Source organism: Streptomyces sp. SudanB25_2051 (assembly GCF_964272635.1).
Taxonomy (GTDB): domain Bacteria; phylum Actinomycetota; class Actinomycetes; order Streptomycetales; family Streptomycetaceae; genus Streptomyces.
In genome coordinates this window covers 5566828-5681640 of record NZ_OZ186787.1, presented here as the reverse complement: position 1 = coordinate 5681640, position 114813 = coordinate 5566828, and the positions used below count along the sequence as shown (strand labels likewise).

Genomic DNA, 114813 nt, shown 5'->3' with positions numbered 1-114813 from the left:
GCGTGCGGGCGACCAGTACCGTTCCGGGGGGCGCGCACCTCGCGGTACGGCACCCCCCGGTCCGGCTGCGCGGGCCCCGCTGGGGTCCGCGGTACCGGTCGAGGGCCGTCCCCCCCGACCGGACTTCGTGGATCGCGCCCGGGCTCAGCCCTGGGCGGCGATGCGGGCGAGGCGCTGGGCCTCGTCCCTGGTGGAGCGCGCGATGGCGTCCTCGTCGGCGGTCAGCAGCCGGTTGTCCTCGACGATCTGCCGGCCGTTGACGAACGACGCGGTGACCGGGGCCGCCGCGCCGAAGACCAGTGCGGTGACGGGGTCGGCGATGGAGGCGTGGGCGAGGGTGTCCAGCTTCCACAGCACGAGGTCGGCGAGCTTGCCCGGCTCCAGGGAGCCGATCTGGTCGGCGCGGCCGAGGACCCGGGCGCCGCCGTGTGTGCCGAGGCGCAGCGCCTGGCGGGCGTTGAGGGCGGCCTCGCGGTGGGCGCCGAGCCGGTTGATCAGGAGCGCGTTGCGCAGTTCGGTGTGGAGCTCGCCGGACTCGTTGGACGCGGTGCCGTCGACGCCGAGGCCGACCGGGACGCCGGCGGCCAGCATGTCGGGGACGCGGGCGATGCCGGCGGCGAGGCGGGCGTTGGACGAGGGGCAGTGGGCCACACCCGTCTTCGTGCGGGCGAACGCCTCGATGTCGGAGTCGTTCATGTGGACGCAGTGCGCCATCCACACGTCCTCGCCGAGCCAGCCGGTCGACTCGAAGTAGTCGGTGGGGCCCATGCCGAACAGCTCGTGGCAGAACTTCTCCTCCTCGACGGTCTCCGAGCCGTGGGTGTGCATGCGCACGCCCAGCCGGCGGGCGAGTTCCGCGCCCTGCCGGAGGAGTTCGGTGGAGACGGAGAAGGGCGAGCAGGGGGCGACGGCGACCTGGGTCATCGCGTCGAAAGAGGCGTCGTGGTGGCGGCGGACGGTCTCCTCGGTGGCGGCGAGCGCGCCTTCGAGGGTCTCGACCGCGAAGTCCGGGGGCAGGCCGCCGTCCTTGACGCTGCGGTCCATGGAGCCCCGGGCGAGGGTGAAGCGGACACCCATGTCGGCGGCGGCCTTGATGATCGCGCCGGACAGGTCGCCGGAGCCGCGCGGGAAGACGTAGTGGTGGTCCATGGCGGTGGTGACGCCGCCGCGGGCCATCATCGCCAGGGAGCCCTGGGCCGCCGCGTGCACCATCTGCTCGTCGATGCGCGCCCAGGTGGGGTAGAGGGCGACGAGCCAGTCGAAGAGGTTGTGGTCGGTGGCCAGGCCCCGGGTGATCCACTGGTAGAAGTGGTGGTGGGTGTTGACCAGGCCCGGCGTGGCCAGGTGGCCGGTGCCGTCGATGCGGCGGACCACGTCGGTCAGGCCCTCGGGGGCCCGGCCCGCGCCGACCGACTCGATCCTGTTGTCCGCGATGACGATGTGGCCCGAGGCGTACTCGGTGTCCTGGGCGTCGACGGTCGCGATGGCGCAGTTCTCGATCACGGTGCGCTGGGCTGCCGAAGGTGCCATGGTGCGTCCTTCTGGGTTTCGGGTGGCGAGGGTGGGCACGGCAGGACCCTAGGAGGATTTGAGTGCCGCGGCACGAGTGCCGAGGGTGCCGAGAGGATGAAGTCGGTGGGCCGGACGACGGTCCGCCCCGACCCGCCGAGGCGGGGCGGACCGTCGTCCGGGTCGGTGGCCGGCGGTCGCCTCCGGCGCCGGGTGCGGCCTGGAAGGGTGGCGCAGGGCCGGCCGCCGGAGGCGGGGCGTCCCCGGTGGGGCGCCGGCCGCCGGAGGCGCCGGACGCGGGACGTCACGGGTGGGACGTCAGGCGTGGAGCGCCCGGGGTGGGACGCCGGGGTGGACGTCGCGGACGGGGTGTCGGGGACCGGGTGTCGCGGGTGGACGCCGGCCCCGGAGCGTCACAGGTTGGTCAGGTCGACCGGGATGCGGGGCTCCACGCCGTCGCGCAGGACGGTGGCCTCGATGAGGCCGTAGGGGCGGTCCGCCGCGAAGTACACCTCGTTGTCGTTCTTGAGGCCGAAGGGCTCCAGGTCCACCAGGAAGTGGTGCTTGTTGGGGAGGCTGAAGCGGACCTCGTCTATCTCCGAGCGGTTGTTGATGATCCGCGCACCCATCTGGTACAGCGTCTGCTGGAGCGAGAGCGAGTACGTCTCGGCGAAGGCCTGGAGCATGTGCTTGCGCACCTGCTCGTAGGACTTCTCCCAGTGCGGCATGCGCTGCTCGTCGTCGGTCCAGTTGAACCGCCAGCGGGCGGAGACCTGGGTGGCGAGGATGCGGTCGTACGCCTCCTGGAGGGTGGTGTACTTGTCCTTGACGTAGCCCCAGAACTCCGAGTTGGTGGAGTTCATGACGACGAGGTCCTTCAGGCCGGAGATGACCTGCCAGCTCTCGCCGTCGTAGGTGATCTCGGTGAGGCGGGTCTCCTGGCCCTTGCGGACGAAGGAGTGCTTGACCTCGTCGGCGCCGATGAACTTGGAGTTGGCGTCGGACGTGGCGATGCGCTCCCAGGCGTACTCCTCGATCCGGATGCGGGCCCGGTGGATGGGCTCCTGGCTGGTGACGAAGTGGCGCGCGAGGTGGATGCCGAACTGCTCGGCGGACTCGATGCCGTGCTCCTTGGCGAACGCGTACACCGTGTTCTTGGTGGTGTCGGTCGGGAGGACGTTGGCGTTGGAGCCGGAGTAGTGGACGTCCTCCATGTCGCCGGAGAGGGCGACGGAGACGTTCAGGTCCTTGATGTGGTGGGTCGCGCCGTCCCGCGTGATCTTTACGACGCGGTTCTCTGCTTTCCCGTACTGGTTCTGGCCGAGAATCGTGGGCATGTGGCTGCTAGCTCCCTCGGTAAACGGAGTAGCCGAACGGGTTGAGCAGCAGCGGAACGTGGTAATGCTCGCCCGGTACGACGGCGAAGGTGATCGCCACCTCGGGGAAGAACACGCCGCTGTCCCGTGTCGCGGGGGCGTCCTGCTGTGCCTCGGCTTGCTTGCTGGCGAAGTACGCCTCGGTCTCGAAGTCGAGGCGTACGTGGGTCGTCCCTTCCGGCAGGGCCGGGAGGTCCTTGCACCGCCCGTCCGCGTCGGTCGCGGAGCCGCCGAGCGCCACCCACTCCGCGGCGCGGCCGGCGCGGGCCGCGAGGGAGATGGCGACGCCCTCGGCGGGGCGGCCGGCGCTGGTGTCCAGGATGTGCGTGGACACCGATGCGGTCGTGTCGGTACTCATGCGGGGTCTTCCTCCACGAGACGGGTGAGGCGGATGCGGTTGATCTTGCCCAGTTCGGCGCGGACGATCTCACGCTCGCGCTCGGGGGTGTTGGCGATCCGCTCACGGAGCGCGTCGCGCATCTGCTCGCCGGTACGGCCGGTGGCGCAGATGAGGAAGACGTGTCCGAACTTCTCCTGGTAGGCCAGGTTCAGTTCGAGCATTTCCGCCTTGAGCTCCTCGGAGGCCCCGGCCATGCCGCGCTGTTCACGGGCGGACGTGGGGTCCCCGGGCTTCGGCCGGCCGATCGGCGGGTGCCCTGCCATGGCGTCGGCCAGGTCCTCGGCGGTGAGCTCCGCGGTGGCGGCGTCACTGGCGAGGAGGAGGTCTTCGGCGGTGGCGTACGGGCGCTGGGCGAGCAGCTTGCTCCCCCATGCCGGGCTGGCGCACACCTCGTGCAGGGCGGCGAGCGCGTCGCTGTCCGCCGAGGTGTTGAACCGGGTGAGGCCCGGTGTCGAGGTACTCGAAGTCACGGGGAGCCTCCGTGGCTGTTTTTCGCTGTCGTCGGACGGGCTGCGGATAGCTAACGCCCTGCGGCGACACCTCGTCAACACTTTGTTGAAAAGTCGGTGACACAAAAGCCGTCGCCCGGACATCGGGGCGACGGCTTCCGTTCCACCGCGGTTCCGCGGCACTTCCGTGAGGGTTCCACCGGGCCCCGGCGAGGGGCCCCGGCGGGCGGGGTCACTTGCCCTTGGCGGCGTTCTCCCTGTTCAGGTAGTTGTACACGGTGAACCGGCTGACGCCGAGGGCGCCGGCGACGGTCTCCACTCCGTGCCGCACGGAGAAGGCACCGCGTGCCTCCAGACTCCGGACGATTTCCTGCTTGCTCTTGCGGTCGAGTTGGGCCAGCGGCATTCCGTGCCGCCTTTCCAGCGCGGCGAGGATCTGCTCCAGGGAGTCGGCGAGCTGGGGCAGCCGTACGGCGAGCACGTCCTCGCCCTCCCAGGCGAGCACGACGTCGTCGGGCCCGGCCTCCTCCGGCGGCAGCATCCGCCCGCCCATCGCGTCCACGAGCGGTTTCACCGCGGTCACCAGCGGGTGGTCGCCCGGCGCGGTCACCGCTCGTCCCCGATGACGTTCAGCTGCAGGGAAACGCGGGTGGCCCCGGCCTCCAGCGCACGGCGCAGCAGCGCGTCCACGGCGGCGAGCACCGCGTCGGCGCGGCCCTCCGCGGTGTTGCCGAACGGCCCCACGTCGACGGCGTCGAGCTCGGCGCCCTGGATGACCTCGCGGGCGACGACGGCGTGGGCCGGCGCCTCGTCCAGGTCGAACGGCTCGGTCGTGAATTCGACCCTCAATCGCTCCATGGCCTCACGGTAGCGCCGCACCGGCGGGCGTCCATCTGGCGGGTGGGCCTTGACAACGAGGACCCATCACTTGCAGTCTTCCATCACGCAGAAATGAACTTCCGCAATACGGAAGGAGCGCCGCCTCATGGCCCGCTTTTCAGAAGACGCAGGCAAGGCCCAGCGCTTCGATGTGAACCTGTCGATCCTCTTCACCGAACTCCCGCTGCTGGAGCGCCCCGCGGCCGCCGCGGCCGCCGGCTTCACCGCGGTGGAGCTGTGGTGGCCCTGGATCGAGACGCCCACCCCGCCGCGCGGCGAGTTGGACGCGCTGCGGCAGGCGCTGAAGGACGCCGGCACGCGGCTGGTGGGGCTGAACTTCTACGCCGGGCAGCTGCCCGGACCGGACCGCGGCGCCCTGTCCGTACCCGGTGAGGAGTCGGAGCGCTTCCGGGCCAACATCGACGTGGCCGCCGACTTCGCCGCCTCCGTCGGCTGCACGGCGCTGAACGCGCTGTACGGCAACCGCGTCGAGGGCGTGGACCCGGCGACCCAGGACGAACTGGCCCTGGAGAACCTGGTACTCGCCGCCCGCGCCGCCGACCGGATCGGCGCCACCCTCCTCGTCGAGGCCCTCAACCGGCCCGAGTCGCCCCGCTACCCGCTGGTGAGCGCGCCGGCCGCGGTCGAGGTGGTCGACAAGGTCAACGAGGCCACGGGACTCGGGAACGCCGCGTTCCTGCTGGACCTGTACCACCTGTCGATGAACGGCGAGGACCTGGAGGCGGTGATCGACGCGTACGCCGCCAAGACCGGCCACGTCCAGATCGCCGACAACCCGGGCCGCGGCGCGCCCGGCACGGGCGACCTCGACCTGTCGGCGCTGCTGCTGCGCCTGAACGAGCGCGGCTACGACGGCTGGGTCGGCCTGGAGTACAAGCCCGGCGACCGGCCGAGCGCCGACGCCTTCGACTGGCTGCCCCGGGAACTGCGCGCCGCCGGCTGACGCCCCGTATGGGCGCCCGGCGCCGCACACGGCTGATCGCAGCACGAGCTGTTGAGCACGAGCTTTTGAAAGAGGACACCATGAGCACCCTTCCGAAGATCGCGTGGATCGGGCTCGGCATCATGGGCTCGCCCATGTCCGAGAACCTCCTGAAGGCCGGCTACCAGGTCACCGGCTACACGCTGGAGCAGGAGAAGCTGGACCGGCTCGCCAAGGCGGGCGGCACCGCCGCCGCCTCCCTCGCCGACGCGGTCCGCGACGCGGACGTCGTGATCACGATGGTCCCGGCGTCGCCGCAGGTGGAGGCGATCGCGTACGGCCCCGACGGCATCCTGGAGAACGCCAGGGAGGGCGCGCTGCTGATCGACATGTCGTCGATCACCCCGCAGACCTCGGTCGACCTCGCGAAGGCCGCCGCCGCGAAGGGCATCCGCGTGCTGGACGCCCCCGTGTCGGGCGGCGAGGCCGGCGCCATCGAGGCCGTGCTGTCGATCATGGTCGGCGGCGAGCAGGCCGACTTCGACGCCGCGCTGCCGATCTTCCAGGCGCTCGGCAAGACCATCGTCCTGTGCGGCCCGCACGGCTCCGGCCAGACGGTGAAGGCGGCCAACCAGCTGATCGTCGCCGTCAACATCCAGGCGTGCGCCGAGGCCGTGGTCTTCCTGGAGAAGTCCGGCGTGGACCTCAAGGCCGCCCTGGACGTCCTCAACGGCGGCCTCGCCGGCTCCACCGTGCTGACCCGCAAGAAGGACAACTTCCTGAACCGGGACTTCGCGCCGGGCTTCCGGATCGACCTGCACCACAAGGACATGGGCATCGTGACCGACGCGGCCCGCAACGTCGGCGCCGCCCTGCCCGTCGGCGCCGTGGTCGCCCAGCTGGTGGCCTCGCTGCGTGCCCAGGGCGACGGCGGCCTGGACCACTCGGCGCTGCTGCGCGCCGTCGAGCGGCTGTCCGGGCAGCAGGTCTGACGGGCCCTCACCCCCGCACTCCCGTCCCGGAGCCGTGCTCCTTCACCGGCCCGGGCCGGGCCCGACTTCCGGACGGCGTCGGCGCTGACAACCTGTCCTGTCGCGCCCAGGCGCCGGCGCCGTCCGGAATCCCCTTCTCCGATTTCAACAAACTGTTGACGTCACCTCGGGGCGTCCCTACGCTCCAGAGCACTCGCCAGCAGCTCCCCGTACGGAAGGTCACCAGGTCACGATGTCGAAGCGCGTGCTTACGACCGAGTCCGGCGCCCCGGTCGCCGACAACCAGAACTCCGCCACCGCCGGCATCGGCGGCCCGCTCCTCATCCAGGACCAGCACCTGATCGAGAAGCTCGCCCGCTTCAACCGGGAGCGCATCCCGGAGCGCGTGGTCCACGCCCGCGGCTCCGGCGCGTACGGCTACTTCGAGGTGACCGACGACGTCACCGCGTACACGAAGGCCGCGTTCCTCTCCGAGGTCGGCAAGCGGACCGAGCTGTTCACCCGCTTCTCGACGGTGGCCGACCCGCTCGGCGGCGCCGACGCCGTCCGCGACCCGCGCGGCTTCGCGGTGAAGTTCTACACCGAGGAGGGCAACTACGACCTCGTCGGCAACAACACGCCGGTGTTCTTCATCAAGGACCCGGTGAAGTTCCCCGACTTCATCCACTCGCAGAAGCGCGACCCCTTCACGGGCAGGCAGGAGCCGGACAACGTCTGGGACTTCTGGGCCCACTCCCCCGAGGCGACACACCAGATCACCTGGCTCTTCGGCGACCGCGGCATCCCCGCCTCGTACCGCCACATGAACGGCTACGGCTCCCACACCTACCTGTGGACCAACGCCGACGGCGAGGCGTTCTTCGTCAAGTACCACTTCAAGACGAACCAGGGCATCCGCTGCCTCTCCGCCGAGCAGGCCGCCGAGGTCGCCGGCACCGACCCCACCTCGCACCAGACGGACCTGCTCCAGGCGATCGAGCGCGGCGTCAACCCCTCGTGGACGCTGTACGTGCAGATCATGCCGGCGGCCGAGGCGGCCGACTACCGCTTCAACCCGTTCGACCTGACCAAGGTGTGGCCGCACGCCGACTACCCGCTGCACCGGGTCGGCCGGATGGTCCTCGACCGCAACCCGGAGAACATCTTCGCCGAGGTCGAGCAGGCCGCGTTCTCGCCGAACAACTTCGTGCCCGGCATCGGCCCGTCCCCGGACAAGATGCTCCAGGGCCGCCTCTTCGCCTACGCGGACGCCCACCGCTACCGCCTGGGCGTCAACCACACGCAGCTGCCCGTCAACGCGCCGAAGGCCACCGTGGCGGACAACTACGGCCGCGACGGCCTGATGGCCACCCGCAACGGCTCGCGCCACGACAAGAACTACGAGCCCAACTCGTACGCGGGCCCCGCCGAGACCGGCCAGGCGCTCTCCGCCGCGCTCGCCGTCTCCGGATACACGGGCACCCACCCGGCGCCCGCCCACGTCAAGGACGACGACTTCTTCCAGGCCGGCGAGCTGTACCGGCTGATGTCGGCCGAGGAGAAGGCCCGGCTCGTCGCGAACATCGCGGGCAGCCTGTCGCAGGTCTCCCGCGACGACGTCATCGAGAAGAACCTCGCCCACTTCCACGCCGCCGACCCCGACTACGGCAAGCGCGTCGAGGAAGCGGTCCGCGCCCTGCGCGAGGACTGAGCGGCGCCATGAAGCTGCGTACGGCGGCTGACGGGAGGTCCGTCGCCGTACGCGGTCCGGACCGTGGCCCGGATGAGGGGTGGCCACGGGAACGGACAGCGAGGACCGCGGCGGCGTAGCGCGCCAGTGCGGTGGCGAAGGGACCCCGGTACGCCTTCTTGACCTGAAGGAGGGCGTACGGAGGCTCCGCGCGCGCCGCCGCGGTCCCCCGCACCTCCCCACGAGCCCCGTCCGGCGGCGCGAACGTCCTGTCGCGCCAGCCTCGCACCGTCGGACGGCTTCCACCCTCGGCGGCGCGGACACGGCGGCACTCCCGCCGCACCCGTCGCGGGCACCGCAGGTGCCCCGCCTGTCACGTCCCGCCGCCAGAGCCAGAGCGCGGAGTCGGTTACGGTCCCCGACTCCGCGCTCTTCCGCGTGCGCGCACGCCTGCCGGCCCCCTGCCCATCCGCGCCCCTTCAGTGGCGGGTGGCGTGACTGGGGTCCACGAGGCGTTCCAGGACCGTGCGCACCACCCGGTAGGCCGTCGCCGTCGTCTCGTCGGTGGCCCGTTGCTCCTCGCCCCTGGCCCAGTCGCGGGCGGCACGGAGGCGCCGGAGGAGTTCGTCCGCGTCCACGATGTCGGTCATGTACGTACGGCTACCCCCTCACCGCGCGGCCATGGCAGCGAAGGTCCCGGGAGGCGCGCGGGTGCGGCGCGGTGCGGCGCCGGGGCCGGGTCGTCCCGCACGGGGACCAGGTGCGCGGCCCACGGCACGCGCCCTCCGGCCCGCGCCACGCGCCCCCTGCGGCCCGGGCTCCGCGCCCCGCGCCACACGCGCCCTGCGGGCCGCGCCCCGCGACCCCATGCCACGCGCGCGGCCCGCGGTTCACGCCCGGTGGCCCAAGCCCTGCGGCCGGAGCCCCGCAGCACAACGAAAGGCCCCCGCCCCGGGGTGTCGGGGCGGGGGCCGGTCGGGCGGCCGCGGGGCTCGGGTCAGGCGAGGGGGCGGATCGCGGTCGGGGCGTGGGCCGGCTCGGTGGCCAGCTCCTCCCACTCGGTGATGTCGCTGATGTCCATGGTGCGGCTCATCGAGATGTTGGTGACCCGCTCCAGGATCGCCTCGACGACGACCGGCACGCGGTACTCGGCGGCCAGCTTCTTGGCCTCCTCGAAGGCCGGCAGCAGCTGGTCGGGCTCGGTGACGCGGATGGCCTTGCAGCCGAGGCCCTCGACGACCTTGACGTGGTCGACGCCGTAGACGCCGAGCTCCGGGGAGTTGATGTTCTCGAACTCCAGGTTCACCTGGAAGTTGATGTCCAGGCCGGCCTGCGCCTGGCGGATCAGCCCCAGGTACGAGTTGTTGACCAGGACGTGGACGTACGGGATGCGGTGCTGGGCGCCGACCGCCAGCTCCTCGATCATGAACTGGAAGTCGTAGTCGCCGGAGAGCGCCACGACCTGCGCCTCCGGGTCGGCCTTGGCGACGCCGAGCGCGGCCGGGATGGTCCAGCCGAGGGGCCCGGCCTGGCCGCAGTTGATCCAGTGGCGCGGCTTGTAGACGTGCAGCATCTGCGCGCCCGCGATCTGGGAGAGCCCGATGGTGGTGACGTACCGGGTCTCGGGGCCGAACGCGCGGTTCATCTCCTCGTACACGCGCTGCGGCTTCAGCGGCACGTTGTCGAAGTGGGTGCGGCGCTGCAGCGTGGCCTTGCGCTCCTGCGTGGAGGCGACCCAGGCGGTGCGGTCCGGCAGCCGGCCCGCGGCCTTCAGCTCCTTGGCGACCTCCACGAACAGCTCCAGGGCCGCCTTGGCGTCCGAGGCGATGCCGTAGTCCGGGGCGAAGATCTTGCCGATCTGGGTGGGCTCGATGTCGACGTGGACGAACTTCCGACCCTTCGTGTACACGTCCAGCTTGTAGCCGGTGTGCCGGTTGGCCCAGCGGTTGCCGATGCCGAGGACGAAGTCGGACTCCAGGAAGTTGGCGTTGCCGTAGCGGTGCGAGGTCTGCACGCCGACCATGCCGGCGTTGAGCCCGTGGTCGTCGGGGACGGCGCCCCAGCCCATCAGGGTCGGGATGACCGGGGTGCCGGTCAGCTCCGCGAACTCGACCAGCAGGTCCGACGCGTCGGCGCTGATGACACCGCCGCCAGCGACGATCAGCGGACGCTCCGACTCCAGCAGGAAGGAGAGCGCCTTCTCGATCTGGGCACGGGTCGCGGCCGGCTTGTAGACGGGCAGCGGCTCGTACGTCTCCGGGTCGAAGTCGATCTCGGCGAGCTGGACGTCGATGGGCAGGTCGATGAGGACCGGGCCCGGACGGCCGGAGCGCATCAGGTGGAACGCCTGCTGGAAGACGCCGGGGACCTGCGCGGCCTCCAGGACGGTGGTGGCCGCCTTGGTGACCGGCTTGGCGATCGACGCGATGTCGACGGCCTGGAAGTCCTCCTTGTGGATCACGTGCGTCGGCGCCTGGCCGGTGATGCACAGGATCGGAATCGAGTCACCCATGGCCGAGTACAGGCCGGTGATCATGTCGGTGCCCGCCGGGCCCGACGTACCGATGCAGACGCCGATGTTGCCGGGGTTGGTTCGGGTGTAGCCCTCGGCCATGTGGGACGCGCCCTCGACGTGGCGGGCGAGGGTGTGGTCGATGCCGCCCCCCTCCTTGAGCGCCTTGTAGAAGGGGTTGATCGCCGCGCCCGGCACACCGAACGCGCTGGTGACGCCTTCGCGCTTGAGGATCTCAACTGCCGCTCGGGCGGCGGTCATTCGAGGCATGGGTGCTCCTGCTTCGGCCTGGCGGACCGGGCTCTGTCGCGCCACCTGAGAGCATCGATCCGTATGCGATTCCGCAATGCGGAAGTCTCTTTCTGTTATACGGAAGCAATGTAGGCGGGGCTGCCGGAACCCGTCAAGGGATGGCCGAATGCCCTCCCCATCCGCGCGGCCGTGGTGGACGATGGGCGACGAGTCGAAGGGGGCGATCGCCGTGGGAGAGAACGTGCCGGTGCGCTGCCCGGTCTGCCGGCGTGCGCACGCGTACGCGTCGCCCGTCTATCCGTGCGCCTGCGGGGCGCCCGTCGCGCCGCCGCTGATGCGCGGCGCCCCGGCCGAGCCGATCACCCACCGGACCTGGACGGACGAGTGGGTCACCGTGCGCTGCGCGGCGTGCGGCCGCCAGGACCAGTGGCCGCAGCCGGAACTGGGCTGCCCGTGCGGCACGGTGCTGCGCGTTCCGGTGCGCCCCGTGACGGCCGCCGCGTCCCCGCCCCGCTCCCTCGCGCCGGGCGGCGCCCCCGGCGCCCTCCCCGGCACGGGCGGTACTCCCGGCGGCTCCGGTACGGGCGGTACTCCCGGCGGCTCCGGTACGGGCGGTACTCCGGGTGCGGGCGCCGCCTCCGGCGCCGTCCCCGGTACGGACGGCGCACCGGGTACGGGCGGCGCGGGCGCCCGCCCCGGTACGGGCGCCGAGCCCGCCGACCCCGCTCCGCCCCGACCCGGCGCCCCCGGCGCCACGTCCTCCACCCCAGGCGTGTCCACCGTGCCCGCGGCCTCCCCGCCCCCGCCCCCGCACCCGGTCCCTCCGGCCGCCGGACGCCCCCCGTTCAACCCCGTCACCATCCGCACCGCCCGTGACGTGGTGACCGCCGCCGCGCTCTATCTGCGCTGGCTGGGCTTCCGCGAGGTCGTACAGCCCGAGGAGCGCCGCTCCTCGGTGTCGCCGGCCGTCGAGCTGCGCGGCCCCGGACTGGTCGCCCAGGTCGATCCGACGACCCGCCCCGTACCTCTCCGGGCCGTCGAGTGCCTCTGGCTGGAGGGGCTCGCCTCCTCGTCGGCCGCCGTGTACTTCTCGCTCGCCGGGTACGAGGACAGGGCCCGCGCCCGCGCGGACGGCGTCTGCCTGCCGCTGTTCGTCATGGACCTCACCGGCACCCCGCAGCCCGTGAACACCCCGGCCGACGACCTCCTGGCGCGGGGGGCGTGAGCGTGCGCATCCGGACCGCCCGCCCCGAGGACCTGCCGCTGCTCCAGGACGTCGAGCGCGCGGCCGGCGAGCCGTTCCGCGCGCTCGGCATGGACGCGATCGCCGACGACGACCCTCCGCCGCTGGACGTCCTGGAGGGCTACCGGGCGGCCGGCAGGGCCCGCGTGGCGGACCTGGGCGGGCGCCCGGTCGCGTACCTGGTCTGGGACGAGGTGGACGGCGCCGCCCACGTCGAGCAGGTGTCCGTCCACCCGGACGCCGCCCGCCGGGGCGTGGGCCGCGCCCTGATCGAGGACCTGGCGGCGGACGCGGCGGCCAGAGGCGTACCGGCGCTGACGCTGACGACGTTCACGGACGTGCCGTGGAACGCCCCGTACTACGCGCGGCTCGGCTTCCGGGTGCTGGAAGCGGCGGAGCTGACCGGCGGGCTGCGCGCGATCCGCAGCGCCGAGGCGGCCCACGGCCTGGACCGCTGGCCGCGCGTCTGCATGCGCCGCGACCTGCGCTGAGCCGGGACACCGGGCACCCCGCCGCGCCCACCCCGGAGCCCCCGAGCCCCGCCCCGCCGTCCGCCCCAGCCGCCCCGCGCCCCCCGCCCTCAGTCCCGGCGGTTCCCGTACCGCTCCCTGAGCTCCACCTTGCGCACCTTGCCGCTCACCGTCATGGGGAAGGCGTCCAGGACCTCCACGCGGCGCGGGATCTTGTAGTGCGCGAGGCGGTCGCGGCAGTACGCGGCGACCTCCTCGTAGGTGGGCGGGTCGGCCGGGTCGCGCGGGATCACGCAGGCGAGGATCTCCTCCCCGTACCGCTCGTCGGGCACGCCGACCACCTGCACGTCGGCGATCTTCGGGTGGCCGTACAGGAACTCCTCGATCTCCCTGGGGTACACGTTCTCGCCGCCCCGGATGATCATGTCCTTGATGCGGCCGACGATCTGGACGTATCCGTCCTCGCGCATCACCGCCAGGTCGCCGGTGTGCATCCAGCGGCCCGCGTCGACGGCCTCGGCGGTCCGTTCGGGCTCGTCCCAGTAGCCGAGCATCACCCCGTACCCGCGGGTGCACAGTTCGCCGGCCTCGCCGCGCGGCAGGGTCACGCCGCTCACCGGGTCGACGACCTTCACCTCCACGTGCGGCAGGACGCGGCCGACCGTGCCGGTGCGGCGCTCCAGGTCGTCGTCGCGGCGGGTCTGCGTGGAGACGGGCGAGGTCTCCGTCATGCCGTAGCAGATGGACACCTCCGCCATGTTCATCTCCGTGACGACCCGCTTCATCACCTCGACCGGGCAGGGCGAGCCGGCCATGATCCCGGTGCGCAGCGACGAGAGGTCGTACGCGGCGAAGTCCGGCAGGTTCAGCTCCGCGATGAACATGGTCGGCACCCCGTACAGGGAGGTGCAGCGCTCCTGCTGGACGGCGCGCAGGGTGGCCTCCGGCTCGAAGGAGGGCGCGGGGATGACGACGCACGCCCCGTGGGAGGTGGCCGCGAGGTTTCCCATGACCATGCCGAAGCAGTGGTAGAACGGCACCGGCAGGCAGATCCGGTCCTGCTCGGTGTAGGCGATCATCTCCCCCACGAAGTAGCCGTTGTTGAGGATGTTGTGGTGGGAGAGGGTGGCGCCCTTGGGGAATCCGGTGGTGCCCGAGGTGTACTGGATGTTCACCGGGTCGTCGCAGGACAGCAGCGCCTCGCGCGCGGCGAGCTCCGCCGCGTGGCCGGGGGTGGCGCGGGCGATCAGCTCGTCCCAGGTCGGGTCGCCGATGTGGACGGTCTCGCGCAGGGCGGGGCACTCGGAGCGCACCTGTTCCACCATCGCCCGGTAGTCGCTGGTCTTGTGGGCCAGGGAAGCGACGAGGAGGCTCACCCCCGCCTGGTTGAGGACGTACGCCAGCTCGTGGGCGCGGTAGGCGGGGTTGATGTTGACCATGACGGCGCCGACGCGGGCCGTGGCGTACTGGACGAGCACCCACTCCGGGCAGTTGACGGCCCAGATGCCGACCCGGTCGCCGCGCTCGACGCCCGACGCGAGCAGGGCGCGGGCCAGTTCGTCCACGGCGGCGCCGAACTCGGCGTACGTCCAGCGGCGCCCGGACGGGACGTCCACCAGCGCCTCGCGGTCGGGGAAGCGTTCCACCGCCCGCGCCAGATTGGCGCCGATGGTGTCGCCGAGCAGCGGCGTGCCGCCGGTGCCGTGCGCGTACGAGAGCTCCTTGACACCGCTCACCGGTGGTCCTCCTCGCGGTACTCGGCGGCCGACCCCTCCGCCGTGCGGCGGCGGAGCTCGATACGGCGGATCTTCCCGGACACGGTCTTGGGCAGGTCCGCGAACTCGATGCGGCGGACGCGCTTGTACGGGGAGAGGACCGCGCGGGAGTGCGCGAACAGCGCCTTCGCGGTGTCCGGTCCGGGCTCCCAGCCGTCGGCGAGCACGATGTACGCCTTCGGCACGGTCAGCCGCAGCGGGTCGGGCGCGGGCACGACGGCGGCCTCGGCGACCGCCTCGTGTTCGAGGAGGGCGCTCTCCAGCTCGAACGGCGAGATCTTGTAGTCGGAGCTCTTGAAGACGTCGTCGGCGCGCCCCACGTACGTGAGGTATCCGTCCGCGTCGCGGGAGCCGATGTCGCCGGTCCGGTAGTAGCCGCCCGCCATGGCCTCGGCGGTGCGCTCCGGGTCGCCGTGGTAGCCGGTCATCACCCCGACCGGGGCGGCCGAGAGGTCCAGCGCGATCTCGCCCTCGTCGGCGCCGGGCCGGCCCGTCACCGGGTCCAGCAGCTCGACGCGGAAACCGGGGCTGGGCCGCCCCATGGAGCCGGGCTTCAGCGGCTGGCCGGGGCTGTTGGAGATCTGGACGGCCGTCTCGGTCTGCCCGAACCCGTCCCGGACGGTGACGCCCCAGGCGCGCCGCACCGCCGCGATGACCTCCGGGTTGAGCGGCTCGCCCGCCGCGACGACCTCCCGGGGCGGGGTGCGCAGCGCGGTCAGGTCCGCCTGGATGAGCATCCGCCACACGGTGGGCGGCGCGCAGAAGCTGGTGACGCCGTGCCGGTCCATCTCGGCCATGAGGCGGGCGGCGTCGAAGCGCGTGTAGTTGTGGATGAAGACCGTGGCCTCGGCGTTCCACGGCGCGAAGAGATTGGACCAGGCGTGCTTGGCCCAGCCGGGCGACGAGATGTTGAGGTGCACGTCGCCGGGGCGCAGACCGATCCAGTACATCGTCGCGAGGTGCCCGACGGGGTACGAGGTGTGGGTGTGCTCCACGAGCTTGGGGCGTGCGGTGGTGCCCGAGGTGAAGTAGAGCATCAGCGTGTCGGAGGCGTCGGTGGGGCCGTCGGGGGTGAAGGCCGCGTCCGCGGAGTACGCCTCCTCGTACGGCGCCCAGCCGGTCCCGTCCGGGGTGCCGCCGACGGCGATGCGGGTGTACTCCCCCGGCACCTCGTCGAACTTGGCCGCGTCGGCCGCGCGGACGACCACGTGCCGGGCCCGGCCGCGTTCGACGCGGTCCCGCAGGTCGGCGGGGCCCAGCAGCGGCGTGGCGGGGATGACGACGGCGCGCAGCTTCATCGCCGCGAGGGCGGTCTCCCACAGTTCGGCCTGGTTGCCGAGCATCACGATGATCCGGTCGCCGGCCCGTACGCCGTGCGTGTCGCGCAGCCAGTTGGCGACGCGGGCGGAGCGGGCGGACATCTCGGCGAAGGACAGCCGGGTCTCGGTGCCGTCCTCCTCCACGATGTGCAGCGCCGTCCGGTCGTTGCCGTCCGCGATGGCGTCGAACCAGTCCAGCGCCCAGTTGAACCGGGCGGGCCGGGGCCAGGTGAACCCGGCGTACGCCGCCTCGTAGTCCTCCCGGTGCCGTAGCAGGAAGTCCCGGGCGGCCCGGAACTCCTCGGTCGCGCCGCTACCCGACATCTGTGTCCTCCTCGTTGCGGGACCTGTTCGCGCCATCGTGTAATCAGTGACCCAGGTCTCACTACCCCCGTACGGGGGTGAAGCGGCGGGCGGGAGCGGTGCGCGTGGGTGAACGGGTGCGCGTGGGTGGACGGCGGAGCGAGGCGGCCGAGCTGCGGACGGCGCTGCTCCGGATGCGCCGTGCCACGGGGCTGCCGGTGGCGTTCGGCGGGCTGCTGGACGACCGGCCCCGGGCGCCGCTGCGGATCGAGGAGCTGTCGGGCGCGTCGTCGGAGGTGCTGCGCGGGCTGGTGATCAGCCCCGGCAGCGGCCTGGGCGGCCGGTCGATGGCGCTCGCGCGGCCGTGCGCGGTGACGGACTACCCGGTGGCGCGGCACATCAGCCACGAGTACGACCAGCCGGTCGCCGCGGAGGGCCTGCGATCGGTGCTCGCCGTGCCGGTGGTGGTGGGGCGCCGGGTGCGGGCGGTGCTGTACGGGGCGCTGCGCACGCCGCTGCCGCTGGGCGACCGGGTGCTGGACGCGGCGGTCGCGGCGGCGCGGGACATGGAGCAGGCGCTGGCGGTACGCGACGAGGCGCGGCGCCTCCTGGCCCCGGAGCCCGGCAGGGGCGCGGCCTGCGGCGCGGCCGGGGCGCCCGGCGGGGCGGGGGCACCGGACGGGGCCGGGGCGCCGGGCGGGGCGGCGGCGTGGGAGGCGGTGCGGGAGGCGCACGGGGAACTGCGCGCGCTGGCCCCGCGCATCGCGGACCCGGCGCTGCGGGCCGAGCTGCTGGCGGCGTGCGGCCGGCTGGCCTCGGCGGCCGGGGCGCCCGCGGCTGGCGCGGAGGGGCGGGCGCCGCGGGTGGGGCTCGCGCCCCGTGAGCTGGACGTGCTGGCGGCGGTGGCGACGGGCGCGACCAACGCGGACGCGGCGCGGCGCCTGGGGCTGCGGCCCGAGACGGTGAAGGGCTACCTGCGGTCGGCGATGCGCAAACTGGGCGCCCACACGCGGCTGGAGGCGGTGGTGGCGGCCCGCAGGGCGGGCCTGCTGCCGTAGGACGCGGGGCGTGCGGGGCCCTTCACCCGGCGACGGTGCCGAACCGCACGTCGTACGGCCGTCCGCCGCCGAGGAGGCCGAGCATCCGCCCGGCCTCTTCCACCACGGCGGTGCGGGCCGCGCGCCCGAGGGGGGCGAAGGGCTGCACGGTCACCGTCACCGGCCCGTCCGCCGCCTCCTCCAGCCGCCAGAGCCCGGCGAGGAAGCCGTCGAGGAGGAAGGTGCGGTAGGCCTGGTTGCCCTTCCAGGTGCGGGCCTTGTAGACGTCCGGTACGAGGCGGGTGCGGTCGGCGTGGGAGAGCAGGACGTTGTCGTACTCGGGCAGGAAGCGCGGCGGGGCCGGGGTGTCGGGGTCGGGGCGGGGCGCGTCGGGCAGGTCGAACAGCTCGGTGCCGTGCGGGTCGCGGAAGACGAGGAGGCGGGGCCTCAGCCGGGCGAAGGCGTCGCGCAGCCGGGTCAGTCCGGACCAGGTCTGCATGTCCTTGACGGAGGCGGGCCCGAAGGCGGCCAGGTAGCGCGGGACGAGGTCGTCCAGGCGGGCGGGCGGTACGGGACCGGCGCCGGGGCCCCGGCCGAGCCACACGTCGACGGTGGTCAGCGCGACCTGCCCGCCGCGCTCCCACAGTCCGCGCGGGGTGGCCTGGACGAGGGGCAGGAGGCAGCGCGCGAGGCCGGTGAGGGCGAGGGGGTCGGCGTCGGGCCAGCGGGTCAGCAGCACCGCGCGGATCTCCTTGGGGGTGCGGGGCCGCTCCTCCACGAACGGCCGGACGAGCGCGGTCAGGGCGTCCAGGTCGACCCCGGGGCAGCGCTTGGCGAACATCCGCACCTCGCGGTCCCGGGCGGGCATCGTCAGCGGGATCAGCGCCAGGGCGTCGTCGGCGGTGTGGGTGTGGAGGGTGGAGCGCATGGTGACGGTCCGGACCGCCGCGCGGCGCTCCATGAGCCCGGACAGCTCCTCGGGCCGGAACCCGTCGAGGCGGGCGGCGAGGGCCTGGTAGGGCGGCTTGGTGTTCTGCGCCTGGAGGCCGACGAGGTGGCGTACGGCGTCCTCGGCGCCCATGGGGGCAGGGCACAGGAGGAGCTGGCGGGCGAGGGTGGCACGGTTCAGGGCGCGGAGGGAGAGCTCGGGCGGGGACGTCGTGGCCATGCCCGGCACGCTACCGAGACTCGCGGACACCTTCTGTCCGCGAGGCGTACGGATTGCGGCCATGCCGGGGCAAAGCGGTGCGTATATCCTGCACGGGGCGTGCGCCGCCACGCCCGTACGAGTGAGCCGGCGAGCGGGAGGTGAGCGCGGAGGATGACGCTGCCGTCGAGGAAGCACCACCGGCGCCGCGCGCGGGAGCAGGCCCCGCCGGACCCCGTCGCGGCGCCCGGTGCGCCCGCCGCCCCGGCCAGTGTCGTGGAGGCGGCCCTGTACCGGGACGGGCGCAGGGTGGCGTCCCCGGCGTCGCTGTCGGAGACGTACCGCCGGCTGCGCGAGGAGCCGGACGGCATGGCGTGGATCGGACTGCACCGGCCGTCGGAGCGGGACCTGCTGTCGCTGGCCGTCGAGTTCGGCCTCCACGAGTTGGCCGTCGAGGACGCGATGGAGGCCCACCAGCGGCCGAAGCTGGAACGGTACGGCGACACGCTGTTCGTCGTCCTGCGCGCGGCCCGCTACCTGGACGCGCAGGAGGAGGTGGACTTCGCGGAGCTGCACGTCTTCGTCGGCCCGGACTTCCTCATCACCGTCCGGCACGGCGCCGCCCCGGACCTCTCGGCCGTGCGCCGCCGCATGGAGGACACCCCGGAACTGCTGGCCCTGGGCCCCGAGGCGGTGCTGTACGCGATCCTCGACGCGGTCGTCGACGGGTACGCGCCGGTGGTGGCGGGTGTGCAGAACGACATCGACGAGATCGAGACCGAGGTGTTCCGCGGCGACCCGGAGGTGTCCCGGCGCATCTACGAACTGTCCCGCGAGACGGTCGAGTTCCAGCGGGCCACCCGCCCCCTGGTGGGCATGCTCCACGGCCTGATGGCGGGCTTCACCAAGTACGGCACGGACGAGGAGCTCCAGCGCTACCTGCGGGACGTCGCCGACCACGTCACGCACATCAGCGAACGCGTCGACGGCTTCCGCCAGGCACTCACGGAGATCCTCACCGTCAACGCGACCCTGGTGACCCAGCAGCAGAACGCCGAGATGCGCGCCCTGGCGGAGGCGGGCTTCGAACAGAACGAGGAGATCAAGAAGATCTCCGCGTGGGCGGCCATCCTCTTCGCCCCCACCCTGGTCGGCACGATCTACGGCATGAACTTCGACCACATGCCGGAGCTCCACTGGCTGTACGGCTACCCGTTCGCGATCCTGCTGATGGCCGTGGTGTGTACGAGCCTGTACGTGATCTTCAAGCGCAGGGGCTGGCTGTAACGAGCGGACCCCCGCGTGCTCATCGGCCTTTCTCGGCCGCCGGCGTAGTCACCACCGTTCCCACGCGATGAACGGGGCTCCGCCGCCGCGGCCCGCGGTGACGAGCAGCCCGCCGACCTCGTACATGGCGCTCACCGGGCTCGGCACCGGGTCGCGGAAGTGGCGCTCGTCGGTCTCGTCGCCGTCCCGGGCGTCGAGCTCGATCAGGGTGGTGATCGCCTCGGCCTGGGTGGACCACTCGCACAGCACCGTGACTTTGCCGCCGTTCACCGTCATCGCCGCCGCCGGATCGTCCATCTCCTCCGACCAGGCTCTCCGGCCGGTCTTGAGGTCGAAGGCGATGACCGTGTGGTGGTTGCCCTTGTGCCAGTAGCCGGCCAGCGCGTAGAGGCGGTCGCCGGCGACCGCCGTCTGCATCAGGCTGCCCGCGTCGATCACGCCGTCGTCGCCCTGGGAGAAGTCGATGGTGGGCCGCGGACGGCCGTTGTCGTCGAACGAGGCGAACAGGCCCGTCGCCCCCTGGTTCTTGTCGGACGATCCGATCGCCAACACCAGCGGGTCGACCGCTTCGATGTAGACGCTCGTCGCCGGGTCGAGGGGGCGGCGCGCGTCGATGGGAACGTTCCACTTCAGGGCGCCGGTGGTGCGGTCGAACGCGGCCACCGTCAGCTCGGAGACCTCGCGCTTGTCGCGTCCCCCGGCCTCGCAGGAGAGGACGGCGACCACCCGCTTCTCACCGACGGCGACCTCGTCCGGCCCGCACCGGTCGGGCAGTGGGGCCGTCCATCGGAGCGTGCCGGTGCGCAGGTCCAGGCCGCGCAGGGTGGCCTTGCCGCGCGCGCCGTCCGTCTTCGCGGGGCGCTCCTGCGCATCGTGCTCGGGGTCGCGCAGGTCCTCGGCCACCACGGCGAGGTCACCGCCCGCGTCGAGGTCGGGGTTCGGCAGAGCGGCGGCGTCGCCGAGGTCCTTGCCGCGTTCCCGTTCCTCCTTCCACAGCTGCCGGCCGCTCCTGGCGTCCAGGGCGATGATGGTCGTGCAGGGCGATGCAGGCTGCCCGGCGCTGTCGCGGCCGCCCGCGCTCTGGACGACGAGCACGGCTCCCGCACCGGCGTGCTCGGCGCTGTCGCAGATCTCGCCCCGGGCCGGCGGCACGTACTCCCAGAGCTTGCCGCCCTTGCGGTCCCCGGTGAGCGCGTATCCGCTCACCGCGTCGTAGCGGCTGCGGACGGCGACATCACCGACGACCCAGTTGTCGTCGCCGGCGGTGGCCTCCGCCCCCCGGTCCTCCGCGGCCGCCCAGGACTTCAGCATGGCGTCCCAGGGCAGGTAGCCCTCGGCCGAGAGGAAGAAACCCACGAGCGTTCCGATCCCGCCCAGCAGGACGGCCAGGGTCACCAGTGGACCCGCTGCTCCTCTTGCCGACATCCCGCGCCCCCCAAGGCTGCACGTGTCCCGAATCCCCGCGCGGCAGCACCCCCCTGGCGTCCGCCGCCGTCCACCCGGCCCTCGGCCGTGCGAGCGGAGATCATCCTAAGGGTGACGTCCCCGGGCACGCGTGCGGACCGTCCCGTCACGGGGCCGGGCATACGGGCCGAGCCACCACGGTCGCACGCGCCGCAGGCCAGGGCGGCCGGGCCGTCGGGTTCCACCGGCGCCCGCCCTTCCCGTTCCTCCAGGTCGCCTGGCCCGACGCGGGCGGGGGCTTCCACTGGGAGGAGCGGGCCGCCCCGGCGCACCGGAGCTCCCAGCCCTCGCTGTGGCTTCCGCCCGGTGAGCATCCGCCCGGGGTGTGGACCGCCGGGATCTGACGGGGCGTGGGTCCCGCGCGCCGCCGCCGTGCCACGCGGGCTCACATGTACTGGAAGTAGCGGTCCCACCAGGACGGGGGCAGGTCGTCTTCCTCCTCCGCCTCCTCGTCGTCCTGGGCGGCCAGCGCCGCCAGGATCGCCTCCGCCTCCTCGTCCTCCCCGAGGCTCGGGCCGTCGTACGGCTCCAGCAGCAGGGCGACGGGGACGTAGACGCAGCCGAGTTCCCCGCACAGGTCGTCCAGCCATGTCACGAACGGGGCGCTCAGGCCCTCCTCGCAGCCCGGCACGCCCCAGGCGTCGCCCGTGCCGGCGGTGACGAACGGGCCGAAGTTGCTCAGCAGGACCCACAGCGGCCGGTCCGCTCCCGAGGCGCCCGCGGGGACGGAGACGTAGCCGAGGAAGCTGGCGTCCTGCCCGTGACCGGCCGTCACGGACGGGCCGAACCGCCGCCGCAGGGCGTCGGCGAGGCGGGCGAAGCGGGCGCGGGCGGCGGGGACGTCGTAGTCCGCGGGCAGTTCGAGGTGCGCGGGGTCGTCCTGCTCGCGCAGCAGCGCGCGGAGGCGGTCGGGGGGAAGCATGGGTGTCCTTACGCGGTGGGGCGGGGGCGGGAGCGGGCGGCGTCCCGCCGGGGGTGAGGGCGGTGCCCTCGGAATGCGGCCGGGGCGGCGGCCGGACCGGCCGCCGCCCCTTCAGACCCTCGGGCCGTGTGTGCCTCAGGCCGTCGGGCAGTCCCTCGACGCCGACGGGTAGGCGGTGATGACACGGTACTTCTTGCTCTTGTACCGGGTCACGATGCACAGGAACTTCTCGCCGCCGTCGCCGATGGCCTCGTCGTACTCGACGGGGAAGACCTTGTTGCCGCGGTTGAGGATCGGGTCGCCGCTGCGCTTCTTCCACGCGTCGTCGATGAGCGCGAGCAGCGCGCCCTGGTCCTTCTCCTTGAACACGCCGTGCAGCGGCTTGTCCGGGTTGGGCCGGGTGTGGTCCATGACGTGGTCGATGCGGTGCCGGTTGGCGCTCTCCCGCATGTAGACCAGGCCGCCGGGCGACTGGAAGATGTCGTTGCCCAGGTTCTGGAAGCCCACGGGGCAGCTGAAGGAGGTGGACGCGCTCGCCGACATCGCCGTGAACGCGGCGAAGCTCGCGAGCGACCTGGCGCACAGCGCGAAGGCCGGGTTCTTGCCGAACAGCTTGCGGAAGAAGTCGTCCGCCTTGGTGCCCCACTTGCCGAACTTGACGCCCGCGGCGCCCCAGCCGGCGAACGGCACCATGCCCGCGCAGGAGAGACCCGCGTCGATCTTCTTGCCCTCGCCGAAGTACCAGGCGCAGTTGGCGCCGTCGGCCACCTCGCCGAAGCCGGGGATCAGGCCGAGGACGTCGAGGGAGAAGTGGCCGCCCTCGGAGAGCAGCTTCCCCCAGTCGATGTCGTCGAGCTTCGCCATGTACTCGGCGAACTCCTCGTCCTCCGCCCGCAGCGCGCGCTCTTCCCACTCGGCCGCGACATCCGCGAAGTGCTGCCTGATCTCCTCCTGCAGCTTGCGGAAGGCGACCTCGCCGGCCGCGGTCGCGGCCTTGCTCGCCGCCGCGGCGTCCTTGCCGGCGGCGATCGAGGAGGCGTACGCGGCGTCGGCGGCGGCCCAGGCGTCGGCCGCGGAGGCCTGCGCCGCGGCGGCGGACGCCTGGGCGCGGCTGGCCGACAGGTCGGCGCTGCGGGCGGCGTTCTTCGCGTCGGCCTCGGCCGCGCGGGCGGCCCGTGCCGAGGCCGCGGCCTCGGCTGCCGACTTCTCGGCGGCGTCCGCGTGGGCGTCGGCCTGCTGGGCGTACTCCGACGCCTGCGTCGCGGATGCCTGCGCCTGCTGGGCGTACTCGGCCGCCTCGGCGGCCGCCTTGCGGGCCTCGGCGGCGACCTTCAGGGCGAGCGCGGCGTTCTGCTGGGCCGTCGCGGCCGTGCGGGCCGCGCCGGCGATCATGCCCTGGAGCCGGGACACGTGCGTCGCGGTGAGCTTGTCCTGCCGCGCCGCGCGGTACTGCTCCACCTGGATGAACCGGTGCAGCACCTGCGGCGGGCCGTTCAGCGCCACATCGGCCGCGGCCTTCATCTCGGGTCCGCCGAAGCTGCGCAGCTGGACGGCGCGGACGCGCTCGTCGCTGGTGCGGGCCGTGTAGAAGCCGGTGTGGATGAACTCGCGCATCCGCTCCGTCGAGCCGGAGTCCAGCGCCTCCTGGCCCGCCTTCATCACCGCGGGGCCGCCGTTGTTCATCAGCTGCGTGACGCGGACGCGGTAGTCGTTGCGGGCCGCCTCGTGCTGGCCCGTCGCGATGAACGCGCTGATCTGCGCGGCGTCGCCGTTCAGCGCCGTCTTGGCCGCCGTGCGGACCGCCTCGTAGTCGGAGTCCCACGCGAGGTTGACCGTACGGGCGTGCTCGTCGCGCTTGACGGCCTGCTGGAAGCCGGTGCGGATGTACTCGACGACCAGCTCGTCCGACCCGGCGAGGGCGGCCTCGGCGGTGGTGGCGCTCCACATGCCGCGCGTCTTGGCGACGTGCAGGGCGACCTTGCGGGCCTTCGCGGCGACGTCGGCGAGGTTCACGCCCGGGGCGCTCACCTCGGTGGCGAGGCGCTGCGCCTCCGCGTCGGCGGCGCGGGCCTCCTCGGCCTCCCGCAGTTCGCGTGCCCGGCGCTCGTCGTCGGCGATCTTGAGGGCCTTGGCCTTCTCGACCTCGGTGTAGCGGCGGTCGGCCAGCTCGGCCGCCTCGACCTCGCGGGCGACGTCGTAGGTGGTCTTGGCCTGGGCGACGGCGGCGGTCGCCGTGTCGGCGGCCTTCTTGGCCTCGTTGGCGTGCTTGGTGGCCTCGGTGGCCGCGACGGCGGCGTCACCGGCGTGTTCGGCGGCCGCCTCGGCGGCCGCGGCGGCGTTGCGGGCGTGGGTCGCCGCGGAGTTGGCGGCGTCCCGCGCCTGGCGGGCGGCGGTGGCGGACTTCGCGGCGAGCGCGACGGCCCGGTTCGCGGCGGCGGTGGCCGCGGCCGCGTGCCGGCGGGCGTCGGCCGCCGCCTCCCGGGCCCGCTGGGCCTGGGCGCTGGAGACGTTGGCGTGGCCGCTCGCCGCCTCGGCGGCCGCGGCGGCCGCGTCCGCGTTGGCACCGGCGCTGGCGGCGGCGGTCGCCGCGACACCGGCCTCGTCGGCGGCGGTCGCCGCGTGGTCGGCGGCCTTGGCGGCGGTCTCGGCGCCCTTGGCCGCGGCGTACGCGCCTTCGGCGGCCTTGCGGGCGGCGTCGGCCTTGGTGGCGTCCGTCGCGGCGTCGGCGGCGGCGCCGCGGGCGCGGGCGGCGGCCTGGGCGGCGGCCGCGGCGGCGGACGCGGCCTGGGCGGCGGCGCTCGCGGCGATCCGCGCGGAGGTGTTGGCGGCGCGGGCGGCGCCGATGGCCTCCTGGGCGGCCTTGGCGGCCCCGCGGGCGGCGTCGGCGGCGCGGCCGGCGGCGTTGGACGCCTTGATGGCGTCCTCCTTCGCCGCGGCGGTCTCGACGGCGGCCTTCTGGGCGGCCTCCTTGGCGAGCTTGGTCGCGGCGATGGCGCGGGCGGAGGCCTCCTTGGCGGCCTCGGTCTCGACGCGGGCCTGCCGGCCGGCCTCCTCGACCTGGGCGACGAGGTCCTCGATGGTGGCCTGCTCCTGGTCGCGGGCCCGCGCGATGTGCTGGCCCACCTCCAGGAACTCGGTCACGTCCTCGGGCGTGCCGTCGAGGGCGACCCGCGCGGCCTCCTGGGTGGCGGGGCCGCCGGTGCTGAGGATCTGCACCACCTGGACGCGCTCGTCGTTGCGCCGGGCGTCGTACTGGCCTTCGGTGATGAAGCGCTGCACGTCCTCGGGGGTGCCGTTGAGGGCGGCCTGGCCGACCCGCTTCACCTCCGGCCCGCCGGCGCTGATGATCTGGGTGGCGCGGACCCGCTGGTCCTGGACGAGCGGCGCCTGCCAGCCCGACTCCAGGAAGGCGTCCAGGTCGGCGGGGGTGCCGGCGAGGGCCGCCTGGGCCGCCTCGCGCACGCCCCGGCCGCCCGCCGAGAAGATCTGCACGGTGGCGACCCGGTCGTCGGACAGTTCGGCGACGGCGCGCTCGCTGGAGAGGAACGCCTGCACCTGGGCGTCCGAGCCCAGCAGCGCGGCCTCGGCGGCGGCCTTCACTCCGGGGCCGCCCAGCTTCCAGGCCCGCAGGACCTCGCCGCGCGGGGTGGCGGGGATGTGGTCGGTGCTGGGCGCGTCCTCGGGAGCGGGGGTCTCGCCGGTGGTCGCGGTCGCCGCGGTCGTGGCGAGCGCGGGGGTGCCGGGGAGGCCGACGACGAGCGAGAGGAGCAGGGCCAGGCAGACCGCCCGCGCCGAGTTCCTCGTCGCACGCGTGCGACGGTCAATATCCGGCAGCCGGAAGACTCCGGCCCGGGATCCGCGTCTGTGTATCAAGGTGGGCACAACCATTCATTTCTGGCCAACACATGGTCTGGACAAGGGAGTTCGACGTCGTGAGGATACGTGGCGCATAAAGGCGCCAAGCCGGTGTCGCGGGAGGACGGCGCGAGCGAGCGCACGGTGTCCCGCGAGCCTGGCTGACGGAACATCATGCCGCAGTCCCGTGACGGCCGTTCGGCCTGGACGGAACGTCCGGTACTGCCGGGAACGCCCTGGTCACCGCCTGTGCGATCGGTGAAGTGATCACCCGTGCCGGGCCGTTGAACTCTTGATATCGTGCGATCGCCGCCGAGACCGGGTGGCCGCACAGGGGCGCTCCGCGACTTCGGCCGTGGACGCGCTCCGGGGGGCGAGGGGGACGTCGTGCCATCCGGGCGGGACATCCAACGCCGCGCCGCGCGTCACCGTACCGGCCGATTCGCGGCCGTCACCGACGCGCGCGACCGGCATGCCGACGGTGCCGACCGGTTCCGGTCAGCCGTGTCCGCATGCGCCGGGCATGCCGTTTCCCTGGAAGGAATCACCTGATGAAGTCCCGCACCCGCAGAATCCTGCTGGCCGGTGCCACGGTCGGCGCCGTCGTCGCCGGAGGCACCGCCCTGGCCGCCGCCGCCCCGGCCGCCGCGCCCCTCGCCGGTGAGGGCGAGATGACGTACGCGGTGGAGGACTTCAACTACCCCGGCGCGGACCGCATCTTCACCGAGCAGGGCATCAAGCTCAAGCGGGGCGACGGCCGCATCACCCTGGTCGCCTGCAACGACTCGGCCGACCAGATCAAGGTGCTCACCCGTGTCGGCGCCGGCGAGTTCTGCTTCAAGGCGACCCACACCAGCGGCTACGTCACGCTCGAACTGGCCGATGTCTTCGCCATCCAGACGGAGAGCCACCCCGTGCGGGCCGAGCTGACCGCCGAGGGCAAGAGCCAGACCGTCGACGTGCCGAAGAACGACTTCCAGGGCGTCGGCGAGGGCCTGGGCCAGCCGCCCACGGTCCTCCTGGAGATCCGTGTGACGGGCTGACCGCCCGCCCTTCGCCTCGCCCCCGTGTACCGGGCGGCCCGCCCCGCGCGGGCCGCCGGGTACACGGCGACGGGGGCCCTTCCCGGCTCGCCTCACCGCACCGGCCGTCCCTCTTCCGGTGCAGGTTTTGCCCGGTGGCGCGCCCCGCGCCCTCGCCGTCGCCCGGACGGCCGCCGGTATGGAGGACCATGGACGGGGCGGCTCCCGGAGGGGACCGCCCCCGCGCAGCGCACCACACCGCTCCAGGCGATGAGGAGGGCCCATGAACGCCGCCGACGAGGGACGGCAGCAACTGGACGCGGTCAGCGTCCGCAACGCGAAGAGCACGCTCCTGCACCTTCTCGAGAGGACGGGTGTCGGCGCCGGCGACGCGGAGGAGCTGATCGGCCTGGTGGAGGCCGGTGCGCTCGCCCTCGCCCACCGGGAGGCCGAGGAGCTCGGGCGGGACGCGCCGGGCGAGAAGGGCGAGCTGTACGAGTCCGGCTGGCGCGACGGCGCGCAGACGGTCCTCGACGGGCTCGGCGGCCTCGCGGAGCGCGCGCTGCGGCAGGCCGTCGCCGCCCACCGCCGGGCGCCCGCCGATGACCACCGCCCGCCCGTCAGCAGAATGCAGGTGGAACGCGCGAGGACGGCGGTCGTACCGCTCTACCTGTCGTTCACGGACCTCTCCGACCTGGATCCGGAGGTCTCCGAGCAGGTGCTCACCGCCGTCCTCGGCACCATGACGTCCGTGCAGCGCGCCGCGTACGCGGGCCGGCTCGCCGAGTTCGCCTCGGCCCACCGCGCACGGCTGGAGGGTCTGTACGCGCGGTACGGCGCCGGCAGCCGGATCGCCATCCACGGCCGCTACTCCCTCATCCACTCCCCCACCAGCGTCGCCGTACTGGAACGGCTCCTCACCGACCCGGCGCGGCTGCGCGAGGAGTGGGACGCCGCCGAACTGCCCCCCGCGTGGCTGGAGGGCCTCACCACGGCGTGGGACGCGGCGGCGCCCTGAGCGGACCCCGGCGCGGGCGGGCTCCGCAGCCGGGGCGCGGGGCCGGCGTCGGAACCGGGCGTCACGGCCGGATCGGCGGCGGCAAGCTCAGATGCCGCTCAACTGCTTTGCCTCGGGGTGATCTTGCTTGGCAGGCTTTCCGGGCCGGACGTCGACCTCGCCGAAGGAGATCCCCGTGTTCCGCACCAAGCAGTCGGTGCTCGTCCTGCGTGACGCAACCGCCGTCCGCCGGGCCGTGCGGGCCGCCGTCGCCGACGCGGCCCCGGAGGAGCGGGCCGGGTTGGAGCGCGCGCTCGCCCTGGTGGAGCGGGAGTGCGCCCGCACGGACGCGGAGGTGCGCGGCCGGTGGGCGCGCGAGGTGCTCGCGGAGGCGGGCGTGGACGTCGACGACCAGGTGAAGGCGGTCGCCGCGATCCGGCGGGCCGCGCCCGGCCTGGGGCTCTCGCAGGCCGTGGAGCTGGCGCGGGAGGCACTGGACGAGGCGGGAGCCTGAGCCGCGCGGAGGCCGGCGGCACGTCGCCCCCGGCCCGGGGGTGCGGATTTCCGCAGGGCGGGTACCGGGGAAAGCGGCACTGGGCTTGACGGTGACCCTCATACCGGCGCTGACCAGCGCTGCCTAGGTTGGAGGACATCCCGTCGCCCACGTCGCGGGCGGCAATCCAACCGACTGGGAGCGTTGTATGCACCTCATGTCCTCGGCTTCGTCCCAGCCCCCCACCGACGGCGTCGCCGGCTGGGCCGTCGGGCTCGTCGAGGCGCTGGGCGGGCCAGGGGCCGGTCTGGCGATCGCGCTGGAGAACCTCTTCCCGCCGCTGCCGAGCGAGGTGATCCTTCCGCTCACCGGCTTCGCCGCCGGGCAGGGGGTGCTCACGCTCGCGTCCGCCCTGTTCTGGACGACCCTGGGCTCCGTCGTGGGAGCCGTCGTCCTCTACTGGATCGGCCGGGTCTTCGGCCGCGAGCGCATGCACGCCGTGTGGGCGAGGCTGCCCCTGGTGAAGGCATCCGACCTGGAACGCACGGAGGCGTGGTTCGCGCGGCACGGCACCAAGGCGGTCTTCCTCGGCCGTATGGTGCCGCTGTTCCGCAGTCTGATCTCCGTGCCCGCCGGGGTGGAGCGGATGCCGCTGCCCGTGTTCGTGATGCTGACCACGCTCGGCAGCCTCATCTGGAACTCGGTGCTGGTGCTGGCCGGTTACTGGCTGGGCGACCAGTGGGCGACGGTGGGCACCTACGTCGGCGTCCTGTCCAAGGTCGTCCTGGCCGTGGCGGTGGCGGCCCTCATCGGGTACGTGGCCGTGCGGCTGCGCGGCGCGAAGCGGGCGCGGCACCACCGCCGCACCCCGTGAGGCACCGGCCCGCCGCTGTGCGGCGCCGCGCCGCGGAACCCTCCCCCGCTCCCGTACGGCCGGCCGTGGCATCTCCGGGCGATCTTGCTGCGGTGACGCGGCCGGCACTAGGCTCGGGCCCCGTGCAGGGGGACTTTGCGGCCGTCACCGCCCACGAGCGGCCCGACCGGACCGCCGCCGGCCCCGCCGGGGACGGCCGGGCGGCCGCGTCACGGACGCGCCGGGCCGTCGGGACGCTCCTCGGCTGCCTCACCGCCCTGCCGCACTTCCTGTACTTCCTGCTGGTCGGCGCCGCCCTCGGGCCGTTCCTGCTGTGGCCGTACACCAGGGCCGACGCGCTGCGGTTCCTCATGGGCGGGGCGCGGGCGCTGGCGCGGCTGGAGCGGACGCGCCGCACGGTGTTCTTCCACGACCGGTTCCCCGAGCATTACAGGGCGTCCGACCGGAAGGTCCTGCGCTATCTGGCGGTCCGCGCGTACACGGGGCTGCTGTGCGCGGTCGTGACGGGGCTGCTGGGGTTCGGGGCCGTCCTCGCGGTGCTGCTGGCGCGGGGGGTGCTGCGCGGGTCGCTGGGCTGGGACGAACTGCTGACGCAGCTCCTGCTCGGCGGGGTGCTGCTCTTCCTCGACCTCCAGGGGCTCCACTCGCTGGCCGCCCTGGACGCGCGGACCGCCCGCGGCTGCTTCGGGCCGTCCGAGGCCGAGCTGCTGCGACGGCGCATCGACCAGCTGGCGGAGAGCCGGGCCGCCGTGGTCGACGCGGTGGACGCGGAGCGGCGGCGCATCGAACGGGACCTCCACGACGGGGTGCAGCAGCGACTCGTCGCCCTGGCCATGCTGCTGGGCCGGGCCCGCAGGCAGCGCGACCCCGAGCGGGCCGACGCGCTGCTGCGGCAGGCGCACGAGGAGTCGCAGGGCGTCCTCACCGAACTGCGCGAGGTGGCCTGGCGGGTGTACCCCTCGGCGCTGGACAGCCTGGGGCTGCGGGAGGCGCTGGACGGGGTGGCCGAGCGCTGCGCCGTCCCCGTCCGTACGGAGTACCTGGTGGACGGGGCGCTGCCGAGGGCCGTGGAGACCGCCGCGTACTTCGTCGTGTCCGAGTCGCTGACCAACGCGGCCAAGCACGCGGCCGCCACGGCCGTCTCCGTCCGGGTCGCCCTGCGCGGCGGGACGCTGACCGTGCGCGTGGAGGACGACGGCCGGGGCGGCGCCGACCCGGCGGGCGGCGGGCTGAGCGGGCTGCGCAGCCGGGTCGCCGCGCTCGACGGCTCGCTGCGCATCGACAGCCCCCTCGGGGGACCGACTACCGTGACCGCGGAGCTGCCGTGCGGGTGATGATCGCCGAGGACTCGACCCTGCTGCGGGAGGGCCTGGTGCGGCTCCTGGTCGAGGAGGGGCACGAGGTCGTGGCCGCGGTGGGGGACGGCGCGGCGCTGCTGGCGGCGATGGAGGAGCGGCAGCCGGATGTCGTCGTCCTGGACATCCGGATGCCGCCGAGCCACACCGACGAGGGCCTGCGCGCCGCGCTGGAGGTCCGGGAGCGGTGGCCGGAGGTCGGGGTGCTGGTGCTGTCGCAGCACATCGAACGGCACTACACGGCGCGGCTGCTGGCGTCCGGCGCGCAGCGGACGGGGTACCTCCTGAAGGACCGCGTCGCGCAGGTGGAGGAGTTCCTGGACGCGCTGGAGCGGGTGCGCGCGGGCGGTACGGCGCTCGATCCGGAGGTCGTACGGCAGCTGATGCTGCGCTCCGCCCACGGTGACCCCCTGGCCCGGCTGACGCCCCGTGAGCGCGGCGTGCTGGAGGCGCTGGCGCAGGGCCACACCAACACGGCGATCGCCGGGAAGCTGCACATCTCGGTGAGCGCGGTGGAGAAGCACCTCAACGCGGTCTTCGACAAGCTGGACCTGTCCCGCACCACCGGCTACAACCGCCGTGTGCTGGCGGTCCTGAGGTACCTGGAGTCGTAGTCGGGGCCCCGGCCGCGCGGCGCGGCACCCGGAGTCGCGGGCGGGGCGCCGGCCGCGCGGCGCCCCGCCACGCGGGGGCCGTCAGGCGCGTGTGGTGTCGTGGTCGCGGGTGGCCAGGGCGGACTTGCGGTACGAGTAGCCGAAGTAGACGACGAGGCCGATCAGGAACCACACCGCGAAGCGCAGCCAGGTCTCCACCCGCAGGTAGGTGATGAGCCAGATGGAGGCGACGACGCCGATCGCCGGGGTGACGGGCATGAACGGGGTGCGGAAGGCGCGGGGCAGGTCGGGGCGGCGGTAGCGGAGGACGATCACGGCGGTGCAGACGACGGCGAAGGCGAGCAGGATGCCGATGTTGGTGAGTTCCGCGGCCTCGCCGATCGGCACGAAGCCGGCGATGGCCGCCGACGCGACGCCGACGATCCAGGTGACCCGGGTGGGGACGTGCCGGGTCGGGTGGGTCTTGGCGAACCAGCGGGGCAGCAGTCCGTCACGGGACATGCTGAACCACACACGGGTGACTCCGAGCATGAACGTGAACATGACCGTGAGGATGCCGATGATCGCGCCGACCGCGACGATGTCCGCCACCACGCCGAGCCCCACCGACTTGAACGCCGTCGAGAAGCCGCTCTCCGGGTCGATCTCGGTGTACTTCTGCATGCCCGTCAGCGCCAGGCACGCCAGGACGTACAGCACCATGGCGATGGCCAGCGAGTAGAGGATCGCCTTCGGCATGTGGCGCTGCGCGTCCTTGGACTCCTCGGCGGCCGTGCTCATCGCGTCGTAGCCGAAGACGGCGAAGAAGACGGTCGCCGCGCCGGTGAAGGCGCCGCCGACGCCGTACGGGAAGAAGGGCGCGAAGTTGTCGCTCTTGACGTGGAAGAAGCCCACCACGATCACCAGCAGCACCACCAGCACCTTCAGCACCACGACGACGGTCTCGAAGCGGGCCGCGTTCTTGATGCCGAGGGTCAGCAGATACGCGATGAGCAGGCAGAGCAGCGCCGCGAAGAGGTCCACGCGGTGGCCCTCGCCGGTGCCGGGCGCGCCCAGCATCCACGTGGGCAGCGAGGCGCCGGTCTCGGTGAGCAGGAAGTTGAAGTAGCCGGAGATGCCGATGGCGACGACCGCGACGATCGCCGTGTACTCCAGCAGCAGGTCCCAGCCGATGAACCAGCCGGCGAGTTCGCCCAGGACCGCGTAGCCGTAGGTGTAGGCGGAGCCGGCCTTCGGGATGAGCCCGGCGAACTCGGCGTACGAGAAGGCGGCGGCCGCGCTGGCGACGCCCGCGATCAGGAAAGACAGGAGCACGGCGGGCCCGGCGGTGCCGTTGGCGACCGTGCCCGCGAGGGTGAAGATCCCGGCGCCGATGATGCCGCCGACGCCGATCGCGGTGAGCTGCCACAGGCCGAGGGTGCGGGTGAGCTGCTCGCTGGGCGCGCCCTCCGCCTCCTCGATGTGCTCGATCGGCTTCTTGCGCAGTACGCCCTGTCCCATCCGGAGCCTGGCCATGAACCGTCCTCTCCGCCGTCGGCTGACGGGGGCTCATGATGGCCGAGCACCCGGCCGATCGGAAGGTGACGCTCCGCCACGGATGCGCGCGAAAAGGTCAGAGAGGGGTGTCGTCGGCCCGGGTGCCGTACGGCGGGCACGCCGCAGAGCGCCGCGCCCGCGCGGATACGAGGACGGTGGCGGCGCCGCGCACGGCGGCGGTGTGCGGCGACGGCACCGCGCGCACCGGGGCGCGCAGCCGCTCGCCCAGTGCGCGCGCGGTCTCCGGGCGCAGGGCGCCGCCGCCGGTGAGCAGGACGCCGCGCCGCAGCGCCGCGGCGCTGAGCGGGGTGCGCTCGGTGCGGAACATGTCGGTGACCATCCCGGTCGCGGCGTCCACCAGGTCGTGGTGGGCGGTGCCGGCGGCGATGTCGCTGGTGCCCAGGAGCGTGCGGTACGCGTTGACGACCGCGCCGTCGTCGAGGAGGCTCACCTCCGTGAGGTGGGCGCCCACGTCCACCACGAGGAGCGGTCCCGCCAGTTCGGCGGCGGCCCCGATGGCGGCGGCCCGGGCCGCGGGGACGGTCAGGACGCGGCGGGGCCGCAGTACGCGCAGGGCGGTCAGCGCGGCGGCCCGGTGCTCGACGCCGCCCAGCACGGGCACCGCCAGCGCGATCAGCGGCCGGGTGCCGCGCGGTACGCGGTGGGCGAGCAGCCGGTGCAGCATGCGGGCCGCGCCCTCGGGGTCGACGATGGCCCCGCGCCGCACCGGGTACGACGCGCCGCCCGCCCCGGCGAACGTCACGGTCGGCACGTCCAAGGCGGCGCCCCGGCCGGGCACCCACACGCGGGTGCGGGCGCTGCCGAGTTCGACGGCGAGCCCCGGATACGTCCGGCCCGCCGGGCGCCCCGTGCGGTGCGGGCCCGCGGGCAGGGGCCGGCCGGTGCTCACCGGCGCGTCTCCCTGGCCTGGTGGCAGCGTCCGCAGTAGCGGGCCTGCGGCACGATCGTCAGCCGGCGCAGGCCGATGGGGCCGGCGCAGAGCTGGCAGCTGCCGTAGCGGCCCTGGTCCATCCGCTCCAGGGCGGCCTCCACGTCGTGGAGGACCATCCGCGCGGACGCGGTCAGCGCGGCCCGCACCTCCCGGCGGGCGGCGCTGCCCTCCCGCGCGGCCGGGGCGCTGCCGTCCCGCGCCGCCGGTCCGCCGCCGTCGCGGGCGGCCGGGGCGGTGGCGCGCTCGGGGGCGCGGGGCGGGGCGTGGCGGGTCATGCGGGCCAGCTGCTCCAGCCGGAAGCGGCGCTGCTCCTGGAGGCTGCGCCGCAGGGCCGCGAAGTCCTCGGCGGTCAGGCCCGCGTCGTCGGCGCGGGCGGTCCGGTTGCTCACGGGTCACCACTCCACAGGGGCACGGATACACGGGGGTCCCGGCGTGCCGGTCCGGGTCCGGCACGCCGGCCGGGGCGTCAGGCGGCGCTGCGGCGGCAGTTCACGCAGTGGCGGGTGTACGGCAGGATCTCCAGGCGCTCGGCGGGGATGGCCTTGCCGCATCCCTGGCAGCTGCCGTACGTGCCGTCGGCCAGGCGCTCGAACGCCGCGTCGATCTCCTTCAGGACCCGCCGGGTCGAGGCCCGCTGCGCGGCGAGGAGGTCGTCGGCGGCCTGCTGGCCGGCCCCGGCCGCGTCGATGGCCCTCAGCTGCGTGAGCCGCGACTCCCGCTCGTGCTCGAGGCGCTGCCGGGCCTCGTGGTCCGTCAGCCGTCCGGGTGCGGCTCCCGAAGCGGCGCTGCCGAGCGTCATGGCGTACTCCTCCTGGACAAGGACGGGTGGGAACACACAGGGGCCACCACGGCGGTTTCCGGTCGTCCGGACCGCCGGGCGGCTGACTTTCCACCCTGGCCGATGGAGGCGGCGGTGGCCATGGGTCGCGGCACCCATTTCCGGTGGGCGGCGGGATGCAGGAACGCGCAGGTCGGGGCCGTAGGGGTGAGCGCGGATGGCTGCCGGAGCCCATCGACGGGCGCGGCGCGGGTCCGGCAGGCTGGGCACCTGCGCGGCCCGTTCGTGACGCGCGGCGGACGGGGCGGGTCCGGTACCGGGCGGGCCGGTGGGGCGGGTGCGGGGACGCCCGGTGCGCGGCGGCCCGGGGCGGCCGGGGATAGTGGTGGCATCTGTGGGGTTTATAGGAAGGTTCTGCACACCGTGTCCTTGTTCTGGCGGATTTTCGGGCTCAACGCCGTGGTCCTCGGTACGGCGACCGCGCTGCTGCTGTGGGCGCCGGTGACCGTGTCCGTACCGGTGCTGCTGACGGAGGCGGTGATCCTCGTGGCGGGTCTCGCGGTGATGCTGGTGGCCAACGCGGCGCTGCTGCGGGTGGGGCTCGCGCCGCTGGAGCGGCTGACGCGCGAGATGACGACCGTGGACCTGCTGCGGCCCGGTCAGCGGCTGCCCGTCTCGGGCAACGGCGGGGTGGCGGAGCTGATCAGCACCTTCAACGACATGCTGGACCGGCTGGAGGCGGAACGCGCCACGAGCAGCGCCCGCGCCCTGTCGGCGCAGGAGGCGGAGCGGCGGCGGGTGGCGCAGGAGCTGCACGACGAGGTGGGGCAGAGCATGACGGCCGTACTGCTCGGGCTGAAGCGCGTCGCGGACCGGGCACCGGAGCCGCTGCGAGCGGAGCTGCAGCAGGCGCAGGAGATCACCCGGTCCAGTCTGGACGAGGTGCGGCGGCTGGCCCGGCGGCTGCGCCCCGGTGTGCTGGAGGACCTGGGCCTGGTGAGCGCGCTGACGTCGCTGGCCGACGACTTCGCCACGCACACCGGGCTGACCGTGCGGCGCCGTCTCGACGCGGACCTGCCGCCGCTGGACCGGCAGACGGAGCTGGTGCTGTACCGGGTGGCGCAGGAGGGGCTCACCAACGCCGCCCGGCACGCCGAGGCGACCCGTGTGGAGCTGGCGCTGCGCCGCACCACCGACGGGGTGGTGCTGTCCGTGGAGGACGACGGCCGGGGCGTGGGCGTGGCCCGCGAGGGCGCCGGCATCCGCGGCATGCGCGAACGCGCCCTGCTGGCCGGGGCCGCCCTCGACATCCGGCGGGGCCGCTCCGGCGGCACCGTCGTGTCCCTGTCCGTACCGCGTCCCGCCGGGAAGGCCGCATGAACCAGCCCGAGACCCCCGTCACCCGCATCCTCCTCGCCGACGACCACGCGCTGGTCCGGCGCGGGGTCCGGCTGATCCTGGACGGCGAACCGGACCTGCGGGTCGTCGCCGAGGCGGGGGACGGCGCCGAGGCCATCGCCATGGCCCGCGAGCACCCCGTCGACCTGGCCGTCCTCGACGTGGCCATGCCGCGCATGACGGGGCTCCAGGCCGCCCGGGAGCTGTCGGCGCGCCATCCGTCGCTGCGCATCCTGATGCTGAGCATGTACGACAACGAGCAGTACTTCTTCCAGTCCCTGAAGGCGGGGGCGTGCGGGTACGTACTCAAGTCGGTCGCCGACCGGGACCTGGTGGCGGCCTGCCGGGCGGCGATGCGCGGGGAGCCGTTCCTGTATCCGGGCGCCGTGACGGCCCTGGTGCGCGACTACCTGGACCGGGCGCGGCAGGGCGGTGAGCCGCCGGACCGGGTGCTCACCGCGCGGGAGGAGGAGATCCTCAAGCTGGTCGCGGAGGGCCACTCGTCCAAGGACATCGCGGACATGCTGGTGATCAGCGTCAAGACGGTGCAGCGGCACCGGGCGAACCTGCTCCAGAAGCTGGGCCTGCGCGACCGGCTCCAGCTGACCCGGTACGCCATCCGGGCGGGCCTCATCGAGCCCTGACGGGGGGACCGGCGGCCTGACGGCCCGTCGGATGCGGCAGGATACGACGGGACGGGAGGTGGTGGGCATGCGCCGGTACGGCACGCACGGCCGCGCCCCCGTCCCGCGCGCGCACGCCGCGCGGAACCGCGAGCACACCGCGCGGTACCCCGTCCCGGGCCCCCGCGCGCACGCCGCCCGCAACCTCGCCGCCGTCGTGGCGGCCGTGCTCCTCGCCGTGCTGGGCGTCCTCGCGCCGTCCGCCCAGGCGACCGTCCCCGCCGGGCCCGCCCCGGCCGGAGCGGCGCGGGCGGCGGCCCCGGACGACGCGTGCCCGGCGGCCTGTTCGGCGGCCCCCCGCGCGTACGCGGACGCCACCGGCACCCGGTCGGTGCCGCCGCCCACCGGCGCGGCCCCGCCCGCGCCGCCGCCCGTACCCGAACCGCCGGCGGCCCGTCCGGCCGCTCCCGCGCCGTGCCGCGACCCCGTGCGCGGCCACCGGCCCGCCCGTCCCGTCGGGCGCGCCCCTCCCGCTCCTCCAGTCGGCTGACCCCTTTTCGTCATCCGTCCGCGCGCCCCCGTACGCGGTGGGCGCCGCGGCCTTGCCCGCTGGAGGCTTTCTTGACCCGCGCCATGCGGGTGCGCGCGCTGCTCGCACTCGCCGTCGTCGCCCTGTCCGTCTACATCGCCGTGACCGTCCCCGCCCGTCTGGGCCTCGATCTGCGTGGCGGTACGCAGATCGTGCTGGAGACCCGTGACTCCCCCACCGCCACCGCCGACTCGGAGGCCACCGACCGCACCGTGGAGGTGCTGCGCCGCCGCATCGACGCGCTCGGCGTCACCGAGCCCGTACTGACCCGCTCCGGCGACCGCCGGATCATCGTCGAGCTGCCGGGTGTGCAGGACCCGCGTGAGGCGGCCGACGTGCTGGGCCGCACCGCCCAGCTCACCTTCCACCCCGTGCTCGGCGCGGCGGACGGCACCCCGCCCGGCGCACCCGCCGCGCCGAAGCCGAAGCCGGGGCCGAAGGGCGAGCTCGTCCTGCCCGACGAGGACGGCCGCGGGCTGCGGCTCGGCCCGTCGCGGCTGACCGGCGCCGACGTGGCCGAGGCACGGGCCGTGATCGACCCGCAGAACGGGCTCGGCTGGTACGTGGACGTGGAGTTCAAGGACAAGGGCAGCGACGGCTGGGCGAAGCTCACCGGCGAGGCGGCGTGCGCGGCGCCCGGCGACCCGGCCCGCCGGGTCGCGATCGTCCTGGACGACAAGGTCATCTCCTCGCCGCAGGTGGACGAGGGCATCGCCTGCAACACCGGCATCGTCGGCGGCTCCACCCGGATCACCGGCGGCTTCGGCGCCGACGGGGCGCGGGAGCTGGCGCTGCTCGTCAACGGCGGCGCCCTGCCCGTGCCGGTGGAGACCGTCGAGCAGCGGACGGTCGGCCCGACGCTGGGCGCGGAGGCGATCCGCAGCAGCGCGTGGGCCGCGGTGATCGGCACGGCCCTGACCGGGCTGTTCATCATCGGCGTGTACCGGCTGCTCGGCGGCCTGGCCGTGGTGGCGCTCGCCTGCTACGGGGTGATCTCGTACGCGGCGCTCGCGGCGCTCGGCGCGACGCTGACGCTGCCGGGCCTCGCCGGGTTCGTGCTGGCGATCGGCATGGCCGTCGACGCGAACGTGCTGGTCTTCGAACGGGCGCGGGAGGAGTACGGGCGGCGCGCCGCGGCCCGGCGGAGCCTGCGGTCCGCGTTGACGGCCGGGTTCCGGCACGCGTTCAGCGCCATCGCGGACTCCAACATCACCACCCTCATCGCGGCGGTGCTGCTGTTCCTGCTGGCGTCGGGCCCCGTGCGGGGCTTCGGCGTGACGCTCGGCATCGGCGTCCTCGCGTCGATGGTGAGCGCGCTGGTCGTGACGCGGGCGCTGGCCGAGTTCGCCGTGGCCCGCGGGGCGGTGCGGCGGCGCCCGCGCTGGTCGGGCATCGGCGACACGGGGGCGGTGCGCGGGTGGCTGCTGCGCCGCGACCCGGACCTGATGGGCCGCCGCCGTCGCTGGCTGGCCGTGTCGGCGGCCGCGATGCTGCTGTCGGTCGCCGGGATCTTCGTACGGGGGCTGGACTTCGGGGTGGAGTTCACGGGCGGCCGGCTCGTGGAGTACGCCACGTCGTCGCCGGTGGACGTGGACCGGGCGCGCGACGCGCTGGCCGACGCCGGGTTCCCGCGCGCGGTGGTCCAGTCGTCCGGTGAGGGCGGGCTGACGGTCCGCACGGACGGGATGTCCAACGACGACGAGGCGCGGATCGGGCAGACCCTCGGCGGGCTGGCCGGGGGCGAGGCGGAGAAGGTCCGCGACGAGCTGATCGGGCCGAGCCTCGGCGCGGAGCTGCGCAAGGGCGCCCTGATCGCGCTCGCGGTCGCGGTCGGCGCGCAGCTGCTGTACCTGGCGGTGCGGTTCCGCTGGCAGCTGGGCGCGGCGGCGGTGGTGGCGATGGTCCACGACGCGGCGATCCTCGTGGGGGTCTTCGCGTGGCTGGGCAAGCCGGTCGACGGGGTGTTCCTGGCGGCGCTGCTGACGGTGATCGGCTACTCGGTGAACGACTCGGTCGTCGTGTTCGACCGCGTGCGGGAGCTGACCGCCGGGACGGTCGGCAGCGGGTCGGGGCCGCGGCGGGACCGGTCCGTCGCGCGGCTGACGAACACGGCGCTGCTCCAGACGGTGCCGCGCACCCTGAACACCGGCATGGGCGCGGTGTTCATCCTGGCCGCGCTGGCGGTGCTGGGCGGCGGTTCGCTGACGGACTTCGCGCTGGCGCTGCTGATCGGCATCGTCGTGGGCACGTACTCGTCGATGCTGACGGCCGCGCCGCTGGCGGTGGAGCTCCAGACGCGGGGCGGGAAGCCGGTACGGGGAGGGGGCGGGCGTACGGCGCGCAAACCGGCCCGCGTGGAGAAGCCGGCCGGCGAGGAGAAGCCGGCCGGCGTGTGAGGCGCGGTGACCCGCTGGCGATCGGCGGGTGACCCGAGGCGCGGTGGCGGCCCGGTCCCGGTGCGGACCGGGCCGCCGCCGGCACCGAAGGCCGGGTCCCGTACGGGTCCGGGGTCAGGCGTCGTGCCGGGTGGCGGCCGGCAGGTGGACCACGACCAGGGTGAACGCGGCCAGCGCGACATTGCGGGCCGCGGCGTCGAGGCCGTTCCAGTCGGACGACTGCCACATGGCGAACCACTCGCCGCCGATCGCCATGAACCCGAGCCCGAACAGCAGCAGCACCATCACCAGTCCGGCGCTGCTCACCGCCCTCGCCCTGCCGTACGCGCCGCGGCGCAGGGCGGCGAACCACAGGGCGGTGGCCGCGAGCAGCACGAGCGCGGTGAGGGTCTCCCAGACGATGATCGCCACATAGGCGGCGTCCTGGAGGGCGGGCGACTCGACGGCCCGCCACATCAGGTCGGGGTCCTTGAAGGTGGTGTCCATGGCGAGCACATGCCGGACGAACTGCTGGTTCGTGCCGAAGTCCGTGATGTTGCCGAAGGCGACGAGCGCCATGTAGAGCGCGACCGTACCGGTGAGCGCGGCCGCGGCGAACGGCGCCGTGCCGGTCACCCGCCACCGCGCGCCGCTCCGGCCGCCCGTTCCCGCCGTGCCCCGTGCCATGTCATCCCCCGCCGTAGACGCCGACCTCGCGCAGCGAGTATCCCCACCGCGTGCCCCGTTCCAACCCGTGGACGCGGACGTACCGCGCGTCGGCGGCGGCGAAACGGGCCGTGTCCAGGCCGCCGTCCCCGGCGGTGGTGGACCAGACGGCGCGCCACGCGGTGCCGTCGGTGGAGACCTCGACGCGGTACGCCTTCGCGTACGCGTCCTCCCAGTCGAGCGTGACGCGTCCGACCGGGCGGACCGCGCCGAGGTCGACGCGCAGCCACTGGTCGTCGCTCCACTCGCTGGCCCACCGGGTGCGGGTGTCGCCGTCGACGGCCCTGCCCGGAGCGTGGTCGGTGAAGGGGTCCCACCACTGGGTGGAGCTGGCGGTGGCGGGCCTGCCCGCCGCCAGGTCCGTGCCGGAGTCGTGGTGCTGGGACGCGGCCCAGGTGCGCAGGTACGACTCGGCGCCGAGGAACAGGTCGTCGACGACGTCCTGGCCGCCGGTGACCCGGATGTCCTCCAGCCAGTCCGGCACGAGGCCGTGGTGGGCGGCGCCGTCGGTGTTGAGGTCCCAGGTGCGCTGCCCGGTGGTCTGCCGGTCCACGACGGAGCCGCCGTCGGCGGTGCGGAACGGGTAGCGCACCGGGTTCGGCGCGTCGGCGCCGCGCGGCGCGGGCCAGCCGCCGACGCCGTTCATGTCGGTGCCGTACCCGTAGCCGACGCCGTAGCGGGCGCGCAGCGCGTCGGTGCGGCGGGCCTCGGCGGTGAACTGCTCGGCGCCGTGCATGTACTGGGCGATGAACCCGCCGAGGCGGTAGACCCGTTCGGTCCACTCGGCGTCCATCCAGCTGTGCGAGGACAGCACCCCCGGGTACGCCTGGGACTCCAGGATGTCGAGGGCGCGGCCGGCGGCCTTGACGCTCATGTGGTCGATCTCCAGCATCATGCCGCGCCGCATCATCCCGCGTACCGCGTACTCGCCGAGGTCGGTCAGGCCGCGGGTGTTGCAGCGGGCGCCCTCGGCGTACGAGGGGACGGTGACGCCGGGCGGCAGTTTCGCCTCGGCGCCGGGGGCGGAGGCGCCGCCGATGGGGTTGTCGTGCTGGGGTCCGGTGCACGGCTCGGTCTTCCAGAACGTGCCGGTGGACAGGAACTGGCCGACGTTGATGGCGGTGCCGAGGGCGCCGGAGTCGAAGCGGACGCCGCACAGGGCGTTGTCGAACTTGTGGCAGAGGAACATGCTGCGCACGCCGAGCCGGTGGAGTTCGTCCAGGCCCCGGTCGATGTCCTCGCGGTCGCACTGGGCCACGTCGAGGATCTGCTTGCAGCCGAACGGCTCGGACGTCTCGACGCCCAGGACGACGGCGAGCTTGCCCTGCCGGACGACCTCGCGGGCCTGGGCGCTGTCGGTGACGATCCGGAACCAGCCCTTGCCGGGCCCGCCGTACATGCGGTCCACGTACGCCTGCATCTCGTACGTCTTCTGCGCCTGGAGGCGGATGGAGGTCATCTCGTCGCAGCCGCGGTCCTTGAAGAAGTACACGGAGCAGATGACGCCGTTGGTGACGAGGTCGTTGACGAGGACGCGCTGTCCGCCGCGCCAGGCGCGCTCGATCCAGGCGTAGTAGTTCTGCTGGTGGGTGAGGGAGTCGTGGGCGGGCCAGTCCGCGAACGTGGGCCAGCCCGCCGGGTCGTGCCGGCCGTCCCCGCCGCGGGTGATGAAGTCGAAGACGGCGAGGGAGCCGTCGGGGTAGTGCTCGGGGCAGTCCTTCAGGGCGTCGGCGACGCCGAGTTCGGAGAACGCCTTGCCGCAGATGAGGCGGCCGCCGAACGCCTCGTTGGACATGATGTGGTTGTGCGCGTCGACGAACCCGCGCACCCGGCCCTGGGCGTCGGTGCCACGGAAGGGCTCCCCGGTGACGTTGACGGCCGAGTCGGGGGCGGGGCGCGCGACCGGTTCCCACCAGGGCGGCGGGGCGTCGGCTCCCGAGGGGGCGGCGGGGCCGAGGGCGAGGGCCACCGCGGTGACGAGCAGGGAGAGCAGCGCGAGGAGACCGCGCCGTGAGGTGTGGGGGGCTCGGGTCATGGGCGCACCGCCGTTTGTTCATGTCCCGTCAATTGGTCCGACGAGGATCGCGGCGGTGCGTCGAGCAGTCAAGGGGCGTGACACGCCCGTCCCGGGGTCCGGGCCCGGTGGATGTCCGGCGGCCTGGCACGGCGGGCGGGCGGGCCGCCGGGCGCGGAGGGATGCGGGCCCCCGCGGCGGCCAAACACCGGTGGGCCGCTGGGAACGGTGGGCAGCCTGAAGCCGTGGGCCGGTGCGCCGCGGGGGCAGGGCTGCCGGAGGGGCCCGGGCGGGCCGGGACGCGGGTCCGGGGTCAGTCGGACAGGTCGGCCTTGCCGAAGAGGACGGCGAAGCTGCTCGGGAGCTGGCTGATGATCTGGTTCAGCTCCCCGCCGGAGACAGCGTCGGCGAGCGTGGACAGGACGGCGCTCGCGTCCCACTGGGCGGTGCGGGGACGCGCCCCGGTGCGCTCGCCGACCCTCCGGTAGAACTCCTCGATCCCGAAGCGGTCGGTCGGGCGGTCGCCGTCCGCGTCGGCGGTGAGGACGTCGCCGAGGTCGCCGGGCAGCTGCGCCGCGAGGTCGGCCGCCTCGCCCGGGGTGATGCGGTGGCCCAGCACCTCCAGCACGGCCCGCGTGATCTGCGCGGCCTCTTCCTGGTCGCGGTATTCGCCACGCTCCCGCACGCGGGCGAGGAACTCGTCGTGCCGCATCGGTCTGCTTCCCTCCTGCCGTACGGCTCGGGGAGAGCCGCCCTTCGCCACCGTAGGACCGGCCGGGGCGCCGCGCACATCCGGACGGGCCGTTCGCGGGAGCCGCCGGGACCGGGGCCTCACGCCGCGACGGCCCGGCGGCCCGGCGGCCCGGCGGCTCCCGCGGCCCTCCGGCAGGCGGGCGGCACCGGTGGCCCGGCGGCTCCGTGGTCGCGTGCGGTGTTCCCGCCCGTCCGCCTCCGGCTAGCGGGCTGCCGCGCCCACGGGACGGTCGTCGCGGCTCGCGGCCGGGCGCCCGCCCGCGCCGGGGCCGCGGCCCAGCGAGGCGCGGAGCCGGTCGTACCGGTCGACGTCCGTCCACACGTCCATCGGGTGCGGGCGCGAGGCGTACCAGGCCCACAGGCTCGCGCCGAGGGCGGCCGTCAGCGGGATGAGCAGCCACAGCAGCGGCTCCATGAGGGGTCCCCCCTTCGCAGTCGTCCGTCGTCGGATGGGCCGGGCGCGGGCGGCGCGGGGCCCGCGGCCTGGCGCGCCGCGGGCCCGGACCGCCGGTCCGTCAGGACCGGAGCGCCTTGCGCCCGGATCCACCGATCTCGATCTTGCGCGGCCTGGCGCGCTCGGCGACCGGGACCTTCACGCGCAGGACACCCGCGTCGTAGGTCGCCTCGATGCCGTCCGGGTCGAGCGTGTCGCCCAGGAACAGGCGCCTGGTGAACGTACCGGTGGGGCGCTCGGCGAAGAGCAGGTCGCCGCCCTCCGGGACGGCCGTGGCGCGCTCGGCCGTGACCGTCAGCGCGTCCTTCTCGACCTGGAGGTCCACCGAGTCGGGGTCCACGCCGGGCAGGTCGAACGCGACCCAGACCGCGTCGTCCGTGCGCCAGGCGTCCATCGGGACACCGCCCGACTGGCCCGTGGCGCCGAAGAGGTCCCGCGTGAGGCGGTCCAGTTCACGGAAGGGATCGGTCCGCATGAGCATCTCGTCATCGCCTCCCTCGCACAGGTGTCGTACCGATGCTCCGCAGCGACAGTTCTTATATAACGCGCGGCATGGTTGTTGACAAGTGGCGACTCAAGTTTCTGGTGCCGTCGTGCGCGGACGGGTGGGCGTCCGTACCGCGGGGCGTCGAGCGGGGAGGAATCGGGAGCGCGCTGCTGGGCACCCGTGCGGCGGAACGCAACCGGGTGACGATCAGGAGGACGCCGTGGCCACCGGCCCGCCCATGAACGACGGTGCCGAGCGGAGGGGCACCGACGACACCGACGGCCTGGAGGCCCGCTTCGACGGGGCGCTGGAGGACGTGTCCGCCGCCAGGCTGATCGCCGACCGCTATCTGGAGGCGCTGGAGCGCACCGCCGCTCCGGCCGAGCCCGACCACCGCGACGATGTGCTGCTCGTCGTGACGGAGCTGGCGGGCAACGCGGTCCAGTACGCGCCCGGCCCCTTCTCGCTGCGGCTGCGGCGGACCTTCGACGGCGTCCACGTCGTCGTATGGGACAGCAATCCGCATCCGCCGGTCCCCCGGCCCTGGTCGCCGGCGGACAACACGGGGGCCGTGGGGTGGTACCTGGTGAACGCGCTCGCCACGCAGGTGTCGGTGCTGACCAGGCCGGAGGGGAAGGACGTGCACGTCTTCCTGCCGTGGTGAGCGGCGCCCGGACCGGGCGTGCGGGTCACCCGGACGGACCGGCAGCGGGGGCGGGCGGGGCGGGGGCGTGCTGGGGTGGTGGCAAGTGTCGTCCACCGCACGGAGAGCCGCCATGTACGAAATGCGCATCGGTACGGCCGCCACCGGTACCGGCCTGGTGTGGCATGTCGTCGGCCACGACCAGACCTCCGCCCTCTGCGGACAGCCCCTCCAGGAGGCGAGCGACGAGACGGACCGGCACTGCCTGTCGTGCATGTCGGTGTTCCAGGAGCTGATGCAGCAGCCCGGCCGCGCGGCGGCGACCTGAGCGCCCGCACGGCGCCGGGACCGGACGGGCGCCGTGGCGCCGGAGCGCGCAAGTCGCCCGGGAAAAGGCCCTCCTGACTGTTTGACACATGATCTTGATCGGCTATTTTTGACCGGCATCCATACGCGCTGACCGTGCGCGTGCTCGGGGGGAGGGTGATGCGCGGGGCGCCGTCCCGCTGTCACCGCGCGGCGGTCGCCGCAGGGGCTGCGTCACCCCGGACCCGGCGCGGCACCGGTCGGCAGCCGACCGCCAGGAGTTCCTCTCGTGCCCGAAAGAAAGCCCCGCGCCGCGCGGGGTGTCGCGCTTCTCGCCGCCGTGGCCGCGGCCGGCGCGCTGACCGTCACCACCCCCGCCCAGGCTCTCGTCGGCGACAGCGTGGCCGACGGCGCCCACCCCTACGCCGCCTACGTCAACGTCGGCGGCGAGCGCGCGTGCAGCGGTGTCCTGGTCGACCCGCGGTGGATCCTCACCGCCGCCTCCTGCTTCTCGGACAACCCGCTGCAGCCCTTCCCGGCGCCGGCCGGAGCCCCCCGTCTCAAGACGACCGTGACCGTCGGCGTCGCCGATCTGACGGCCGCGGGCGGCACCCGGACCGAGGTCGCGGAGATCGTGCCGCGCGCCGACCGCGACGTGGTGATGGCGCGCCTCGCCCAGCCCGTCACGGGCGTCGACCCGGTGCTCCTGGCGTCCCAGGCGCCCACCGAGGGCGAGACGCTGCGCGTGCTGGGCTACGGCCGCACCCGCACGGCGTGGGTGCCGGACCGGCTGCACAGCGGCGCGTTCACCGTCAGCGCCGCCCCGGACGCCACCACCGTGCCGCTGGCGAGCGCGGGCGGCACCGTCTGCCGCGGCGACGCGGGCGGCCCCGCCCTGCGCGAGCGGGACGGCAAGGTGGAACTGGTCGCGCTGAACAGCGCCTCCTGGCAGGGCGGCTGCTACGGCACCGACGAGACCGAGACCCGCACCGGCGCCGTGGAGGCCCGCGTCGACGACCTGGGCGAGTGGGTCCGCCAGGTCCGCGCGCTGCCGCAGCAGTCGCAGACCGCGTCCGGCGACTTCAACGGCGACGGCAAGGCCGACGTCATCGGCTTCTACGACAACGGCGTGTCCCCCGACGGCACGCACCGCTCGTCGCTGTACAGCTTCCTGGGCAACGCCACCGGCTTCGCGGCGCCGAAGAACGTGTGGACCGCCACCGGCGGCTTCACCTGGGCGAAGTCCAAGGTGACGGCCGGCGACTACAACGGCGACGGCAAGGACGACGTGGCCGTCCTCTACGACGGCGGGCAGTCCGCCGACGGCAAGAACATCTCGTCGATCTACACCTGGTACAGCACCGGCACGGGCTTCGCGGCGCCGCAGCGCACGTGGACGACGCCGGGCGGCTTCACCTGGGACGCGAGCAAGGTCGTCTCGGGCGACTTCAACGGCGACCGCAAGGCCGACATCGGCGTCTTCTACGACCGGGGCCGGGGCGCCGACGGCGTCTACCGCTCCGCGCTGTTCGCGTTCACCAGCACCGGTACGGCATTCGGCTCGCCCACCTTGGAGTGGGAGAGCCCCGGGGCTTTCCGCTGGGCGCTGTCCAAGGTGACGTCGGGCGACCACAACGGCGACGGCCGGGCCGACGTGTCGGTCTTCTACGACGCCGGAACGTCGAGCGACGGCCGCAACCTGTCGGCCCTGTACACCCTGTACAGCACCGGCGCGAACTTCGGCGCCGCGCAGCGCACCTGGCTCGCGTCGGGCGGCTTCACCTGGAGCGCGAGCAAGGTGGCGTCGGGTGACTTCAACGGCGACGGCAAGGCCGACGTGGGCGTGTTCTACGACCGGGGCCTGGCGGCCGACGGCAAGTACGGCTCGAACCTGTACACCTTCACCAGCACCGGTACGGCGTTCAACGCCCCGTCGCTGAAGTGGGAGAGCACCGGCTCCTTCCGCTGGGGCGCCTCCCAGTTCACCGCGGGCGACTACAACGGCGACCGCAAGGACGACGCGGCGGTCCTGTACGACCTCGGCACCACGGCCGACGGCCGCAAGGTGGACGGCCTGTACTCGTGGCTGAGCACGGGCACCGGCTTCGGCGCCCCGGCCGCCCGCTGGAGCGGCCCGATCGGCTGATCCCGGCCCCGCCGCCCGACGTGCCCGCGTACCCACCGGTACGCGGGCACGTCCGCGTTCCGGCGACAGATCACGGCCCGTGGGTCTGTGGGGGCGGATGTGCGTCGTGGGGCGTGAGTGTGTGATCGGCACACCTGGGCCCGGACCCGGTCCGCACCGCACCGTGGAGTCGTCCGCGTTGCGTGGTGCACCGTCAGATCGGGGGGCCGCATGGGCTTCGAAGGCGTACGGGCGGAAAGACCTGCGGAGCAGGGGGTGCCGGAGGGGGTCGTCGATGAGCTGTGCGAGAAGCTGTTCGCCGGGTTCCGGCGCAGGGACCAGCGGCTGCGGGGTGAGCAGTACCTCCGCGGGCTGCTGACGGCGCGGGGCCGCAAGTCGGCCCGGAACATCGCCGCGTCCGCCGGGGACGGCGCGTCCGAGCAGAGCCTGCACCACTTCGTCTCGGTCTCCCCGTGGGACTGGACGCAGGTGCGGGCGGCGCTCGCCCGGTGTGTGGAGCGGGAGCTGGGGCCGCGCTGCTGGGTCGTGCGGAGCGTCGTCATCCCGAAGGCGGGCCGGCACTCGGTCGGCGTGGCGCGGCGGTTCGTGCCGAGCGCGGGGCACCTGGTCAACAGCCAGGAGGCGTACGGCGTGTGGGCGGCGGGTGACGGCTGGAGCACGCCCGTGAACTGGCGGCTGCGGCTCGCGGGGCGGCGCGTCGGCGGGCTGCCGCGGGGCGTCACGGGGGCGGCCGCGCCGGAGTGCGCGGCGGGCGCGGTGCGGGAGGCCGGGGAGTGGACGGACACGCCGCGCCGCCCGGTCGTCGCGGATCTGCCGGACCTGGAACCGTCGGCGCTCGTACGGGCGTTGCGCGGCGCGCGGCTGCCGTTCGTCGTGGCCGTGCCGGACGCGGTGCCGGTGGCCGCCGTGGACCCGGCGCTGGGCCGGGGCGGTGCCGGGCCGCTGCCCGCGGGGCAGCTGCTGCGGCTGGCGGGGCCGCTGCGAAGGCCTGTGACCTGGGCGGACCCGGTGACGGGGCGGACACGGGCGGGGCTCGTGGCGGGGGTGCGGGTCGCGCTGCCGGGGGCGGGGACGGCTCTGCTGCTCGGGCTGTGGGACGGGAGCGGGGCGCTCGGCGGGCCGGTGCGCTGCTGGCTCACGGGGGTGCCGGGGCGGCCCTGGGGCGAACTGCTGCGGCTGGCGCTGCTGCCGGGGCGGGTGGCGGCCGATTTCGCGGCGACCTCGGTGGACGTGGGTCTGGTGGACTTCGAGGGCCGCTCGTACGCGGGGTGGCACCGGCACACGACGTTGGCCTCCGCCGCGCAGGCCGTCCGCACCCTGACGGCGGCGGGCCGGACGGCTCCGGCGCCGGGCGGCGGGGAGCTGGTGAGCGGGGCGCCGGCCGGCGGGGGCGCTGGGCGGTGAGCGGGCCGGCCGGCGGGGGCGCTGGGCGGGCCGGCCGCAGCCGGGCCGGCCGGGGCGCCGGGGGATCAGCCGACGGCGCGGTCGGCCCGGTCGCGGCGCCGTACGAGCGCCTGGCGGGTGCGGCGCAGCTGGAGGGCGAGCTGCACCTCCAGGGCGCGGGCGGGCTCCTGCCAGCCGGGCCCGAGCAGTTCGGTGACCCGCTCCAGGCGCCGCGACACCGTGTTCGGGTGGACGTGGAGGGTCTCGGCGGCGCGGCTGGGGCTGCACGCGGAGGCGAAGTACGCCTCCAGGGTGCGGGCCAGTTCGGTGCACTGCTGGGTGTCGTAGTCCAGTACGGGACCGATGGTGCGGCCGATGAACCCGACCGTGTTGGGGCTGTCCGACAGCAGCAGCCCGAGGAACCCCAGCTCGCGCGGGGAGGCGGCGACCCCGACCCCGCCGAGCGCGGTCACCGCCTCCAGGCAGCGCCGCGCCTCCTGGTGGGCGGCGACGATGCCGGCGGGGTCGGTCGCCGGCCCCGCCGAGCCCACGGTCACCGGCCGGCCCAGCACCGCGGAGAGCTCCGCCGACAGCGCCTCGCCCGCCGCGCCCGCGTCCGTGCCGGGCAGCATCATCACGAGGCAGTCGCCGTCCACGGCCTTCAGCCCCGATGTGCGGTACGCGTACGAGGACGCCCACACGGCCGCCCGGCCGCCCATACCGCCCTCGGGGCGGGCGACCACGAGGACGTGCGGCCGGTCCAGGTCCACGTCGAGCCGCCGGGCCCGCTCCGCGAGCTCCTCGGGCGGAGCGGCCCCGCCCTGCAGGAGGTCCCGGAACAGCAGGTCCCGCACCCGCCCGTCGGTGCCCGCGCTGCGCCGCACGAGCAGGGCCACCGCGACGGCGCGGGCGGCGGTGCGCAGCAGCTCCAGGCCGTGGGCGCCGAGCGGCGCGGGCGGTACGACGTGGAGCGTGCCGAGCACCTCGTCGCCCGCGCTCGCAGGGCACACCCAGCCCCCGCCGCCCGCACGCACGGGCCGCCCCTCGGCGTGCGCGTCGAGCACCCGGGCGAGCGGACCGGGCCCGTCCGGCTCGTCGGGCGCCCCGCCCACGGAGGCGAGCCTGCGCCCCGCCGGGTCCCGCACCACCAGCTCCGCCACGCCGAGGAGCGCGGCCGCCTCCACGGCGACGGCCTGGAGGTCGCGTCCCGCGAGGACCTGGTCGAGCAGCCGGTCGTGGACCTCGCGGGAGGTGCGGGCGGCGGCCAGCGCCTGCCGTGCGCGGGCCGCCTCGGCGGCGAGCCGGCGGGCCTGCGCGCGGGTGCGCTCCAGCAGCATGGCCCGTTCGACGGCGGCGGCGGACAGGTCGCCCAGCGCGCTCATCAGCGCCGTCTCGTCCGGCGTGAAGTGGCGCACCCGCCGGTCGGCGACGTACAGGACACCGAACGCCGCGTCCCGTGTGCGCGCCGACTCCGACCGCAGCGGCACCGCCATGACGGCGTGCAGCCCCTCGGCGCGGACCAGTTCGTCCAGCGGCGGGACGTGGTCGAAGGTGTCGTCGCCGAGGTAGTCGGCGGTCCAGAACGGGCCGCCCCGCCGGATCGCCTGCCGCCCCGCGCCCCCGTCGGCGGGCACCGCGCAGCCCAGGGTGTCGGCGGTCGCGTGGCCGTCGGACGCGCACACCCGGGAGCGGCTCCGGCCCGGGTCGTGGAGGGCCATCCACGCCATGTCGACGCCCAGCAGCAGCCGCGCCCGGCGGACGACGGTCTTCCGCAGGGCGTCCGGCCCGTGCGGGAGCGACAGATCGCGGGCCGTGTCGACCAGCGCGGCGAGGCCGGCCTCGCGCTGCCGGCGCCGTCCGGAATTCTCCCGTACGGCGAGGGCGGCGTCCTTGGCGCGGACCAGCCGCCGCAGGTCGTCACGCGGCGCCCCAGCGCGCCGGGCGTCCGCGACGACCTGCTCGAAGGCGCTGTCGGGGGCTTCGCCGGCGAGGAGTTCGAGGAAGGTGAAGAGATCGGATTCCGACGACGACCGGTCGTCCGCCGCCACACAAACCCCCCGAGTAGTCACGCCACTCCGACCGGCCGAAAGTAATACGCTTGGTGATGATCGGTCAACGGCTTGTTGATGAACGCCTGTTCACCTCCGGGCGTCGCCGATGACCGGCGGGTGCGCGCCGGTCAGCCGGTGAGCGGGTCCGCGAGCACCTCGCGCAGCACCCGCTCCTGGAGGCCCTCCGGGTCGGGGCTGGACAGTCCGGCCATGGTCGCCAGCGCCTTCCACAGGGCCCAGCCGCGCGCCCGCCGCCAGGCGTCGTCGGGCAGGCCGACGGCGTCGCGGAAGATCCGCCGCTCGTCGCCGGTGAAGTACGTCCACGCCATGACGAGGTCGCACGCCGGGTCGCCGGTGCCGCAGGTGCCGAAGTCGATGACGGCGGACAGCCGTCCTTCGGTCGTCAGGAGGTTCCCGGCGGCGACGTCGCCGTGGAACCACACCGGGTCGCGGGGCCAGGCCGAGACGAGGGCCTCCCGCCAGACGGCGCGGCAGGCGGCCGTGTCGACGCGGTCGCCGAGGACGCGCAGGGCGCTTTCGACCTCGTCCCCGTAGACGCTCGGATGGCAGCCGCGGTAGTACGAGTGGCGGCCTCCCGCCGGGCCGTGCTCCGCGGGGACGGCGCGCAGCTCGGTCAGGAAGGCGCCCAGGTCGCGGGCGAGTCGGACGCGGTCGACGTCCGGGGCCGCGTCGAGGGTGTCACCGGGCAGCCAGCGCCGTACCGACCAGGGGTAGGGGTAGCCGGCGCCCGGACGGCCGGTCGCCACGACCTGCGGGACGGCTGTCGGCAGATGCGCGGCCAGCACCGGCAGGCAGCGGTCCTCCTTCTCGACGGCGGCGACGTACCCCTCCGCGCTGGGCAGCCGCACGGCGAGTCCGCTTCCGAGCCGGAAGGTCCGGTTGTCCCAGCCCTGGCGGGCGACCGGGCGCACCGGGAGGTCGCCCCACTGCGGGAACTGCCCCGCCACCAGGTCCCGTACGAGATCGCTGTCGATGTCCGTCACGGGCGACCACCCTGCGGCAACCGCACCCGCCGCACAAGGGGATTTCAGCGGCGGGGCGGCGCGGGCTCGTCGCGGGGCGCGCCGTCGTCGGAGACCGGGCCGTGGGGCGCCGGTGCGGGGGCCGGGGCGGGGGCGCTCACCGCGGAGAAGACCACCGCGCCCAGCAGCACGGCCGTCAGCCCGTACACGGTCCGGGTCAGGGCGCGCACGCGCCGCTCGCTGCCGGTGCGCACCGAGCGGGCGAGCGGGAGCGTCGCGGTCGTCACGGCGGCGGCCAGGTCGCCCAGCCAGGCGCACGGCTCGTCCGCGTCCGCCTGCCCTGGCAGGGCCTCGGCGAGCTGGGCGCGCGCGTGGTGGAGGCGGCTCACCGTGGCGGGGACGCCGGCCGCGCACTCGGCGGCGGCCTCGTCGACGCTCAGCCCGAGACCGTCGCAGAGCAGGACGGTACGGCGGTACGGCGCCGGCAGCTCCAGCAGGGCGCGGTGCGCCGGGTCGGCGGGCGGGGTCTCGGCGCGGCCCGGGCGGAGCCGGAACCGCTGCCAGGGCGCCAGCGCGTAGTCGTACGCCTGCGCCCGCACCCAGGCGACGGGGTCGGGGTCGTGGGACACCTCCGGCCAGTGCTCCCAGGCGCGCTGGAAGGCGTGCTCGACGGAGTCGAAGGCGTGCCTGCGGCGGCCGGTCAGCAGGAACACCTGGTGCACCAGCGCGGGCGCGGCCTCGGCGTACAGCGCGTCGTACGACTCGACGGCGGTCCGCGCGCGGGTGGAGGCGGCACCGGGGCCACCCGGCACCGGCCGGACGGCCGAGGACTGGCTGGTTTCGGGCTTGTCGGCCGGGGACTGGTCGGTCTCGGACGTGCCGGCCTCGGACGTGCCGGCCTCGGGCTTGTCGTCCGGGGACTTGCCGGTCTCGGACGTGCCGGCCTGGGGCTGGTCGTCCGGGGACTGCTCGGCCTGCGGCCGGTCGGCGTCCGGGGACTTGCCGGTCACGGACCGGTCGGCCGGGGGCTGGTCGGTCTCGGGCCGGTCGCTCCGGGACTCGGCGGACCGGGGACGGCTGGGCTGGGACTTCGGCTGGGACTTCGGCTGGGACTGAATGGGCGGGGACTCCGGCTGGGACGGGACGGGCGGGGACTGGGTGGTGGTGCTCTGGCTCATCGGGTCGGCGACCCACTCCGAATGAAAGGGTGCATAGGCGCATCTTGACGTGACATCGACACGAATACGCATTGCGCCACGGCTTCGAACGATGCTGGCAGAAACGTTACTGCCCATGACCGGGAATGGACGCCTCCGAGCGCCCGCGCGGCGTGCCCGACCGGTCCGCGGGCGCGGCCGAGGCCGCCGGGTCCAGGTGTGCCGGGGACTCTGCCGGGCGGCTCCGGCGGCTCACGGGCCGACGCACCGGCCGGCGCATGGCTGATTTTCAGCCGACCGCGTGAGACGTGAAACCAGTGTGGCGAACGGTGCCGTCGTGGTGGTTGTTGTTCGATGTCGAGGTGAAGGGTCTCTACGTGAATCCCGTTGGTGCACGCCCGAACCGCCGTGCCGTCCTCGCGACGGGCGTGGGTGCCGCGCTGGCCGCCGCCGTGGCGGCGGCCGCGCCCGCGCACGCCGCGCCCTCCCCCGCCTCCGCCGGGTCCGCGCCGCGCGGGCGGGCCGCGCGGGTCGAGGGGCGCCTGCGGGCGCTGGAGGCGGCGCACGACGCGCGGCTCGGCGCGTTCGCGTACGACACGGGTACGGGGCGCACGGTGGCCTACCGGGCCGACGAGCGCTTCCCGATGGCGTCGCTGTTCAAGGCGGTCGCCGTCGCCGCCGTGCTGCGCGACCTGGACCGGGACGGCGAGGTGCTGGCCCGCCGGATCCGCTACACCGCGCAGTACGTGAAGGACTCGGGCTACTCCCCCGTGACCGAGCTGCCGGAGAACGTGCGGAACGGGATGACGGTCGCCGAGCTGTGCGACGCGACGATCACCCGCAGCGACAACACGGCGGGCAACCTGCTCCTGCGCGAGCTGGGCGGGCCGACGTCGGTGACGCGGTTCTGCCGGTCGATCGGCGACGACATCACCCGTCTGGACCGCTGGGAGCCGGAGCTGAACTCGGCCGAGCCGTGGCGGATCACCGACACGACGACGCCGCGCGCGATCGGCCGCACGTACGGGCGGCTCCTGCTCGGCGATGTGCTGCCCGCGCACGACCGGGAGCGGCTGACGCGGTGGATGCTGGCCAACCAGACGAGCGGTGAGCGGTTCCGCAAGGGCCTGCCCGCCGACTGGCTGCTGGCGGACAAGACCGGTGGCGGCGGGTACGGCAGCAACAACGACGCCGGTGTGGCCTGGCCGCCCGGGCGGCCGCCCGTCGTGCTCGCCGTGCAGACGACCCGTTGCACGCCGGACGCCGCGGCCGACAACGAGCTGGTCGCGGAGGCGGCGCGGCTCCTCGCGGAGGCGATGGGCTGAGCCCGGCGCGGCCGGGGCGGGAGGGGCGGTGTGCCCCTCATGGCCCTGTATGGCCGTACCCGGCGGCGGGCGCGGGGTCATGATGGGCGGTGGAGCCCGTTCTTCGCGCCCGCGCCGGGTGACCCCAGGGGTTCTGGGCACCCGGCGGGGCGACGACGCAAGGAGACGCCGCCATGAGCCCAGGCACGGACCGCAGCACGGTGGTTCCCGCGCTGCGGTCCGCGCGTGCCGTCGTGTTCGACACGGACGGGGTGCTCACCGATTCGGCGCGGGTCCACGCGGCGGCGTGGAAGGAGGCGTTCGACGCGTATCTGGGCGCGCTGCCGCCCGGCGCGGCGAACGCATCGGCGCGCCGGCCGTTCGACGCGGCGGAGGAGTACCGCAGGTACGTGGACGGGCGCTCCCGGCGGGACGGGGCGGCCGCCTTCCTCGCGGCGCGCGGGCTTCCGGCCGGCGAGGACGCCGTCGAGGCCGTCGCCGCCGACAAGGAGCGCCGCTTCACCGAGCACCTGCGCGCCCGCCCCGTGGACGCCTACCCGGGCTCGGTGCGCCTGGTGCGCGCGCTGCGGGAGGCGGGGGTCCCGATGGCCGCGGCGTCCGCGTCCCGGCACGCCCGCGAGCTGCTGGCGGGCGCCGGACTGCTCGACCTGTTCGACACGCTGGTGGACGGGGTGGAGGCGGCGGACCTGGGGCTGCCCGGGAAACCCGATCCGGCGCTGTTCCTGGAGGCCGCGCGGCGGCTGGGCGTGCCGGCGGGGCGGTGCGCGCTGGTGGAGGACGCCCTCGCCGGGGTGGAGGCGGGCAGGCGCGGCGGGTTCGGCCTGGTCGTGGGCGTGGACCGGGCGCGGGGCGGGGGGCCCGGCGAGCCCGCCCCCGCCGCCGGTTCCGATCCGAGTACCGCTCGGGCGCTGCGGCGGCACGGGGCCGACCTGGTCGTGGCGGATCTGGCGGAGCTGCTCGCCGTACGGGAGGGACAGCCGTCATGAGCGACTGGACGTGGGAGTTCGAGGGGTACGCCCCCGAGCGGGAGTCGCTGCGGGAGGCGCTGTGCACCCTGGGCAACGGGTACTTCGCGACGCGCGGGGCGCTCCCGGAGTGCGCGGCGGACGGCACGCACTACCCGGGGACGTATGTCGCGGGCTGCTACGACCGGCTGGTGTCGGAGGTGGCGGGGCGCGGCGTCGAGAACGAGGACATGGTGAACCTGCCGAACTGGCTGCCCCTGCGCTATCGGGTGGCCGACGGCGCCGAGCCGGGGCCGTGGCTGGAGCCGGCGCACGAGTTCCTCACCGACCACGCGTTCTCCCTCGACGTGCGCGGCGGTGTGCTGGAGCGGCGCAGCCGGTACGAGGACGACGACGGGCGGCGGCTCGCGGTGCGGCAGCTGCGGCTGGTGCACATGGGGGATCCGCATGTGGCGGCGCTGCGCACCGAGTTCACGGCGGAGAACTGGGCGGGTGAGCTGGAGGTGGAGGCGGCGCTGGACGGGGCGGTCGCCAACACGGGCGTGGCCCGCTACCGGCAGCTGTCGTCGCGGCATCTGAAGGACGTGGTGACGGGCGAGGCGGAGGGCGGCCGGGTGTGGCTGGGCTGCCGTACGGCGTCGTCGGAGGTGCGGATCGGGCTGGCGGCGCGCACGACGGCGCCGGTGGACGCCGAGGTGGCGCACGAGCCGGGGCGGGTGACGCAGCGGTACCGGCTGTCGCTGCAGCCGGGCGCGGTGGCCGTCGTGGACAAGGTGGTGGCGCTGCACACCTCGCACGACCCGGCGATCTCCGACCCGCTGCACGCGGCGGTGGACCGGGTGGGCCGGGCCGACGGCTTCGGCGAGCTGCTGGCGTCGCACCGCACGGCGTGGCAGCAGCTGTGGCGGCGCGGCGAGCTGGAGGTGCCGGACAAGGCGGGCCGCATCCTGCGGCTGCACCTGTTCCACGTGCTGCAGACGCTGTCGCCGCACACGGCGGACCTGGATGTGGGGGTGCCGGCGCGCGGGTTGCACGGGGAGGCGTACCGGGGGCACGTGTTCTGGGACGAGCTGTTCGTGCTGCCGTATCTGAACCTGCACTTCCCGGAGGTGTCGCGGGCTCTGCTGACGTACCGTCACCGCCGCCTGGGCGCCGCCCGGTTCGCGGCGCGGGACGCGGGGCGGTCGGGGGCGATGTACCCGTGGCAGAGCGGCAGCGACGGGCGGGAGGAGACGCAGCGGCTGCACCTGAACCCGCGTTCGGGCCGGTGGCTGCCGGACCACTCGCACCTCCAGCACCATGTGGGGTCGGCCATCGCGTACAACGTGTGGCGGTACTGGGAGGCGACCGGGGACGACGAGTTCCTGCACACCAAGGGCGCCGAGATGATGCTGGAGATCGCCCGGTTCTGGGCGGACTCGGCGCAGTGGGACGAGGCGCTGGACCGGTACCGCGTCCGCGGGGTGATGGGGCCCGACGAGTACCACGACGCGTATCCGGGGGCGCGGCGGCCGGGCCTGGACGACAACGCGTACACGAACGTGACGGCGGCCTGGGTGCTGGCGCGGGCGCTGCAGCTGATGACGGACCTGCCGGAGCCCCGGCGGCGTGAGCTGGAGGAGCGGATCGGACTGCACCACAGCGAGCTGGCGCTGTGGGAGGACGTGTCGCGGCGGCTGTACGTGCCGTTCCACGACGGGGTGATCAGCCAGTTCCACGGGTACGGGGAGCTGGCCGAGCTGGACTGGGAGGGCCTGCGGCACAAGTACGGGGACATCCGGCGGCTGGACCGCATCCTGGAGGCGGAGGGCGACACGGTCAACCGCTACAAGGCGTCGAAGCAGGCGGACGTGCTGATGCTCGGCTACCTCTTCCCGCCCGCCGAACTGCGGGGGCTGCTGCGGCGGCTGGGGCACGTGCTGGACGACGAGACGTGGTGGCGGACCGTCGACTACTACCTGCGGCGCACGAGCCACGGTTCGACGCTGAGCGTGCTGGTGCACGGCTGGGTGCTGGCGCGGGTGCGGCGGGCCGGGGCGTGGGACTTCTGCCAGGAGGCGCTGGAGGCGGACATCGCGGACCTGCACGGCGGGACGACGGGCGAGGGCATCCACCTGGGGGCGATGGCGGGCACCCTGGACCTGGTGCAGCGGGGCCTGACGGGCCTGGACACCCGGGGCGGGGCGCTGCGCCTGGACCCGGTACGGCTGCCGGAGCTGTCGGAGTACGCGTTCACGCTGCGCTTCCACGGGCACTGGGGGGTGCGGCTGCGGATGACACCGGAGAGCCTGCACGTGGCGGTGCCGGAGTCGGGGGTGGCCCCGATCGACATCGAACTGCCGGGCACGGCGGTCTCCATCGAACCGGGCCGGTCGGTGCGCCTGCCGCTGCCGGAGTAGAGGCGGCCGCAGGTCCCGCCCCGGACCGCTCCCGGCCGCCGGGGCGCCGGGGCACCGCCGGCCGCCGGGGCGCGCCGCCCGGGCCGGACTCTTCCGGCACCGGACGGCCCGCCGTACCGATCAGCCCGCGAACCGGGGCACCCGGCACACGTGCGGCGCGTCGCCCTCCGGGCACAGAGCCTTGAGTGTGGCCTTGCGGATCGCGCGCCACGGAGGGGGCGCGGGTCAGGTCGTGGTGCGGGCCAGGCGGGGCCGGGCCCCAGGTGACCCGATCCGGGACGCCCCGGCGGCCGGGTGGGTGGTTCGCGACACGCCGGTGTGAGCTGCGGGAACGGTGCGGTGGCGGTGCAACGGGGGGCGTGCGGTGGGGAGTTGGCGCCCCCTGGAAAGGGGAATGCGCCGGCGTAAACCCTTGATCTTTCCGCAGGTTAGGCTAACCTAACTTTCCGTCAGGCGGCCACGAGTCACCCCCGTCGCGCCGTCCGACGCGTGTGCGCCCTGTGCGCGACCCCCGCAACACGACCGAAGGGCATCCGCCATGCCGAACGGTGCGCTGCGCGCCGAGCTCCTCGAGCGCCAGGAGCGACGCGAGTCCTCCGCCCGTACCTACGCCAGCACCCTGCCCGTCGCCCCCGTGCACGCCGCCGGCGCGGTGATCACCGGCGCTGACGGGCGCACCTACCTGGACTGCCTCTCCGGCGCGGGCACCCTCGCGCTCGGGCACAACCACCCGGCCACCGTCGCGGCCCTCCAGTCGGTGCTCGCCTCGGGCACGCCCCTGCACACCCTGGACATGATCACCCCTCAGAAGGACGCCTTCTCCGGGGAGTTACTCCGCCGGCTGCCCGGTGGACTGCGGGACTCGGCCCGGCTGCACTTCTGCAGCCCCGCCGGCACGGACGCCGTCGAGGCGGCGCTGAAGCTGGCCCAGCACGCCACCGGGCGGCGCGGGATCGTCGCCTTCACCGGCGCCTACCACGGCATGACGCTCGGCGCGTCCGCCGTGTCCGGCCCGCCCCGGATGAGCGGTGCCGTCGGCGCGGACGGTGTCCCGGTGACCCGGCTGCCCTTCCCGTACGGGCTGCGCTGCCCCTTCGGCACCGGTGACGCCGAGCAGTCCGGGGAGCTGTCGGCCCGGCTGCTGGAGAGCCTCCTCACCGACCCGAGCAGCGGTGTCGCACCGCCCGCCGCGGTCATCCTGGAGGTCGTGCAGGGCGAGGGCGGCGTGGTGGAGGCCCCGGACGGGTGGCTGCGCGAGGTCCGGCGGATCACCGAGGAGCACGGGGTCGTCCTCGTAATCGACGAGGTGCAGACCGGCATCGGCCGCACCGGCCACTACTGGGCCTGCGAACGCGCCGGGGTCACACCCGACGTGCTCGTCACCTCCAAGGCCGTCGGCGGCGGACTGCCGCTCGCGCTGATCGCGTACCGCCCCGAACTCGACACCTGGCGCCCCGGCCACCACACGGGCACCTTCCGCGGCAACACCCTCGCCATGGTCGCCGGGGAGATCACCCTGCGCACCGTCGCCGAGGAGCAGCTCGCCGAGCGGGCGCTGAAACTGGGCGAGCGGATCGGGCGCGGACTGCGCGAGATCGCCGCGCAGGACCCGGGCGTGGGCCAGGTGCGCGGACGCGGACTGATGACCGGCGTCGAACTGGTCGACCCGGACGCCGCGCCCGACCGGTACGGAGCCTTCCCCGGCGACCCCGTACGGGCCCGCGCGGTACGCGCCGCCTGCCTGGACCGCGGGCTGATCCTGGAGCTCGGCGGGCGCGACGACACCGTCGTCCGGCTGCTGCCGCCGCTGGTCCTCACCGACGAGCAGGCCGACTCCGTCGTGGAACGCCTCGCCGCCGCCCTGGAGAGCACCCGATGAGCCGCGACGGCCGCCCCCGCATACCCGGGCCCGGCATACCCGGCCGGGACCGCGCCGTACCGGACCGTGCGCCCGGCCCCGTCCTGCCGGACCGCGCCCACCGGGCCGACGCGCCCGCGCCGCCCGGCGAGGCCGACACCGCCGTCGCCGGGGACACCCACGGGGCGTACGCGCTCGGAAAGCTGACGTCGGTCGTGCTGGACGCGCTCGCCGAGGGCGCCACCGTCCGGGGCGGTCCGCTCCCCGGCGGCGGCCCCGGCGCGGTCGCCGACCGGTTACGCGCCGCCTGCGCCCCCGTGCTCCCCGAGCACGGCACGGGCGCCGAGGAGGCCCTGCGCACCGTCGTACGGGCCGTCGCCGAGGGCGCGGCCGACCCCGCCGACCCGTGGTGCGCCGCCCATCTGCACTGCCCGCCCCTCGCCGTGGCCGCCGCCGCCGACCTGGCCGCCGCCGCCCTGAACCCCTCCATGGACTCCTGGGACCAGGCCCCCGCCGCGGCGGTACTGGAACAAGAGGTCACCGCCGCGCTCGCCGCCCTCGTCCACCCCCGCGAGGCCGCGCCCGACGCGCTGATCACCAGCGGCGGCACCGAATCCAACCTCGTCGCCCTGCTCCTGGCCCGCGAACGGGCCCGCGCCGCCGGAGCCCCTGCCGTCCGGGTCGTGTGCGGCGCCAACGCCCACCACAGCGTGCGGCGCGCCGCCTGGCTGCTGGACCTGCCGGACCCCGTCACCGTCGACTGCCCCGGCGGGCGGCTCGACCCGGCCGCCGTCGACCGGGCCCTCGCCGGTCTCGGCCCGCACCCCGGTCCGGTCCTGGTGGTGGCCACCGCCGGCACCACCGACGAGGGGCTCGTCGACCCGCTGCCCGCACTGGCCCGCGTGGCGGCGGCGCACGGCGCCGAACTGCACGTGGACGCCGCGTACGGCGGTCCGCTGCTGTTCAGCGACCGGCTGGCGCCGCTCCTCGACGGGCTGGACGCCGCCGTGTCCGTCACCTTCGACCTGCACAAACTGGGCTGGCAGCCGGTCGCCGCCGGAGTCCTCACCGTGCGCGACGCGGCGCTGCTCGCCCCGCTCGCCCTGCGCGCCCACTACCTCAACGCCGACGACGACGGCGAGGCCGGGCTCCCCGACCTGCTGGGCCGCTCCATCCGTACGACCCGCCGCCCCGACGTACTGAAGATCGCCGCGACCCTGCGGGCGCTGGGCCGCCGCGGGATCGGCGCGCTGGTCGAGCACTGCGTGGCCACCGCGCGGGAGTTCGCCGCGCTGGTGGACGCCCACCCGGCGCTGCGGCGCCGCCCCGGCGACATCGGCATCAGCACCGTGCTGTTCCGGCCGGCCGCCGCCGACGCGGTACCGCCCGGCGAGGGCGACGCGCTGGTGGCGGAGGTGCGCCGCCGGCTCCTCGCCGAGGGGCGGGCGGTCGTGGGGCGCGCCGTCGCCGAGGACGCCGACGGCACCCGGCGGCTGTGGCTGAAGGCCACCCTGCTCCACCCGCGCGCCACCGGGGAGGACCTGGCCGGCCTGCTCGACCTGGCCGCGGCCGCGGCGACCGCCCTCGCGGGCGCCGCCACCGCCGAGGCGGCGGCCCCGCCGCCGGCGCGGACGTGACGGCCGCGCCCGCCGGCCCGGCCGCCGCCGGCACCCCGCGACACACCGGAACCGGAAGGACCTCGATGACCCCAGAGCAAGCCGCCGACCACGCCCGCGGCGAACCGCCGACCGTCGATCTGCTGGGCGTGGGCGCCGGGCCGTTCAACCTGTCGCTGGCCGCGCTCGCCGATTCAGTGGCCGGGCTCGACGCCGTGTTCCTGGAGCAGCGGCCCGCGTTCCGCTGGCACCCCGGACTGCTCATCGAGGGCGCCACGCTGCAAGTGCCGTTCCTCGCCGACCTGGTGAGCCTGGTCGACCCGACGAGCCGCTGGTCGTTCCTCAACTACGTCCGCGTCCAGGAGCGGATGTTCCCGTTCTACTTCGCCGAGCGGTTCCACATCCCGCGCGCCGAGTACGACGCGTACTGCCGCTGGGTCAGCGAGCGGCTGCCGTCCCTGCGGTTCGGCCACCGGGCCGACAGCGTCCGCTGGGACGAGGAGCGGCAGGCGTACGAGGTGGAGTTCAGCCGCGTCGGCGCGGACGGCGCCGCCCTGTCCACCGGCCGGATGTACGCCCGGCACCTCGCGCTGGGCGTCGGCACCGCCCCGTACGTGCCCGGACCGCTGCGGGAGCTCGCGGCGGACCCGGACGCGCCGGTGCTGCACTCCGCCGACTACCTCGCCCACCGCGACCGGCTGCGCCGCGCCGGGCACGTCACCGTCGTCGGCGCCGGGCAGTCGGGCGCCGAGGTGCTGCTCGACCTGCTGCGGGACCGGCCCGAGGGGCGGGAGGGCCTGACGTGGCTCGCCCGGACCCCGGCGTTCGCTCCGATGGAGTACAGCAAGCTGGGCCTGGAGCACTTCACACCGGACTACACCCGCTACTTCCACGGCCTGCCCGAGGCGACCCGCGACCGGCTGCTGCCCGCCCAGTGGCAGCTGTACAAGGGCATCAGCGCCGACACGCTCTCCGACATCCACGACGAGCTGTACCGGCGGACGCTGGGCGGCGGGTGGCCCGACGTCACCCTCACACCCGGGGTCGCCGTCACCGCCGCCGCCCGGCGCGGCGGACGGCTGGAGCTCGCCCTGGAGCACGGCGAGGAGCGCTCCCGCGCCACGCTCGCCACCGACGCCGTGGTCCTCGCCACCGGCTACGCGGAGCGCCCCGTGGACGGGCTCGTCGAACCCCTCGGCGCGCACCTGGCCCGCGACGGCGCCGGGCGGCCCCTCGTCGACCGCGACCAGCGCCTCGTGCTCGACGACAAGGTGGGCGGCTGCGTGTTCGTGCAGAACGCCGAGCGGCACACCCACGGTGTCGGCACGCCGGACCTGGGCCTGGCCGCGTGGCGGTCCGCGGTCATCCTCAACACGCTGACCGGCCGACCCGTCTACCCGCTGCCCCGCCGCACCGCGTTCACCACCTTCGGCCTCGCCCGCGACCAGCGCCCGCGCGGCGGCCGCGACGCCCACGACGGCCGCGGCGCCGACGAGCGCGGCTCCGACGAGCACGCCCACCTCGACCGCACCCACCACGACCGCGCCCACGACGACCGGAAAGAGTGCGTATGAGCCAGACCCAGCCCCTGGACCCCGCCGCGGAGGCCGACCGGGCCGCCGTCGACAACCTGCTGCGCTGCTGGGTGCGCGAGACCGGGGTGGAACGCCCCGCCGACGACGTGCTGCGCCTGGAACTGCCCGCGTCCGGCACGGCCGTCGAGGCGCCCGTGCGGTACTGGTCGCCCGTCGGCTGGCACCGGTTCGGGCCCGCCCGGCTGCCCTCCGGGGCGCCCGCGTCGGCGACGGCGCTCGCCGCGCTGCTCGGTGTGGAGGCCGCGCAGGGCGACCCCGCGTCCGTCGCCGACCTGACCGGCCGGGTCAGCGACTCCGTGCGCCGCGTCACCGAGTTCGTACGGGTCCGGGCCGCCGTCCCCGACGACCCGGCGGGTACGACGCCGTTCCTCGCCGCCGAGCAGGCGCTGATCACCGGGCATCCGCTGCACCCGACGCCCAAGAGCCGCGAGGGCCTCACCGAGACGGAGGCCGCCCGCTACTCCCCCGAGACGCGCGGCGCGTTCCCGCTGCACTGGTTCGCCGCCGACCCGTCCGTCGTGAGCTCCGACTCGTCGCTGGAGGAGAGCGCCGAGGACCTCCTCGCGCCGTTCGCCGGGGAGGGCCCGGCCCGCCCCGACGGCACGGTCCTCGTGCCCGCCCACCCGTGGCAGGCGCAGGACGTCGTCCACCGGCCCGCCGTACGGGCCCTGCTGGACGCCGGGCTGCTGCACGACCTGGGCCCGGCGGGCGCCGACTGGTCGCCCACCTCGTCGATCCGCACGCTGTACCGGGCCGACGCGCCGGTGATGCTGAAGTTCTCGCTCGGCCTGCGGATCACCAACTCGCGGCGCGAGAACATGCGCTCCGAGCTGCACCGCGGCCTCGCCGTCGACCGGCTCCTGACCGCCGGGCTCGGCCGCGCGCTGCACACGGCGCACCCCGGCTTCGCGGTGGTCCGCGACCCCGCGTGGCTCGCCGTGGACGCGGGGCCCGGCGGCGGGGACGGCACGGGCCTGGACGTGGTGGTCCGCGCCAATCCGTTCCGCGCCGGCGCCGCGGCGCAGGGCCTGTGCGTCGCCGGCCTGGTCGCGCCCCGCCCCGACCTGCCCGGCGGACGCTCCCACCTGGCGACGCTGGTGCACCGGCTCGCCGAGCGGACCGGCCGGTCCGTCGCCGAGACCGGCGAGGAGTGGTTCGCCCGGTACGCCGCGCAGGTCGTCGCCCCGGTGCTGTGGCTGTACGCGACGTACGGGCTCGGCCTGGAGGCCCACCAGCAGAACACCCTCGTCGTGCTGGACGAGGACGGCTGGCCCGCCGGCGGCCGGTACCGCGACAACCAGGGCTACTACTTCTCCCCCGCCCGCAGCGACGCGCTGTACGGCTGGGTGCCCGGCATCGGCCGGGACCTCGGCACGTACGTCGCGGACGAGGTGATCGACGAGCGGCTCGCCTACTACGTCGGCATCAACAACCTGCTGGGCGTCGTCGGCGCGCTCGGCTCGCAGGGCCTCGCCGACGAGACGCGGCTGCTGCGCCGCGCCGACCGGTTCCTCGCGTCCGCCGCCGCCGAGCACGGCGACCGGCTGCGGCTGGCCGCGCTGCTGCGGGACGAGCCGAGCCTGCGCTGCAAGGCGAACCTGCTGACGCGGGTGCGCGGCATGGACGAGCTGACCGGTCCGCTGGAGGCCCAGTCGGTGTACGTGGACATCGCCAACCCGATCGTGGAGGTGCGCAAGTGACGGACGGGGACCTCCTCGGGGGCGGGGCGGCGCTGGAGCAGGGCGTGTTCACGCTCCGCGCCGTCGACCCGGCCGCGGACGCGAAGCTGGTCCACGCGTGGATGAACGACCCGGAGGTGGCCGCCTTCTGGGAGCTGGCCCAGCCGGAGGAGCGGATCGCCGCCTATCTGCGCGAGCAGCTCGGCAGCGCCCATTCCACGCCGTACGTCGGCTGCGTGGACGGCACGCCGATGAGCTACTGGGAGGTCTACCGGGCCGACCTGGACCCGCTGCGCCACCACTATCCGGCCCGCACCCGCGACGCGGGGGTGCATCTGCTGCTCGGCCCGTCCGCGTACCGGGGCCGGGGGCTGGGCGCGGTGCTGCTGCGGACGGTCTCCGACTGGCTGCTGCGCACCGACCCGTACGCCGGGCGGGTGGTCGCCGAGCCGGACGTCCGCAACGAGCGGTCCGTGCGGGCCTTCGAGCGGGCCGGGTTCCGGCTGCTGCGGCAGATCGACCTGCCGACGAAGAAGGCCGCGTTCATGGTCCGCGAGCGCACGGCATGACGGGGCGGCACGGACGCCCGGTGCTGCTGGCCGCGGCCGGTCTGCACATGGTGACCCAGTCGGCGCTCGCCCCGTTCTACCCGGCGCTGTTCCGCGCCGCGTACGGGGTGGAGGCGCTGGCCGCGACGGGGCTGTTCCTGGTGGTGTGCCAGGTGTCGGCGGTCGTCGCGCTGCCCCTGTGGGGGCGGGCGACGCGCCGGGTGCCGCTGGCGCGGCTGGTGACGGCCGGGCAGTCGGCGGCGGTGCTGCTGGCCGCCGGGCTGGTCCTCGCCCCGTCGTACGCGGTGTTCACCGGGGTGTCCGTGCTGCTCGTGGCCGCGAAGGCGGTCGTGCTCCTCGCCTATCCGGGGCTGGCCCGCAGCCATCCGCGCGGGGTGCTTCCGGGCGTCGTGCAGTATGTGGCCGTGCTGCACGCCGCGTCGGTCGCGGCGACGCTGCTGGGCGGGCTCGTGGTGTCCGTGCCCGAGCCGCGCACGGCCCTGCCGCTGCTGGCGCTGCTGGAGGCGGTGCTGCTGGTGGCGTGCCTGCGGCTGCTGCGCCCGCGCGCCGCCGCCCCGGCCGAGGGGGCCCCGGCCTCCGCGACCGCTTCCGGTACGGGCGGCCCGGCCTCCGGGCCCCCCGCGGCCGCGCAGGGCGCGGACGGGCCGGCGGGCGGGATCGCCGACGGCGCCGCGCACGGGGCGGGCGCGGCGGTGGGCGCGATGTGGCGTCCGGCGCTGTACGTCCTGCTGACGGCGGTCGCCGTGTACGCGGCGCGGCCGTACTTCACCGAGTACGCGGCCGGCGCGGGCGCGTCGGCGGGCACGGCCACGCTGCTGTTCGTGCTGCCGCACGTCGCCGTGCTGGCGCTGCTGCCCGCCGCCGCCCCGCTGCGGGCCCGGCTGGGCGGGCGGCGGCTGCTGCGGTACGGGATGCTCGTCGCCGCCGCCGGCCTTTCCGTGCAGGCCGCCGTCACCGAGGCCGGCTGGCTGGCCGTGGCGCGGCTGGTGTTCGGGGCGGGCCTGGCGCTGGGCCAGGTCGCCCTGGACGAGCGGGTCATCGCCGCGACCGGCTCCGGCGCCGCGTACAGCGTGGTCGCCATGGGCCAGACGGCGGGGCTGCTGCTCGCGCCGCTCCTCGCGACCGGCGCGGCGACCGCCGCCCTGTGGGCGCCCCTCCTGGTGGGGGGTGCCCTGCTGTGCGCCCTGGCGCTCGCCGCCCCGGTCGCGCCCGCCGCGCCCGCGCGGCGGGTCGCCCGTGAAGGCGCCGCCCGCGCCCCGCGCGCCGTTCCCCGCGTCCCGCTGCCCCAGCGGCGGTTGGCGGAGGGGGCGCGCGGGCGCGGGACGGTGGGCGCGTTCGTCCTCCCGACCCCCGCTGAGAGCGCCCCTGTGGGGTTTCCCCGGCCGAGCGGGATCGAGCCCGAGACGAAGGAATGACGTTCGATGACTCTGCCCGGTAGTTCCCTGCCCGCCGCCCCCGCCTCCCCGTCCCCCCTGCTGGACCCCGGCCTGCTGGCCGCCGCCCCCGCCGGGCTCGCCGAACTGGCCCGGCTCGTCCACGAGATCGTCCGGGCGTGCGCCGACGGGCTGAGCGGGCGCGGCGGCCCGCTGCCCGCGCTCAGCCCCGAGGAGCTGACCGGCCTGGTCGACGCGCAGTTCCCCGACGGACTCGTGCCGCGCGCCGGGGCCGGCCGGGACGCCGTGCTGGAGCTCGCCCGGGCCTGCGCGCGGACCACCGTGGACCTCGCCGACCCGCGCGCCGCCGCGCACCTGCAGCCGCCGTCGCTGGCCGTCGCCGCGGCCGCCGACGTCCTGGCGGGGATCTTCAACGCGTCCGTCGACACCTGGGACTCCGGTCCGTACGCCGTCGAGATCGAGCGGCGGCTCGTGAAGGGCCTGTGCGAGGCGGCCGGGTACGGGCCCGACGCGGGCGGGGTGCTCACCCCCGGCGGCAGCGCGTCCAATCTCCAGGCGCTGCTCGTCGCGCGGGACGCGGCGCTGGCCAAGACGCGGGACGTCCGCGCCGGCGGGCTGGCCGGGACCGGGCAGCGGCCGCTCGTGTACTGCTCCGAGCTGGCGCACTTCTCCGTCGCCCGCGCCTGCGCCGTGCTGGGGCTCGGCGAGGACGCGGTGCGTCCCGTGCCGGTGGACGGACGGCACCGGATGCGGCCCGAGGCGCTGGACGCCCTGCTGCGCCGCGCCGACCCGGACACCGATCTGCCGGTCGCGGTCGTCGCCACCGCCGGGACGACCGACTACGGCTCGGTGGACCCGCTGCCGGAGGTCGCCGCCGTCGCGCGGGAGCACGGCGTACGGCTGCACGTCGACGCCGCGTACGGCTGCGGGGCGCTGTTCTCGGCGCGGCTGCGGCCGCTGCTGGACGGCATCGGGGAGGCCGACACGGTCACGCTGGACCTGCACAAGACGGCGTGGCAGCCGGCCGCCGCGAGTGTCCTGCTGGCCCGCGACGCGGCGGACTTCGCGCCGACGACGGGCCTGCGGGTGGCGTATCTGAACCCGGACGACGACGGCGAGGCCGGCTACGACGGGCTGCTCGGCCTGTCGCTGCAGACGACGCGGCGCGCCGACGCGCTGAAGGTCGCGGCGACGTTCCTGGCGCTCGGCACCGACGGCATCGGGGCGATGCTGGACGCCTGCCACGACCTGGCCCGGCACGCCGAGCGGTCCATAGCGGCGCACCCGCGTCTGGCGCTGACCGCCGGGGCCACCCTCTCCACGGTCGTCTTCCGGTACGTCACCACCGACCCGGCCGCGTCCGACCGCGTCAACGGGGCGCTGCGCCGCAGGCTGCTGCGCACCGGCGCCGCGCTGGTCGGGCGGACCGACGCACCCGGCGGCGACGGGCGCCCCGCCGTCCATCTGAAGCTCACCCTGCTGAACCCGCAGACCCGCGCCACGGACGTGGACGGCCTGCTCGACGCGATCGTCCGGGCGGGCCTGGCCGTGGAGGCCACCGAGGAAGGGAGCGCCGCATGAAGCACCGCGAAGCGGAGCAGCGTAAAGGCCGGAAGAGAAGCCGGCGTCCACACGAGAAGGGCACCCCCCGTATGACTGACGGCCACCCCGTCCCCGAACTCGCCGACGTGTCACCGGAGTCGTGGCGCGAGGCGAATCGCAGGCTCCTGGCGAAGACCCTCTCCGAGTTCGCCTTCGAGGAGCTGGTCGAGCCGCAGGGACTGGAGGCGGAGGGCCGCTACCGGGTCGACCTGGACAGCGGCGTCTCGTACGTGTTCTCCGCGACGCGCGGCGCGCTCGGCTCCTGGCGGGTCGCCGGGGACTCGGTGACGCGCGGCGCGGCGGGCCTCCTCGGCAACGAGATCGAGACGCCCGCGTGGGACGTGCAGCAGTTCCTGGTGGACTGCGCGGACACGATAGGCACCGACGCGCCGACGCTCGGCATGTACCTCACGGAGGTGTCGGCGACGCTCGCGGTGGACGCGGCGCGCATCGAGCACGGCGGGCGGACGGCGGCGGAGCTGCGCGAGCTGGACCACGCGGAGCTGGAGTGCGCCATGACGGGGCATCCGACGCTCGTCGCCAACAAGGGCCGCATCGGCTTCTCCGCGTCGGACGTGCGGGCGTACGCGCCCGAGGCGCAGCGGCCGGTCGCGCTGCGGTGGATCGCCGTGCACCGGGGGCTCGCGGAGTTCCGGGGCACCCCGGAGCTGAGCGAGCGGTCCGTCGTGGAGCACGAGCTGGACGCGGAGACCGTCGCCGCCTTCCGCTCCCGTGTGGAGGCCGCCGGCTGCGACCCGGACGCGTATGTGTGGATGCCGGTCCACCCCTGGCAGTGGGACCACGCCGTGCAGGTGCTGTTCGCCGGTGAGGTCGCGCAGCGGCGGATCGTGCCGCTCGGGGACAGCGCCGACGCGTACCTGCCGCAGCAGTCGGTGCGGACGATGACGAACATGTCGCGGCGGGGCCGGTACGACGTGAAGCTCCCGCTCAAAATCGTCAACACGCTCATCTGGCGGGGCATCCCGCCGCACTGCACGCAGGGCGCGCCGCTGACCACGCAGTGGCTGACGGGGCTGCTCGGCAAGGACGAGCTGCTGCGCGACGAGCTGCGGACGGTGTTCCTCGGCGAGATCGCGTCGGTGACGGTCCGCCACCCGTATCTGGACCGGGTGCCGGACATGCCGTACCAGCACCTGGAGACGCTCGGCTGCATCTGGCGCGAGTCGGTGTCGTCGCGGCGGGACGAGGGCGAGCGGGTCCGCACGTTCGCGTCGCTGCTGTACGTGGACGAGCAGGGCACCTCGTTCGCGGCGGAGCTGGCCCGCGCGTCGGGGCTGCCCGCCGAGGAGTGGCTGTCGCGGCTGTTCGAGACGGTGATGCACCCGGTGCTGCACGTGATGTACACGTACGGCATCACCTTCAACCCGCACGGCCAGAACACGCTGATCGGGTACGACGCGGACGACGTGCCGCGGCGGCTGTTCCTGAAGGACTTCGTGGACGACGTGTCCGTGTCGCACACCCCCGTCCCGGAGCGCGGTCCCGAGCCGGACGGCTACGACCACGTGCTGCCGCGCAAGAACCCGGTCGTCATCCGCCAGCACGTCGTGGACCAGCTGCTGCTGGGGCACTTCCGGTACCTGGCGCCGCTCGCCGCCGAGCAGCTGGGCGTGCCCGAGGAGCGGTTCTGGCGGCTGGTGCGGCAGGCCGTGGTGTCGTACCAGAAGCGGTTCCCGGACAAGAAGGACCGGTACGCCGAGTACGACATGCTCGCGCGGGAGTTCCCGCGCTACCCGTTCAACACGGACCGGCTCGTCGTCACCCGCTATGTCGACCGGGCGCTGCGGCACGCGCTGCGCCCGAACGGCACCGTCCCCAACCCGCTGTCGTGAGCGTGGAGATCAGCGCGCGGGAGCTCACCCTCGGCCACGGCGGCGAGCCGGTGGCGCAGAGCATCGGCGTGACGCTGGCGCCGGGCGCGGTCACGGCGCTCGTCGGCCCGAACGGGTCGGGCAAGTCGACGCTGCTGCGGGCGCTGGCCCGGCTGCACACCCCGGACGCGGGGCGGATCGTGCTGGACGGGCGCGATCTGGCGGAGTACCGGCCGCGTGAACTGGCGCGCAAGCTCAGTTTCCTGACGCAGTCGCCGATCGTGCCCGCCGGCGTGACGGTGGAGGAGCTCGTCGCGTACGGCCGCCACCCGCACCAGGGGCTGCTGGCGCGCGGCGGCGGCGAGGAGGACCGGGAGGCGGTCGCCTGGGCGCTGGACGCCACGAACCTGCGGCCGCTCGCCGAGCGCACCCTGGACCGGCTGTCGGGCGGTGAGCGGCAGCGGGCGTGGATCGCGATGGCGCTGGCCCAGCGGACCGGTCTGCTGCTGCTGGACGAGCCGACGACGTACCTCGACATCCGCTACCAGATCGAGGTGCTGCGGCTCGTGCGGCGGCTGGCGGACGAGCACGGCATCACCGTGGCGGTGGTGCTGCACGAGCTGAACCAGGCCGCCGCGTTCTCCGACGCGATGGTCGTGCTGGCCGGCGGGCGGATCGTCGCCTCCGGGCCGCCCGCCGAGGCGCTGACGGAGGACACCGTCCGCACGGCGTTCCAGATCGACACGACCGTCACCCTCGACCCCCACACGGGGGTGCCGACCTGCCTGCCGACGTGGCGCGAGCCGTCGCCGGCCGCCGGTTGAGCACCACCCGCCGCACCACCCGGCCGCGCACCGCGCGGCCGGCCCGTACCACTGGTCCACCGGCGTCCCGCACGGCCGCCGCGGACCACCGATCGAGCGAAGGAACATCGCGCATGCGCACTCGACCACGGGCCCGTACCGGCCTCACCGCCCTCATCGCCGCCGCGGCGCTCGCCGTCACCGCCGTCGGCTGCGGCTCCGCCGCCGAGGAGGCCGGGGGCGGCTCCCCGGCGAAGAGCGGGGACGGCGAAGCGGCGGGCGGCGGCGTCACCGTCTCCCATCTGAAGGGCTCCACCACGCTGAAGGCGCCCGCCAGGAAGGTCGTCGCCCTGGAGTGGACCTACGCGGAGGATCTGCTGGCCCTCGGGGTGTCCCCGGCCGGCGTCGCCGACGTCAAGGGCTACGACCAGTGGGTCACCGGCGGGCCCCGCTTCGGCAAGGACGTCAAGGACGTCGGGACGCGGCAGGCGCCCAGCCTGGAGACGATCAAGGCGCTGAAGCCCGACCTGATCATCACCTCCAAGGTCCGCTCCGAGGCCAACTACGAGCAGCTGAACAAGATCGCGCCGACGCTGATGTTCGACCCGTACTCCACGGACAGCGAGTACACGGAGATGCGGGACACGCTGAAGAAGATCGGCACGGCGGTCGGCAAGCCGGAGGCGGCGGACACGGCGCTGAAGGACCTCGACGCGAAGATCGCCGCGGCGAAGCAGAAGCTGGACACGGCGAAGAAGAACGGCGCCGAGGTCACCGTCGCGCGCGGCTACACCACGGACGGCGCCGCCGTGGTGGAGGTCCTCACCGACTCCACGATCCCCGGCGGGCTGCTGCCGCGGCTGGGCCTGAAGAACGCGTGGACGGGCAAGGCCGACGCGTACGGCATGAGCAAGGTGGACATCGAGGGCCTCAAGCCCGTGGAGAAGTCCAGCCTCGTGTACGTCGCCGCGAAGGACGACGACGTGTTCGCCACGTCGCTGCCGAAGAACGCCCTGTGGCAGAACCTGGACTTCGCGAAGGACAAGCGGGTCCACGCCCTCGACCCGGGCACCTGGTTCTTCGGCGGGCCGTTCTCGACCGCCCAGGTCGCCGACGAGATCGCGAGCGCGCTCACTTCATGACCGGGATCGCCACACGTCCCCCGGACACCGTGCCGGGCCGGACCGGGAGGGCGCTGCGCCTCCCGGCCGGCCCGGCCGCGATCGTCGCCGGCGGGGTGCTCGCGCTGCTGCTGGTGACCGTCGCGCACCTCGGGTACGGCCGCAGCGACATCGGCCTCGGCGACCTGCTGGCGCTGCTGGCGGGCGGCGGGGACGCCGACGCGCGGTCGGTGCTGCTCGGCGGGCGGCTGCCGCGCACCCTGGCGGGGCTGGTCGCCGGTGCGGCGCTGGCCGTCGCCGGGTGCCTGCTCCAGTCGTCGGTGCGCAACCCGCTGGCGTCGCCGGACACGCTGGGCGTGACGGCCGGCGCGTATCTGGCGGTCGCGGTCAGCGCGATCACCGGGTTCTCGCTGGGCGACCTGCCGCGCGGCGGTGTCGCCTTCGCCGGCGGGCTCCTCGCCGCCGCCCTCGTCCACACCGTGGCGGGCGGGTCACGGGGGCGGCCCGCGCACCTGGTGCTGGCCGGGGTGTCGGTGACGCTGGCGCTGTCCAGTGTGACGGCGGTGCTGGTGGTGCTGTTCCAGGAGGAGACCGGCGCGGTGTTCTTCTGGGGGCACGGCTCCCTCGCGGTGGCCGACAGCGCCCGGTCGCTGACGGTGCTTCCGCTGCTCGCGGCGGGGCTCGTGGGCGGGCTGCTGCTGGCCCGGTCCCTGGACATCCTCGGCACCGGCGACGAGACGGCTCGGGGCCTCGGGGTGGCGGTGGGCCGGGTGCGGCTCACCGCCGTGCTGCTGTCGGTGCTGCTGACGGCGTGCGCGGTGGCGGTGACCGGCCCGATCGGCTTCGTCGGCCTGGCCGCCCCGCACCTGGTGCGGCTGGCCGGTGTACGGCGGCACGCGGCGCTGCTGCCCGCGGCGGCCGTGTGGGGCGCGACCCTGCTGCTCGCCGCCGACCTGCTGGCGCGGGTGACGTCGCCGACCGGCAACGAGGTCGCCGCCGGTGTGGTGACGGCGCTGTTCGGCGCGCCGCTGTTCCTGTGGCTGGCGCGGCGCCTGCCGTCGGAACCGGCCGCCCCCGGGACGGTCATGCCGGGGCGGCGCGGCCGGCGGCTGCCGTACCCGCCGCTGCTCGTGGGCGGGTTCGCCGTGGTGGCGGCCATGCTGGCGGGCGGTCTGGTGCTGGGCGACATCGCCGTGCCGCCGGGGCAATTGCCGGGTCTGCTGGCGGGCGGCGGCGACGAACTGCTGCGGGGCGTGGTGCTGGAGTACCGGCTGCCGCGGCTGCTGGTGGCGGCCCTGGCGGGCGCGCTGCTGGCGATGGCGGGCGGCATCGTGCAGACCGTGTCGCGCAACCCGCTCGCGGACCTGACGGTGATGGGCGTCAGCGGCGGCGCCGGCTTCGGTGCGGCACTGGTGCTGGTGGCGCTGCCGACGGTGCCGTACGCGATGCTGCCGGTGGCGGCGCTGCTGGGCGGTACGGCGGCGTTCGCGCTGACGTACGGGCTGTCGCTGCGGAAGGGCTCGGTGGCGCCGGAGCGTCTGGTGCTGGTCGGCATCGGCACGTTCGCGCTGACCACGGCGGCGACCAACTACCTGGTGGTGGGGGCGCGTTTCCAGGTCGCGCAGGCGCTGACATGGCTGTCGGGCTCGACGTACGCGCGGGACGTGACGGACCTGTCGGTGCTGGCGGGAGCGGTGGCGGTCGGTGTGCCGCTGCTGGTGCTGTCGTTCCGGCGGCTCGACCTGCTGGCGCTCGGCGAGGACACGCCCCGCACGCTGGGGCTGCCGCTGGAGCGGACCCGGCTGGCGGTGCTGGTCCTCGCGGTGGCGCTGGCGGCGTGCGCGGTGGCGGTGGTGGGGACGGTCGCGTTCGTGGGCCTGGTGGCCCCGCACGCGGCGCGGATGCTCGTCGGTTCGCGCGCCCACCGGCTGCTGCCGGTGGCGGGGCTGCTGGGGGCTGCGCTGATGATTGCCGCGGACACGGTGGGCCGCACGGCGATCGCGCCCGCAGAGATCCCCTCGGGGCTGTTGGCGGCCCTGATCGGCACGCCGTACTTCGTCTGGCAACTGCGGCGCGGGCACCGGTCGTAGGCGCCGGGAGGGCCGCCTCCGCCCTCCGCCACCGCGCCGTCGTCGCCGGCGTCGCCGGTCGTCGTGGCCGGGGACGCCGGCGCGGTCGCACGCGCCTCCGCCGCCCCCGGGCGTCCGCCCCGCCCTCCGGGGCACGCCCGGCGGGCGGCCCCGTACGCGGAGGCACGTCCGGCGGGCGGCCCCGTACGCGGAGGCACGTCCGGCGGACGGCCCCGTACGCGGAGGCACGTCCGGGCGAGACGGTCCCGCGCCGGCGGCCACCGCGGCCGACGGCGCGGGGCTCAGGCGGAGGAGACCGGTCCGTGGTGGTCGAGGCGGCGCAGCTGGGAGTCGGTGAGCCGCAGGTCCGCGGCGGCGAGATTCTCCTCCAGGTGCGCCGGCGAGGCGGTTCCGGGGATCGGCAGGGCGACCGGCGAACGGGCGAGCAGCCAGGCGAGCAGCACCTGCGGGGCGGTCGCGCCCAGTTCGGCGGCGACCGCGGAGACCTCGCCCGACGCGGCCGCCGCGGCGACGGGCCGCCACGGGAGGAAGGCGATGCCGACGGCCTCGCACGCCCGCAGGACCGGCTCGTATTCGCGGTCGAAGAGGTTGTAGCGGTTCTGCACGCTCGCGATGTCCGCGGTCCGCCGGGCCTCGGCGAGCTGGGCGGCCGTCACCTCCGACAGGCCGATGTGCCCGATCTTGCCCTCCTGCCGGAGCTCGCGGAGCGCGCCGACCTGTTCGGCGACCGGCACCTTCGGGTCGAGCCGGTGCAGCTGGAGGAGGCCGATGCGCTCGGTCCGGAGCCGGCGCAGGCCCTGCTCGACCTGTTCGCGCAGGCTCTCCGGCCGCGCGTCGTACGCCCAGCCCTCCGGCCCGCCCCGGGTGACGCCGACCTTGGTGGTGATCAGCAGGTCGTCCGGATACGGGAACAGGGCCTCGGCGAGCAGTTCCTCGTTGGCGCCCCATCCGTACAGGTGGGCGGTGTCGATCAGCGTGACGCCCAGTTCGACGGCGCGCCGGGCGACGGCGATCGCGGCCTTCCGTTCAGGTCCCGGCCCGCTGTGCAGGCGCATGGCACCGAACCCGATCCGCGTCACCCGGAATTCGCCTCCGACGGAGAACGTGTCCGCCGTGCCCGGGGCGTGTGTCGGCTCTGAAGTCATCGGCTCCCCCTCACCGGCCCGACGATACCGGCCCGCCGCGGCCCGGCCGCTCAGTCCAGGCCCCGGGCGGCCCGGAAGCGGGCCAGGGACTCCGGGAGGTCCACGACCGGTGGCGGGTAGGCGGCCGCGACATGGGCGCGGACGCCCGGCTTCCACGGTTCGTGGACCGCCGGGCCCGCCACGCCCGCCAGTTCGGGCATCCACCGTCTGACGTACGTGCCGTCCGGGTCGTAACGGCGGCCCTGCGCCACCGGGTTGAGGACGCGGTTGGGGCGGGAGTCGGTGCCGGTGCCCGCCACCCACTGCCAGTTCAGCTGGTTATCGGGGATGTCCCCGTCGGCCAGCAGTTCCAGGAAGTGCCGGGCGCCCACCCGCCAGTCCACGTACAGCGTCTTGGTGAGGAAGCTCGCGGCGATCAGGCGGGCCCGGTTGTGCGCCCAGCCCTCGTGGGCCAGTTGGCGCATCGCGGCGTCCACCACCGGGTAGCCCGTGCGGCCCTCCTTCCACGCCGCCACGTCCGCCGCCGCCTCCGGGCCCGGGCGCCAGCGGTCGTGGCGGGTGCGGTAGTCCTCGCGCGCGGCGGCGGGGCGGGCGGCGAGCAGCTGGCGGTGGAAGTCCCGCCAGCACAGCTGCCGTACGAACGCCTCGGCGCCCGGCCCGCCCCGCGCGCGGGCCCGGTACACGGCCTCGGTGGGCGAGACCGCGCCGAAGTGGAGATACGCGGAGAGGCGGGACGTGGCGTCGGCCGCCAGGTCGTCGTGCCGGTCCGCGTACGCGTCGAGGGGCCCGTCCAGCCATGCCGCGAGCCTGCGCCGCCCCGGCGTCTCACCGCCCGGCGCCAGCCCCGGCGACACTCCGGCCACGCCCCGCCGCGACGGCGGCTCCTGCGACCGCACCCCGTCCGGCACGGGCACGGCACGCGGCGCCGCGAGCGGCTTGCGGGTCCCCTCGGCCGCCCAGCGGCGGTGGTACGCGCCGAACACCGCGTAGTGCTCGGCACCCTGCGGGACAATCGCACCCGGCGGGACGACGGTGCCGACCGCCGCGTGCACCCGCAGCGCCCGCCGCTCCCCCTCCAGGGCCCCGCGCAGCCGCTCCTCGCGGCGCTGGGCGTACCCGCTGTGGTCCGCCGCCATGTGCACCTCCACCGCGTCCGCCTCGGCGGCGACCCGGCACACCACGTCCACGACCCGCCCGGACCGGACGACGAGCCGCCCGCCGCGCCGGCGCAGGCCCGCGTCGAGGTCGGCGAGGCAGTCGGCGAGGAACGCGGCCCGGTTCGGAGCGGCGAACCCGGCGGCGGCGACGCCCTCGTCCCGGACGAACAGCGGCACCACCGTGTCGTGCTCCCGCAGGGCGGCGCGCAGCGGCGGATGGTCGTGCAGCCGCAGATCGCAGGTGAACAGCACCACGGCGGTGCTCATGACGCCCCGCCGGGCGCCGGGGGCGTGCCGGGGGGCGCCGGGTCGAAGGACGGTCTCTCCGCCGCCTTGGTGATGTTGCGGGCCATCCCGCCGAACACGACGGCGTGGAACGGGGCGACGCTCCACCAGTACGCGTGGCCGAGCAGCCCGCGCGGGTGGAACAGGGCGCGCTGCCGGTAGCGGGTGCGGCCCCGCCCATCGCGCTCGGCGTACATCTCCAGCCAGGCCAGGCCCGGCAGCCGCATCTCGGCCCGCAGCCGCAGCAGCCGCCCGCGCTCGATCTCCTCGACCCGCCAGAAGTCCAGCGAGTCACCGGCGCGCAGACGTGCCGCGTCCCGGCGGCCCCGGCGCAGGCCGACCCCGCCCACCAGCCGGTCCAGCCAGCCGCGCACCGCCCAGGCGAGGGGGAAGGAGTACCAGCCGTTGTCGCCGCCGACGCCTTCGATGACCTGCCACAGCCGCTCGGGCGTCGCGTCCACGAGCCGCTCGCGCTCGTCGGTGTAGAGGCTGCCGCCCGCCCAGTCGGGGTCGGTCGGCAGCGGGTCGCTGGGCGCGCCGGGCACGGACGCGGACGACCAGCGGGTGGTGACGCGGGCCTCCCGGATCCGGCGCAGGGCGAGCGCGAGCGCCTCGTCGACGCCGAGGGGCGTGCCGGGCGGATCGGGCACGTACCGGGCGATGTCGTGCTCGCGGCACACGACCTCGTGCCGCAGCGAGTCGGCCAGGGGGCGGGCGAGGGACGCCGGTACGGGTGTGACCAGCCCGACCCAGAGGCTGGACAGGCGCAGGGTCAGCAGCGGCACGGGCAGGATGAGCCGCCGGGGCAGTCCGGCGACGGCCGCGTACCGCGCCATCAGGTCGCGGTAGGTGAGCACGTCGGGGCCGCCGATGTCGAAGGCGCGGTTCACGTCGGGCGGCATGTCGGCGCTGCCGACGAGGTAGCGCAGCACGTCACGGACGGCGATGGGCTGGATGCGGGTGCGCAGCCAGCGCGGCGTGACCATCAGGGGCAGGCGCTCGGTGAGGTAGCGGAGCATCTCGAAGGACGCGGAGCCGGAACCGAGGATGACGGCGGCGCGCAGCACGGTCGTGGGGACGCCGGAGTCCAGGAGGATGCGCCCCACCTCGGCGCGGGACCGCAGGTGCGGCGAGAGCGCGCTCTCGGGGACCCCGCCGGGGGTTAGGCCGCCGAGGTAGACGAGGCGGCGGACACCGGCGGCGCGCGCCTGCGCGGCGAAGACCTCGGCGGCCTTCCGGTCGGTGTCCTCGAAGCCGCCTCCGGTGCCGAGGGCGTGGACCAGGTAGTAGGCGGTGTCGACGCCGCGCATCGCGTCGCGCACCGACGCCTCGTCGGTGACGTCGCCGCGCACCGTCTCCACCCGCCCCGCCCAGGGGTGGTCGCGGAGCTTGGACGGCGTGCGGGCGAGGCAGCGGACGCGGTACCCGGCGTCGAGCAGTTCGGGGACGAGCCGGCCGCCGATGTACCCGCTCGCCCCGGTGACCAGGCAGAGCCGGCCCGGCGCCCGGTCGGCCCGCCCGGCGGCGTCCGGGGCCGGGGAGGGGGAGGGGGAGGGGGCCTCGGGGAGGTGTTCGGGCGCCGGCATGGGGCCTCCGTCCGTCGGTCGGGTCTGACGTGGCGTGGTCTCTCCACCGTGGACCGGCCGCCCGTTTTCCGCCCGCCCGGTTCCTCCGGGGTCGCGGACGCGCGGGCTTCTATAGGCTGACCAGGTGGTGACCAGGAACGACCGTACGGGCGAGGAGACACGGGGCGGGCAGCCGGCCCCGGCGGACCTCCAGGCGTTCGCCGTCCAGCTGCGCCGGATGAACGGCGAGGTGAACCGGCTCGCGCACGCCTTCGCGGCGAGCCAGGGCCTGCATCCGACGGATGTGCAGGCGCTGGCCGCGATCCTCGACGCCGAGGAGCCGATGACCCCCGGGCGGCTGCGGGAGCGCCTGGGGCTGACCTCCGGCGCGGTGACCGCGTGCGTGGACCGGCTGGAGCGCGCCGGGCACATCCGCAGGTCCCGCGAGAGCACCGACCGCCGCGTGGTCCATCTGCACTACGAGCCCGGCGCCCAGGCGGCGGCCCGCGCCTTCTTCCGGCCGCTCGCGGCGGCGGCGCAGACGGCGACCGGGCGGTTCACGCCGCAGGAGCTGGAGGCGGCGCTGCGGTTCCTGACGGTGCTCAACGAGGAGCTGGAGCGGGGAGCGGCGGGCGTTCCTCCCCGCACCTGACCCAGGGCACTCCCCCGCCCCGGCCCCACCCCTGGCCCCGGGGGACGGTCCCCCGACCCCGGCCCAAGGGCGCCCTTGGCCGTGCTCCAGGGGCACCGCCCGCAGTCGCCCGCGTGCCCCTGCCCCCGTCCCGTCCCGCCCCCGTGCCCTGAAGTGCTCCCTGCCCCGGCGTGCCGCACCCGGCCGCGATCTATCTCAATCATTAAGATAGTTTTTCATCGAGACACCACCTCGATCCCCCGTCCCGCAGGAGAACCATGCCCGCCTCCCCGGCCCTCGCCCGCCGGCTGCTGCCCGCCCTGCTCATCGCCGTCTGGCTCGCCGTCGGCGGGGGCCTCGGCCCCTACGCCGGCAAGCTCGGCGAGGTCGCCACCAACGACCAGGCCGCCTTCCTTCCCGAGGACGCCGAGTCGACCCGCGTCCTCGACGCCCAGAAGGCGTTCCGGCAGGAGGAGACGGTGCCCCTCGTCGTCGTCTGGACGGCGGACGACGGCGGCCCCCTCGCCCCGGACCGGCAGGCGTCCGCGACGCGGGCGCTCGCCTCCCTGGCCGGTGCGGACGGGGTGGTCGGCCCGCCGTCGCCCGCCCTGCCCTCACGGGACGGCGAGGCCCTCCAGGGAGCGCTGCGGCTGGCGCCGGACCTGGGCGACGAGCTGCCCGCCGTACTGGACCGGGTGAGGGCCGCCGCAGGCGAGGTGCCCGGGACCCGCGTCCAGCTCGCCGGGCCGGCGGCCACGCAGGCGGACCTGAAGGACGCGTTCGCCGGGATCGACGGGCTGCTGCTCGGGGTCGCCCTCGCCGCGGTGCTGCTGATCCTGCTGCTCGTCTACCGGAGCGTGCTGCTGCCGCTCGTGGTCATCCTGTGCGCGGTGTTCGCGCTGGCCCTGGCGTGCGCGGTCGTGTACGTGCTGGCCGACGCGGACGTCGTACGGGTGGACGGGCAGGTGCAGGGCATCCTGTTCATCCTGGTCATCGGCGCCGCCACCGACTACGCGCTGCTCCTCGCCGCCCGGTTCCGGGAGGAGCTGGGGCTGCGCGCCGACCGGTACGCCGCGATGCGCGAGGCGCTGCGCCAGTCGTACGGGCCGGTCGGGGCGAGCGCCGCCACGGTGGCGCTCGGCCTGCTGGCGCTGCTGCTCAGCGATCTGACGAACAACCGGGCCCTGGGCCCGGTCGGCGCGATCGGCATCGTGTGCGCCGTGCTGGGCGCGCTGACGTTCCTGCCCGCGGTGCTGGTGCTGCTGGGCCGGGCCGCGTACTGGCCGGCGTCGCCGAAGCCGGCGTCGTCGGGCGCCGGGCACGGGCTGTGGACGAGGGTCGCCGCCCTGGTGGACCGCTCGCCGCGCAAGGTGTGGGCGGGGACGCTCGTCGTGCTCGTGGCGTGCGCGGCCTTCGCGCCGTCGCTCACCGCGCGGGGCGTGCCGCTGGACGAGATCTTCGTGGACGACGCGCCGTCCGTCGCGGCGGGGAAGACCCTCGGGGAGCACTTCCCCGGCGGCTCCGGCAACCCGGCCGTGGTCATCGCGGACGCCTCGGCGCTGCCCGCCGTGACGCGGGCGGCCGAGCGGACCGCCGGGGTGGCCTCGGTCGTCCCGGTCACCGCCTCGGGTCGGCCGGGCGGCGGCCCGCCGCTGGTCGTGGACGGGCGGGCGCAGCTGAACGCCACCCTGGAGGCGGCGCCCGACAGCGACGCCGCGAAGGCCGCGCTGGCCCGGCTGCGGGCCGCCGTGCACGCCGTCCCGGACGCGGACGCGCTGGTCGGCGGCTACACGGCGCAGCAGTACGACACGCAGCGGACCGCCGAGCGGGACCGGACCGTCATCGTCCCCGTCGTCCTGGTGATCATCCTGCTGATCCTGGTGGGGCTGCTGCGGTCGCTGCTGCTGCCGGTGCTGCTGGTGGCGACGGTGGCGCTGAACTTCGTGGCGACGCTGGGCGTCTCCGCGCTGGTCTTCGAGCGGCTGCTCGGCTTCAGCGGCACGGACGCGTCGGTGCCGCTGTACGGGTTCGTGTTCCTGGTGGCGCTGGGCGTGGACTACAACATCTTCCTGATGTCGCGGGTGCGGGAGGAGACCCTCCGCCACGGCACCCGCGAGGGCGTGCTGCGGGGGCTCACCGCGACCGGCGGGGTGATCACGTCGGCGGGTGTGGTGCTGGCGGCGACGTTCGCGGCGCTCGCGGTGATCCCGCTGGCGTTCCTACTGCAGATCGCGTTCATCGTCGCGTTCGGCGTGCTCCTGGACACCCTGGTGGTGCGCTCGCTGCTCGTACCGGCGCTGGTGCGGGACATCGGGCCGGTGTCGTGGTGGCCGAGCGCGCTCAGAACACGGACAGGCCCGTCAGGGTCGTGAACCGGTCCAGCGCGGCGACCCCGGCGACCGAGTTGCCGCGCTGGTCCAGGCCCGGACTCCACACGCACAGCGTGCAGCGTCCGGGGACGACGGCGATGATGCCGCCGCCGACGCCGCTCTTGCCGGGCAGGCCCACCCGGTAGGCGAAGTCGCCCGCCGCGTCGTAGGTGCCGCAGGTCAGCATCACGGCGTTGACCTGCTTCGCCTCGCTGCGGGTGAGCAGCGACGTGCCGTCGGCGCGGATGCCGTGCCGGGCGAGGAACCCCGCGGCCAGCGCCAGGTCGGCGCAGGACGCCTCCAGGGAGCACTGGCGGAAGTACTCCTCCAGCAATCGCGGGACGGGCGTGCCGATGTTGCCGTACGAGGCCATGAAGTGCGCCAGGGCGGCGTTGCGGTCCCCGTGCGCGGCCTCCGACGCGGCGACGGCGTGGTCGAAGTCCAGGGCGGCGTTGCCGCTCTCGGCGCGCAGGAACTCCCGGAGCGTGCCGGACGCGTCGCCGGTCAGGGCGTGGAGCCGGTCGGTGACGACGAGGGCGCCCGCGTTGATGAACGGGTTGCGGGGGATGCCGTTCTCGTACTCCAGCTGGACCAGCGAGTTGAACGGATTGCCGGACGGCTCGCGCCCGACGTGCTCCCACAGCGCCTCGCCCTCCAGGGAGAGGGTGAGGGCGAGGGTGAACGCCTTGGTGATGGACTGGGTGGAGAACGGCACCCGCCAGTCCCCCACCCCGTAGACCGTGCCATCGGGCTCGGCGACGGCCATGCCGAAGCGGCTCGTGTCGGCCTCGGCGAGCGCCGGGATGTAGTCCGCCGGGCGGCCCCGGCCCGGTCGGGCGGCGATGTCGGCCGCGATCTGGTCGAGGACGGGCTGGAAGGCGGGGGCCACGGCGGTGCTCTCCGGCGGGACGGGGACGGATGGGCGGGCGGCGGTACGGGGGCGTGGGCGCCGTACCGGGGACGGTGCGCCCCCATTGTGCCCCCTCGCCCTCAGGCCGCCGCGCCCGCCCGGCGAGCGGCCGCGGGTCAGCCTGCGGTGGTCTCCTCGATGTTCTCCATCCGCCCGTACAGCACCTCCTCGTTGACCTCCAGATGGTTGATCAGGCGCAGGGCAGCGGCGGCGCCGGCGCCGACCAGGCCGCCCGCGACCTCCCCGTACTCCACCTGCACCAGCAGGTCCGGGGCGCCCTCGGCGCGGGCGGTGCCGGACGGGTCGCGCCGGGTGCCGACGGCGCCGATCCCGGTCGCGGCGCGCAGCAGGAACGTGAGGCAGGTGGCCTTCGCGCGCGGCAGGGTCAGCGTCAGCAGCTCGCGCTCCACCCGGTCGAGCCGCACGCCGTCGTCGGCGTCGCCGAACAGCAGCGCGTACAGGAGGTCCTTCGCCTCCAGCAGCAGCGCCTCGCCCGCGGGGGAACGATTCTCCGGGCCGATCGGCGGCCCGCCCCGCGCGGGCGGATCGTGCAGCAGGCCCTCGGCCTCCAGCCGCTCGCGGGTCCAGGAGGCGAACCGGGCGGTGCGCTCGGCCAGCGCGTCGCGGTCCAGCGGGCACGCCCGGAGCCGCTCCCTGCGGCGGGCGCGGTCCTCCTCGCTCTCCCCCAGGGGGCCCGGGTCCCGCAACGGGTCCGCCGCGCGCGGCGGTCCCGTGTCGCCCGGCGCGGGCGAGCCGCCCGGCGGGCCGGGTGCGCGGGAGGTGTCCGGGGCGCCACCCGGGGCGGCTGCCTCGGGGGCGCGGTGGCCGGGGCGGGCGCCGTCGCGGCCGAGGGCGGGAGCTGCGGGACGGTCGAGGCGGTCGATGAGCTCGTCGGCCAGCCACTCCTTGGGCTGCTGGAGCAGCAGGCGGCGCAGCCGCTCCCGGTACTCCTCCCGGAGCGCCACTCCCACCTGCCGGGCGATGTCGTCTGCGGTCACCATGCCCGGCACCGTAGGGCGGCGCCGGGCGCGGCCGGGCCCGTGCGCGGTGACGTCAGCCGGCAAACCGCCCGTCCGGCCGAAGCGCGGGAAGGACCCGGTCCGGGGTCAGGGGCAGTTCGCGGAAGCGGACGCCGGTGGCGTGGTGGACGGCGTTGCCGATGGCGGCGGCCGCGCCGACCGTGCCGATCTCCCCGATGCCCTTGCTGCCCATGGGGTTGAGCAGGGTGTCGTCTTCGTCGATCCAGTGCGCTTCGACGGCGGGCACGTCGGCGTGGGCGGGGACATGGTAGGAGGCGAGGTCGCTCTCGGTGAAGTCGGCGTGCGCGGCGTCCATGGTGCTGTGCTCGGTGAGCGCCATCCCGAGTCCCATGACCATGCCGCCGATGAACTGGGAGCGGGCGGTGCGCGCGTTGAGGATGCGCCCGGCGGCGAACACGCCCAGCATGCGCCGGACGCGGACCTCGCCGGTGACCGTGTCCACCTGCACCTCGGCGAACTGGGCGCCGAAGGCGTGGCGCGCGTACGGCGGTGTGCGGCGGGCGTCGGCGGTCGTGTCGGCGGCGACGGTCAGCCCCTCGCCGGGCAGCGGCCCGTCCTGTTCGGCGAGCCGCGCGGACAGGTCCGCGCACGCCTGGTGGACGGCCCAGCCCCAGGAGGCCGTGCCGGAGGAGCCGCCGGCGAGCGGGGCGCGCGGCAGGCGGGTGCTGCCGATCTCGACGCGTACGGCCTCCAAGGGCGCGGCGAGCGCGGCGGCGGCGACCTGGGCGAGGACGGTGCGGGCGCCGGTGCCGATGTCGGTGGCGTTGACCCGGACGGTGTAGGTGCCGTCCGGGTGGGCGGTGGCGGTCGCGGTGGACGGCGCGGCCGACGCGGGATAGGTGGAGGCGGTGACTCCGGTGCCGATGAGGAGGGGGCCCTCGCGGTGGGCGCCGGGGCGCGGGTCCCGCCGGTCCCAGCCGAACCTGCGGGCGCCCTCGCGCAGGCACTCCACGAGGTGGCGGCTGCTGAAGGGGCGGCCGCTGTCGGGTTCGGTGGCGGGGTCGTTGCGCACGCGCAGGTCGACGGGGTCCATGCCGAGGGCTTCGGCGAGCTCGTCCATGGCGGACTCCAGGGCGTACATGCCGGGGGTCTCGCCGGGGGCGCGCATCCAGGAGGGGCTGGGCACGTCGAGGGGCACGACGCGATGGGTGGTGAGGCTGTGCGGGGAGCCGTACATGACGCGCGCGGGCACGGCGGCCTGCTCGACGAACTCGGTGATGCGGGAGGTGTGGGTGGTGACCTCGTGGCTGACCGAGACCAGCGTGCCGTCGGTTTCGGCGCCGAGGCGGAGGCGGTGCAGCGTGGGCGCGCGATGGCCGGTCACGGAGGGCAGATGGCGGCGGGGCAGCGCGAGTTTGACGGGGCGGCCGGTGTGGATGGCGGCCATCGCGGCGAGGACGACGTGCGGGCGGGGCGTGCCCTTGCCGCCGAAGCCGCCGCCGACGTGCTCGGCGACGACGGTGACGCGGTCCTCGGGCAGGTCGAAGAGGGAGGCGAGGACGGAGCGGACCGCGTTGGTGCCCTGGCAGGAGTCGTAGACGGTGAGGCGCCCGCCGGCGAAGTGGGCGGTGGCGGCGTGCGGCTCCATGGGGTGGTTGTGCAGCGGCGGCACCCGGTACAGGGCCTCGACGCGTACGGGGGCGGTGGCGAACGCGGCGGCGGCGTCGCCGCGTTCGCGGTGGGCGGGCTGGCCGCCGTTGGCCTTCTCCGGGGTGTACGCCTCAGGGTGGTCCTCGGTGAGGACGACGTCGTGCGGCTCGGGTTCGTCGGCGTGCCCGGCGCAGGTGACGCGGACGGCGGAGGCGGCGGCGCGGGCGTTCTCCAGCGTGTCGGCGACGGCGAGCGCGACGTACCAGCCGCGGTGCGGCACGGCGTCGTACTGGAGGACGTCCAGTTCGGGGTCGTCGGGCGGGGCGGCGAAGCGGGGCGCGTTGAACGGGGTGAGGACGGCGATGGCGCCGGGCTGCGCCATGGCGGCGGCCGTGTCGACGGCGGTGATGCGGCCGCAGGTGACCCCCGCGGGGACGGGCCAGGCGTAGGCGCAGCCGGGCGGGGTGTGCTCGGCGGCATAGCGGGCGGCGCCGGTGACCTTGTCCCGGCCCTCGATGCGCTCGGCGGGGGTGCCGAGGATGTGCGGGGTGGCGGTGGCGGCCATACGCGGCTCCGGGGTCGGGGGCTTGGACCGGCGGCTGGGCGTCGGAGGTCTGGGGACGGGCGGTCAGGTCGGCCGGGGGGTGCCTGCCAGGTCGCCGATGAGGGCGGTGGCGAGCCGGTGGGCGAGGGGCACCTTGTAGGCGTTGTCGCGCAGCGGTTCTGCCGCGTCGAGTTCGGCGGCCAGGGCGCGGGAGACGCGGTCCGGGGCGGGCGGGCCGCCGAGGAGGGCGGCTTCGGCCCGGTGGGCGCGCCACGGCCGGTGCGCGAGCCCGCCGAACGCCAGGCGGAGGCGGCGTACGGTCCCGTCGGGTGCCAGGTCGAGGGCGGCGGCCGCGGAGACCAGGGCGAAGGCGTACGAGGCGCGGTCGCGGGCCTTGCGGTACGCGGAGGGCAGCCCGGCGGTGGCGGCCGGCAGGGTGACGGCGGTGATGAGTTCGCCGGGCCGGATGACGGTGTCCAGTTCGGGGTGGTCTCCGGGGAGCCGGTGGAACTCGGCGGCGGGCACCGTCCGGGCGCCGTCCGGGCCGTGCAGCTCCACGTCCGCGTCGAGCGCGGCGAGGGCGACGGCGAGGTCGGACGGGTGGGTGGCGATGCACAGGTAGGAGTGGCCGAGCACGGCGTGGTCGCGGTGGACGCCGTCGCGGGCGCCGCAGCCGCTGCCGGGGGTGCGCTTGTTGCAGGGCTTGGTGAGGTCCTGGAAGTACGGGCAGCGGGTGCGCTGAAGGAGGTTGCCGCCGGTGGTGGCGGTGTTGCGGAGCTGGCCCGACGCGCCGGAGAGGAGGGCGCGGGACACGGCGGGGTAGCGGGCGCGGACGAGGGGGTGGGCGGCCAGGTCGCTGTTGCGGACGGTCGCGCCCACCCGCAGGCCCCCGTCGGGCAGTTCCTCGACCGAGTCGAGGGGCAGGCGGGTGATGTCGACGAGGGTCTCGGGGGTCTCGACGCCGAGCTGCATCAGGTCGACCAGGTTGGTGCCGCCGGCGAGGTAGCGGGCGCCGGGGTGCGCCGCGTGGGCGGCGGTCGCCTCCTGGACGGTGGCGGCGCGGACGTACGCGAAGGGTTTCACCGGATCACGTCCTCCACGGCCTGGATGATGTTCGGGTAGGCGCCGCAGCGGCACAGGTTGCCGCTCATGCGCTCGCGGATCTCGTCCGGGGTGAGCGCGGCGGGCCCCTGAGCCGGCGGGGCGTCCGGGTCGGTGGCGAGCGACGGGTGCCCGGCGGCCGCCTCGGCGAGCATGCCGAGGGCGGAGCAGAGCTGGCCGGGGGTGCAGTAGCCGCACTGGAAGGCGTCGCGGTCGAGGAACGCCTGCTGGAGCGGGTGCAGGCGGGGCCCGCCGCCCCCGCCCCGCGGGGTGCCGCCCCGCGGGGCGCCGTCCTGGGCGGCGCCGTCCTGCGGGGCGGCGGGCCGGGCGGCGCCGTCCTGCGGGGCGGCGGGCCGGGCGGGACCGTCCTTCGCGATGCCCTCGACGGTGGTGATGTCGCAGCCGTCGAGGGTGACCGCGAGGAGCAGGCAGCTGTTGGCGCGCCGCCCGTCGACCAGGACCGTGCAGGCGCCGCACTGGCCGTGGTCGCAGCCCTTCTTGGCGCCGGTGAGGTCCAGGTGCTCGCGCAGCGCGTCGAGGAGGGTGGTGCGGTGGTCGACGGTGAGCGCGCGCGGCTCGCCGTTCACCCGCAGGGTGACCTCGGAGTGGTACACGTCGGGCGGGGGCGGGGAGGTCGTCGGCTGCACGGGTGCGGGGCCTTTCGGTGGGCGGTGGGTGGGGCGGCGCGCCGGGCCGGTCAGCCGCTGCGCTCGTCGCCCGTGTCTCCCCCGATGCCGGTGTCGCCCACGTAGCCCCGGTCGCCCTCGCCTTCCTCGCTGGGCTCGGGTACGAGGTGGACGGCGGCCTCCTCGGCGGACGCGGCGCCGCCGTCGACGCCCACGTCCCGCCCGACGACGTCCTTCTCGGTGTCGGTGCGGGCGCCCTCGTCGGGGGCGACGAGGCGGCCGGACCGCTCGCGGCCGACCTGGTCGTCCAGCGGTTCGCCCATGCCGCCGGGCAGGTCGCCGATGTCGTCGGAGACGTCGGCGTCGGTGCGCTGGGTGGGGTCGGGGACCTCGCGGGAGAGGCGCTGGTCGAGGGTCTCGCCCTCGCGCTGCTCGCGGGCCGTGGTGCCGACGTCGTCGGAGGCGAGGGGCCGCTCCGGGGGCGAGTAGCCCTCGTCGTACGGGTTGGAGGCGCGGTCGGAGAGGGTGTCCTCGTCGTCGAGGACCCCGTGGTCCTCGCGGACCTCGCGGTCGTCGGTGGGGTCGGGCTGGTAGACCTCGTCGCCCATCGTCTCTTCGGTTCCCATGGCTGGCTCCCGGTCGGCTGCGGTTTCGCCTGCTCCGCGTATCCAGCCTGGCCCAGGTCACACCTCCCGGCACCCGCGCGCGGTGCAAACGGGCGCCGGGCGCGCGCGTGCCGCCCCTGTCCGGCGCCAGGGGACGCCGGACAGGGGCGGCACGGACGCCGCCGCACGGGGCGGCACGGACCGGAGGGTCCGGCTGGGGGTCAGCGCTTGAAGGCGTCCTTCGCCTTCTTGCCGGCCTCCCGCAGATCGGCCTTGGCCCGCTCGCTGCGGCCCTCGGCGGTCATGCTCTCGTTGCCGACCGCGCGGCCCACGTTCTCCTTGACCGCGCCCTTGGCCTGCTCGACCTTGGTGGATGCCTTCCGCTTGGCGGACATGTGCGTACTCCCTGACTGTCGGTCGGGTCCCCCCGCGCCATGCGCCTGCCCGCCCGCCGCACCGCCAAACCAGGACACAACCACCCCATCAGGGCGGTACGGGCCCCCGGGTCAGCGCACCCCCTCCTGCGTACGGCGTGCGCACTCCGCGACGACCGCGCCGAGGGTGCCGTACCGCCGCAGCAGCCGGCGCTGGACGCGGGCGCCGGTACCGCCGCTGATCAGGTCGTCGAGCGCCTTGCGGGCGCGGGCGTGGTCGCCGTTGCCGTCCAGTGCCTCCTCCACGTGCTGGAACAGGGCCTGCACGACCTGCCCGGCCGGGGCGGGGCGCATCGTGCCGGGGTGGACCAGGTCGCCGTCGAGCCCGGAGCGCGCGGCCCGCCAGGCGGCGGCCCGCAGCAGTCCGATGCCGTGGGACGCGGGCGGGCGGCCCTCCTGCCAGTGCCGCGCGGCCGTGTCCACCAGGGCGCGGGCGAGCATGGCGACGAGGACGGTCGTGGAGGCGTCGAGGCAGACGTCGGCGGCGCGGATCTCGACGGTCGGGTAGTGCCGGGAGAGCCGGGCGTCGAAGTAGAGCATGCCCTCGTCCTGGAGGACGCCGGTGGCGAGCAGTTCCCGCGCCCGCTCGTGGTACCGCTCGGCCGAGCCGAACAGCTCCACGGGCCCGACCGAGGGCCAGCGGCCCCACACACGGCTGCGGTAGCTGTGGTAGTCGGTGTCCTTGCCGTGCCAGAAGGGGGAGTTGGCGCTCAGCGCGACCAGCACCGACAGCCAGGGCCGTATCCGGTCGAGCACCGCCACGCCCTCCTCGTCGGAGGCGATCGACACATGGACGTGGCAGCCGCAGGTGAGCTGCTCCAGCGCGGTGAGGCCGTAGTGCTCCTGGATCCACCGGTAGCGCCTGCCCTCGGTGACGGCCGGCCCCACCGGGAGGGGCGAGGTGGCCAGCGCCACGACGGCGGCGCCCGCCTCGGCCGCCAGCCGGGCGGCGCCGGCGCGGCACCGCTCGATCTCGGCGGCGACCTCGGCCATGGCGGTCCGGGGTTCCGTGCCGAACTCCAGCTGCTGGCCGTGTAATTCCTTGGTGTAGGCGTGGGCCCGTCCCTGGTGGTGCCTGGCGGCGATGGCCAGCACCTCTTCGGAGAGAGCGCGCGGCTCCCCCGATCGCGGGTCCACGAGGAGGAGTTCCTCCTCCACTCCGACGCTGCGCAAAAGAACCCGCCTTTCCGGTCGCATCCTCGGGGGGACAATGACGGAACTGCCGGACTTGCCGAACGTGCTGGGTCGTCCATCATCCCCGGTACGGCGGGCGGGCGCACCGCCCGGGAAGCCCCTCGCGGGTATCTGGCGAGTTCCCGTCGCATCCGGCCAAAACAACGGCGCCGGCGCCTCGTTGAAGCGCCCCGAGCGCCCTGCGGTCCGGGCGCGCCACCCCCGCACGCCGAGCGCCCCCGTGCCCGCGCGCCACGCCCGTACGGCCACCCACGCCCGCACGCCGAGCCCCGCACGTCCAGCGCCCCCGCCCCGCACCGTACAGACGGACGGACCGACGGACAGTATTGCACTAGTACAGAAGGCATTTGCAGCTAGTGCGAAGACGGGATAGATTCCCGGCATGCCTGCCTCACCTCCCCGCCCCGTCACGCTCACCGGACCCCACGTACGCCTGGAGCCCCTGGCCATGGCGCACCTCGACGACCTGTTCGCGGCCGGCGGCCGGGACGAGGAGGTGTGGAGGTGGCAGGGCGGGCCGGCGCCCCAGACCCGCGACGAACTCGGCGGCAAGCTCGCCGAACTGCTGGAGAGCGCCGGGCGCGGTGAGTACGTCGCCTTCGCGGTCGTCCACCGCGAGAGCGGCCGCGCCGTCGGCTGGACCACGTACATGGACATCGACGTGGCCCACGAGCGGCTGGAGATCGGCTGGACCTGGTACGGGCGGGCGTACTGGCGCACCGCGGTCAACACCGCTTCCAAGCTGCTGCTCCTCACCCACGCCTTCGAGGACCTCGGCATGGGGCGCGTGCAGTTGAAGACCGACCACCTCAACCACCGCTCGCAGGCCGCCATCGCACGGCTCGGCGCACAGCGCGAGGGGGTGCTGCGCCGCCATCGCAGACGCCCCGACGGCACCTGGCGCGACACGGTGTACTTCTCGATCCTCGCCCCGGAGTGGCCCGCCGTTAAGGAGCGGCTGTCCGCCCGCCTGGACGCACCCGGCCACGGCGGATAGCGGCCCCGCGCCCGTCACCGGACAGCCCATCAGCGGCACCCGCTCCATGCGGCACCCTTCCCATGCGGCCAGACCCGTTCCGTCCCTCGCGGGCACCTCGCGGGCGCCTGGAGAGGCCGGCACGCGGCAGGGCGGCCACGGGGGTTTAACCGGGGGCGCGCGGGGACGCGCCGGTGCCAGAATCCCCGCATGCCGATTCGATATCCACGCCCCCTGCGCCCCGGCGACCGCATAGCCGTCACCTCCCCGTCCAGCGGAGTGCCCAAGGAACTGCGGGCGCGGCTCGACGTGGCCGTGCGCGCGGTGGAGGCCCGCGGCTACGAGGTGGTGACGGGCGCCTGCATGGACGGCTCCGGGCACGTCAGCGCCCCGGCCGCCGAGCGCGCCGCCGAACTGACGGCCATGCTCACCGACCCGTCCGTGCGGGCCGTCGTGCCGCCCTGGGGCGGCGAGACCGCCATCGACCTGGTGCCGCTCCTCGACTTCGACCGGATCCGGGAGGCCGAGCCCACCTGGCTCGTCGGCTACTCCGACCTCTCGACCCTGCTGACCCCGCTCACCCTGCTCACCGGCACGGCCACGCTCCACGGCGACAACCTGATGGAGACCCCGTACCGCACGCCCGAGGGCCTGCTGTCCTGGCTCGACGTGGTGACGGTCCCGGAGGGCGGCACGTTCACGCAGAGCGCGCACGGGTACCACCGCTCCCCCGGCTGGGACGACTGGGCCGCCGACCCGCACGCCGACACCATGAAGCTGGACACCCCGGGCAGCTGGCGGCGGCTGGACAGCGACGGGGACGTGGACGTGCGGGGGCGGCTCATCGGCGGCTGCGTCGAGACGCTGTGCAACCTCGCCGGGACGCCGTACGGGGACGTACCGGCCTTCGCCCGCGCCCACGCGCCCGAGGGCCTGATCGTGTACGTGGAGGCGTGCGAGGACAACGCGTTCACCATCTGCCGCGCCCTGCACGGGATGCGGCTGGCCGGGTTCTTCGACGCGGCCAACGCGGTGCTGATCGGCCGCACCTCCGCGCCCGACCGGCCCTCCCTCACCCAGTACGAGGCGGTCCTCGACGCGCTGGGGCCGCTGGGCGTCCCGCTGATCGCGGACGTGGAGTGCGGCCACGTGCAGCCCCACCTGCCGCTCGTCAACGGGGCGTCGGCCCGGGTCGTCCACACGGCCACACGGCACGAGGTGACGCAGACCCTGAACTGACGCGGACCGGCAACCGGCGCGGAGGCCGGACCGGCACGCGGACCGGCGCGGACCCGCAACCGGCGCGGAGGCCGGCCTGGCGCCGCCCCCGGACCGCGGCGGTCCGGGGGCGGCGCCAGGCCGTTCACACGGCCTCAGACGAGGGGCGGCTGGGCCAGCCGTACGAGTTCGAGGGCCTGCTGCGGGAACCAGGCGCCCGCGCGCGGGTCGATCATGCCGCGCGCCGGGTCCTCGGGGCCGGCCGTGCCGCGCAGGCACAGCCCGTCGGACTCACCGGGGATCTTGATCCAGAGGCGCGCGTCGTGGAGGGCTTCGCCGGTGGCCGTGGTGGGCCGGGCGCCGAGGCCGCGGTCCGGCGGGTTGCACCAGTCCTGCGGGTCCGGGTAGACGCCGGCGGGCGGGGTCCAGGGGCCGCGGCCGTTGCGGCTGGAGTCGGTGACGAACCGCTTCATCTTCGAGCGGTCGGCCGGCGTGTGCGCGGCGACCCAGGCGTCCGCCTGGTCCTGCGGCGTCCACTGGTCGGGGCAGTCCGCGGCCTGGCCGCCCCCGGAGACATGGGCGAGGCAGGTGGAGATGAGCTTGCCGTAGCGGAGGTTGGCGGCGTTCGTCTGGTAGTTGGAGACGTTCAGATAGAAGCCGGTGGTACCGCCGACGCCGGCCCGGACGAGGCGGGGGACGATGGCGCGGACGCTGTGCCAGGCGGCGTGGCCGGCGTCGAGGTAGACCTTGGTGCGGGGCAGGGCGGAGAGGCGCGCGGCGGCGTACCGGACCTCGTCGTAACGGGCGCTGGTGCGGGTGCCCTGCGCGTCGTCCTGGCCGCAGTCGGAGGGCAGCAGGGCGAGCGAGTCGGGTTCGAGCACGACGTACGCGCGGCGGCCGCCGACGGCGCGGACGACGGCGTCGGTCCACGCCTGGTACTCGGCGGTGGTGGAGGCGCCGCCGCCGGAGTAGTTGGAGCAGTCCCGGCCGGGGATGTTGTAGAGCGCCAGCACGGGGACGGCGCGCTTCGCGGCGGCGTCCCGCATGATCGCCGCGGTCCTGTCGTACACCTCGGCCGGGGAGGCGCCGTGGAGCCACACGGCCTGCGGGGTGCCGGCCATGGCGCGTATCCCTGCCGCCTCGGTGAACCTTCCCTCCGCCTCCAGCGCCCGCGCCTGGACGAGCGCGTCCGGGTTGGGCGCCGGGGTGTAGAGGCGCGTGGACCCTCTGCCCGCGACGGCGGCCTCCGACGCCGGGCGGACGCCCTCCCGGGCGGCCTCCGGCGCCGGGCCCGCGCCCTCCCGCGCGGCGGCGGGGGACGTCAGCAGCCCGGCGGCGAGGGCGAGGGGCAGGGCGAGTAAGGCGGTCGCCGCCCGCAGGCGGCCGGTGGTGCGGGTGCGCAGGCGCATGGGGACCTCTCGTGGGGGGTCGGCAGCGGATGGGAGGCACGTACTGGGAGCGCTCCCACACCTTCCCGCCCGCCCGTACGGCCGTCAAGACCCCTTGCCGGACGCCGGAGTGGCCCGCGTCGGGTCGACCGCGTCGAAGACCATGAGCCGACCGGCGGGGTCGAAGTGGAAGTCCGCCCGGTAGCGGCCCCGGGTGACCGCCTGGACGAAGCCCGCGCTGGTGCGCCAGCGGGCCCCGGGCGGCACCGTCGCCGCGACGGCGTCGAGCGGGGCGGGCGGTGTCGCGGCGGGCGTCCAGGCGTACTCGGCCAGCAGCCGGCGCGCGTGGGCCGGGGCGAGCCGCGCGACCCCGGAGAGCCGGACGTCGGTGGGACCCGGCACCAGTTGCCTGCCGTGCGCGCCCGGCGGGGTCCACACCGCCCAGGTGACGTCGACGAGCGGCCCGAGCTGCGGGAACCGCGCCTCGACGGGCCCGGGGTCGTACCGGCGTACGGGCGGCGGGGGCGTGGCGGAGGCCCGGTCGCGCCGGGCGCCGGGGCCCGGACCCGCCGCCGCGGCGCAGCCGGCCGCCGGCAGGGCGAGCAGGGCTCCGATCAGGCTGCGTCTGCGCGGCACCGCGCCTCCCGTCCGTGGTCCCGTGTCAGGCCACCGACCCTATCCGGCGGTCCGGGGCGGAGGGGCCGTCGTGGTGGATGGGGGTGTGGGCGCCGGTCAGGGACGCGCCGCTGCCGCCGCGCCGGTCGGCGACGATCTCCGCGGCGATGGACAGGGCGGTCTCCTCGGGCGTGCGGGCGCCCAAGTCGAGGCCGATGGGCGAGCGGAGCCGGGCCAGTTCCAGTTCGGTGACGCCGGCCTCGCGCAGCCGCCGGTTGCGGTCCTCGTGGGTGCGGCGCGATCCCATCGCGCCGACGTACGCGACGGGCAGGCGCAGGGCGCGCTGCAGGAGGGGGATGTCGAACTTGGCGTCGTGGGTGAGGACGCACAGCACCGTGCGGGCGTCCGTCCCGGTCGCGTCCAGGTATTCGTGGGGCCAGGCGACGACGATCTCGTCGGCGTCGGGGAAGCGGGTGGCGGTGGCGAAGACCGGGCGGGCGTCGCAGACGGTGACGTGGTAGCCGAGGAACTTGCCGACGCGGACCAGCGCGGACGCGAAGTCGACGGCGCCGAAGACGATCATGCGGGGCGGCGGGACGCTGGACTCCACGAGCAGGGTGACCGGCTGTCCGCAGCGGGCGCCCTCGGCGCCGATGGTGACGGTGCCGGTGCGGCCGGCGTCCAGCAGGGCGCCGGCCTCCGCGGCGGCCGTGCGGTCCAGCGCGGGGTGTCCGCCGAGGCCGCCTTCGTGACCGCCGCCGGGACGTACGAGGAGGGCATTGCCCATCAGTTCGCGCGGGCCGTCCACGACGCGGACCAGGGCGGCGGCCCGCCCGGCGGCGGCTTCGGCGAGGGCGGCCGGGTAGACACCGCCGCGGACCGGGGTGACGAGCACGTCGATGATCCCGCCGCAGGTGAGGCCCACGGCGAAGGCGTCCTCGTCGCTGTAGCCGAACCGTTCGACGACGGTCTCGCCGTCCTCGATGGCCTGCCGGCACAGCTCGTAGACGGCCCCCTCGACGCAGCCGCCGGAGACCGAGCCGATCGCGGTGCCGTCCCGGTCGACGGCGAGGGCCGCCCCGGGCAGCCGGGGCGCGCTGCCGGTGACGGCGACGACGGTGGCGACGGCGAAGTCGCGGCCCTGCTCGATCCACCGCCCGAGCTCGTCGGCGATGTCCAGCATGGCGGCCTCCTTGGTGTACGGGAGCGGATGTACGGGGGACGGGGCGGCGACCCGGTGGCGGCGGGTCGCCCTGGTGCCGGCGGGCCGGCGGGCCGGGGCGCCACCGTGGCGGGTGCCCCGGCGGGGCGGGGCCGACCGCAGCCGGCGGCCGTCCGGCGCGGCCCCCGCCGGGTGCCGGGGGCACGGCCGGCGGGGGCGGCGGGCGGCCGGGGCGGGTCAGTGGCCGGTGCCCGTGGCGAAGTAGAAGACGAACACCGCGGACAGGATCCACATCAGGACGCTCGGCTCGCGCCACTTGCCCTGCGCGGCCTTGATCGCGCAGTAGGCGATGACGCCCGCGCCGACACCGGTGGTGATGGTGTACGTGAACGGCATCAGCACCACGGTCAGGAAGACCGGCACGGCGACCGACCAGTCGGCCCAGTCGACGTGCCGGGCGTTCTGCAGCATCATCGCGCCGATCACGACGAGCGCGGCGGACGCGACCTGGCCGGGGACGAGCTGGGTGAGCGGGGTGAAGAACAGGCACGCGGCGAAGAACAGCCCGGTGACCGAGGCCGAGAGGCCCGTACGGGCGCCCTCGCCCACCCCGGTCGCGGACTCGATGAAGACGGTCTGCCCGGAGGCGCTGGTGACGCCGCCGATCGCGCCGCCCGCGCCGTCGATGAACAGCGCCTTGTTCAGGCCGGGCATGCGCCCCGACGCGTCGGCCAGCCGGGCCTCCTGGCCGACGGCGATGATGGTGGCCATCGCGTCGAAGAAGCCGGCCAGCACCAGTGTGAAGACGATCATGCCGACGGCCGCGTATCCCAGCTGCTCCCAGCCGCCGAACTCGACCTGCCCGAAGAGGGAGAAGTCCGGCATGGAGACGACGCCGCCGTCCAGGACGGGCGGTCTGCCGCCCCACGCCCGCTCGTCGATCAGTCCGGTCGCGGTGGCGACGACGGAGATGACCGTGCCGACGACGATGCCGAGGAGGATGGCGCCGGGCACCTTGCGGGCCTGCAGCATGAAGATCAGCAGCAGGGTCACGGTGAACAGGACGACGGGCCAGCCGGTGAGCGAGCCGCCGGTTCCGAGGGTGACCGGGCCGCCGCCCTCGCCCTTGCCGACGAAGCCCGCGTTGACGAAGCCGATCATGGCGATGAACAGGCCGATGCCCATGGTGATGCCGTGCTTCAGCGCCAGGGGTATGGCGTTCATGATGACTTCGCGGACGCCGGTGACGACCAGCAGGCAGATCACCGCGCCGTACACGACGCACATGCCCATCGCCTGCGGCCAGGTCATGTGGGGCGCGACCTGGGTGGAGACGACACCGGCGACGCTGAGGCCGGCCGCCAGGGCGAGCGGGACCTTGCCGATGATGCCCATCGCCAGGGTGGTGACCGCCGCGGCGAGCGCGGTGGCCGTGATCAGGGCGGGCTGGCTCAGCTTGTTCCCGAGCACGTCCGCGCCGCCGAGGAGCAGCGGGTTGAGCAGGAGGATGTACGCCATCGCCATGAAGGTGGTGACGCCGCCGCGCACCTCGCGCGCGACGGTCGATCCTCTGTGGGTGATGTGAAAGTACCGGTCGAGCCAAGACCGTCCGGCGGGGACGCGTGAGCCGTCGCCCGCGTCCTCCGAGACGGTCTTCGGCTCCACTGTCGACTGGGTCATGGTGCCTACTCCCAAGGTTCACAGGGGCACCCGCGGCTCTGCTTCTGTGCCTGTGCGCGGGATTTGGGATGCTGCCTGGCTGCACGACCCGGGGGACGGCCCGAGACGAACGGGGTTGGTGCGTGGGGGCTCCGGGCGGTGCGCGCGGCCGTGGACTGTGACGTTCCCGGTGGCGCGCACCGCCCGGAGGGCTGTGGGGGCACGGGGCGCGGGGGATCGCGTCCCGGTGGTGCCGGCGAGGCCCGGGGCGTGCCGGCGCCGCGGGGTGTGCGGGGCCGGTGCGTCCGGGGGTGCCGGCGCGGTGCCGTCAGGCGGTGCCGGTGAGGTGCTCGGGGCGTACCGGCGTCCTGTTCAGTTCCAGTCCCGTCGCGTCGCGGATCGCCGCGAGGACGGCCGGGGTGGAGGACAGGGTGGGGGCCTCGCCGATGCCGCGCAGCCCGTAGGGGGCGTGGTCGTCGGCGAGTTCGAGCACGTCGACGGGGATGGTCGGCGTGTCGAGGATCGTGGGGATGAGGTAGTCGGTGAAGGAGGGGTTCTTGACCTTCGCCGTCTTCGGGTCGACGACGATCTCCTCCATGACCGCCATGCCGAGGCCCTGGGTGGTGCCGCCCTGGATCTGGCCGACCACGGACAGCGGGTTGAGGGCCTTGCCGACGTCCTGGGCGCAGGCCAGTTCGATGACCTTGACGAGGCCCAGTTCGGTGTCGACCTCGACGACGGCGCGGTGGGCGGCGAAGGAGTACTGGACGTGGCCGTTGCCCTGGCCGGTGCGCAGGTCGAACGGTTCGGTGGGGCGGTGCCGCCACTCGGCCTCGACCTCGACGGCCTCGTCCTCCAGGACGTCCACGAGGTCGGCGAGCACCTCGCCGTTGTCGGTGACGACCTTGCCGCCCTCCAGGAGCAGTTCGGCGTGGGCCCAGGCCGGGTGGTAGGTGCCGAACTTGCGGCGGCCCAGCTCCAGGACCTTCTCGCGGACCAGCTCGCAGGAGTTCTTGACGGCGCCGCCCGTGACGTACGTCTGACGGGAGGCGGAGGTGGAGCCGGCGGAGCCGACCCGTGTGTCGGCCGGGTGGATGGTGACCTGGGTGACGCCGAGCTCCGTACGGGCGATCTGGGCGTGGACGGTGACGCCGCCCTGCCCGACCTCCGCCATGGCGGTGTGGACGGTGGCGACGGCCTCGCCGTTGATGACCTCCATGCGCACGCGGGCGGTGGAGTAGTCGTCGAAGCCCTCGGAGAAGCCGACGTTCTTGATGCCGACGGCGTAGCCGACCCCGCGGACGACGCCCTCGCCGTGCGTGGTGTTGGACAGACCGCCGGGCAGGGCGCGGACGTCGGCGCCGGCGGTGGTCTCCCACTGGCGCTCCGGGGGCAGCGGCCGGGCCTTGACGCGGCGCAGCAGCTCGGCGACGGGGGCCGGGGAGTCGACGGGCTGCCCGGTGGGCATGATGGTGCCCTGCTCCATCGCGTTGAGCCGGCGGAACTCGACCGGGTCCATGCCGAGCTTCGCGGCGAGCTTGTCCATCTGCGCCTCGTACGCGAAGCACGCCTGGACCGCGCCGAAGCCGCGCATGGCGCCGCAGGGCGGGTTGTTGGTGTAGAGGGCGATGGCCTCGATGTCGACGTTGTCGATGACGTACGGGCCGGCGGACAGGGACGCGGCGTTGCCGACGACGGCCGGGGAGGCGGAGGCGTAGGCGCCGCCGTCCAGGACGATCCGGCACTTCATGTGGGTGAGCTTGCCGTCCTTGGTGGCGCCGTGCTCGTAGTACAGCTTCGCCGGGTGGCGGTGGACGTGCCCGAAGAACGACTCGTACCGGTTGTAGACGATCTTGACGGGCTTGCCGGTGCGCAGGGCGAGGAGGCAGGCGTGGATCTGCATCGACAGGTCCTCGCGGCCGCCGAAGGCGCCGCCGACGCCGGAGAGCGTCATGCGGACCTTCTCCTCGGGCAGGCCGAGGACGGGCGCGATCTGGCGCAGGTCGGAGTGGAGCCACTGGGTGGCGATGTACAGGTCGACGCCGCCGTCCTCGGCGGGCACGGCGAGCCCGGACTCGGGGCCGAGGAACGCCTGGTCCTGCATGCCGAAGGTGTACTCGCCCTCCACGATCACGTCGGCGCGGGCGCGGGCGGCCCCGACGTCGCCGCGGATGATCGGCTGGCGGTGCACGATGTTGGGGTGCGGGACGTGCCCGGCGTGGTGGTCGTCGCGTCCGGGGTGGAGGAGCGGCGCGTCGGGGGCGAGGGCGGACGCCTCGTCGGTGACGACGGGCAGCTCCCGGTACTCCACCTTGATCTTGGCGGCGGCGCGGCGGGCGGTCTCCGGGTGGTCGGCGGCGACGACGGCGACGGGCTCGCCGTGGTGGCGGACCCTGCCGTGGGCGAGGACCGGGGTGTCCTGGATCTCCAGGCCGTAGTTCTTCACCTCGGTCGGCAGGTCGTCGTAGGTGAGGACGGCATACACACCGGCCTGGGCGAGGGCCTCGGAGGTGTCGATGGAGACGATCTCGGCGTGGGCCACGGGGGAGCGCAGGATCTGCCCCCACAGCATGTCCTCGTGCCACATGTCCGAGGAGTACGCGAACTCGCCGGTGACCTTGAGGGTGCCGTCGGGGCGGAGCGTGGACTCGCCGATGCCGCCCTTGGTGCCCCGGACGCCCTGGGTGACCTTGGTGGGGGTGCCGGCGGGCGTCGCGGCGGCCTTGGCGGCGGTGCCGGACGCGGCGGTGGCGGTGGTGTGCGCGGTGGTGGTGGGCGCCGTGGTGGTGTGCGCGGTGGTGGTCATGGGGGTCAGACCGCCTCTCCCTGACGTTCCTGACGGGCGGCCGCGAGGCGGACGGCGTCCAGGATCTTCTCGTAGCCGGTGCAGCGGCAGAGGTTGCCGGAGAGCGCTTCCCGGATGTCCTCGTCGGTCGGGGACGGGTTGCGCTCCAGCATCTCGTCGGCCGCGACGAGCAGGCCGGGGGTGCAGAAGCCGCACTGGACGGCGCCCGCGTCGATGAACGCCTGCTGGATCGGGGAGAGCTCGGTGCCCTCGCCGGTCTGCGAGTCGGTGCCGCGCGCCGACCAGCCCTTCGCCTCGTCCAGGGTGGTGCCGCCGCCGCAGGAGTGGGCGCTTCCCTGGGCGCGCTGCCGGGCGTGGTCGGCGAGGCCCTCGACGGTGACGACCTCGCGCCCCTCGACCTGGCCCGCCGCGACCAGGCAGGAGCAGACGGGCACTCCGTCGAGGCGGACCGTGCAGGAGCCGCACTCGCCCTGCTCGCAGGCGTTCTTGGAGCCGGGCAGGCCCAGGCGCTCGCGCAGCACGTACAGGAGGGACTCGCCCTCCCACACGTCGTCGGCCTGCTGGGGACGGCCGTTGACCGTGAAATTGACGCGCATGGTTATGCCGCTCCTTCCAGCGTGCGGGCGCTGCCCCGGTACTGCTCCCAGGTCCAGCCGAGGGTGCGGCGGGCCATGATGCCGACGGCGTGCCGCCGGTAGCGGGCCGTGCCGCGTACGTCGTCGATCGGGTTGCAGGCGGCGGCCGCGAGCTCCGCGAACTGCTTGGCGATCGACGGGGTGATGATCTTGCCGTTGTCCCAGAAGCCGCCCTCTTCCAGCGCGGCGTTCAGGAACTCCTCGGCCTCCCGCGCGCGGATCGGCGTGGGCGCGGCGGAGCCGATGCCCGTGCGGACCGTGCGGGTCTCCGGGTGGAGGGCGATGCCGAAGGCGCAGACGGCGATGACCATGGCATTGCGGGTACCCACCTTGGAGTACTGCTGCGGGCCGCCGGCCTTCTTGATGTGGATCGTCTTGATCAGCTCGTCCGGTTCCAGCGCGTTGCGCTTCACGCCCGTGAAGAACGCGTCGATGGGGATGAAGCGGGTGCCGCGCACCGACTCGACCTCGACCTCGGCGCCCGCCGCGAGCAGCGCGGGGTGGGCGTCGCCGGCCGGGGAGGCGGTGCCGAGGTTGCCGCCGACGCCGCCGCGGTTGCGGATCTGCGGCGAGGCGACGGTGTGGGAGGCCAGGGCCAGGCCGGGCAGCTCGGCGCGCAGGTGCTCCATGATGCGGGTGTACGGGACGGAGGCGCCCAGGCGGACGTTCTCCTCGCCGACCTCCCACTCGCCGAGCGCCTCGATCCGGTTGAGGTCCAGGAGGTACTCGGGCCGCCGGTGGTCGAAGTTGATCTCGACCATGACATCGGTGCCACCCGCGATGGGCACAGCCGTGGGGTGCTCCGCCTTGGCGGCGAGCGCCTCCTCCCAGCTGGCGGGGCGAAGGAAGTCCATGAGTGGCTCTCTTTGATCGGTGTGATCGGGATGTCCTCCGGGGTCGGGGACGGCCGGCCCGGGGGCGTGTTCATCTGGTGTTCACGCTTGGTGGGCCCAGTACACCCACCGGTGCTCCACCCGGTGCAGTCACCGAAACCATGAAGGAGTTGGCTGGCGGCACCCGGCGTCTTGTAGATTCGAACGAAACGCGAGGATGGTTGTCCTCTTCGTTTTCCCCCGGGAACGGTGACGCGGGTCACCGGTCCTGTTGAGACACCCACGAGAAGGATCGGCGGCAACGACATGCGGCTGCGCGCACTGCTGGAGACCGACGCGCTGGGGCTGCGGCTGCTCGGCGGCGAGGACGAGCTCGACCGCACCGTGCGCGGCGTCATGACCACGGACCTGAGGGACCCCAGCCGCTATCTGTCGGGCGGTGAGCTGGTGCTGACGGGTCTGGCGTGGCGGCGCGACGCGGCGGACTCGGAGCCGTTCGTACGGATTCTGGCGTCGGCCGGGGTGGCGGGTCTCGCGGCGGGCGAGGCGGAGCTGGGCGCGATCCCGGACGATCTGGTGCAGGCGTGTTCCCGCCACCGGCTGCCGCTGTTCGCGGTGCACGAGTCCGTCGCGTTCGCAACGATTACGGAGCACGTCGTTCGACAGGTGTCCGGTGAGCGCGCCGGGGACCTGGCGGCCGTGGTGGACCGGCACCGGCGGCTGATGACGTCCGGCCCGGCGGGCGGCGGCCCCGAGGTCGTCCTCGACCTGCTGGGCACGGACCTGGACCTGCGCGCCTGGGTGCTGTCCCCGACGGGGCGGCGCGTGGCGGGGGCCGGGGCGCCGCTGCCGCCCGGGACGGCCGCCGCGCTGGCCGGGGAGCACCTGGCGGCGTCCCGCGCCGGGCGGCGCGGCCCGCACCGGGCGCAGGTGGCGGGGACGACGTACTCGCTGTTCCCGATCCGCAACACCGGCCGCGGCGCCGCACCGGCGGTGCGGGACGTGCGCGAGACGGTGCTGTCGGAGTGGCTGCTGGCCGTCGAGGCGGACGCCGGCGACTGGCCGGCGGCCCGGCTGGACCTGCTCCAGGGCGTGACGCAGCTGATCGCGGTGGAGCGGGACCGGCGGGACGCGGCCCGCACGGTGCGCAGGCGGCTCGCGCAGGAGGTGCTGGAGCTGGTGCAGACGGGCGCGGCGCCCGCCGAGGTCGCCGCGCGGCTGCGGGTGGCCGCCCCGGTGCTGCTGCCGGGACTGGGCACGGCGCCGCACTGGCAGGTCGTGGTGGCCCGCGTGGAGTGGGGCGGCGACGGCGCGGTGGAGGCCGGCCCGGTGGCGCAGGCGCTGCTGGAGGAGGTGCTGGTCGACCCGGCGACGACGGGCGCGGACTCCGCCGACCGGATCGCCGTGGCGTACTCCGGCGACGAGGCGATCGCCCTCGTACCGCTCCCGGCCGTTCCCGCCGTGCCGACTGCCGGGACGGCGGCGGACGGCGACGGCGACCCCGCGGCGGACGGCGCGGCCGACGGGCCCGAGGCACCCGCCGCCGCGGGTGACGGGACGGCCGACGCGGGGCCGGGCCTGCACGCGGACCGGCTGCTCGCCGCCGTACGGGCTCCGCTGTCGGCGGGCCTCGGCGACGACGGGCGGCTCACGCTCGGCGTCAGCGCGGCCGTCAACTCGGCGGAGGGCCTGCGCGGCGCCCTGGAGGAGGCCCGGCACGCCCGCAGGGTCGCGGCGGCGCGCCCCGGCCGGGTCTGCGCGGCCGGCCACCACGAGCTGGCGTCGCATGTGCTGCTGCTGCCGTTCGTCCCGGACGACGTACGGCGCGCGTTCACGGCGCGGCTGCTGGACCCGCTGCGCGACTACGACCGGCGCCACCGGGCGGAGCTGATCCCGACGCTGGAGGCGTTCCTCGACTGCGACGGCTCGTGGACCCGCTGCGCGTCCCGGCTGCACCTGCACGTCAACACGCTGCGCTACCGGGTGGGCCGCATCGAGCAGCTGACGGGCCGCGACCTGTCCCGCCTGGAGGACAAGCTCGACTTCTTCCTGGCGCTGCGCATGTCCTGACGGTTCGCCGGCCGGTGGGCGGTGCCGTGTTGCCGTGTTGCCGTGTTGCCGTGTTGCCGCCGGGATGGTCGGCGAGGGCCCGCTCGCGTCGTGAACGGCGTGCGAACGCCCGGCCGGTCGGGCATAGTTGGCGTCCGACTGCCTCGGCGGGGGGCGCCCGACGCGCTACCCGCGTGCCGGGTGACGGCCACCAAGCGGCTCGCCCGTCTCCCCGGAGCGCACGGCCGGCCGGGTACGGGGAGGCCGAAGGCCCGCCCGTCAGCGGGAGTGACGTGACGAGGAGAGCGCTGATGGCCGCCGGTGACGGCAAGACCCCGGCCGGGGCGACCGAACCTCCGGCACCCGTGCCGCCGAGGGGCCCGGCCGTCGGAAGTCCCGGTGACCGGTCGGTGGCCGCGGGCGGCAACGCGCGGACGGTCATCACCGGCGACAACGTCACCCATGTGAACCTGGGCCTGGGGGCGGCGGGGATCGTGGCCGCCCTCGTATTCGGCGGTGTCGCGGCCGCCTGGTACTGGCCCGGTCCGGCCGAGGGCGGCTCTGCGGCAGCCGGTCGGCCGCCTCTGGCCGTCGCGGCGGGGTTCGCGCCGGACCCGGACCACTGCGATGGCTGGATCTTCCCCGGCCGGCTGCCCGGTGCCGTTCCCGTGCCCGCCGGTACGCCCACGGCCGAGTGGGCCCACACCAACGGCGGCGTCGACCGTGCCCGTACCGCACTCCGGCTGGTGGTGCAGGGCACCGGCGACCACGACGTCGTACTGCTGGGTCTGCGCGCCGTCGAGCAGCGCGAGGAGCCGCTCTCCCCCGGCACCGCGGTGGGTCTGCGCCTCGGCTGCGGCGGCGGCCTCGAGGAGCGCCACTACCAGGCGCGGCTCGGGGAACCCGACCAGGACGTCACCCTCGTGGTGCCCGAGCCGGACGGCTCGGCGCGGCGCGTCGACAAGCCCTTCGGGTACGCGGTGTCCGCCACGGACCCGGAGGTGTTCTCCATCGAGGCCCTCGCCCCCGACGAGCCCGACCGGGTCGCGTGCGACTGCGTGGTCACGTGGAAGCTCGCCCTCGACTGGGCGTACAAGGGCGAGCAGGGCACGCTCATCGTGGACGACCGGGGCGCGCCCTTCCGGACCGGCGACATCTCCCCCGGCCACCCGTACCCCGATGTGGTCAAGGCGGGCCGGTCCTGGCGGTGACGGCACGGCCCGGCGGCCCGGGATGCGTCAACGCCCGCCCCCGGATGGGAGTTCGCGGGAGTGCCGGGGCGACGACTGCGCCATGATGGCCGTATGACACGACAGCGGAAGGTGCTGGTCTGGAGCGCGGCGGTCCTCGGCGGGCTGCTCGCGCTGGGAGCCTTGACGGCCCTGGTCGTGCGGGACCTGGACACGGCGGACAAACTCGCCAGCGTGGTCGGCGCCCTGGCGGGCTCGGCCGGCCTGGCGGTGTCGCTGCGCGCGCTGTCGCTGTCGCGGCGGGCTCCGGATGCCGCGGCCACCGGTCCGGTGGTGACGGCGGAGGGCGAGCGGTCGGTCGCCGTGGGCGGGACGCTCTCCGGCACGGTCGTCACCGGGGACGGCCGGAGTACCGGCACGCTCCCGCCGCCGCGGCCCTCGTCGGGAGGGACCCGGCCCGGCTCCGGGCCGCCGGCCGGGGTGCGGACCCCCGGCGCGCGGTCGGTCGCCGTGGGCGGGGACGTCTCCGGAACCGTGGTGACCGGCGACGAAGGCCCCTGACCCCGCCGCGCGGCCCCGGCCGCGCTCCCTGCCCGGCGCAGCCGCGCCCCGCCGGACCCGGCCCCGGACCCGCCGGACCGGCGCGGACCGGCGTGGGTTCTCAGCGGGTCAGTACGCGGGTGAACGCCCCCGGCTTCGCGGCGAGTTCCGTCCAGGTGCCCTGCTGGGCGATCCGGCCGCCCTCCAGCACGGCGATCCGGTCCGCGCGGCGCACGGTCGCCGGGCGGTGGGCGATCACCAGGGTCGTACGGCCCCGCGACGCGGCCGTCAGCGCGGCGGCCAGCTCCGCGTCTCCGGCCGTGTCCAGGTGGGCGGTCGTCTCGTCCAGCACCAGCACACGGGGGCGGGCCAGCAGCGCGCGGGCCAGGGCCACCCGTGAGCGCTGCCCGCCGGACAGGGTGGCGCCCCGCTCCCCCACCACCGTCGCGTACCCGTCCGGAAGGGCGTCCGCGATCCGGTCCACGCCGCACAGCCGTGCCGCGTCCCGCAGTTGCGCGTCCGTCGCGTCGGGCGCGGCGAGGCGCAGGTTGTCGGCGAGGCTGCCGTGGAACAGCGGCGCGTCCTGCCCGACCACGGCGACCGTGCGCCGCAGCACGTCGTCGGCGAGGTCCCGCAGGTCGACGGCCGTACCGTCCGCGCCGACCAGCTCGACCGCGCCCTCGGCCGGATCCCAGTACCGGGCCAGCAGGTGCGCGCACGTCGACTTGCCCGCCCCGGACGCGCCGACCAGCGCCAGGGTCTCCCCCGCCCGTACGGTCAGGTCGAGGCCGTCCAGCACGGGCCGCCCCGCGCCGTAGTCGAAGCGCACGCCGCGCAGCCGTACCGCCAGCGGCCCCGGCGGTACGGGGCGCGGGCTGCGCGCGGGCGGGGCGCCCGCCTCGGCGTGGATGGCGGCGCGCACCCGCCCGGCCGCCGCGCGCAGCCCGCCCGCCTGGCCGAGGGCGGCGGCCGAGTCGGCGACGGGGGCCAGCACGCCCAGGGCGAGGGCGGCGGCGGCCGGCGCCCAGCCGCCCTCGCCTTCCAGGGCGCGCGCGGCGACCGCGACGACGCCGACGACGGCGGCGGCCACCAGCACGTCCCGCACGGCCGCGGCGCCCGACTCCCAGGCTGCTTCGGCGCGTTGGGCGTCACCGAGGCGCCGCCCGCGTTCCCGCAGACGGGCCCGGCGCCGGTCCAGGGCGCCGAACGCGAGGAGTTCCGGCATCCCGTCGACCGTCTCCACCGCGTCCGCCGACAGGTCGGCCGCCGCCCGCCGGGTGCGGGCGCCGCGCGCCGCCCGGCCCCGCGCGTCCAGTACGGGCACCAGCACCAGCAGCGCGGCGGCCGGTACGACGGCGGTGAGCAGCGCGGGGTCGACGGCGGCCAGCACCACCGACCCGCCGGTGAACGCCACCGCTGACGCGGCGAGTTGGGCGACGGCGTGGGCGTAGAAGAACTCCAGCGCCTCCACGTCGCCGAGCGCGGCCGCCGCGAGGTCGCCGCTGCGGCGCCCCCCGATCCGGGCGGGCGCGGACCGGGCGAGCCCGTCGAAGACCCGTATGCGCAGCCCCGCGAGGACCCGGTACGCCAGATCGTGCGAGAGGTCCATCTCCCGCCAGGTCGCGACCGCCCGTACGAGGACCAGCGCGACCAGCGCGGCGACGGTCCCGGCGCCCGGCGGGGCCCCGGTGGCGACGGCGGTGCCGACGGTGTGCGCGGCGAGCGTCACCAGTGCGACCAGCGCGGCCTGGTCCAGCAGGGCCGCGGCGAAGGTGCGCGCGGTCATGGCGCGCATCGCCCGGTCCCCGGTCAGCACCGGCAGCAGGGCCCGCAGCGCCCCGCGCGGCACACGGCCGGGCCCCGCGTCGTCCCCGGTGGGCCGCGCCGCGGCGCCATCCGCCCGGTCCGCCCCCCTGTCGTGGGCCCTGTCCGCCGGTACGTCGTGCACCTCGTCCGCCGGTACGTCGTGCGCCCTGCCCGCCGGTACGTCGCAGGCACCCTCCGCCGGTACGTCGTGTGCCAGGTCCGCCGGTGCGTCGTGTGCCAGGTCCGCCGTCGTCCGGTCCGTCATGCCGCCGCCTCCTCGGTCGTGCCCGCCGCCACCAGCCGCGCGTACACCGCGCTGCCGTGCGTCAGGGTCGTGTGGGTGCCGGTCGCCTCGACGCGACCGCCGTCCAGGACGACGATCCGGTCCGCGTCGCGCACCGACGCCAGCCGGTGCGCCACGACCAGGCAGGTGCGGCCGCGCGCGGCCTCGGTGAGCGCGCGGCCGATGCGGGCCTCGCGCCGCTCGTCCACGGCGCTGGTCGCCTCGTCCAGCACGAGGACGGGCGCGTCGGCGAGCAGCGCCCGCGCCAGGGCGAGGCGTTGGCGCTGGCCGCCGGAGAGCGTCGCGCCGCGCTCGCCGACCTGCGTGTCGTACCCGTCGGGCAGGGCGGCGATCTCGTCGTGGACGCCGGCCGCGCGGGCGGCGGCGCGCAGTTCTCCGTCGGTGGCGTCGGGCCGGGCGAGGCGCAGGTTCTCGGCGACGGTGGCGTGGAACAGGTACGTGTCCTGGGAGACGACCGCGATGCCGCGCCGCAGCGCGCCGAGGGCGTACGCGGTGTGGTCGGTGCCGTCCAGGGTGATGCGGCCCGCGTCGGGGTCGCCGTGGCGCAGGAGCAGCGCGAGCAGCGTCGACTTGCCCGCGCCGGACGGGCCGACGACCGCCGTCGTACGGCCGGCCTCGGCGGTGAAGGTGACGCCGCGCAGGGCGGGCCGGGGCGCGCCCGGGTGGGTGAAGTGGACGTCGTGGAAGGCGATGGCGGGCGGCTTCCCCGACGGCAGGAGGGCGGTGCCGTCGTCGGGCACGGCCGGCCGGGCGGTGCGCAGCGCGGCGATCCCGTCGGCGGCGGAGACCCCCAGGTACCCGGAGTGCCATTCGCGGGACAGGTCGCGCACGGGCCGGAAGCACTCGGAGGCCAGCATCAGGACCAGGTAGGTGCCGGTCGCGGTGGTGCGGCCGGACGCGGCGGACGCGCAGGCCAGCAGCGCGGCGGCGACAGTGCCGCCCTGCACGGCGAGGTCGGTGAGGCCCGTGTCGACCAGGGAGACGCGCAGTTTGGCGACGGTCGCCCGGTGCAGCGCCGCCGAGCGCTCCTGGAGGCGGGCGCGGACGCGGCCGACGGCCCCGGCGGCACGCAGCGCGGGCATGCCCTGGAGGGCTTCCAGGTAGTCGGCGGCGAGCGCCTCGTACGAGCCCCAGTGCTCCTGGCCGCGCCGGGCGAGGAGCCGGTCCCACCAGCGGGGCGCGAACAGCGCGACGAGGAGGGCCGGGGCGAGGGCGAGCACGGCGTACGGCTCCACGACCGCGACCGCCGCGAGCAGCAGCGGCGGGGCGGCGCAGGTGACGATGAGCTGCGGCAGGTAGCGGGAGACGTACGCGTCGACGCCCTCCACCCCGTCGACCAGTGTGGCGCGCACGGCACCGGCCCGGTCGTCGGCGCCGCGCGCCGGGCCGAGGGTGCCGAGCCGCTCCAGGAGCGTGTCGCGCAGCTCGGTGCGAACGTGGGCGCCGGCGCGGGCGGCGAGCGCCCGCTGGACGCGGCCGAGGGCCGCGCGTACGGCGACGACGGCGAGGACCGCGCCGAGCACGGGCGGCAGGGCAGCGGCGTCGCCGCGCGCGATGCGGGCGAGCGCGACGGCGAGGAGCACGGCCTGGGCGAGGTGCGTCGTGGTGACGGCGGCGAGGAGCGCGGTCGCGCCGAGCAGGGGCCGGCGGGCGGCCCGTGCGGCGCGCAGCAGCTCCGGGTGGAGCATCATCGGGGGGCGTTCCCTTCGGTGGCGGTGCCCAGCGCCAGGGCGTGGACGGGATGCGTGGGGCCGTGCGGGCCGCGCTGCCACGACCCGACGGGCCGGGATGCGAGGCCGAGCGCGGCGGCCGCGGCCTGGGCGGCGCCGACGGCGTACCCGGCGGTGACGTGGTCGCGGCGGACACGGGCGGGCGCGGCGTCGTCGGGGCAGCCGTGCGCGACGAGCAGCGCCCCGGTGCGGGCCAGCCAGCCCTGCCGGGCGGCGCGCGCGGCGAGGTCGCCCGGCCGCCACGGGGCGTGCGGGTCGTCGGCCCGTACGAGGTCCCAGGCGAGCGCGCCGGGGCCCGCGCCCGAGCCGACGGAACCGGTGCCGACGGAGCCCGTGCCCACGGAGCCGGTGCCGGCGGGGCCCGAGCCGACGCAGCCCGCGGCGGCCGTCGCCGCCGCGAGGACCGCCGCGAGCCGGTCGGCGGGCGGGACTCCGGGGAACGGCGGGGCCGCGCTGCGCCGGGCCGCCAGGGCCGTGCCGGGCAGGTCGGGCACGCCCGGTGGGCGCCACGTGCCGGTGCCCGACGCCGTGAGCGCGACCAGCACGTCCCGCGCGGCCTTCAGCACGGGCGGTACGGGCCGGGCGTCGGGCGGGGGCGCCGCGCCGGGCGCGAGCGCGGCCCACCGTTCGAGGGCGTCGTCCGGGCCCGGCGTCAACCGCACGGCCAGCAGGGCGTGTTCGACGGCACCGGGGCCGTACGGCAGTCCCGCGGCGGCCGTGAGGAGGGCGCCGTCCGCGTCGGGGCACCAGGCGGGCGCCCCGGCGAGGGTGAGCGCGGCGGCGGCGTGCCCGGCGTCCAGGAGCAGCAGCGGCCAGGCGCGGTGGCCGTACTGGGAGACGGTCCTGCGGGCGGTGACCGTCAACACGGCGATCGCGCCGGGCGGCACGTCCGCGCCGGCGGCGCCGCGCGGGTGGAGCCGGTGCGCGAGGGGCTGGTAGGCGTACCGGCCGGGCGGCAGGCCCGCACCCGGTCCCAGCAGCAGATGGGCGTTGACGGGGTGCAGGGCCCCGGCGGACGCGGCGGGGCGCAGCCGGTCCCCGGCCAGGGAGAGCCGCAGCAGCCGGTCGAGCGGGGCGGGTACGGGCAGGGCGGGGCCCGGCCAGGGCGTGGTCTGCGGCCCGGCCGGGAACCGCGGTCCGGGCACCCGCCCGGACCGGGCGAGGGCCAGGGCGCCGCCGACGAGGCCTTGGGCCCGGTCCGCGGGGGCGCCCGCCACGGCGGGCAGGTCCTCGTCCGGGCGGGCGTCCGCCACGGCGCACACGTCCCGGTCCGCGCGGGCGTCCTCCACGGCGCACACGTCCCGGTCCGGGCGGGCGTCCTCCACGCCGGGCGGGCGCTCGTCCGGGCGGGTCTCGTCCGCCCCGCGCGGGGGCTTGTTCACGAGGGACACGGCACGCCTCACATGTGCGGGGGCGGGGCGAGGGTGAAGTCGCCGGGGCCGGCGGGCGGCCGGTCGCGCCAGCCGCGCGCCAGTGCGGCGTCGGCGAAGCGGGGGCAGCCCAGGTAGGCGAAGGCGGCCGGGGCGTTGGGGACGAGCCCCGAGACGAGGACGCGGGCGACGCGCAGCGGGGTCTCGGCGACGTCCTCGGTGGTGAGGTCCAGGGTGATGACCCGGTGGCCGCCCTCCGCGAGGCGGGCGCGCAGCTTCCCGGGGCTGCCGGGCGCGAGGTCCTGGACGGGGACGGTGCCGAGGGCGGGCGCGGTGAACCGGCGGGCGTACGGCGCCATGCGCGGGTCGAGCCACACCTGGACGTGGGCGCCGAGGTCCCGCACGGCGGCGAAGTCCTCCCCGCACACGTCCAGATAGCGGCGGTCGGCGCGATGGTCCAGGTAGAGGCCGCGTGCGAGGAGGCCGGTCTCGACGGCCCGGAACACCCAGCCGTCCGGCTCGGTGGCGCCCTGGGTGAACACCCAGGTGTGGACGGCCTCCAGGACGGCCTTGCGGGCGGCTTCGGCGGGGTCGTACCGGCAGGCGAACCCGGCGGCGTGGATGCCGGTGGCCGGGTCGTGGACGAGCGCGGCCACGCACGGCGCGAACTCGGACGGCATCTCGACCAGCGCCACCTCCAGTCCGGTCCCGTCGAGGTCGCGGGTGAGGCCGGGGACGCTCGCCGGGTCGATGCCGCGCGCGGGTCCGTCGAGGTGCCACCACAGTTCCAGCGCGTCGCGTTCCACCACCTCCAGCAGGCCGCGCTCCACCGCGTCGTCGAGGCCCTGCCCGGTGGCGATGCCCGCGTAGTTGAGGTGGTGGGTGCGGGGCAGTGAACGCAGCTCGCCCTGGCGCCAGTTGAGGTGGCTGAGGGCGACGGGCACCCAGCAGTCCCCGTCCCCCTCCCGGGCGCGGGCCCACAGGGCGGGGGTGTCGGGGGTGAGCGGCCGGTAGGGGAAGCGGGGCCTGTCGTACTGCCAGGGGGCGTACGCGGGGAGGTCGCCCGGCCCGTACAGGCGCCGTCCCTCGGCGGCCAGTTCGGCGGCGGTGGCGCGGACGGGCGCGTCGGGGTGGCCGGGCGGCGGGAGGCGGTTGCCGCAGTACCGCTCGACGGCCTCCGCTATGGCGGCGATCCGGGCGCCCTCCGGGTCGCCGAACGTGGTGCCGAGCGAGACCCGGTCGGCGGGCCAGGCGCCGAAGCGGCGGGCGTCCGACACGTCGGCGGTCATCGCCGTGTAGCGGGGCGGGGCGCCCTCGGGGTGCGGGACGGGCGCGACCTCGCGGACGATCCCGCAGACGGGGTCGACCAGCGACTCGATGTCCAGGGCGCTGCTCACGTCGGTATCTCCTGTAGGGGGTCGGTCCGGCGCAGCCGGGCGCGGGGTACGGCGGGCAGCCCCAGATGGCTGCCGGGCAGGCGTACGGTGCGCCGGGAGGCGGTCAGACGGGTCGCGGTGACCGGGTCCTCGCCGGTGTGCGGGTTGCGGGCGTGGGCGGGGAAGTGGTGTCCGGCGACCTCGACGCGCAGGCGGGTGCCCGCGTCGAGGCGGCGGGCGATGTGGCCGAGCGGCACGGTGAACGGGCCGGGCCGGGTGCGCCGTACGACTCCGGTGGCCAGTGGCCGGGCGCGGCCGTCGGGGGTGAGCGCGACGAGGCGGACGGCCCAGTCGGCGGACGGGGTGTCGGCGTCCGCGTCGAGCCGCGCCTCGGCGTGGCCCAGCAGGTCGAGGGGGCGCGGCAGCGGCGGCCCGGCGAGGAGGCACCGGTCGGGCGGCTCGCACACGGGGACGGCCAGGTCGTCGGAGCGCACGGGGCGCGCCGGGTCGGCGGTGAACGCGGCGCCGCTCAGCAGCCGCAGGCCCGCGGGGTCGCCGAAGCGCCAGATGGCGGGCGCGTCGGCGGGGTCGGGCAGGGCGTACCAGTGGTCGCTGTCGCCGTGCCCGACGGCCGCGCGCCGCCCGCTGAGGGTGCCGGCCAGCGCGGCGCGGGCCCAACGCGCGTACAGCTCCCCCAGGTTGACCCGGTGGGCGGGGCGGGCCTCGGGTGCGGGGTCGGCGGTCAGGCCGTGGCCCCAGGGGCCGAGGAGGAGCCGGGCGGGACCGTGCCAGCCGCGCCAGAGGCGGACCGTGTCCTCGGCGAACGGGTCGCGGGTGCCGCCCACCGCGAGCAGCGGCACGCGGCCCGTGAGGGGCGGGCGGCGGGCGGCGTCCCACAGGGCGGCCCAGCCGGGTACGTCCAGGAGGTCCCGTACGGGCAGTCGGCGCGGGTCCGGCGGGGCCGCGGTGGTGGAGACGCGGCCCCGCCCGTGGGCGGCCCACCAGCCGGCCCGCGCGTGCAGCCGTTCGGGGCCGGTGGGTTCGCGGGCGGTCTCGGCGGGCCCGAGGGCGGGGACGGCGGCCAGCACGGCGTCGGCGCCGGGCGTCACGAGGGCGCAGTGGGCGGCGTAGGAGGCGCCGGCGGCAACCACCCGCCCGTCGCTCCACGGCTGGTCGCGCACCCACCGCAGGGTGGCCGCGCCGTCGCGGGGCTCGTGGTCGCCGTAGGGGTGCCAGTCGCCGTCGGAGCCGTGGCGGCCGCGCACGTCCTGGGCGAGGGCGGCGAAGCCCCGGGCGGCCCAGGCGGCGAGCTCGGCCCGGTGGGCGCGGCGGTCGTAGGGCGTGCGCAGTACGACGGCGGGGTGGGGTCCGGGCCGGGCGGGCAGGCACAGGTCGGTGGCGAGCCCGTCGATCCGCACGGTCGTCACCCCCGGCACGCCCTCCCGCACGCCCGCGCCCTCCCGCACGCCTGCCGCTGTGTCCATCACGCCCGTCGCGTTCCTCGCGCCCGCCGAGGTGACCGCCCCTGTCGCCCCCGCCGCGCTCGCCGGGGTGACAGCCCCTGTCGCCCCCGCCGCGCCCCGCGCCCCCGCCGCGCTCGCCGGGGTGGCCGCGCCGCTCACGCCGGGCCGCCTTCCGCCCGGAGCGGGAGCGGGGCCACGTCGGGGACGGGCAGGACCGGGTGGCTGGTGACCGCGAGGTCGCGCAGGTCGAGGCGGCGCAGCCGGCGCCGTACCGGGAGGGGGGCCCCGGTGGCCCAGGCGATCAGGTCGGCGGTGAGCAGCGCGGCGGTGAGCGCGGCGGACGCCTCGGTGTGCCGGGGGCCGCTGTCGGGGGTGGCGTGCCCGGCCCAGAGGGCGGCGAGTTCGCGGTGGGCGGCGGTGGCGGCGAGGCGGCGGAGCCGTACGTGCGCGGCGGTGACGTCGCCGGGCGCGGTGGCGGGCGGTTCGATCCAGGCGTGGGCGCCCTCGCGGTGGGTGCGCAGCCAGGCGGTGCCCCGCGCGGGGAGCCGGTCGGCGGCGTCCCAGAGGCCGGGCGGTACGGGGCGGTCGAGGCACCAGACGACGGCGGTGCGGTCGGAGTCGGCCGCGGCGGCCTCGTCGGGGGTGACGGTGCGGGTGACGCCGCCGGCGTCGCGTACGCACCGGGTGAGGGGCACGGTGAGGACCGGGTCGCCCAGGACGGCGACGGTGCGGCCGGCGAGGGGAGGCGGCGGGGCCTCGCCCGTGTAGCCGGCGTCGGCGAAGGCGGCGGCGATCCGGTCGAGGCGCGGGTCGGCGACGGCGGGGGCGGGCTGGCCGTCCGTCAGGAGGGCGGTCAGCGCCCGCGGGTCGGCGTCCGCGGTGGCGACCCGCAGGAACGTTCCGTCGGGCGTGCGGACGGCGAGCCCTTCGCCGGGGACGGTGACGAGGACGACGCCGGGGGCGAGGGGCACGGGTTCCTCCAGGAGCGGGTGGGGGCGGGGACGGGGCGGGCCCGCCCGGGAAGGCGATCCGGGCGGGCCCTGTACGGGTGAGGGCCGCGGACTACTGGTCCGCGTCCACCTCGGCCGCGTCGTCGAAGGGGTTCTCGACGAGGGCGTTGGAGTGGGTCGCGGAGAGGTGGGCGAGCTGGCCCTGCTCGGCGATCGGGGTGAACACCTCGTGCTGCTCCATGGGTTGAGCCTCCGTAATCGGATCGGTGGTGCGTGAGTGGTGTGCCACCGGTCCCGGCGGCACACCATGGACTCTAGTGAATATGATTTTCATTTTGCAATACCGGGGGCAGAGGGTGATCGGGGTAACACACCGGCCACCCGCCCTCCGGGTCGCGCCCCACCCGCCCCACCACGCCCAGGACTTCGGCGAGCAGGCGCGGTGTGACGACCTCCTCCGGCGGGCCGTCCGCCGCGACCCGGCCGTCCCGCAGCGCGACGATCCGGTCGGCGAACCGGGCCGCGTGCCCCAGGTCGTGCAGGACCATCAGGACCGTCAGGCCCCGCTCCTCGCGCAGCCGTACGACGGTCCGCATGACCTCCAGCTGGTGGCGGAGGTCCAGATACGTGGTCGGCTCGTCCAGCAGCAGGACGCGCGTGTCCTGCGCGAGGGCCATCGCGAGCCGTACGCGCTGCCGCTCGCCGCCCGACAGGTCGTCCACCGGCCGGTCGGCCCAGTCCTGGACGCCCACGTCGGCGAGGGCCCGCGCGCACACGGCGTCGTCGCCGTCCCGGAGCATGCCGAGCGGCCCGCGCGCCGCGTACCGCCCCTGCCGCACCAGCTGACGCACCGTCATGCCCGGTACGGGCGGGGCGGACTGGTGCAGCAGCGCGACCCGGCGGGCGGCCGCCCTGCGGGAGAGCCGGGACATGTCGTCGCCGTCCAGCAGGACCCGCCCCGCGGAGGGGCGCAGCAGCCCGGCGCACAGGCGCAGGAGGGTGCTCTTGCCGCAGCCGTTGAGGCCCACGAGCGCGACCGCCTCGCCGGGCTCCACCCGCAGGTCCACCCCGGCCAGCACCTCCCGCCCGGGATAGCCGAACCGCAGCCCCTCCACGCGGACGGACCCGGCGCTCCCCTCCGGCGCGCGCTCCGGTGCGGCGGGCCCGTCCGGTGCGGGCGCCGCGGACTTCGGGGCCGTCGCCCCGGCGGGTGTGGACGTCATGTCGCTTCCTTCCGTCGTCGGGCCACGATCAGCAGCAGCGCGGCCCCCACGCAGGTGGTCAGCGCCCCGGCCGGGACGCTCAGCCGGTCCGAGCCCAGGGCGGGCCCGAGCAGCTGCGAGAGCCACTGCGCCCCCGCGTCGGCCGCCCCCACGACGACCGCGCCGGTCAGCGCGGCGCCCGGCAGGGCGAGGCGCAGGTCGGCGCCGCACAGCGCGAACGCCAGGTGCGGGACCAGCAGCCCCACGAACCCCAGCGCGCCCACGACCGACACGGCACCGGCGGTCAGCGCCACCGCGCAGGCCAGCGCGGCGAGCCGGGCGCGGCCGGCGCGCAGCCCGGCGGCGGCCGCCTGTTCGTCGCCGCACCGCAGCAGCGTCAGCGGGGCGGCCAGCAGCCACGCGGCGGCGCTCCAGGCGAGTGCCCAGGGCCACAGCAGGTTCCAGTGCGTCCACACCCGGCCCTCCGTGGAGCCGACCAGCCACTGGACGACGCTGCCCAGTTCACCGGGGGCGACCAGCAGCACCATGGCGGTGAGGCCCGACAGCACGGCCGACACGAGGACGCCGTGCACGGCGGTGCGCTCCGGGTCGCCCCGGTCCCGCCCGGCGAGCAGCCACAGCAGCGCCGCGCCGGCGAACCCGCCCAGGCAGGCGGCGGCCACCACGGCGCCGGGCGACCGCCACCCGGCGAAGCCGAGGCCCGTCGCGGCGACCGCGCCGAGCACCGCGCCGGGGGTGACCCCGGTGACCTCGGGTCCGGCCAGCGGGTTGCGCAGCGCGGACTGCAGCACCGTGCCGGCCACGCCGAGGCAGGCGCCCGCGACGAGGGCGACGAGCGTACGGGGCATCCGCAGGTTCAGGACGACGTGCCGCGCGGTGGCGTCGCCGCCCCCGGCCAGCACCTCCGCGACCTGTCCGGCGCCGACGGCCCGCCCGGCGACCATCCCGGCGACGGCGGCGCACA

Annotated in this window: 95 protein-coding genes (1 of these 95 only partly in view); 42 read left to right on the top strand and 53 right to left on the bottom strand. The window is 75.5% G+C overall.

The window, feature by feature from the left end; genetic code table 11:
- Positions 1-144 precede the first annotated feature (144 nt).
- The 6 genes from ACSUPT_RS24965 to ACSUPT_RS24940 form a co-directional block, all read right to left on the bottom strand.
- Positions 145-1530: an 8-oxoguanine deaminase gene (locus ACSUPT_RS24965; protein ID WP_436945564.1), complete on the bottom strand. Its 1386-nt coding sequence runs from the start codon at positions 1528-1530 to the stop codon at positions 145-147.
- A gap of 392 nt (positions 1531-1922) precedes the next feature.
- Positions 1923-2846, bottom strand: a complete 924-nt coding sequence (gene pucL, locus ACSUPT_RS24960; protein ID WP_023590694.1) for a factor-independent urate hydroxylase — start codon at positions 2844-2846, stop codon at positions 1923-1925.
- A 7-nt stretch (positions 2847-2853) separates the two neighbouring features.
- Entirely contained in the window at positions 2854-3243 is a 390-nt protein-coding gene (gene uraH, locus ACSUPT_RS24955) for a hydroxyisourate hydrolase (protein WP_351964647.1), read from the bottom strand.
- A complete protein-coding gene (uraD, locus tag ACSUPT_RS24950) occupies positions 3240-3755 on the bottom strand; it encodes a 2-oxo-4-hydroxy-4-carboxy-5-ureidoimidazoline decarboxylase (RefSeq protein WP_361659006.1) in 516 nt (171 codons plus the stop codon). Before uraD ends, uraH begins: the two co-directional genes overlap by 4 nt.
- A gap of 211 nt (positions 3756-3966) precedes the next feature.
- A complete protein-coding gene (locus ACSUPT_RS24945) occupies positions 3967-4344 on the bottom strand; it encodes a helix-turn-helix domain-containing protein (RefSeq protein WP_351964645.1) in 378 nt (125 codons plus the stop codon).
- Complete coding sequence (locus ACSUPT_RS24940; protein WP_023590690.1) at positions 4341-4592, bottom strand: hypothetical protein; 252 nt, start codon at positions 4590-4592, stop codon at positions 4341-4343. The genes ACSUPT_RS24945 and ACSUPT_RS24940 overlap by 4 nt, the downstream gene beginning before the upstream one ends.
- Before the next feature lie 127 nt (positions 4593-4719).
- On the opposite strand from ACSUPT_RS24940, the gene ACSUPT_RS24935 reads away from it, so the two are divergent.
- The 3 genes from ACSUPT_RS24935 to ACSUPT_RS24925 all read left to right on the top strand — a co-directional run bounded on the left by ACSUPT_RS24935 (position 4720) and on the right by ACSUPT_RS24925 (position 8238).
- Positions 4720-5577: a TIM barrel protein gene (locus ACSUPT_RS24935; protein WP_403503962.1), complete on the top strand. Its 858-nt coding sequence runs from the start codon at positions 4720-4722 to the stop codon at positions 5575-5577.
- An 80-nt stretch (positions 5578-5657) separates the two neighbouring features.
- The gene (locus tag ACSUPT_RS24930; protein WP_351964643.1) at positions 5658-6548 is read left to right on the top strand and encodes a 2-hydroxy-3-oxopropionate reductase; all 891 of its coding nucleotides are present in this window, start codon (positions 5658-5660) and stop codon (positions 6546-6548) included.
- 232 nt (positions 6549-6780) lie between these two features.
- Positions 6781-8238: a catalase gene (locus ACSUPT_RS24925; protein ID WP_351964642.1), complete on the top strand. Its 1458-nt coding sequence runs from the start codon at positions 6781-6783 to the stop codon at positions 8236-8238.
- 458 nt (positions 8239-8696) lie between these two features.
- Here the strand turns inward: ACSUPT_RS24925 and ACSUPT_RS24920 are convergent, their stop codons facing one another.
- Positions 8697-8867, bottom strand: coding sequence for a hypothetical protein (locus ACSUPT_RS24920; protein WP_351964641.1), 171 nt, complete (start codon positions 8865-8867; stop codon positions 8697-8699).
- Between the two features lie 347 nt (positions 8868-9214).
- Entirely contained in the window at positions 9215-10999 is a 1785-nt protein-coding gene (gene gcl / locus ACSUPT_RS24915) for a glyoxylate carboligase (RefSeq protein WP_399217647.1), read from the bottom strand.
- Between the two features lie 148 nt (positions 11000-11147).
- On the opposite strand from gcl, the gene ACSUPT_RS24910 reads away from it, so the two are divergent.
- Both ACSUPT_RS24910 and ACSUPT_RS24905 read left to right on the top strand, forming a co-directional pair.
- Positions 11148-12206 (top strand): hypothetical protein, encoded by a 1059-nt coding sequence (locus tag ACSUPT_RS24910; RefSeq protein WP_436945563.1) that lies wholly within the window; start codon positions 11148-11150, stop codon positions 12204-12206.
- A gap of 2 nt (positions 12207-12208) precedes the next feature.
- Positions 12209-12715 (top strand): GNAT family N-acetyltransferase, encoded by a 507-nt coding sequence (locus tag ACSUPT_RS24905; protein WP_436945562.1) that lies wholly within the window; start codon positions 12209-12211, stop codon positions 12713-12715.
- An 89-nt stretch (positions 12716-12804) separates the two neighbouring features.
- Here the strand turns inward: ACSUPT_RS24905 and ACSUPT_RS24900 are convergent, their stop codons facing one another.
- Positions 12805-14430: an AMP-binding protein gene (locus ACSUPT_RS24900; RefSeq protein WP_365729955.1), complete on the bottom strand. Its 1626-nt coding sequence runs from the start codon at positions 14428-14430 to the stop codon at positions 12805-12807.
- On the bottom strand, positions 14427-16112 hold the full coding sequence (locus tag ACSUPT_RS24895; protein WP_436945561.1) for an AMP-binding protein: 1686 nt from the start codon (positions 16110-16112) through the stop codon (positions 14427-14429). The genes ACSUPT_RS24900 and ACSUPT_RS24895 overlap by 4 nt, the downstream gene beginning before the upstream one ends.
- Positions 16113-16234: 122 nt before the next feature.
- Here ACSUPT_RS24895 and ACSUPT_RS24890 point away from each other — a divergent pair, with 122 nt between their 5' ends.
- The gene (locus tag ACSUPT_RS24890; RefSeq protein WP_436945560.1) at positions 16235-17149 is read left to right on the top strand and encodes a response regulator transcription factor; all 915 of its coding nucleotides are present in this window, start codon (positions 16235-16237) and stop codon (positions 17147-17149) included.
- Positions 17150-17171: 22 nt separating this feature from the next.
- On the opposite strand, the gene ACSUPT_RS24885 is transcribed toward ACSUPT_RS24890, so the two are convergent.
- Positions 17172-18296 (bottom strand): winged helix DNA-binding domain-containing protein, encoded by a 1125-nt coding sequence (locus ACSUPT_RS24885; RefSeq protein ID WP_399217650.1) that lies wholly within the window; start codon positions 18294-18296, stop codon positions 17172-17174.
- A gap of 153 nt (positions 18297-18449) precedes the next feature.
- Between ACSUPT_RS24885 and ACSUPT_RS24880 the strand changes: the two genes are divergently transcribed.
- Entirely contained in the window at positions 18450-19562 is a 1113-nt protein-coding gene (locus tag ACSUPT_RS24880) for a magnesium and cobalt transport protein CorA (RefSeq protein WP_351964633.1), read from the top strand.
- 48 nt (positions 19563-19610) lie between these two features.
- Here ACSUPT_RS24880 and ACSUPT_RS24875 read toward each other — a convergent pair whose 3' ends face one another.
- From ACSUPT_RS24875 to ACSUPT_RS24865, 3 genes are all read right to left on the bottom strand, one after another.
- A complete protein-coding gene (locus ACSUPT_RS24875) occupies positions 19611-20957 on the bottom strand; it encodes an outer membrane protein assembly factor BamB family protein (RefSeq protein WP_399217651.1) in 1347 nt (448 codons plus the stop codon).
- Positions 20958-21411: 454 nt separating this feature from the next.
- Positions 21412-21948 (bottom strand): hypothetical protein, encoded by a 537-nt coding sequence (locus ACSUPT_RS24870; RefSeq protein ID WP_365729092.1) that lies wholly within the window; start codon positions 21946-21948, stop codon positions 21412-21414.
- Between the two features lie 135 nt (positions 21949-22083).
- A complete protein-coding gene (locus ACSUPT_RS24865) occupies positions 22084-25821 on the bottom strand; it encodes a hypothetical protein (protein ID WP_436945559.1) in 3738 nt (1245 codons plus the stop codon).
- Positions 25822-26354: 533 nt separating this feature from the next.
- Here ACSUPT_RS24865 and ACSUPT_RS24860 point away from each other — a divergent pair.
- From ACSUPT_RS24860 to ACSUPT_RS24835, 6 genes are all read left to right on the top strand, one after another.
- Positions 26355-26846, top strand: coding sequence for a hypothetical protein (locus ACSUPT_RS24860; protein ID WP_361661974.1), 492 nt, complete (start codon positions 26355-26357; stop codon positions 26844-26846).
- Positions 26847-27108: 262 nt separating this feature from the next.
- Positions 27109-27843 (top strand): hypothetical protein, encoded by a 735-nt coding sequence (locus ACSUPT_RS24855; RefSeq protein ID WP_436945558.1) that lies wholly within the window; start codon positions 27109-27111, stop codon positions 27841-27843.
- 175 nt (positions 27844-28018) lie between these two features.
- The gene (locus ACSUPT_RS24850; protein WP_436945557.1) at positions 28019-28336 is read left to right on the top strand and encodes a hypothetical protein; all 318 of its coding nucleotides are present in this window, start codon (positions 28019-28021) and stop codon (positions 28334-28336) included.
- A gap of 187 nt (positions 28337-28523) precedes the next feature.
- Positions 28524-29189 (top strand): DedA family protein, encoded by a 666-nt coding sequence (locus ACSUPT_RS24845; RefSeq protein WP_365728835.1) that lies wholly within the window; start codon positions 28524-28526, stop codon positions 29187-29189.
- 122 nt (positions 29190-29311) lie between these two features.
- Positions 29312-30523: a sensor histidine kinase gene (locus tag ACSUPT_RS24840; RefSeq protein ID WP_436945556.1), complete on the top strand. Its 1212-nt coding sequence runs from the start codon at positions 29312-29314 to the stop codon at positions 30521-30523.
- On the top strand, positions 30523-31158 hold the full coding sequence (locus tag ACSUPT_RS24835) for a response regulator (RefSeq protein ID WP_436946264.1): 636 nt from the start codon (positions 30523-30525) through the stop codon (positions 31156-31158). Before ACSUPT_RS24840 ends, ACSUPT_RS24835 begins: the two co-directional genes overlap by 1 nt.
- Positions 31159-31239: 81 nt before the next feature.
- On the opposite strand, the gene ACSUPT_RS24830 is transcribed toward ACSUPT_RS24835, so the two are convergent.
- The 4 genes from ACSUPT_RS24830 to ACSUPT_RS24815 form a co-directional block, all read right to left on the bottom strand.
- Positions 31240-32673, bottom strand: coding sequence for an amino acid permease (locus ACSUPT_RS24830; RefSeq protein ID WP_351964623.1), 1434 nt, complete (start codon positions 32671-32673; stop codon positions 31240-31242).
- A 97-nt stretch (positions 32674-32770) separates the two neighbouring features.
- A complete protein-coding gene (locus ACSUPT_RS24825) occupies positions 32771-33604 on the bottom strand; it encodes a rod shape-determining protein (protein WP_436945555.1) in 834 nt (277 codons plus the stop codon).
- The gene (locus ACSUPT_RS24820; RefSeq protein ID WP_361661962.1) at positions 33601-34035 is read right to left on the bottom strand and encodes a TraR/DksA family transcriptional regulator; all 435 of its coding nucleotides are present in this window, start codon (positions 34033-34035) and stop codon (positions 33601-33603) included. The genes ACSUPT_RS24825 and ACSUPT_RS24820 overlap by 4 nt, the downstream gene beginning before the upstream one ends.
- A gap of 77 nt (positions 34036-34112) precedes the next feature.
- On the bottom strand, positions 34113-34445 hold the full coding sequence (locus ACSUPT_RS24815) for a TraR/DksA family transcriptional regulator (RefSeq protein ID WP_351964621.1): 333 nt from the start codon (positions 34443-34445) through the stop codon (positions 34113-34115).
- 402 nt (positions 34446-34847) lie between these two features.
- Between ACSUPT_RS24815 and ACSUPT_RS24810 the strand changes: the two genes are divergently transcribed.
- From ACSUPT_RS24810 to secD, 4 genes are all read left to right on the top strand, one after another.
- On the top strand, positions 34848-35804 hold the full coding sequence (locus ACSUPT_RS24810; protein ID WP_351964620.1) for a HAMP domain-containing sensor histidine kinase: 957 nt from the start codon (positions 34848-34850) through the stop codon (positions 35802-35804).
- A complete protein-coding gene (locus ACSUPT_RS24805) occupies positions 35801-36466 on the top strand; it encodes a response regulator transcription factor (protein WP_351964619.1) in 666 nt (221 codons plus the stop codon). Before ACSUPT_RS24810 ends, ACSUPT_RS24805 begins: the two co-directional genes overlap by 4 nt.
- Before the next feature lie 67 nt (positions 36467-36533).
- Positions 36534-36995, top strand: coding sequence for a hypothetical protein (locus tag ACSUPT_RS24800; protein WP_404144984.1), 462 nt, complete (start codon positions 36534-36536; stop codon positions 36993-36995).
- A gap of 83 nt (positions 36996-37078) precedes the next feature.
- Positions 37079-39430: a protein translocase subunit SecD gene (secD, locus tag ACSUPT_RS24795; protein WP_436946263.1), complete on the top strand. Its 2352-nt coding sequence runs from the start codon at positions 37079-37081 to the stop codon at positions 39428-39430.
- Positions 39431-39544: 114 nt separating this feature from the next.
- Here secD and ACSUPT_RS24790 read toward each other — a convergent pair whose 3' ends face one another.
- From ACSUPT_RS24790 to ACSUPT_RS24770, 5 genes are all read right to left on the bottom strand, one after another.
- The gene (locus ACSUPT_RS24790) at positions 39545-40096 is read right to left on the bottom strand and encodes a DUF2165 domain-containing protein (RefSeq protein WP_399217658.1); all 552 of its coding nucleotides are present in this window, start codon (positions 40094-40096) and stop codon (positions 39545-39547) included.
- 1 nt (position 40097) lies between these two features.
- Positions 40098-42170 carry a galactose-binding domain-containing protein gene (locus tag ACSUPT_RS24785; RefSeq protein WP_436945554.1) on the bottom strand — a complete coding sequence of 691 codons (2073 nt, stop codon included), beginning with the start codon at positions 42168-42170 and terminating at the stop codon, positions 40098-40100.
- Between the two features lie 292 nt (positions 42171-42462).
- Entirely contained in the window at positions 42463-42861 is a 399-nt protein-coding gene (locus tag ACSUPT_RS24780; protein WP_365727692.1) for a DUF2267 domain-containing protein, read from the bottom strand.
- Between the two features lie 243 nt (positions 42862-43104).
- Positions 43105-43317 carry a hypothetical protein gene (locus tag ACSUPT_RS24775; RefSeq protein WP_436945553.1) on the bottom strand — a complete coding sequence of 71 codons (213 nt, stop codon included), beginning with the start codon at positions 43315-43317 and terminating at the stop codon, positions 43105-43107.
- Positions 43318-43417: 100 nt separating this feature from the next.
- Positions 43418-43837 (bottom strand): Hsp20/alpha crystallin family protein, encoded by a 420-nt coding sequence (locus ACSUPT_RS24770; RefSeq protein WP_351964613.1) that lies wholly within the window; start codon positions 43835-43837, stop codon positions 43418-43420.
- 244 nt (positions 43838-44081) lie between these two features.
- Between ACSUPT_RS24770 and ACSUPT_RS24765 the strand changes: the two genes are divergently transcribed.
- The 4 genes from ACSUPT_RS24765 to ACSUPT_RS24750 all read left to right on the top strand — a co-directional run bounded on the left by ACSUPT_RS24765 (position 44082) and on the right by ACSUPT_RS24750 (position 48342).
- Positions 44082-44507: an ATP-binding protein gene (locus tag ACSUPT_RS24765; RefSeq protein WP_436946262.1), complete on the top strand. Its 426-nt coding sequence runs from the start codon at positions 44082-44084 to the stop codon at positions 44505-44507.
- Positions 44508-44619: 112 nt separating this feature from the next.
- Positions 44620-44814 (top strand): hypothetical protein, encoded by a 195-nt coding sequence (locus tag ACSUPT_RS24760; RefSeq protein WP_351964612.1) that lies wholly within the window; start codon positions 44620-44622, stop codon positions 44812-44814.
- 267 nt (positions 44815-45081) lie between these two features.
- Entirely contained in the window at positions 45082-46938 is a 1857-nt protein-coding gene (locus tag ACSUPT_RS24755) for an FG-GAP-like repeat-containing protein (protein WP_436945552.1), read from the top strand.
- Positions 46939-47148: 210 nt separating this feature from the next.
- Positions 47149-48342, top strand: a complete 1194-nt coding sequence (locus tag ACSUPT_RS24750; RefSeq protein ID WP_436945551.1) for an IS701 family transposase — start codon at positions 47149-47151, stop codon at positions 48340-48342.
- A 65-nt stretch (positions 48343-48407) separates the two neighbouring features.
- Here ACSUPT_RS24750 and ACSUPT_RS24745 read toward each other — a convergent pair whose 3' ends face one another.
- The 3 genes from ACSUPT_RS24745 to ACSUPT_RS24735 all read right to left on the bottom strand — a co-directional run bounded on the left by ACSUPT_RS24745 (position 48408) and on the right by ACSUPT_RS24735 (position 52533).
- Positions 48408-50369: a helix-turn-helix domain-containing protein gene (locus ACSUPT_RS24745; RefSeq protein WP_436945550.1), complete on the bottom strand. Its 1962-nt coding sequence runs from the start codon at positions 50367-50369 to the stop codon at positions 48408-48410.
- A 131-nt stretch (positions 50370-50500) separates the two neighbouring features.
- A complete protein-coding gene (locus tag ACSUPT_RS24740; RefSeq protein ID WP_365730044.1) occupies positions 50501-51376 on the bottom strand; it encodes an aminoglycoside phosphotransferase family protein in 876 nt (291 codons plus the stop codon).
- 44 nt (positions 51377-51420) lie between these two features.
- Positions 51421-52533 (bottom strand): sigma factor-like helix-turn-helix DNA-binding protein, encoded by a 1113-nt coding sequence (locus tag ACSUPT_RS24735; protein WP_436945549.1) that lies wholly within the window; start codon positions 52531-52533, stop codon positions 51421-51423.
- A 356-nt stretch (positions 52534-52889) separates the two neighbouring features.
- Between ACSUPT_RS24735 and bla the strand changes: the two genes are divergently transcribed.
- The 14 genes from bla (at position 52890) to ACSUPT_RS24665 (ending at position 73360) form a co-directional block, all read left to right on the top strand.
- The gene (gene bla / locus ACSUPT_RS24730; RefSeq protein ID WP_436945548.1) at positions 52890-53837 is read left to right on the top strand and encodes a class A beta-lactamase; all 948 of its coding nucleotides are present in this window, start codon (positions 52890-52892) and stop codon (positions 53835-53837) included.
- Positions 53838-54010: 173 nt separating this feature from the next.
- The gene (locus tag ACSUPT_RS24725) at positions 54011-54823 is read left to right on the top strand and encodes an HAD family hydrolase (protein ID WP_436945547.1); all 813 of its coding nucleotides are present in this window, start codon (positions 54011-54013) and stop codon (positions 54821-54823) included.
- Positions 54820-57201, top strand: a complete 2382-nt coding sequence (locus ACSUPT_RS24720) for a glycoside hydrolase family 65 protein (protein ID WP_436945546.1) — start codon at positions 54820-54822, stop codon at positions 57199-57201. Before ACSUPT_RS24725 ends, ACSUPT_RS24720 begins: the two co-directional genes overlap by 4 nt.
- Positions 57202-57739: 538 nt before the next feature.
- Entirely contained in the window at positions 57740-59080 is a 1341-nt protein-coding gene (locus ACSUPT_RS24715) for a diaminobutyrate--2-oxoglutarate transaminase family protein (protein ID WP_399217666.1), read from the top strand.
- Positions 59077-60696: a pyridoxal phosphate-dependent decarboxylase family protein gene (locus ACSUPT_RS24710; RefSeq protein WP_399217667.1), complete on the top strand. Its 1620-nt coding sequence runs from the start codon at positions 59077-59079 to the stop codon at positions 60694-60696. The genes ACSUPT_RS24715 and ACSUPT_RS24710 overlap by 4 nt, the downstream gene beginning before the upstream one ends.
- Positions 60697-60761: 65 nt before the next feature.
- A complete protein-coding gene (locus ACSUPT_RS24705) occupies positions 60762-62249 on the top strand; it encodes a lysine N(6)-hydroxylase/L-ornithine N(5)-oxygenase family protein (RefSeq protein ID WP_436945545.1) in 1488 nt (495 codons plus the stop codon).
- Positions 62246-63970, top strand: a complete 1725-nt coding sequence (locus ACSUPT_RS24700) for an IucA/IucC family protein (protein WP_399217669.1) — start codon at positions 62246-62248, stop codon at positions 63968-63970. Before ACSUPT_RS24705 ends, ACSUPT_RS24700 begins: the two co-directional genes overlap by 4 nt.
- Complete coding sequence (locus tag ACSUPT_RS24695; protein ID WP_436945544.1) at positions 63967-64518, top strand: GNAT family N-acetyltransferase; 552 nt, start codon at positions 63967-63969, stop codon at positions 64516-64518. The genes ACSUPT_RS24700 and ACSUPT_RS24695 overlap by 4 nt, the downstream gene beginning before the upstream one ends.
- Positions 64515-65933: a hypothetical protein gene (locus ACSUPT_RS24690; RefSeq protein WP_436945543.1), complete on the top strand. Its 1419-nt coding sequence runs from the start codon at positions 64515-64517 to the stop codon at positions 65931-65933. Before ACSUPT_RS24695 ends, ACSUPT_RS24690 begins: the two co-directional genes overlap by 4 nt.
- A gap of 6 nt (positions 65934-65939) precedes the next feature.
- Positions 65940-67493 carry a pyridoxal phosphate-dependent decarboxylase family protein gene (locus ACSUPT_RS24685; RefSeq protein WP_436945542.1) on the top strand — a complete coding sequence of 518 codons (1554 nt, stop codon included), beginning with the start codon at positions 65940-65942 and terminating at the stop codon, positions 67491-67493.
- Positions 67494-67564: 71 nt separating this feature from the next.
- Positions 67565-69367, top strand: a complete 1803-nt coding sequence (locus ACSUPT_RS24680) for an IucA/IucC family protein (protein WP_436945541.1) — start codon at positions 67565-67567, stop codon at positions 69365-69367.
- On the top strand, positions 69364-70170 hold the full coding sequence (locus ACSUPT_RS24675; protein WP_351964595.1) for an ABC transporter ATP-binding protein: 807 nt from the start codon (positions 69364-69366) through the stop codon (positions 70168-70170). Before ACSUPT_RS24680 ends, ACSUPT_RS24675 begins: the two co-directional genes overlap by 4 nt.
- 113 nt (positions 70171-70283) lie before the next feature.
- Complete coding sequence (locus ACSUPT_RS24670; RefSeq protein ID WP_351964594.1) at positions 70284-71291, top strand: ABC transporter substrate-binding protein; 1008 nt, start codon at positions 70284-70286, stop codon at positions 71289-71291.
- Entirely contained in the window at positions 71288-73360 is a 2073-nt protein-coding gene (locus ACSUPT_RS24665) for an iron ABC transporter permease (protein WP_399217675.1), read from the top strand. The genes ACSUPT_RS24670 and ACSUPT_RS24665 overlap by 4 nt, the downstream gene beginning before the upstream one ends.
- 281 nt (positions 73361-73641) lie before the next feature.
- Here the strand turns inward: ACSUPT_RS24665 and ACSUPT_RS24660 are convergent, their stop codons facing one another.
- The 3 genes from ACSUPT_RS24660 to ACSUPT_RS24650 are packed head-to-tail and all read right to left on the bottom strand — an operon-like array spanning position 73642 to position 77533.
- Positions 73642-74505 carry an aldo/keto reductase gene (locus ACSUPT_RS24660; RefSeq protein ID WP_436945540.1) on the bottom strand — a complete coding sequence of 288 codons (864 nt, stop codon included), beginning with the start codon at positions 74503-74505 and terminating at the stop codon, positions 73642-73644.
- A gap of 50 nt (positions 74506-74555) precedes the next feature.
- Entirely contained in the window at positions 74556-75929 is a 1374-nt protein-coding gene (locus ACSUPT_RS24655; RefSeq protein ID WP_436945539.1) for a cryptochrome/photolyase family protein, read from the bottom strand.
- The gene (locus tag ACSUPT_RS24650) at positions 75926-77533 is read right to left on the bottom strand and encodes an SDR family oxidoreductase (protein WP_436945538.1); all 1608 of its coding nucleotides are present in this window, start codon (positions 77531-77533) and stop codon (positions 75926-75928) included. The genes ACSUPT_RS24655 and ACSUPT_RS24650 overlap by 4 nt, the downstream gene beginning before the upstream one ends.
- A gap of 124 nt (positions 77534-77657) precedes the next feature.
- On the opposite strand from ACSUPT_RS24650, the gene ACSUPT_RS24645 reads away from it, so the two are divergent.
- Positions 77658-78164 carry a MarR family winged helix-turn-helix transcriptional regulator gene (locus ACSUPT_RS24645; RefSeq protein ID WP_351964589.1) on the top strand — a complete coding sequence of 169 codons (507 nt, stop codon included), beginning with the start codon at positions 77658-77660 and terminating at the stop codon, positions 78162-78164.
- A 257-nt stretch (positions 78165-78421) separates the two neighbouring features.
- Positions 78422-80515 carry an MMPL family transporter gene (locus ACSUPT_RS24640; RefSeq protein ID WP_399217680.1) on the top strand — a complete coding sequence of 698 codons (2094 nt, stop codon included), beginning with the start codon at positions 78422-78424 and terminating at the stop codon, positions 80513-80515.
- Here the strand turns inward: ACSUPT_RS24640 and ACSUPT_RS24635 are convergent.
- The 8 genes from ACSUPT_RS24635 to ACSUPT_RS24600 all read right to left on the bottom strand — a co-directional run bounded on the left by ACSUPT_RS24635 (position 80484) and on the right by ACSUPT_RS24600 (position 88535).
- On the bottom strand, positions 80484-81401 hold the full coding sequence (locus tag ACSUPT_RS24635) for a glutaminase (RefSeq protein ID WP_351964587.1): 918 nt from the start codon (positions 81399-81401) through the stop codon (positions 80484-80486). The genes ACSUPT_RS24640 and ACSUPT_RS24635 overlap by 32 nt on opposite strands.
- Before the next feature lie 137 nt (positions 81402-81538).
- Positions 81539-82423: a hypothetical protein gene (locus ACSUPT_RS24630; protein WP_436945537.1), complete on the bottom strand. Its 885-nt coding sequence runs from the start codon at positions 82421-82423 to the stop codon at positions 81539-81541.
- Between the two features lie 52 nt (positions 82424-82475).
- Positions 82476-84617 carry a xanthine dehydrogenase family protein molybdopterin-binding subunit gene (locus ACSUPT_RS24625; RefSeq protein WP_436945536.1) on the bottom strand — a complete coding sequence of 714 codons (2142 nt, stop codon included), beginning with the start codon at positions 84615-84617 and terminating at the stop codon, positions 82476-82478.
- A gap of 63 nt (positions 84618-84680) precedes the next feature.
- Positions 84681-85679 carry an FAD binding domain-containing protein gene (locus ACSUPT_RS24620; protein WP_436945535.1) on the bottom strand — a complete coding sequence of 333 codons (999 nt, stop codon included), beginning with the start codon at positions 85677-85679 and terminating at the stop codon, positions 84681-84683.
- Positions 85676-86344, bottom strand: a complete 669-nt coding sequence (locus tag ACSUPT_RS24615) for a 2Fe-2S iron-sulfur cluster-binding protein (protein WP_436945534.1) — start codon at positions 86342-86344, stop codon at positions 85676-85678. The genes ACSUPT_RS24620 and ACSUPT_RS24615 overlap by 4 nt, the downstream gene beginning before the upstream one ends.
- A gap of 50 nt (positions 86345-86394) precedes the next feature.
- Positions 86395-86949 carry a DUF5709 domain-containing protein gene (locus ACSUPT_RS24610; protein WP_351964582.1) on the bottom strand — a complete coding sequence of 185 codons (555 nt, stop codon included), beginning with the start codon at positions 86947-86949 and terminating at the stop codon, positions 86395-86397.
- A 200-nt stretch (positions 86950-87149) separates the two neighbouring features.
- A complete protein-coding gene (locus tag ACSUPT_RS24605) occupies positions 87150-87323 on the bottom strand; it encodes a CsbD family protein (RefSeq protein ID WP_351964581.1) in 174 nt (57 codons plus the stop codon).
- A 111-nt stretch (positions 87324-87434) separates the two neighbouring features.
- On the bottom strand, positions 87435-88535 hold the full coding sequence (locus ACSUPT_RS24600) for a glutamate--cysteine ligase (protein WP_361665233.1): 1101 nt from the start codon (positions 88533-88535) through the stop codon (positions 87435-87437).
- A gap of 403 nt (positions 88536-88938) precedes the next feature.
- Between ACSUPT_RS24600 and ACSUPT_RS24595 the strand changes: the two genes are divergently transcribed.
- Together ACSUPT_RS24595 and ACSUPT_RS24590 are read left to right on the top strand one after the other, a co-directional pair.
- Positions 88939-89553 carry a GNAT family N-acetyltransferase gene (locus ACSUPT_RS24595; protein ID WP_351964579.1) on the top strand — a complete coding sequence of 205 codons (615 nt, stop codon included), beginning with the start codon at positions 88939-88941 and terminating at the stop codon, positions 89551-89553.
- 189 nt (positions 89554-89742) lie between these two features.
- Positions 89743-90771: a S66 family peptidase gene (locus tag ACSUPT_RS24590; RefSeq protein WP_436945533.1), complete on the top strand. Its 1029-nt coding sequence runs from the start codon at positions 89743-89745 to the stop codon at positions 90769-90771.
- A gap of 134 nt (positions 90772-90905) precedes the next feature.
- Here the strand turns inward: ACSUPT_RS24590 and ACSUPT_RS24585 are convergent, their stop codons facing one another.
- The 7 genes from ACSUPT_RS24585 to ACSUPT_RS24555 all read right to left on the bottom strand — a co-directional run bounded on the left by ACSUPT_RS24585 (position 90906) and on the right by ACSUPT_RS24555 (position 99869).
- A complete protein-coding gene (locus tag ACSUPT_RS24585) occupies positions 90906-92159 on the bottom strand; it encodes a glycoside hydrolase family 6 protein (RefSeq protein ID WP_436945532.1) in 1254 nt (417 codons plus the stop codon).
- Between the two features lie 84 nt (positions 92160-92243).
- Positions 92244-92774 (bottom strand): hypothetical protein, encoded by a 531-nt coding sequence (locus tag ACSUPT_RS24580; protein WP_351964793.1) that lies wholly within the window; start codon positions 92772-92774, stop codon positions 92244-92246.
- A 25-nt stretch (positions 92775-92799) separates the two neighbouring features.
- Complete coding sequence (locus tag ACSUPT_RS24575; protein ID WP_351964794.1) at positions 92800-93936, bottom strand: XdhC family protein; 1137 nt, start codon at positions 93934-93936, stop codon at positions 92800-92802.
- A 216-nt stretch (positions 93937-94152) separates the two neighbouring features.
- Positions 94153-95595 (bottom strand): NCS2 family permease, encoded by a 1443-nt coding sequence (locus ACSUPT_RS24570; RefSeq protein ID WP_351964795.1) that lies wholly within the window; start codon positions 95593-95595, stop codon positions 94153-94155.
- Positions 95596-95902: 307 nt separating this feature from the next.
- On the bottom strand, positions 95903-98380 hold the full coding sequence (gene pucD / locus ACSUPT_RS24565; RefSeq protein WP_436945531.1) for a xanthine dehydrogenase subunit D: 2478 nt from the start codon (positions 98378-98380) through the stop codon (positions 95903-95905).
- Positions 98381-98385: 5 nt separating this feature from the next.
- Positions 98386-98976, bottom strand: a complete 591-nt coding sequence (locus ACSUPT_RS24560) for a (2Fe-2S)-binding protein (protein ID WP_351964797.1) — start codon at positions 98974-98976, stop codon at positions 98386-98388.
- A gap of 2 nt (positions 98977-98978) precedes the next feature.
- Complete coding sequence (locus tag ACSUPT_RS24555) at positions 98979-99869, bottom strand: FAD binding domain-containing protein (protein ID WP_351964798.1); 891 nt, start codon at positions 99867-99869, stop codon at positions 98979-98981.
- 285 nt (positions 99870-100154) lie between these two features.
- On the opposite strand from ACSUPT_RS24555, the gene ACSUPT_RS24550 reads away from it, so the two are divergent.
- The 3 genes from ACSUPT_RS24550 to ACSUPT_RS24540 all read left to right on the top strand — a co-directional run bounded on the left by ACSUPT_RS24550 (position 100155) and on the right by ACSUPT_RS24540 (position 103648).
- Positions 100155-101918, top strand: coding sequence for a PucR family transcriptional regulator (locus tag ACSUPT_RS24550; RefSeq protein WP_436945530.1), 1764 nt, complete (start codon positions 100155-100157; stop codon positions 101916-101918).
- A 290-nt stretch (positions 101919-102208) separates the two neighbouring features.
- On the top strand, positions 102209-103108 hold the full coding sequence (locus ACSUPT_RS24545) for a hypothetical protein (protein ID WP_365730590.1): 900 nt from the start codon (positions 102209-102211) through the stop codon (positions 103106-103108).
- A 93-nt stretch (positions 103109-103201) separates the two neighbouring features.
- Positions 103202-103648, top strand: coding sequence for a hypothetical protein (locus ACSUPT_RS24540; protein WP_361664432.1), 447 nt, complete (start codon positions 103202-103204; stop codon positions 103646-103648).
- A gap of 100 nt (positions 103649-103748) precedes the next feature.
- Here the strand turns inward: ACSUPT_RS24540 and ACSUPT_RS24535 are convergent, their stop codons facing one another.
- The 9 genes from ACSUPT_RS24535 to ACSUPT_RS24495 form a co-directional block, all read right to left on the bottom strand.
- Positions 103749-105698: an ABC transporter ATP-binding protein gene (locus ACSUPT_RS24535; RefSeq protein WP_436945529.1), complete on the bottom strand. Its 1950-nt coding sequence runs from the start codon at positions 105696-105698 to the stop codon at positions 103749-103751.
- Entirely contained in the window at positions 105695-107428 is a 1734-nt protein-coding gene (locus ACSUPT_RS24530) for an ABC transporter ATP-binding protein/permease (RefSeq protein WP_436945528.1), read from the bottom strand. Before ACSUPT_RS24530 ends, ACSUPT_RS24535 begins: the two co-directional genes overlap by 4 nt.
- Positions 107425-108849, bottom strand: coding sequence for a hypothetical protein (locus tag ACSUPT_RS24525; RefSeq protein WP_436945527.1), 1425 nt, complete (start codon positions 108847-108849; stop codon positions 107425-107427). The genes ACSUPT_RS24530 and ACSUPT_RS24525 overlap by 4 nt, the downstream gene beginning before the upstream one ends.
- A 17-nt stretch (positions 108850-108866) precedes the next feature.
- On the bottom strand, positions 108867-110234 hold the full coding sequence (locus ACSUPT_RS24520) for a YcaO-like family protein (RefSeq protein ID WP_436945526.1): 1368 nt from the start codon (positions 110232-110234) through the stop codon (positions 108867-108869).
- Positions 110231-111697: a CocE/NonD family hydrolase gene (locus ACSUPT_RS24515; protein WP_436945525.1), complete on the bottom strand. Its 1467-nt coding sequence runs from the start codon at positions 111695-111697 to the stop codon at positions 110231-110233. The genes ACSUPT_RS24520 and ACSUPT_RS24515 overlap by 4 nt, the downstream gene beginning before the upstream one ends.
- 134 nt (positions 111698-111831) lie before the next feature.
- A complete protein-coding gene (locus ACSUPT_RS24510; RefSeq protein ID WP_436945524.1) occupies positions 111832-112647 on the bottom strand; it encodes a hypothetical protein in 816 nt (271 codons plus the stop codon).
- Positions 112648-112738: 91 nt separating this feature from the next.
- Positions 112739-112867 (bottom strand): streptamidine family RiPP, encoded by a 129-nt coding sequence (gene amiA / locus ACSUPT_RS24505; protein ID WP_351964808.1) that lies wholly within the window; start codon positions 112865-112867, stop codon positions 112739-112741.
- Positions 112868-112940: 73 nt separating this feature from the next.
- Entirely contained in the window at positions 112941-113849 is a 909-nt protein-coding gene (locus tag ACSUPT_RS24500) for an ABC transporter ATP-binding protein (RefSeq protein WP_436945523.1), read from the bottom strand.
- On the bottom strand, positions 113846-114813 hold the 3' portion of the coding sequence (locus tag ACSUPT_RS24495) for a FecCD family ABC transporter permease (RefSeq protein WP_351964810.1). The gene runs 82 nt beyond the window's last position; the window shows 968 of its 1050 coding nt (coding positions 83-1050); its start codon lies off the right edge, out of view; its stop codon occupies positions 113846-113848. Before ACSUPT_RS24495 ends, ACSUPT_RS24500 begins: the two co-directional genes overlap by 4 nt.

What these genes read in the sequence shown, in the direction of transcription:
- secD (WP_436946263.1), top strand. Translation starts at nt 37,079, where the DNA reads ATGCGGGTGCGCGCGCTGCTCGCACTCGCCGTCGTCGCCCTGTCCGTC.
- ACSUPT_RS24605 (WP_351964581.1), bottom strand. Translation starts at nt 87,323, where the DNA reads ATGTCCGCCAAGCGGAAGGCATCCACCAAGGTCGAGCAGGCCAAGGGC.
- ACSUPT_RS24965 (WP_436945564.1), bottom strand. Translation starts at nt 1,530, where the DNA reads ATGGCACCTTCGGCAGCCCAGCGCACCGTGATCGAGAACTGCGCCATC.
- ACSUPT_RS24805 (WP_351964619.1), top strand. Translation starts at nt 35,801, where the DNA reads ATGAACCAGCCCGAGACCCCCGTCACCCGCATCCTCCTCGCCGACGAC.
- ACSUPT_RS24940 (WP_023590690.1), bottom strand. Translation starts at nt 4,592, where the DNA reads ATGGAGCGATTGAGGGTCGAATTCACGACCGAGCCGTTCGACCTGGAC.
- ACSUPT_RS24650 (WP_436945538.1), bottom strand. Translation starts at nt 77,533, where the DNA reads ATGCCGGCGCCCGAACACCTCCCCGAGGCCCCCTCCCCCTCCCCCTCC.
- ACSUPT_RS24705 (WP_436945545.1), top strand. Translation starts at nt 60,762, where the DNA reads ATGACCCCAGAGCAAGCCGCCGACCACGCCCGCGGCGAACCGCCGACC.
- ACSUPT_RS24845 (WP_365728835.1), top strand. Translation starts at nt 28,524, where the DNA reads ATGCACCTCATGTCCTCGGCTTCGTCCCAGCCCCCCACCGACGGCGTC.
- ACSUPT_RS24830 (WP_351964623.1), bottom strand. Translation starts at nt 32,673, where the DNA reads ATGGCCAGGCTCCGGATGGGACAGGGCGTACTGCGCAAGAAGCCGATC.
- ACSUPT_RS24655 (WP_436945539.1), bottom strand. Translation starts at nt 75,929, where the DNA reads ATGAGCACCGCCGTGGTGCTGTTCACCTGCGATCTGCGGCTGCACGAC.
- pucD (WP_436945531.1), bottom strand. Translation starts at nt 98,380, where the DNA reads ATGACCACCACCGCGCACACCACCACGGCGCCCACCACCACCGCGCAC.
- ACSUPT_RS24595 (WP_351964579.1), top strand. Translation starts at nt 88,939, where the DNA reads ATGCCTGCCTCACCTCCCCGCCCCGTCACGCTCACCGGACCCCACGTA.
- ACSUPT_RS24710 (WP_399217667.1), top strand. Translation starts at nt 59,077, where the DNA reads ATGAGCCGCGACGGCCGCCCCCGCATACCCGGGCCCGGCATACCCGGC.
- ACSUPT_RS24670 (WP_351964594.1), top strand. Translation starts at nt 70,284, where the DNA reads ATGCGCACTCGACCACGGGCCCGTACCGGCCTCACCGCCCTCATCGCC.
- ACSUPT_RS24790 (WP_399217658.1), bottom strand. Translation starts at nt 40,096, where the DNA reads ATGGCACGGGGCACGGCGGGAACGGGCGGCCGGAGCGGCGCGCGGTGG.
- amiA (WP_351964808.1), bottom strand. Translation starts at nt 112,867, where the DNA reads ATGGAGCAGCACGAGGTGTTCACCCCGATCGCCGAGCAGGGCCAGCTC.
- ACSUPT_RS24660 (WP_436945540.1), bottom strand. Translation starts at nt 74,505, where the DNA reads ATGACTTCAGAGCCGACACACGCCCCGGGCACGGCGGACACGTTCTCC.
- ACSUPT_RS24765 (WP_436946262.1), top strand. Translation starts at nt 44,082, where the DNA reads ATGAACGACGGTGCCGAGCGGAGGGGCACCGACGACACCGACGGCCTG.
- ACSUPT_RS24715 (WP_399217666.1), top strand. Translation starts at nt 57,740, where the DNA reads ATGCCGAACGGTGCGCTGCGCGCCGAGCTCCTCGAGCGCCAGGAGCGA.
- ACSUPT_RS24920 (WP_351964641.1), bottom strand. Translation starts at nt 8,867, where the DNA reads ATGACCGACATCGTGGACGCGGACGAACTCCTCCGGCGCCTCCGTGCC.
- ACSUPT_RS24575 (WP_351964794.1), bottom strand. Translation starts at nt 93,936, where the DNA reads ATGCTGGACATCGCCGACGAGCTCGGGCGGTGGATCGAGCAGGGCCGC.
- ACSUPT_RS24785 (WP_436945554.1), bottom strand. Translation starts at nt 42,170, where the DNA reads ATGACCCGAGCCCCCCACACCTCACGGCGCGGTCTCCTCGCGCTGCTC.
- ACSUPT_RS24530 (WP_436945528.1), bottom strand. Translation starts at nt 107,428, where the DNA reads ATGATGCTCCACCCGGAGCTGCTGCGCGCCGCACGGGCCGCCCGCCGG.
- pucL (WP_023590694.1), bottom strand. Translation starts at nt 2,846, where the DNA reads ATGCCCACGATTCTCGGCCAGAACCAGTACGGGAAAGCAGAGAACCGC.
- ACSUPT_RS24925 (WP_351964642.1), top strand. Translation starts at nt 6,781, where the DNA reads ATGTCGAAGCGCGTGCTTACGACCGAGTCCGGCGCCCCGGTCGCCGAC.
- ACSUPT_RS24665 (WP_399217675.1), top strand. Translation starts at nt 71,288, where the DNA reads ATGACCGGGATCGCCACACGTCCCCCGGACACCGTGCCGGGCCGGACC.
- ACSUPT_RS24700 (WP_399217669.1), top strand. Translation starts at nt 62,246, where the DNA reads ATGAGCCAGACCCAGCCCCTGGACCCCGCCGCGGAGGCCGACCGGGCC.
- ACSUPT_RS24870 (WP_365729092.1), bottom strand. Translation starts at nt 21,948, where the DNA reads ATGCTTCCCCCCGACCGCCTCCGCGCGCTGCTGCGCGAGCAGGACGAC.
- ACSUPT_RS24935 (WP_403503962.1), top strand. Translation starts at nt 4,720, where the DNA reads ATGGCCCGCTTTTCAGAAGACGCAGGCAAGGCCCAGCGCTTCGATGTG.
- ACSUPT_RS24720 (WP_436945546.1), top strand. Translation starts at nt 54,820, where the DNA reads ATGAGCGACTGGACGTGGGAGTTCGAGGGGTACGCCCCCGAGCGGGAG.
- ACSUPT_RS24780 (WP_365727692.1), bottom strand. Translation starts at nt 42,861, where the DNA reads ATGCGGCACGACGAGTTCCTCGCCCGCGTGCGGGAGCGTGGCGAATAC.
- ACSUPT_RS24770 (WP_351964613.1), bottom strand. Translation starts at nt 43,837, where the DNA reads ATGCTCATGCGGACCGATCCCTTCCGTGAACTGGACCGCCTCACGCGG.
- ACSUPT_RS24685 (WP_436945542.1), top strand. Translation starts at nt 65,940, where the DNA reads ATGACTCTGCCCGGTAGTTCCCTGCCCGCCGCCCCCGCCTCCCCGTCC.
- ACSUPT_RS24550 (WP_436945530.1), top strand. Translation starts at nt 100,155, where the DNA reads ATGCGGCTGCGCGCACTGCTGGAGACCGACGCGCTGGGGCTGCGGCTG.
- ACSUPT_RS24760 (WP_351964612.1), top strand. Translation starts at nt 44,620, where the DNA reads ATGTACGAAATGCGCATCGGTACGGCCGCCACCGGTACCGGCCTGGTG.
- ACSUPT_RS24500 (WP_436945523.1), bottom strand. Translation starts at nt 113,849, where the DNA reads ATGACGTCCACACCCGCCGGGGCGACGGCCCCGAAGTCCGCGGCGCCC.
- ACSUPT_RS24540 (WP_361664432.1), top strand. Translation starts at nt 103,202, where the DNA reads ATGACACGACAGCGGAAGGTGCTGGTCTGGAGCGCGGCGGTCCTCGGC.
- ACSUPT_RS24570 (WP_351964795.1), bottom strand. Translation starts at nt 95,595, where the DNA reads ATGACCCAGTCGACAGTGGAGCCGAAGACCGTCTCGGAGGACGCGGGC.
- ACSUPT_RS24630 (WP_436945537.1), bottom strand. Translation starts at nt 82,423, where the DNA reads ATGGTGACCGCAGACGACATCGCCCGGCAGGTGGGAGTGGCGCTCCGG.
- ACSUPT_RS24610 (WP_351964582.1), bottom strand. Translation starts at nt 86,949, where the DNA reads ATGGGAACCGAAGAGACGATGGGCGACGAGGTCTACCAGCCCGACCCC.
- ACSUPT_RS24910 (WP_436945563.1), top strand. Translation starts at nt 11,148, where the DNA reads ATGCCCTCCCCATCCGCGCGGCCGTGGTGGACGATGGGCGACGAGTCG.
- ACSUPT_RS24930 (WP_351964643.1), top strand. Translation starts at nt 5,658, where the DNA reads ATGAGCACCCTTCCGAAGATCGCGTGGATCGGGCTCGGCATCATGGGC.
- ACSUPT_RS24590 (WP_436945533.1), top strand. Translation starts at nt 89,743, where the DNA reads ATGCCGATTCGATATCCACGCCCCCTGCGCCCCGGCGACCGCATAGCC.
- ACSUPT_RS24555 (WP_351964798.1), bottom strand. Translation starts at nt 99,869, where the DNA reads ATGGACTTCCTTCGCCCCGCCAGCTGGGAGGAGGCGCTCGCCGCCAAG.
- ACSUPT_RS24545 (WP_365730590.1), top strand. Translation starts at nt 102,209, where the DNA reads ATGGCCGCCGGTGACGGCAAGACCCCGGCCGGGGCGACCGAACCTCCG.
- ACSUPT_RS24750 (WP_436945551.1), top strand. Translation starts at nt 47,149, where the DNA reads ATGGGCTTCGAAGGCGTACGGGCGGAAAGACCTGCGGAGCAGGGGGTG.
- gcl (WP_399217647.1), bottom strand. Translation starts at nt 10,999, where the DNA reads ATGCCTCGAATGACCGCCGCCCGAGCGGCAGTTGAGATCCTCAAGCGC.
- uraH (WP_351964647.1), bottom strand. Translation starts at nt 3,243, where the DNA reads ATGAGTACCGACACGACCGCATCGGTGTCCACGCACATCCTGGACACC.
- ACSUPT_RS24585 (WP_436945532.1), bottom strand. Translation starts at nt 92,159, where the DNA reads ATGCGCCTGCGCACCCGCACCACCGGCCGCCTGCGGGCGGCGACCGCC.
- ACSUPT_RS24640 (WP_399217680.1), top strand. Translation starts at nt 78,422, where the DNA reads ATGCCCGCCTCCCCGGCCCTCGCCCGCCGGCTGCTGCCCGCCCTGCTC.
- ACSUPT_RS24560 (WP_351964797.1), bottom strand. Translation starts at nt 98,976, where the DNA reads ATGCGCGTCAATTTCACGGTCAACGGCCGTCCCCAGCAGGCCGACGAC.
- ACSUPT_RS24855 (WP_436945558.1), top strand. Translation starts at nt 27,109, where the DNA reads ATGAACGCCGCCGACGAGGGACGGCAGCAACTGGACGCGGTCAGCGTC.
- ACSUPT_RS24625 (WP_436945536.1), bottom strand. Translation starts at nt 84,617, where the DNA reads ATGGCCGCCACCGCCACCCCGCACATCCTCGGCACCCCCGCCGAGCGC.
- ACSUPT_RS24880 (WP_351964633.1), top strand. Translation starts at nt 18,450, where the DNA reads ATGACGCTGCCGTCGAGGAAGCACCACCGGCGCCGCGCGCGGGAGCAG.
- ACSUPT_RS24800 (WP_404144984.1), top strand. Translation starts at nt 36,534, where the DNA reads ATGCGCCGGTACGGCACGCACGGCCGCGCCCCCGTCCCGCGCGCGCAC.
- ACSUPT_RS24515 (WP_436945525.1), bottom strand. Translation starts at nt 111,697, where the DNA reads ATGGACACAGCGGCAGGCGTGCGGGAGGGCGCGGGCGTGCGGGAGGGC.
- ACSUPT_RS24690 (WP_436945543.1), top strand. Translation starts at nt 64,515, where the DNA reads ATGACGGGGCGGCACGGACGCCCGGTGCTGCTGGCCGCGGCCGGTCTG.
- ACSUPT_RS24680 (WP_436945541.1), top strand. Translation starts at nt 67,565, where the DNA reads ATGACTGACGGCCACCCCGTCCCCGAACTCGCCGACGTGTCACCGGAG.
- ACSUPT_RS24895 (WP_436945561.1), bottom strand. Translation starts at nt 16,112, where the DNA reads ATGTCGGGTAGCGGCGCGACCGAGGAGTTCCGGGCCGCCCGGGACTTC.
- ACSUPT_RS24885 (WP_399217650.1), bottom strand. Translation starts at nt 18,296, where the DNA reads ATGGCCACGACGTCCCCGCCCGAGCTCTCCCTCCGCGCCCTGAACCGT.
- ACSUPT_RS24725 (WP_436945547.1), top strand. Translation starts at nt 54,011, where the DNA reads ATGAGCCCAGGCACGGACCGCAGCACGGTGGTTCCCGCGCTGCGGTCC.
- ACSUPT_RS24860 (WP_361661974.1), top strand. Translation starts at nt 26,355, where the DNA reads ATGAAGTCCCGCACCCGCAGAATCCTGCTGGCCGGTGCCACGGTCGGC.
- ACSUPT_RS24775 (WP_436945553.1), bottom strand. Translation starts at nt 43,317, where the DNA reads ATGGAGCCGCTGCTGTGGCTGCTCATCCCGCTGACGGCCGCCCTCGGC.
- ACSUPT_RS24835 (WP_436946264.1), top strand. Translation starts at nt 30,523, where the DNA reads ATGATCGCCGAGGACTCGACCCTGCTGCGGGAGGGCCTGGTGCGGCTC.
- ACSUPT_RS24735 (WP_436945549.1), bottom strand. Translation starts at nt 52,533, where the DNA reads ATGAGCCAGAGCACCACCACCCAGTCCCCGCCCGTCCCGTCCCAGCCG.
- ACSUPT_RS24815 (WP_351964621.1), bottom strand. Translation starts at nt 34,445, where the DNA reads ATGACGCTCGGCAGCGCCGCTTCGGGAGCCGCACCCGGACGGCTGACG.
- ACSUPT_RS24535 (WP_436945529.1), bottom strand. Translation starts at nt 105,698, where the DNA reads ATGACGGACCGGACGACGGCGGACCTGGCACACGACGCACCGGCGGAC.